Origin of the sequence: Thioclava pacifica DSM 10166 (assembly GCF_000714535.1) — a bacterium.
Taxonomy (GTDB): domain Bacteria; phylum Pseudomonadota; class Alphaproteobacteria; order Rhodobacterales; family Rhodobacteraceae; genus Thioclava; species Thioclava pacifica.
Genome location: NZ_AUND01000001.1, coordinates 280,805 through 392,700 on the forward strand (window position 1 = coordinate 280,805; position 111,896 = coordinate 392,700).

The window sequence follows — 111,896 nt, forward strand, 5'->3', positions numbered from 1 at the left end:
GCGGGCGTGACGCTCTCGCAGCCGATGCTGCGCCGTGTTGCCGCCGCGACCGCCGCGATGGAGCGTGTGGCCGAGATCCGGCGCACGAAAATCTCGGGCACGCTGGGCAATCACGAGCGCATGGTTGGCAAGAACTGGGTCGTCTCGCTCCAGGACGAGAGCTTCCCGGTCACCGTCAATGCCGACAAGCAGGGCTCGACCATCGTCTTTGAGGATGGCGACGAGATGCGCGTCGAGAGCGACTGGACCCCGGGTGATGCGCTGGCGAAACTGACCGTCGATGGCGCGCCGCTGGTGCTCAAGGTCGGAAAGGTGCCGATGGGCTTCCGCATTCGCGTGCGTGGCGCCGATCTCAAGGTCCATGTCCAGACCCCGCGCCAGCACGAGCTTGCGCAACTGATGCCGGTGAAACTGCCGCCGGATACGTCGAAATTCCTGCTCTGCCCGATGCCGGGTCTGGTGGTGAAGATCAACGTGGCCGAGGGCGACGAGGTGCAGGAAGGTCAGGCGCTGGCCACCGTCGAGGCGATGAAGATGGAAAACATCCTGCGCGCCGAGAAGAAGGGCACCGTGAAGAAGGTCAACGCCGAGGCCGGTGCGAGCCTCAAGGTCGACGACATCATCATGGAGTTCGAATAAGTGGCACTTTCGCCGTGGCATAGGGGGGCCAGGAAACTGGTTCGTCCCGCCACGGCGGGGCTGGCGCGCGAGACTCGCGTGCCGGTTTTGGCGGATCAGAAGCCGCGCTGCTCGCGGATTTCCTCACGCCGGATCGGCATCTTGTCGATCGAGCGAATGATCTCGCGCGCGTCCCATGGGCGCGGTTTGCGCAGGTTGACCGTGCCGTCTTTCGCGATGATGACGAGCGAAAACCCGCGCGGGCGCAGTTTCGTGCGGATGGCGCTGGCGGGATCGGGCGTGGTGTCGGTAATGACGACCACGTCACGCGCGGCCAGTTCGGGCCAGCGCTCTTCGAGATATCGCATCTGCTCCTTGAAGGATGGGTCGAACGGGCTGTCTGCGAAGACGACGATGGGGCGTTTTTGCCAGACCAGAGCGGCCAGATCGGCCTCGGCTCCGTCGATCGGGGTAAATGCGGGCTCCTGCGCGATCCCTACATCGGGGGGCGTTTCGGAGGCGGGGTCTGCGCGCGTCTGCGCCCAGCCCGCCGCCAGCGGCGCGAGCGCAAGAAACGCAGCGATTCCAAGGGTCAGACGTGTGATCATTGGCTCCTCTCTCGCTTTCGATATAAGCAGCCCACGCCCGCCGCACCATGCCGGTTGGCGCGAATTTTTGCGAAATTCGACCTTTAAGCCTGTTGCAAGACCTCGCGGGGCAGACTGGCGCCCGAATGGCGGGGGCTGCGCGGGGCGCGGCGCCTGCCGCAAGGATCGGGGCAGGCTCATGGATGTCATCTTGCATATCGGCGCGCATCGCACCGGAACTACGGCGTTTCAGGCGTGGATGTTGCAGAATGCCGATGCGCTGGCCGGGGCGGGGATCGCCTATTGGGGGCCGGACCGGACGCGCGCGGGGCTGTTTTCCGGGCTGGTGCGGCGGCCCGATCTGGTCTCGCCCGCAGACGAGGCGGGGCTGGAGCGGCTGCGGATGCGGCTCGGTTTCGAGATCGACCGTCTGGCCGGGGCCGGGCTGCGCCATCTGGTGATCTCGGAGGAGAACCTTCTGGGCGCGATCCCGAATTGCGTGGAAATGCTGACGCTTTACCCGGATGCGCGCGGGCGGCTGGAGCGCGCGGGGCGCGCTTTGCGTCCCCATCTCAAAGGTGTCGCGCTTTCGATCCGGCGGCAGGATATGTGGTGGGCCTCGGCGCTGTCGGTGACCGTCGGGCGCGGGATGGCGGTGCCGCAGCGCCATGAGCAAGCGCGGCTGGCCGCCCATCCGCGCGGCTGGCGCGAGGTGACGGAGCAGGCGCAGGCCGCTTTCGACCTCCCGGTCACGGTCTGGAGCCATGAAGCGCTGGGCGGTGATCACGTGGCGCAGCTTGGCGCGATGCTTCCGGGCGCGGTGCTGCCCGCGGGGCTGTTCGAGCCGGGACGCAGGCTCAATGCCGCGCCGGGTCTGGGCGCGCTGCGCAAGCCGCTGGCCAAGGCGGGCCATGCGGTTCTGGGCTCGAACGGGCGCTGGATGCCCTTCACCCAGGGCGAGCGTGCGCAGCTGACCGCGCGCTACCTGGAGGATCTTTCCTGGCTGCGCGCCGCGCCGCCGGGTGTGAATTTCGTGGAAAGGACGGCCGGAGATGCGGGGGCTAACCCCGCCGCGGCGACAGTGGAAGAAGGACAAGGCCATGACGGACAAAAAAGAGGAATGGCGTAACCTCGCCGAGAAGGAACTGCGCGGCAGGCCGCTCGAGGATCTCAACTGGCAGACGCTGGAAGGGATCGAGGTCAAGCCGCTCTATACCGAAGAGGACACGGCCGGGCTCGATCACCTCGGCACGATGCCGGGGCTTGCGCCCTTCACCCGTGGCCCGCGCGCGACGATGTATGCGGGCCGCCCCTGGACGATCCGCCAATATGCGGGCTTCTCGACGGCCGAGGAATCGAACGCCTTCTATCGCAAGGCACTCGCCGCCGGGCAGCAGGGCGTGTCGGTGGCCTTCGACCTCGCGACGCACCGCGGTTACGACTCCGATCACCCGCGCGTCGTCGGCGATGTCGGCAAGGCGGGCGTGGCGATCGACAGCGTCGAGGACATGAAGATCCTGTTCGACGGCATTCCGCTCGACAAGGTCTCGGTCTCGATGACGATGAACGGCGCGGTGATCCCGGTGCTGGCGAACTTCATCGTGACCGGCGAAGAGCAGGGCCATGACCGCGCGGTTCTGTCGGGCACGATCCAGAACGACATCCTCAAGGAGTTCATGGTCCGCAACACCTATATCTATCCGCCCGAGCCCTCGATGCGGATCATCGCGGATATCATCGAATACACCTCGAACGAGATGCCGAAGTTCAACTCGATCTCGATCTCGGGCTACCACATGCAGGAAGCCGGCGCGAACCTCGTGCAGGAGCTGGCCTATACGCTCGCCGACGGGCGCGAATATGTGCGCACCGCGATCAAGGCGGGGATGGATGTCGACAAGTTCGCGGGCCGTCTGTCGTTCTTCTTCGCGATCGGGATGAACTTCTTCATGGAAGTCGCGAAGCTGCGCGCGGCGCGGATGCTCTGGCACCGCATCATGTCGGAGTTCGAGCCGAAGAAACCGGGCTCGATGATGCTGCGCACGCATTGCCAGACCTCGGGCGTGAGTTTGCAGGAGCAGGATCCCTATAACAACGTCGTGCGCACCGCTTACGAGGCGATGGCGGCGGCGCTGGGCGGCACCCAGTCGCTGCATACCAATGCGCTTGATGAGGCGATTGCGCTGCCCACCGAATTCTCGGCCCGGATCGCGCGCAACACGCAGCTGATCTTGCAGGAAGAGACCGGGATCACCAATGTCGTCGATCCGCTCGCGGGCTCCTACTACATCGAGAAACTCACCGCCGATCTCGCCGAGAAGGCCTGGGAGCTGATCGAGGAGGTCGAGGAGATGGGTGGCATGACCAAGGCCGTCGCCTCGGGGATGCCGAAACTGCGGATCGAGGAATCCGCGGCGCGCCGTCAGGCGATGATCGACCGTGGCGAAGAGGTGATCGTGGGGGTGAACAAGTATCGCCTCGCGAAGGAAGACCCGATCGACATTCTCGACATCGACAACGTGAAGGTGCGCGAGGCGCAGATCGCGCGGCTCGAGAAGATGCGCGCGACCCGCGACGAGGCGGTCTGTCAGGCGGCGCTTGAAGAACTGACGCGGCGTGCGTCCGAGGGAGGCAACCTGCTCGAGGCGGCGGTGGAAGCTGCGCGCGCCCGGGCCTCTGTGGGAGAAATCTCAATGGCGATGGAAAAGGTGTTCGGCCGTCACCGGGCCGAGGTGAAGACGCTCGCCGGTGTCTATGGCGCGGCTTATGACGGCGATGAGGGCTTTGCGCAGATCCAGAAGGATGTGGAAACCTTTGCCGAGGAAGAAGGCCGCCGCCCGCGCATGCTGGTGGTGAAGATGGGCCAGGACGGGCATGATCGCGGCGCCAAGGTGATCGCGACGGCCTTCGCCGATATCGGCTTCGACGTCGATGTGGGCCCGCTGTTCCAGACCCCCGAGGAAGCCGCGCAGGATGCGATCGACAACGATGTGCATGTGGTCGGGATTTCCTCGCAGGCCGCCGGTCACAAGACGCTGGCGCCGAAGCTGATCGAGGCGCTCAAGGAGAAGGGCGCCGAGGATATCATCGTGATCTGTGGCGGCGTGATCCCGCAGCAGGATTACGATTTCCTCAAGAAAGCCGGGGTGAAGGCGATTTTCGGGCCGGGCACCAATATCCCGCTCGCCGCGCGCGAGATCCTCGACATCGTGCGCCAGGCGCGCAGCTGATGGCGCCGGGGGGCTGTCTGCCCCCCGGACCCCCCGAAGATATTTGGATCAAGAAGAAGGGCAGGGGAGACCTTGCCCTTTTTGCCGTTCCGACGCAGCCTGCGCGGGTCTTTCTCCCCGAGGCTGCCCGTTATGATCCGTCCCGCCCGCACCGCCGATCTGCCCGCCCTTCTCGCGATCTGGAACCCGATCATCCGTGACACCACGGTGACCTTTTCGAGCGAACAGAAAACCCCCGAGAGCCTAGAGAGAATGATCGCGACACGGCGCGCCGCGGGGCGAGAGTTTCTCGTGGCCGAAACCGGTTCGGGCACTGTTGCGGGGTTTGCGAGCTACGACCAGTTCCGGGGCGGCAACGGCTATGTGCATGCGATGGAGCACACGGTGATCCTGGCGCCCGAGGTCCGCGGGCAGGGTTTGGGGCGGGCCTTGATGACGGCGCTGGAGGATCATGCGCGCAAGGCCGGCGCGCATATCATGATGGGCGGCGTCTCGGGTGAAAACGCCGCCGGGATCGCCTTTCACGCGGCGATCGGCTATGTCGAGGCGGGGCGCGTCCGTGAGGCCGGACGCAAGTTCGATCGCTGGCTCGATCTTGTATTGATGCAAAAGCTGCTGTGAGGCGTTAGACTTAAGAGATGGACAAGCCGGTATCTATTTGGTCGCGCATTGCGCAGGCGCTCGCCGCCCTCGGGCGCGGCGAAGGGTTGTCCACGGTTTTCGATAATCTGCGCACGCCGCCCGAACGCTCGGTTGCCTTCACCATCGCGGTCATTGCGCTCGGCGCGAAGATGGCCAAGGCTGATGGTCAGGTGACCCGCGATGAGGTGGCGGCTTTCCGGCGCATCTTCCAGATCCCGCCGGGCGAGGAGGCCAATGCCGCGCGCGTCTTCGACATGGCGCGCACCGATGTCGCGGGCTTCGACGCTTATGCCGCGAAGATCGCGCGGATGTTCGGCCCCGGTGCGCCGGTTCTGAAAGACGTGCTCGAGGGGTTGTTTTTCATCGCGATGGCGGATGGCGAATATCACGAGGGCGAGGATGCCTTCCTGCATGAGGTTGCGCGGATCTTCGGCCTTGAGGAATGTTGCTTCCGGGCCATGCGCTCGGCTTTCGTGCCCGAGGCCGATCCCGATCCCTGGACGGTGCTCGAGGTGGACCCGGGCACGCCGCTTGATGAGGTCCGTAAAGTCTGGCGGGCGAAGGTCCGCGAGGCCCATCCCGACCGCGCCATCGCACGCGGCTTGCCGCAAGAGGCGGTGCAGCTGGCGGAAGCGCGGGTGATCGCGCTCAACAAGGCGTGGGAAGAGATCCGCGCCTCTCACGCGGATGCGTGATGCGGGTCGCGACCTGGAATATCGAATGGTTCAACGCGCTCTTCGATAAACGCGGGCGGATGCTCGAGGATGATCAATGGTCGGCGCGTTACCAGATCACGCGGGCCGAGCAGCTCGGCGCGATCGGCATCGTGATGAGCGCGCTCGAGGCGGATGTGCTGCTCGTGGTCGAGGCGCCTGACGACAATCACCGTCATCACACGGTGAGCATGCTCGAGCATTTCGCGGAGAAATACGGGCTGCGCCAGCGCAAGGCGCTGATCGGATTTCCCAACGAGACCCAGCAGGAGATCGCGCTGCTCTATGATCCCGATGTGGTCACGGCCCGTCACGAGCCGCGGGCGAGCGAGACCTGGCCGCGTTTCGATGGCGAGATGAAGATCGACCTCGATATCGACGCGCGGCTCGACACGGTGGAGTTCTCCAAGCCGCCGCTGGAGGTCGAGCTGATCACCAAGGCGGGCGAGACGATGCGGCTGATCGGCGTGCATATCAAATCGAAGGCGCCGCACGGAGCGACAAGCCATGAAGCCGCGATCCGCATCGGGATCGAGAACCGTCGCAAGCAGCTTGCGCAGGCGATCTGGCTGCGGGGGCGGATCGACGAACATCTGACGGCGGGCGAAAGCCTCATCGTGATGGGCGACTTCAACGACGGTCCGGGGCTTGATGAATATGAAAAGCTCTTCGGGCGTTCGGCGGTAGAGATCGTCGCAGGCGAGGGAGGGCCGGACGAGATGCGTTTGCACGACCCGCACGCCCATCTCAGCCACGCACACCGGTCTTGTGCCACGCCCAGTTCGGCACGGTTCTATCACGTCGATCGCCATCAGTATTTCTCGGCGATGCTCGATTACGTAATGCTCTCATCCGATCTGGTGGCGAAGGGGGCGAAATGGCGGATCTGGCACCCGTTTGACGATCCGCATATCTACCGCGTGCCGGAGTTGCGCGAGGCGCTGTTGCAGGCTTCCGACCATTTCCCGGTCACGGTCGATCTTGATCTGCGGCCTGCGCAAGGGGCGTGATTTTCCCGGCGCAAGAGCGTAGGATCGGCCCCATGAAAAGTTTGCTTGTTTCCGTTCTGGCCTTCGGGCTGATGCTCTCCCCCGCCGCTGCGCAGGAGGAGAAAGGCGATGTTGATCGCGGGTTTTCGTTGCTCGAAGAAGGCGCGCAGCTGCTGTTTCGCGGGCTGATAGAGGATATGAAGCCCGAGCTTGAGGACATGCAAAAAGGGCTGGGCGAGGCGGCCTCGCAGCTAGGGCCGAAGCTGCGCCAGTTCCTTGCTTTGATCGACGATGTAAAGAATTACGAAGCGCCCGAGCGTCTCTCGAATGGCGATATCATTCTGCGCCGCAAGTCAGGCGCGCCACCGCCGCCGCCGCTCCTGACCGAACCGCCCGAGGAGGACGCCCCGCGCAAGAGCCTGCCGCCGGGCCATCCGCCGGTGCCCGATGCGGATGGGGCGATCGATCTGTGATCGCGCGCGTCGCGGAGGGCGTTGTTTTCCGCTGATCGGAAATGGCTGAAAAATCCAGCAGTTGCGCGTGAAATGCGCTTTTCTTGTCGGTGCGCTGCGGCTCTCGGGCTGGTGCAGGGGCGCTTCCAGCTTGACAGGAAATTTTACCGGACGGTTAATCGGGGTATCGAATCCGGATCCACCGGATCAGGCGCGCTTTCAAGACGCGCCAAGACAACAGAGAGGGAACTCCTATGATTCACAGCCGTATTCTGGCCAGCGTCGCGTTGAGCGCGCTGATGCTGGGCGCGACGCCCGCCGTCACCTTCGCCGAGACCCCGCCCGACACGCTGATCCAGGCCTGGTCGATCGACGATATCATCTCGCTCGATCCCGCCGAGATCTTTGAATTCTCCGCCTCCGAGATCGCGGGCAACACCTACGAGACCCTGATCGGCTACGACCCGAAGAACGTCTCCGACATCTTCGGCAAGGCGGCCGAAAGCTGGACCGTCTCGGAGGATGGCAAGACGATCTCCTTCACGATGAAGGAAGGCCGGACCTTCGCCTCGGGCAATCCGATCACCGCCGAGGATGCGGTTTTCTCGCTGGTGCGCGCGGTCAAGCTCAACAAATCGCCCGCCTTCATCATCGGCCAGCTCGGCATGACGCCCGAGAATGTCGAGGAAAACATCGTCCAGACCGGCCCGATGACCTTCGATTTCAAGATGGACAAGGCCTATGCGCCGACGCTGGTGCTCTACTGCCTGACCGCGACCGTGGCTTCGGTTGTCGACAAGAAACTGGCGATGGAGCATGAGGCCGATGGCGATTTCGGCTATGGCTGGCTGAAGACCAACTATGCGGGCTCGGGCCCGTTCACGATCAAGGACTGGCGCCCGAACGAGGCGGTGATCCTCGAGCGCAACGCGAACTATTCGGGCGATGCCCCGCCGATGGCGCGGGTGATCTATCGCCACATTCCCGAGACCTCGACCCAGCGCCTGCTGCTCGAGAAGGGCGATATCGACATCGCGCGCAACCTGACCGCCGAGGATATCGCGGCGCTCAAGGACGACCCGAACGTCAAGATCGAGAGCGGCGCGAAGGGCTCGCTCTACTATCTCGGGATGAACCAGAAGAACGAATACCTGTCCAAGCCGCAGGTCCGTCAGGCGATGAAATACCTCGTCGATTACGACACGATCGCGAACACGATCATGGCCGGCAAGGTGAAGGTGCATCAGGGCTTCCTGCCCGAGGGCTTCCTTGGCGCCTATAACGAGAACCCGTTCTCGCTCAATATCGAGAAAGCCAAGGAACTGCTGGCCGAAGCCGGGGTTCCCGAGGGGTTCAAGGTGACGATGGATACCCGCAACACGCCCGAGATCACCGCGATGGCGCAGGCGATGCAGCAGACGATGGCGCAGGCGGGCGTGGAGCTGGAACTGATCCCGGGCGATGGCAAGCAGACGCTGACCAAGTATCGCGCGCGCAACCACGACATCTATATCGGCCGCTGGGGGCCGGACTTCCAGGATCCCCACACCAACGCCTCGACCTTCGCCTACAATCCCGACAACTCGGATGACGCGACCTCGAAGCCGCTGGCCTGGCGCAACGCCTGGGACATCCCCGAGCTGACCGCCGAGACCGATGCGGCGATGCTCGAGCCCGATGCGGAGAAGCGCGCGGCGATGTATATCGACGAGCAGAAGAAGGTCATGGAGACCGGTCCCTTTGTGATCTACGCGCAAGAGATCGAGGTCATGGGCGAGCGCAAGAATGTCGAGGGCGTGATCGTCGGCCCCTCCTTCAACGACAACAACTTCGCGCATGTGACCAAGTAACATGACCACACGGACTAACAGGGGGCGCCGCGGCGCCCTCTGGCTTCGCAAACTCGTCTCGACGCTGGGCACGGTGGCGGTGACCTTTCTCGGCCTGCTCGTCGTGACCTTCCTGATCGGCCGCGTCGTGCCGGTGGACCCGGTGCTGTCGGTCGTGGGCGATCGCGCGACGCAGGCGCAATATGACGCCGCCTATCACGCGCTCGGCCTCGACAAGCCGCTGGTCGAGCAGTTCTGGATCTGGCTCCAGAAGGTCTTTCAGGGCGATTTCGGCACCTCGAACCTGACCACGCGCCCGATCTCGCAGGATATCGCGCGGGTCTTCCCGGCCACGCTGGAGCTGGCCACGGTCTCGATCGTGATCGGCACCGCCTTCGGCATCCCGATGGGGGTCTGGGCGGCGGTGCGTCAGGGCAAGCTGATCGACCAGATCGTGCGGGTCGTGGGGCTGGTGGGCTATTCGGCCCCGGTCTTCTGGCTCGGGCTGATGGGGCTGTTGCTGTTCTACTTCAAGCTCGACCTGATCTCCGGCCCCGGACGGGTCGATATCTCCTATGAATATGATTTCACGCCGAAGACGGGGCTCTTCCTGCTCGATACGGCGATGCAGGGCGCATGGCCCGCCTTCCGCAACGTGTTCTCGCATATCATCCTGCCCGCCTCGCTGCTGGGCTACCTGTCGCTGGCCTATATCAGCCGGATGACGCGGAGCTTCATGCTCAACGAGCTGGCGCAGGAATATATCACCACCGCGCGGGTGAAGGGCGTGCCGGAATGGCGCATCATCTGGGTGCAGGCGCTGCGCAATGCGGCCGTGCCGTTGGTGACGGTAGTGGCGCTGAGTTACGCCAACCTGCTCGAAGGTTCGGTGCTGACCGAGACGGTCTTCGCCTGGCCCGGCCTCGGGCAATACCTGACCAACTCGCTGCAGAATGCCGATATGAACGCGGTGCTGGGCGGCACGCTGGTGATCGGCGCGATCTTCGTCGGGCTGAACATGTTTTCCGATCTTCTCTACACGCTGCTTGACGCCCGTACGAGGAACCAGAAATGAGCATGACCCGCGAGTGGCTCCTCAGCGACCAACCCGTCTCGCGCCGGCAGGCACGGCTCGGGCAGGCCTACCGGACCTGGCTCGATTTCCGCACCAACGGGCTGGCGATGTTCGGCTTTCTCATCGTTCTGGTGCTGGTGCTGCTGGCGGTCTTCGCGCCCTGGCTTGCGCCGCATGATCCGCTGCAGGGCGATCTCAACACCACCCGGCTGCTGCCGCCGCTGACGGAGGGCTATTGGCTGGGCACCGACGATCAGGGGCGCGATATCCTCTCGCGGCTGATCTACGGCTCGCGGATCACGCTGGCGGTGGTGGCGCTGGTCGCGGTGATCGCGACCCCGGTGGGGCTTCTGGTGGGCACAACGGCGGGTTATTTCGGCGGCTGGGTCGATACGGTGCTGATGCGTTTCACCGATATCGTGCTGGCCTTCCCGAAGCTGATCCTCGCGCTGGCCTTCGTCGCGGCGCTGGGTCCGGGCATCGAAAACGCGATCATCGCGATCTCGATCACCGCCTGGCCGCCCTATGCCCGCCTTGCGCGCGCCGAGACGCTGACGATCCGCAATTCGGATTTCATCGCAGCGACCAAGCTGCAGGGCGCGTCCTCGGCGCGCATCATCTGGAAACATATCGTGCCGCTGTGCATGTCCTCGGTGATCGTGCGGGTGACGCTCGACATGGCGGGGATCATCCTTACGGCGGCCGGTCTGGGCTTTCTGGGGCTCGGCGCGCAGCCGCCGCAGCCCGAATGGGGCGCGATGATCGCGGGCGGGCGCAATTTCCTCGTCGATTACTGGTGGGTCGCCACGATGCCCGGCCTTGCCATCTTCATCGTCTCGCTCGGCTTCAACCTGCTGGGTGACGGCCTGCGCGACGTTCTTGATCCGAAGAGGCAGAAATGAGCCTGCTCGAAGTTGAAAATCTCCGCGTCACCTTCCCGACCCGCAAGGGCCCGTCCGAGGTCGTGCGCGGCGTCAGTTTCACTTTGGGGCGCGAGCGTCTCGGCATCGTCGGCGAGAGCGGTTCGGGCAAGTCCCAGACCGGGCGGGCGATCCTCGGGCTGACCCCGGCGCCGGGCGCGGCAACGGCGGACCGGCTCAGCTTCGACGGGACGGACCTGCGCAGCCTCTCGGCCAGGCAATGGCGCGGCCTGCGCGGCAAGCGCATGTCGATGGTGATGCAGGACCCGAAATTCTCGCTCAACCCGGTGATGCCGGTGGGCAAGCAGCTGATGGAGGTTCTGCGCACGCACGGGGCAGGCAGGGCGGCCGCGCGCGAGAAGGCGTTGCAGATGCTCGACGCGGTGCAGATCCGCGATCCCGAGCGGGTGTTTCGCGCCTATCCGCACGAGCTGTCGGGCGGCATGGGCCAGCGCGTGATGATCGCGATGATGCTGGTCTCCGAGCCCGATCTGCTGATCGCGGACGAGCCGACCTCGGCGCTCGACGTGACGATCCAGATCGAGGTGCTGCGCATCCTCGACAAGCTGGTGAGCGAACAGGGCATGGGGCTGATCTTCATCTCGCACGACCTGCGGCTGGTGAGTTCCTTCTGCGACCGGGTGCTGGTGATGTATGCCGGACGCGTGGTCGAGGAGCTCAAAGCCTCAGAGCTGCATCAGGCGCAACATCCCTACACGCAGGGGCTTCTGAATTGCCTGCCGCAGATCGACGAGGACCGCTACCCGCTGCCCACGCTCGACCGCGACGCGGCATGGGCTGATTGAGGGGGCGGATATGCTGAGTGTCGACAATCTCGAAGTGACCTTCGCCTTTGGCGCCGATGAGGTGCGCGCGGTGCGCGGGGTGAGTTTCAACGTCCAGCAAGGCGAAAGCTACGGCATCGTGGGGGAATCCGGGTCGGGCAAATCGACGGTGCTGCGCGCGATCTGCGGGCTCGCGCCGGTCTCGGGGGGCAGGGTGACGCTTGACGGGGTGGATATCCCCGCGCCGCGAACGCCCGACTTCTATCGCCGGGTGCAGATGGTGTTTCAGGACCCCTATGCCTCGCTCCATCCGCGTCACACGATCGACTCGGTGCTGTCCGAGCCGCTGGCGATTCAGGGTTTCGACCGGCGCGACGAACGCATCGCGCAGGCGCTCGAGGATGTGGGGCTGGGGCAGGGGTTCCGCTTTCGCTACCCGCACCAGCTTTCGGGCGGGCAGCGCCAGCGCGTCGCGGTGGCGCGCGCGCTGATCCTCGAACCGCAGATCCTTCTGCTCGACGAGCCGACCTCGGCGCTCGATGCCTCGATCCAGGCGGAGGTGCTGAACCTGCTCGACCGGCTGCGCGCCGAGCGCGGGCTGACCTATGTGATGGTCTCGCATGATCTCGCCGTGATTTCGCATATGTGCGAGCGGCTCGTGGTGATGGAGCATGGTCTGGCGGTGGAGGAACTCACCCGCGCCGATCTGCGCGCCCACCGGGCCCAAACCGATTACACCCGCAAGCTGTTGAAAGCGTCGGCGGGCTACACGAAAGAGGATGAGCCCGCATGAGCGCCCCGGTTCCCGTCTTCGACGGCCACAATGATTTCCTCCTGCGCCTGCTGCGCGATCCCGAGGCGCGCGAGGCGACCTGGCTGAGCGACACCGGCAAGGGCCAGCTCGATCTGCCGCGGATGCGCGCGGGCGGTTTCGCGGGCGGGTTCTTCGCGGTCTATATCCCGTCGCCGGTCGCCCATGACGATCCCGATTTCGACGCGATCATGCGCAATCCGCCCTTTTCGCTGCCGCTGCCCGAGGCGATCCCCTTCGAGGATGCGCTGCCGGTCGCGATGAAGATGGTCGGCCATCTGATGTGGATGGAGCGCGAGGGCAGCCTGAAGATCTGCCGCTCGGTCGCCGAGATCCGCGCGGCGATGGCGGACGGCAAGATCGCCGCGATCCTGCATTTCGAAGGGGCAGAGCCGATCGGACCCGATCTCGATGCGCTGCATGTCTGGCACGCGATGGGGCTGCGCTCGCTCGGGCCGGTCTGGTCGCGCCCGACGGCGTTCGGCCATGGCGTGCCCTTCGCCTATCCCTCCTCGCCCGATACTGGCGACGGGCTGACCGAGGCGGGCAAGCGGCTGGTGGCGGAATGCAACCGGCTGAAGATCATGATCGACCTGAGCCATCTCAACGAGAAGGGCTTTGACGATGTCGCGGCGCTGTCGGATGCGCCGCTGGTCGCCACCCATTCCAACGTGCATGCGCTTTGCCCCTCGTCGCGCAACCTCACCGACCGGCAGCTCGCGATGATCCGCGAGAGCGATGGCATGGTCGGGCTGAACTATGCGCTCGGCTTCCTGCGCGAGGACGGCAAGGGAGAGCCCTTCGAGGGGTTCGAGCCGATGCTGCGCCATCTCGATTACCTGATCGAGACGCTGGGCGAGGGCCGGGTCGGGCTCGGCTCGGATTTCGACGGCGCTCAGATCCCGCCCGATCTGGGCGATGCGGCGGGGCTGCCGCGCCTGATCGACGCGATGCGTGCGCATGGCTATGGCGAAGCGCTGATCGAGAAGCTCGCGCATGGCAACTGGCTCGCGGCTCTCGAGCGGACCTGGGGCACCTGAGAGCTGCCGCACCCCCATCGCAACGCGGGCTGCGTCGAAATCGCCCGGCGCGCAATTAGAGGTAGCGGTCCGGCGCGCCTCGGATAAGCTGCGATGCAGAAACAGCGACGATGAGGGACAGATGCGGATCGTGGTTCTGGGCGGCGGGTTCGGCGGCATGTACACGGCGCGGGCGCTGCGACGCCGGCTTGGCCCGGAGGTCGAGGTCGAGCTGATCAATGCCGAGAACTACTTCGTTTTCCAGCCGCTTCTGCCCGAGGTCGGCGCGGGCTCGATCACGCCCGCCCATGCCGTCTCTCCGCTGCGTTTTATCCTCAAGGGCGTCACTGTGCGCAAGGCGGTGGTCGACAGCGTCGATTTCGCCCGCAAGGCGGTGATCGTCTTTCAGGGCATTCAGCGCCGTCCGACCGAAGTGCCTTATGATCACCTCGTGATCGCGCTGGGGCAGGGCACGGATTTCTCGCGCATGCCGGGCCTTGAGGAACATGCGCTGAAGATGAAGACCCTCGAGGATGCGCGGCGGCTGCGTATCCATGTCATCGAGCAGCTCGAACATGCGCAGGTGACCAACCTGCCCGATACCAAGCGCGGCGCGCTGACCTTCACCGTGATCGGCGCGGGGTTCTCAGGCGTCGAGACGGTGGGCGAAATGAAGGAGCTGATCGACCGCTCGCTGCCCTTCTACCCGAAGATCTCTCCCGACGAGGTGCGGGTGAAACTTGTCGAGTTCGCGCCGCGCATCCTTGGCGAGATGCCACAGGAGCTGGCCGACTACGCGGCCAAGCACCTGCAAAAGCACGGGATCGAGCTGATGCTCGAAACCGGGGTGAAAAGCTGCACGCATCGCCAGCTGGTGACCAACAAGGACGAGGTGATCGACACGCGCACCATCGTTGCGACCATTGGCAACGCGCCGCTGCCGGTCGTGCTGCGTATGGGGCTGCCGCTGCAACACGGGCGGCTGAAGGTAGAGCGCAACCTGCGCGTCGAGGGGCGTGAGGATGTCTGGGCGCTGGGCGATTGCGCGCTGATCCCGATGAAGGAAGGCGCAAGCGAGCGCAATGATTTCGCCCCGCCGACCGCGCAATTCGCGGTGCGCGAGGCCGATCGCGTAGCGCGCAACATCGCGGCGGTTCTGGGCGGGCGCGCGCCCGAACCCTTCGCCTATCGCTCGCGCGGGGCGCTGGCCTCGCTGGGCGCACGGCGCGGCGTGGCCGACCTGATGGGTTTCAAGCTCAAGGGCTTTCCGGCCTGGATCGTCTGGCGGGCCTATTACCTCGCGCTGCTTCCCGGGCTGGGCACCAAGGTTCGGGTCATGCTGAACTGGACGCTCGACATGCTGGGCGCGCGCAGCCTCGTGCAGTTGCGCAGCTATCGCAAGCCGCCGATGCGCTACGTCTATTTCCGCGCGGGCGACCGGATCTACAACGAGGGCGACCGTTCGGACGGGTTCTACACGGTGATCTCGGGCGCGCTCGAGATGGACCGCACCGATCCCGAGACCGGCGAGACCTTGACCCGGCGCCTTGGCCCCGGCGATCACTTTGGCGAGCGCCTGATCCTCGGCGCGACCCGGCGGCGCACCACGGTGCGTGCGGTCGAGGACAGCAAGGTTCTGGTGATGAACCGGCAGGAATTCCTGATGCTGGCCGAAGGGTTCGAGGCCTTCCGGGACTATTTCCGCCCTTACATGGAAAAGCACGGGGTCGAATTGCCCGGCGCAGGTTCCGACAAGGACGGCTGAGCCGTCCCGTCTAGCGCAGGACCCGGCGTAGCCCTGCCTGAACGCGAAGCAGTTCGGGCAGGTAGGTCTCGACCAGCGTCTGGGCGGGCTCGGCACTTGCCGCGAGCCCGGTATTGAGCGCGGCGATCACCCGGCCATGTGTGTCGTGAAGCGGCACGGCGAGCGAACGCAGTCCGATCTCCACCTCCTGATCGATCAGCGCGTAGCCGTCGCGGCGGACCTGCGCGATCCGGGCCATGATCTCTTCGGGTTCTGTCAGGCTGAAGCTCGTGCGCGGGGTGAGGTCTGAGGCGGCTATGCGGGCGCGGGCCTCTTCCTCGGGGAGCGCGGCCAGCAGCACGCGCCCCATCGAGGTGCAATGCGCGGGCAGGCGCGATCCCGGCATCAGTCCGATCGACATCACCCGGCGTTGCGCGGCTCGGGCGAGATAGACGATTTCGGTCCCGTCGAGGATCGAGACCGAGCAGCTCTGCCCGATCCGGTCGGTCAGCTGATCGAGCCAGGGCTGCACCACCTGCGGCAGCGGCAGCGAGGCCAGTGCCCCCATGCCAAGGCGCAGAACCTTCGGCGTTAGCGTGAAGAACTTGCCGTCGTAATCGGCATAGCCCTCGGCATGCAGCGTCAGCAGGCAGCGCCGCGCGGTGGCGCGATCGAAACCCGTGGCCTGCGCCACCTCGGCAATCGACAGCCGCGGGGTTTCGGCCCCGAAACATTCGATGACACGCAGCCCCTTGGCGAAAGACGCGATGAAGTCGGTCGGTTTGTTCAACATGCGAACAGGTTTTTGCGCAATATGAACAAATGTCAAGATGCGCACGAAATTCGTGGAAAGGCGTTTCGCGCAGGTCTAATTCCGAGGCCAGCAGGAGGACCGCGAATGGACAAGAGACTTTCCTCGCTGAGCGAGGCCGTGACCGATATTCAAGACGGCGCCACGGTGATGATCGGCGGCTTTGGCGGCTCGGGCGCCCCGATTGAACTGATCCACGCCCTGATCGACCGTTACCTCGAGACCGGATCGCCCAAGGGGCTGACCGTGATCAACAACAACGCAGGCAACGGCCATGTCGGCATCGCCGCGATGATCGAGCAGGGCATGGTCGCCAAGATGATCTGCTCTTTCCCGCGCTCGGCCGACCCGACCGTTTTCACCCAGGCCTATCTGGCGGGCGAGATCGAACTGGAACTGGTGCCTCAAGGCACGCTGGCCGAACGCATCCGGGCAGGCGGGGCAGGGATCCCCGGCTTCTTCACGCCGACTTCCGTCGGCACCGATCTGGCCGAGGGCAAGCCGGTGCAGCAATTCGATGGTCGCGACTACGTCATGGAGCGTTGGCTCAAGGCCGATCACGCGCTGATCAAGGCCGAGCTGGGCGACAGCCTCGGCAACCTGACCTACCGGATGGCGGCACGGAATTTCTCGCCCCTGATGGCGATGGCGGCGGCAAAGACGGTCGTGCAGGTCACCAAGGCGGTCGAACCGGGCGCGATCGACCCGGAAGTGATCGTGACGCCGGGCATCTTCGTCGATGCCCTCGTCGAGGTCGCCAACCCCGCCCAGGAAGAAGAGTTGAACCGCGCCGGAGCCCATCACCCATGAACCAGAAACTGAGCAATGCACAGATCGCCTGGCGCGCCGCCCAGGACATTGAGGATGGCGCCTATGTGAATCTCGGAATCGGCTTTCCCGAGATGGTCGCGCGGTTCCAGCCGCCCGGCCGCGAGGCGATCTTTCACACGGAAAACGGCGTGCTGGGCTTTGGCCGCGCGCCCGAGCCCGGTCAGGAAGACTGGGATCTTATCAATGCTGGAAAAAAGGCGATCACGCTGAAGCCCGGCACTGCCTTCTTCCACCATGCCGACAGCTTCGCGATGGTGCGCGGTGGGCATCTCGATGTGGCGATCCTCGGCGCCTATGAGGTGGCCGAGACCGGCGATCTTGCGAACTGGTCGACGGGGCCGAAAGGGGTTCCGGCGGTGGGCGGTGCGATGGATCTGGTCCATGGCGCCAAGCGGGTCGCGGTGATCACCGATCACGTCACCAAGAAGGGCCAGCCGAAACTGGTCGAGCGATGCACGCTGCCGCTGACCGGTGTCGGCTGCGTGACCCGCGTCTACAGCTCGTTTGCGGTGGTCGATATCGAGGGCGGCCGCTTTGTCCTGCGCGAGAAGCTGCCCAGCCTCTCGATGGAAGAGCTGCAAAACGCCACCGGCGCGAAACTCCATGTCGAGGGCGCGGTGGGTGATCTGATCTGTCCCGAGGAGCTGGCCGATGCGTGACGCGTATATCTGCGACTATATCCGAACCCCGATCGGCCGTTTCGGCGGTGCACTGGCGCCCGTCCGGGCCGACGATCTGGGGGCCATTCCGCTGCGCGCTCTGATGGCGCGCAATACCGGCGTCGACTGGGAGGCGGTCGAGGATGTGATCTTTGGCTGCGCCAATCAGGCGGGCGAGGACAATCGCAATGTGGCGCGCATGTCGGCGCTGCTGGCTGGCCTGCCGGTCGGTGTGCCCGGGACCACGATCAACCGGCTTTGCGGCTCGGGGATGGATGCGATCATCACTGCCGCCCGCGCGATCAAGGCTGGTGAGGCGGATCTTTTGATCGCGGGCGGCGTCGAGAGCATGAGCCGCGCGCCCTTCGTGATGCCCAAGGCCGAAGCCGCCTTCAGCCGCGCCAATTCGGTCTATGACACGACGATCGGCTGGCGTTTCGTGAACAAGCTGATGCGCGAGGCCCATGGCGTCGACTCGATGCCGGAGACGGCCGAGAACGTGGCCGATGATTTCGGCGTGAACCGCGCCGATCAGGATGCTTTCGCGCTGCGTTCGCAGGAACGGGCGGCGGCGGCGATGGAAGAAGGCCGACTGGCCACGGAGATCACGCCGGTTACGATCCCGCAGCGCAAGGGAGAGCCGATTGTCGTGGATACTGACGAGCACCCGCGTGCTGGCACCACGCTCGAGGCGCTGGCCAAGCTGCGGCCCATCGTACGCCCTGACGGCACGGTCACGGCGGGCAATGCGTCTGGTGTGAATGATGGCGCGGCGGCGCTGATCATCGCTTCCGAAGAGGCCGTGCGCAAACACGGGTTGACGCCGCTGGTGAAGATCTCGGGCGGGGCTGCTGCGGGCGTGCCGCCCCGGATCATGGGCTTCGGCCCGGCGCCTGCCAGCAAGAAGCTGATGGCGCGGCTGGGGCTGACGCAGGACGCCTTCGACGTGATCGAGCTGAATGAGGCCTTCGCGAGCCAGGGGCTGGCCACGCTGCGCGACCTCGGCATTTCGGATGACGACCCGCGCGTGAACCCCAATGGCGGCGCGATCGCTCTGGGTCATCCCCTGGGCATGTCGGGGGCGCGCATCACCGGCACGGCGGCACTGGAACTGGTGCGCCGCAAGGGCCAAAGGGCGCTGGCAACAATGTGCATCGGTGTCGGGCAGGGCATCGCCGTGGCGCTGGAGGCGGTGTAACCCAAACTGCGCCCGGTACGCGCCGGTCCGTCCCGACGGGCTGGCGCATCTAGAACCGGGCAAGCCGCTTCACTGACGGGGCGGCGTGGCAGGCATCAATCGCGAAAGCGGAGAAGCTGCGCGCGCCATCCCACGGAGCGGCGCGCGCCCTTCTTATCTCAGGTCTTGTCAAAGAAATCCTTCAACAGCGCCGCTACGGCTTCGGGCTGCTCATAGCAGGGCAGGTGGCCTGCCTCCGCGATCTCGTGGAACTCCGCGCTGCATAGTGCGGCCGTCGCACGCACCAGATCGGGCGGGGTCGAGGCGTCCGACACCCCCGCCATCGCCATCACCGGCAGTTTCAGCGCCCGCGTCGCCTCGGTCTGATCGGCTCCGGCAATCGCGGCGCAACAGCCCGCATAGCCCTCGGCCGGGCCGCGTTCGAGCATGTTGCGGCACAGCGCGAATTCCGCCGGATGGGCCTCGGCGAAACCGGGCGCGAACCAGCGCGCGAGGATCGCATCGGAAATGCTCGGAATTCCGTCGCGGCGCACAGCGTCGATCCGCTGCTGCCACAGCTCGGGCGAGCCGATCTTCGCGCCAGTGTCCATCAGAACCAGAGCGCGCAGCAGATCGGGGCGGCGCGCGGCGAGACTTTGCCCGATCAGCCCGCCGATCGAGAGGCCGACGAAGGTCACATCGCGCAGCCCGAGCGCATCGCAGATCGCCGCCGCATCGCCCGAGAGATCCTCGATGGAATAGGGACCGGGCGGACAATCGGACAGCCCGTGCCCGCGCTTGTCGAAGCGGATCAGCCGCAGCCCCGCGGGCAGATGCGGGATCAGCCCCTCCCAGAGCCGTAGATCGCTGCCCAGAGAATTGCCGAACATCACCACGCGCCCATCGCGCGGACCCTCGTCGCGGATATGGAGCGTTACGCCGTCGTGGGTCACTGCTTGCATGAAAGGCCTCCTCTTTGGCGCTGTTGTAGCGCGCGGGACAGCGCGAGGGAACATACCGTCTGGGTATCAGGGATTACCGCGCTGATACCTGCGGTGAGGGTCGTGCCGAGCCGCGTGCCACGGTCGCGAACAATGAAAAAGGCCACCTCGCAGAGAGGTGGCCAGTTTCCGGGGGTAAACGGGAGGTCTTACTCGGCCGGTTCCGCGACCTCGTCCTTGGCCTCAGCCTCGGCCATCGCGGCCTCGACGATCGGGGTGCCGTAGACGAAGAAGTCCTGCGGAAGCTCGCCGCCGAACCAGACGCCGCCACCGTTGAAGAAGTTGCTCTCGTCCCAGGTGAGGGTCTTCCAGTCCGGATCGAAGATCAGGTAACCGGTGTCGCCGAAGAGCTCGATGCGGTTGCCGCCGGGCTCGTAGACATACATGAAGTAAGCTTGGCTGACGCCGTGCTTGGCCGGGCCCGCCTCGATGGTGACATCGTATTCCTGCAAGATATCGGCAAGGTCGAGCATCTGGCCCTGGTTGCCATACCAGAAGGCGACATGGTGCAGACGGTTGCCGGGGCCGGCCTGATCCTTGGTGAAGGCGACCTCATGCACGAGCGGGCTGACCGAGAACCACGCAGCCAGCTCGTCCTGGCCACCGAAGACCACGTTTTCACGCTTCAGGAAGCCCAGATTGTCCATCAGGAACTGGCCATTCTTGGTCACGTCCGAGCACAGCAGGTTCACGTGGTCGAGACGACGGACCGGCACGCCGCGCAGCGGGCGCTTCTGGGCGCGCGAGAGAAGCTTCGATTTCAGCTCCTCGGGGGCCTTGTAATATTCGACATCCCAGAACAGGTGCTGCTTGTGGCCGTCGGGCGTGGTGAATTCATACGCCTTGCCATAGCCCTTGTTGCCTTCGACCCATTTGCCGGGCTTGCCCGAAGCTTCGATCGCGGCGACGCGACGCTCGAGCGCCTGCGGCGAGGACGCGCGCCAGCCGACCATGCCGATGCCGGCCTTGTCCGAGCGGGTCAGTTTCAGCGAGTGATGATAGCGATCCTCGTAACCGCGCAGGTAGCAGGATTTGCCGTCATCCTCGGTCGGCGTCATGCCCAGAACATCGTGGAAGAACCAGAAGCTCTCCTCGAATTTGGGGGTGAAGAGTTCGACGCAGGCAAGCTGTGCGACGTCGTGGATTTGTTCCTGAAAGCTCATGGTTCCTCCCTGAAGCTGATTTGTTTGGCTCAATTGGCCGTGGCCTTTTCATGGCCGTTGGCCTGGCCCGTTCCATTCGAGGAAGACGCGGCGGATTTACCGGGCTCCTCGACATATTTCGGTTCGCCCGCGACCGCGAAATGGCCCGAGCGGAGTTCCTGAAGAAGAATGCGCACCGATTCAGGTTTGACGCCGAGCGTGTCGACGGCAGCGCGCGTGACTTCACGCATGAGCGCTTCCTTCTGTGCCTCGGTGCGGCCTTCCATCAGGTGAATCTGGATTACCGGCATGATGCTCCTCTTCGCTGGCCCGCGTTCTCTTCCGGATGATCCGGTCCTCCTGAACGCGTCCATGGGTCGAGATTGGGAAAAAGGGGCGATGCAATCAAATACCATTTGATCCCTGTTTCGATACCTATTGCGCATCGCGCTTGAGGCTATGCACAACGCATTGTGTCGCGCCGAGGCGCGGGGGATAACGGTTTCGGTCGGATCGGGTAGTTTTCTCTAAGTGCTTGCGATCAATGGGTTAAACCGCGCGCCACTTCGAGGAAATTGGCAAGGATTGGAGAGGGGTCGGTCTCGCGATAGATGCAGGAGATGTCGACCCGCGCACTCTTGTCCATACCCTCGAGAGGAATGCATTTCACGCCTTCCATGCTCACGCTCGTGATCGAGCCGGGCACGAGGCAAACACCGAACCCCGCCGCGACGAGCGCCATGGCGGTGAAACCGTCGCCCACGACCTGCGCCACATTGGGTGCGAATCCCGCCTCGTGGCACAGGCCCGTCACCTTCTCGACGAAGCCTTGCGCACGGCTCGCCGGAAAGAGCAGCATCGGTTCATGCGACAGCTCGGAGAGATGCATCGAGCTGCGTTCGGCAAAGGGACCAGGATCGGGCACGACGGCAAAGAGCGGCTCGGAGGCCAGCTCTTCGATCGCCAGTCCAGGCACCGGCGTCAGCATCCGGTTGAAGCCCAGGTCGATCGAGCGGTTCTGCAAGGCCTCGATCTGCGCGGTCTTGTTGAGCGCATGCATCACCACCTTCACGTCCGGATAGCGGCGTTTGAATTCGAGGATGATGCGCGGGATGAAGCTGAGGATCGCGGTGCCGAAGATCGCGATATCGAGACGCCCGAGCCCCCCTTCAGAGGCGCGATGCACCCGGTCGGCCGCCTGATCGAGAAGCCCCACGATATTGCGTGCCTCATCGAGGAACAGCGCGCCCGCCTGTGTCAGCTCCACGCCCCGCGGGGTGCGGTTGAAGAGCTGTGCGCCGAGCTGTTCCTCGAGCGCCTGTATCTGGCGCGTGATGGGCGGTTGCGAGACGTGCAGCCGCTCGGCCGCGCGGCCGAAATGCAGCTCCTCGGCCACGGCGATGAAATAGCGAAGCTGGCGCAGGTTCATGGGGCTCCCTTTCGCCTTCTACAGTTGCGCGAACGCGCGCCCCGGACAAGCCGGGACGCGCGCGCAAGCTTTGAGACGGAGGAGGACGCTCACAGCTTGAGGCAGAGGTTCGTCCGCTCGGTATAGAATTCCAGCGAATGCACCCCGCCTTCGCGTCCGATGCCCGAGGATTTCGAGCCACCGAAAGCCGTGCGCAGATCGCGCAGGAACCACGAGTTCACCCAGACGAGGCCGACTTCCATCTTGCCGCCGACCCGATGCGCGCGACCGAGGTTTTCGGTGAGGAGCGTCGCCGAGAGCCCGTAATTCGTGTCATTGGCCATCGCGATCACCTCTTCCTCGGTGTCGAAGGGCTGGATGTGACAGCAGGGGCCGAAGATCTCTTCGCGAACGATGGGGCTGTCCTCGGGCAGGCCGGTCCAGATCGTCGGCTCTACGAAGAAGCCCTCGTTGCGGTAATCCCCTTCGGGGAAGTCGGGCACGCCGCCGCCGGTAACGATGGTGGCGCCCAGATCGGCGGCCTTCTTGTAATAGCTCAGCACTTTCTCGCGATGCTCGGCGGAGATCAGCGGGCCGATGGTCGCGCCATCGGTGTCCGGGCCGCCTTGCTTGAGGCCATCGGCCCCCGCTTTCAGGCGCGAGACGAACTCGTCGAAGATGGGGCGTTCGACATAGATCCGCTCGGTGCCGAGGCAGACCTGCCCGGTATTGGCAAAGCACGAGCGCATCGTGACCTCGATCGCCTTGTCCATATCGGCATCGGCGAAGACGATGGCGGGGTTCTTGCCGCCGAGTTCAAACGACACGTCGCGCAGACCGATCGCGGCCTGTTTCATGATCGCCTCGCCGGTGCGGGTCTCACCGGTGAAGGTGATGCCGTTGACCTTCGGGTGTTGGGTCAGCAGCTCGCCCGCGCTTTCCGGGCCGAAGCCGTGGATCACGTTGTAGACGCCTTTCGGAATGCCCACCTCGTTCATCACCTCGCCCAGAAGGGTCGCGGTGGCAGGGCTTTCCTCGGAGGGCTTCACGACGACCGTGTTGCCGCAGGCCAGCGCCGGGCCGACTTTCCATGTCATCAGCAGGAAGGGCGCGTTCCAAGGCGAGATCACCCCGATCACCCCTTTCGGGCGGTGCAGTTCGAGGTTGGCCGCGCCCGTTCCGTCATGGGTGTCCATGTGGAAATACTCGCCGCCGGTGTTCTTCAGCATCTCCGCGAAGATACGGAAGTTGGCGGCGCCGCGCGGGATCTCGACCTTCTCGGCGAAACCGCGGGTGTGGCCGGTATCCTGCACTTCGGCTTCCATGAAGTCGGCCTTGCGTGCGTCGATGGCGTCGGCGAGCTTCATCAGCAGGTCGCAGCGCTCGGCCTTGGGCATCTTGCCCCAGGGGCCGTTGAGCGCGGCCGCCGCAGCTTCCACCGCGTCATTCACATCCTCGGCCAGTGCCTCATGCACATCGGCGATTTTCTTGCCGGTCGAGGGGGAAATCTTGTCGAAAGTCTTGCCCGATTTCGCGGCGCGATATTCGCCGTCGATGAAGAGCTTGTGCGTGGTCATGTCGTCCTCCCGTAAGACATCTCTTGCGCGACAAGCTAAGGAGGCCGCGCGATACTCTCCAATGCTTTTACATTCCGTATTCGATACCGTTTTTGCATGACGCCTCATCGGGCCGCGATGCAAAACCCGTATCACACCCCGCCCATCAAAGTATTGGAGCGTATCGCGCCGGAGTCATAGCCTGACTGCGGAGGCGGTCTCAGTCAGCTTCATGCAGGCCGCGACGGAGGACATATGCTGGATAACACCAAGATCGAGAGCTTGGGCGATGCGCTTTATGACGCGCTGCGCTCGGGCCGACCGACTCAGAAAATCAGCGCGCTCGAACCCGAGAGCGATATCGAGGACGCCTATCGCATCCAGTTGCGGATGCTGGAGCGGCGTCTGGAAGCGGGCGACGAGGTCGTCGGCAAGAAGATCGGCCTGACGAGCCGCGCCATTCAGGACGCGCTTGGCGTCTACCAACCCGATTTCGGGCAGGTGACGAAGCGGATGCTGTTTGAGGATGGCGCGACGATCGACCTGTCGAAACTGATGCAGCCGCGCCTCGAGGGCGAACTGGCCTTCCGCCTCAAGGAAGATCTGATCGGGCCGGGTGTGACGGTGACGGATGTGATCCGCGCCACTGACTACGTGACGCCCTGTTTCGAGATCGTCGATACCCGTTTCGAGGACTGGAAGATCAAGATCCAGGACACCGTGGCGGACAATGCGTCCTGCGGCGTGTTCGTGCTGGGCGATGCCAAGGCCGATCCGCGCGATCTGGACCTGAGCCTTGCAGGCATGGTGATCGAGAAGAACGGCGAAGTGGTCGCCACCGGGGCAGGGGCAGCGGTGCAGGGCTCGCCGGTGATGGCGGTCGCGTGGCTCGCCAACACTCTGGGTCGTCTGGGCATTCCGCTCAAGGCGGGCGAGATCATCCTCTCGGGCGCGCAGGCGCCGTTGCTGGATGTGCGTGACGGCGATCACTTCACTTGCGAAATCGCGGGCATCGGCTCGTGCGAGATGCGTTTTGCCGGGAGGGCGATGGTATGAGCCTCGATCAACCCAACAGCGTCGATGACGAAGCGATCATCCGCATGGCCGAACGCGTCGAGACTGCGCAGCGTTACGCGACGCCGATCCGCAAGCTGACCGAGGATTACCCCGATCTGACCATCGCCGATGCCTATCGCGTCCAAACTGCGCTGCGGCGCAATCTGGAGAAGAAGGGCGAGCGGGTGATCGGTTGGAAAGCGGGTCTGACTTCGAAGCCGAAAATGGCGCAGATGGGGGTCTCGACCCCCGGCGTGGGCTTCCTGACCGATGCGATGGAGCGTCCGGCGAATTCGAAGATCACGGTGTCGGACATGATCCACCCGCGTGTCGAGGCCGAGATTGCCTTCGTCACCAACAAGGAGCTGTCGGGCAAGGTTACCAAGGAAGAGGTGCTGGCGGCGACCGATTACGTCCAGCCCGCGCTGGAGGTGATCGACTCGCGCTTCACCGGGTTCAAGTTCGACCTGGAATCGGTGCTGGCCGACAATTCCAGCTCGGCCCGCTTCGTGCCGGGCGGGCGGATGATCCGCCCCGATGCGCTTGATCTGCGGACCGTGGGGGTCGTGCTCGAACATAACGGCGAGATCGCCCAGATCGGCGCGGGCGCCGAGGTGCTGGGCCACCCCGCCGAGGCGATCGCGATGCTGGTCGGCGTTCTGGACGACATGGGCGAGGTTCTGCCCGCGGGCAGCTTCGTGATGGCCGGCGCGATCACCGCCGCCGTGGCCGTCAAGCCCGGCGATTCCATTACCGCGAGATTTTACGAGATGGGCTCGATCACGGTGACCTTCACCGAGTGATCCCGAGCCAAGGAGGTTCAAGATGAACAAGATCAAATGTGCCCTGATCGGGTCGGGCAATATCGGCACCGATCTGATGTTCAAGCTGCTGCGCTCGGACGTGTTGGAGCCGGTCTGGATGGTCGGCATCGACCCCAATTCCGACGGGCTCAAGCGCGCCGCTGACAAGGGGCTGAAAACCACCCATGAGGGCGTCGACGGGCTGCTGCCCCATGTCGAGGCCGACGGCATCCAGATCGCTTTTGACGCGACCTCGGCCTATGTCCACGCAGAGAACTCGCGCAAGCTCAATGAGCTGGGCGTGTTCATGGTCGACCTGACGCCCGCCGCGATCGGTCCCTTGTGCGTGCCGCCGGTGAACCTTGGTGATCTGGCGAAAGCGACGCCGATGAACGTCAACATGATCTCCTGCGCGGGTCAGGCGACGATCCCGATCGTCTCGGCCGTGGGCGCGGTGCAAACGGTCGAATATGCCGAGATCATCGCCTCGCTTTCCTCGAAATCCATCGGGCCGGGGACGCGGGCGAACCTTGATGAATTCACCTTCACCACCTCGAACGCGATCGAGAAGGTGGGGGGCGCGAAGAAGGGCAAGGCGCTGGCTATCATCAACCCCGCCGACCCGCCGATGATCATGCGCAACACGATCTATTGCGAGGTCGAGGGCGAGCCGGACCAGGCCGCGATCACCAAATCGGTCAAGGAAATGATCGCGCAGGTGCAGCGCTACGTCCCCGGCTACAAGCTGGTGAACGGCCCCGACTTCGACGGCAACCGCGTCGCGGTCTTCATGGAGGTCGCGGGGCTTGGCGACTACCTGCCGACCTATGCGGGCAATCTCGACATCATGACGGCGGCCGCCGCACGCACTGCCGAGATGTTCGCCGAACGGATCCTCGACGGGTCGATGGAACTCAAGAAACTGGAGCCGGCACAATGACCCATGAAAAAGCGAAATCGGGCATGGAAGGCCTGAAGGTCAAACTGCACGACATGTCCCTGCGCGATGGCATGCATGCCAAGCGCGAGCAGATCCCCGTCGAGATGATGGTCAAGATCGCCAAGGGTCTCGACGAAGCGGGCGTGCCTTACATGCAGGTCACTCATGGCGCGGGGCTGGGCGGCAACTCGATCCAGCATGGCCGCGCGCTGGCGTCCAACGCGGAATATATCTCGGCGGTGGCCGAGGTGGTGAAGCAGGCGACGATTTCGGTGCTGCTGATTCCCGGTCTCGGCACGATGAAGGAGCTCGAAGAGGCCTATGAGTGCGGCGCGCGCTCGGTCCATGTGGCGACCCATTGCACCGAGGCCGATACCTCGCCGCAGCATATCGCCTTCGCGCGCAAGCTCGGCATGGATGCTTCGGGCTTCCTGATGATGTCGCATCTGAACTCGGCCGAGGGGCTGACGGAACAGGCGCTCCTGATGGAGAGCTATGGCGCCAACACGGTCTATGTCACCGACTCGGCGGGCGCGATGCTGACCCATGAGGTCACCCATGCGATCTCGATGATGCGCGATGCGCTGAAACCCGAGACCGAGATCGGCTTCCACGGTCACCATAATCTTGGCCTCGGCATTGCCAACTCCATCGCCGCCATCGGCGCGGGCGCGACCCGGATCGACGCTTCGCTGGCAGGGCTTGGCGCAGGCGCGGGCAATGCGCCCATCGAGGTGCTGGCCGCTGTCTGCGACCGGATGGAGATCGAGACCGGTTCTGACACCTTCGCGCTGATGGATCTGGCCGAGGATGTCGTGGTGCCCTTCATGGATCACGTCGTGCGCGCCGACCGCGAGGCGCTGACGCTGGGCTTTGCCGGGGTCTATTCGACCTTCCTGCTGCCCGCGAAACGCGCCGGCGCCCGCTTTGGCATCCCGGCACGCGATATCCTCGTGGAACTCGGCCGCAAGAAGATGATCGGCGGTCAGGAAGACATGATCCAGGACACTGCGATGACCATGGCGCGCGAACGCGGCCTGCTGAAGGAGAGCGCCTGACAGACACGTTCCGCGCGCTGGTTTCGGCCGCGCGCGGAATCCCGGACCGGGAGGGGAAGAGGAGCCCCGCCCGGAGTGCCCGGAGACAGCTTTACACAAAGGGAGGGGAAACACCCATGAAACTGAAACGCGCCGCGCTCGCCTTGAGCGCGCTGATGTCGCTTGCCGCAATGCCGGCCCATGCGATCGACGTGGCCCCCGGGGATTACGCGATCATGCCCTCGGGCACGAATATCGGCCTGCTCTATTTCCAGCATCAAAGCTCGGGCACGTTCGAGATCGGCGGCGGCAAGGCACCGGATTCGAAGCTCGATGCGAATGTGATGGTCCTGCGCGGGCTGCATTATTCGCAAGCCTTCGGCATGCCCGCGCTCTACCAGGCGGTTCTGCCCGTGGTTGGGTTTGACAGCGCACGGATCGGCGGGACCGATATGCCCAAGGCGCAAGGGGTCGGCGATCTGACGCTGGGCTTCTCGGTCTGGCCGGTGCAACCCTCGAACCCCGAGACCGGCACCACGCTGGGTCTGACGGCCTTCCTCACCGCGCCCACGGGCAATTACGACGCGGCCAAGGTCAGCGCCGGCTCGGGCACCTGGACTTTGACCCCGCAGATGGGGCTTATTCAGGGGCTTGGCGGCGGCTACTATCTTGACGTGGTGGCGGATGTGGCGCTCACCAAGGATCACACCGAGAACGGCGACAAGATCGAGCGCGCCCCCGCGCCGCAGCTGCAGGCCTACCTGCGCAAGCAATTCGGGCAGAAGACCTCTGTCTCCTTCGGGGTGTCCTCGCAGCGCGGCGGCAAGGTCAAGGTCAACGGCGTCGATACCGGTCAGCGTACCGAGCGCGACCAGCTGCGCCTTTACGCCAACACCTTCGTCAGCCCGACGGTGCAGATCCAGGGGATGCTGGCCAAGGACGTGCATGTCGATGGCGGTTTCAAGAACGACTACGTGGCCGAACTGCGGCTGTTGAAGGTGTTCTGAACCTTCCCGGCCGGGTGCGGCATGTCCGTCGCGCCCGGCATCAACCGATACCTTTTTCGATAGTGAATGGAGGTCTGTGATGACCTATATGGTATCACCGGGAGGGAGCGCCGGGATGGATTTCAAGCGTCTCAAATATTTCCTCGCAGTGGCGGAGGAGTTGCATTTCGGGCGCGCGGCGAACCGGCTCGATATCGCACAGCCGCCGCTCTCGCGTCAGATCGCGGCGTTGGAAGCGGAGCTGGAAGTGCAGCTGTTCGACCGCTCGCGCAGCCAGATCCGCCTGACCCAGGCGGGCGAGGTGCTGCAAGACCATGCGCGGCAATTGCTCGACCGGCTCGATGCGGCTTATCGCGAGACCAAGCTGGTGGGATCGGGCGCCTCGGGGCGCTTGCGGATCGCCTTCGTGGGCTCTGCCTCGCACGGGGTTCTGCCGACACTGATCAAATCTTATCGGTCGTTCTATCCGGAGGTCGAGTTGCAGCTTTCGGCGATGAACAATGCCGAACTGCAGAGTGCGCTGGTGAGCCGCGAGGTCGATATCGCGGTGGCGCGGCCGGTGCTTGAGGATGAAGAGTTCCGTCGCGAACCGCTTTGCACAGAACCTTTGATTCTCGCGTTGCCCGACAATTCCGAGCTGGGTACGCGCCCCGAGATCCGCCTTGCCGATCTGGCTGATCAGACCTTCGTTCTCTATCCGCGCAAACCCCGGCCCAGCTATGCCGACAAGGTGCTGGATATCTGCGCGCGCGAGGGGTTCAAGCCGAAGGCAACCGATCTGGCGCAAGATTTCCAATCTGCGATCAGCCTTGTTTCGGTGGGGGTGGGGATTGCCGTGGTGCCGGAATCGGTGTCGCGCACGCAACGCCCCGGCGTGATCTACAGGCCCTATATAGGCTATAATCCGGGCACCGGGCTGACCGTGCATGCGCGGCTCGACAACCGCGCGCCGCAAGTGATGCATTTCCTCGAGGTCACACGAAAATTCGCGAGAAAACAGTAAGCTGCGCGGCGTAGCTGATGTGATGGATTGAGGCCTTCGCTCAGGTCGGGCGCGGGTCGTCGCGGAAGGTCGTAGCCTTGACGGAGGGTCGCTCGCTAAAGCCTTCATGCCATTTCGCCAAGGCCGGGCGGCCTTGGCGCCAACCCTCCGCATCGAAGCGGAAATCGAGATAGCACAGCGCCACGCCGATGCTGAGATGGCCGATATCGAACGGTCGCTCGGTCAGCCGCGGGGCGTGGGTCTCCAGCCAGTCGGCAACCCGGTTCATCTTCGTGCGATACACGTCTAGCATCTGGTCGGAGCGCTGCGCCTCGGGGCGCATATTCAACTCGACCAGCCAGGGCAGCGCCACATCCAGCAGCCCCGTTCCCAGTGCCTCGTCGCGTTCGGCCTCAAGCCGCGCCGCCGGATCGGACGGGAACAGTTGCGGCCCGCCCTTGCCCTCAAGATCGGCCCATTCGCAGACAACATGGCTGTCGAACAGCACCCGCCCGTCCTCGAGCTCCAGCGTCGGGATCTTCGACAGCGGATTGATCGCCATCAGCCCTTCATGCGGGATCATCGGGTCGGCATGGGTGCGCACGGTTTCGACCGATGCGGCGAGACCTTTCTCATGCAGAGCGACCATCGCTTTGCGGACATAGGGCGAGCGCGGGGACCAGTGCAGGATCGGCATCGGATCAGCCCTTGCGCGCGCAGGCGGCCAGCGCGTCCTTGTTCACGGTGATGCCGAGGCCGGGGCCGGTCGGGCAATGGACGTGGAAATCGGCAAAGCGGATTTCGCCGCCGGTCAGGTCCGTCTTCAGGATCTTCGGGCCGAAATGTTCGCAGCCCCATTCCAGACGGGGCAGGGTGGAGAACACCGCCAGATGCGCCGCGGCCCCGATGCCGCTCTCGATCAGGCAGCCGCCATAGAGTTCCATGCCGCAGGCCTGTGCGATGCCGGCGGCGCGCTTGAGTTCGATCAGACCGCCCGATTTCACCAGTTTCAGCGAATAGACCGATCCCGCCGCCGAGGTGCCGTTGGCGACGATATCGGCGCCTGTGAAGGCGGCCTCGTCGACCATGACCGGGACCGCGACGCGGGCGGCGACGCGGGCGGTTGCGGCGATCAGGCCGGGGCGCAGGGGCTGTTCGATCAGCGACACACCCATCTCGGCCAGTTGCGGCAGGTAGCGGATCGCGGTTGCCTCGGTCCAGCCCTGGTTCACGTCGACGATGATCTCGGTCGCTTTGCCTTCCAGCGCCGAGACGACCTTGCGCAGGCGGATCATGTCCTGATCGGGCGCGTTGAAACCGAGCTTGATCTTGAAGCGCCGATGCTCCCGCGCATCGAATTTGCGGTTGGCTTCCTCGATCTCCTGATCGGCATCGCCCGAGGCCAGCGCCCAGATCACCTCGATCTTGTCGCGCACCGCACCGCCCATCAGAACCGCGACCGGCAGACCGAGCGACTGGCCGACCGCATCGTAAAGCGCCGCATCGACGGCTGCACGCGCGGCGTTATTGCGGCTCGCGGCCTTGGCCATTTTGGCGGCGTTCAGCTCGAAATCGAGCGCGTTCGCGCCCGCCAGTGCAGGGGTCAGATAGGTATCGATATTGGCCTTCATCGCCTCGACGCTTTCTTCGGCCCAACGCGGGCCGCCCAAAGTCGAGGCCTCGCCCCAGCCGATAGATCCATCGGCCAGTTCGGCGCGCACAATCACATAGGACTGAAAGTTGATTTCCGTGTTGGACAGCTTGTGGCGCCGGGTCGTCGGACAGTCGACGATCATGGTTTCGATCTGTGCGATCTGGCGACCAGCACGGGGGCTTGATCCCTCGAAATGCGTGGCAAGTTTCGCGACACCGGGGTTGTTCATCGGATCTGTCCTTCGAAATGCACTAACTGTTTCATGCAAAATCCGGCGCCACCAGGGCGGCGCCGGGAACTCTTCACGCCGCGTAGCTTATTCCGCGGCCATCGCCTGAGCCTGATCGGCGAGCGTGAAATCGAACCGCAGAACGAGGTCGGTCTCGGCGCCTTCGGGGGCCTTTTCGAACTTGCCGATCAGGTCTTCCTTGACGGCGAAGACCGAGTCATCGTCGAGATGCGCGCTGTCGGCGTCGTAGATCTGCGAGATCAGCGGGCGATAGCCGTCACGGGTGACCATCATGTGGATGTGGCCGGGACGCATGCAGTGGTGGCCCATGTAGCGGATCAGCTCGCCCGCGGTTTCGTCGCCGGGGATCGGGTAGGGGACGGGGCGGATCGCGGTGAAGGCATAATGGCCCTTGGCATCGCTCTCGAAGCGGCCGCGCAGGTTGTAATCGGGCTGTTCGGGGTCGTGGTTCTCGTAAAGACCGTTGGGCGCATCTTCCCATACGTCGATGATCGCGCCGGGGATCGGGTTGCCCTTGTTGTCGAGGATGTAGCCCTCGACATAGACGGTTTCCTGCCCGTCGAAATGCTTTTGAACGGTCGAGGCGCCTTTGGGCATCACCGGCGCGTTCTCGCGGAAGAACGGCCCGAGTACCGTCGAGACGGTCTCGTCGCCCGAGATCGGGTTCGAGAGCATGTCGACGAGGACTTCCACGCCGAGGATGTCGCCCAGAAGAATGAATTCCTGGCGCTTGTCCGAGCAGAGCGCGCCTGCGCGGCCCAGATAGTCGCAAGCATAGAGGAATTCATCATGGGTCAGGTTCACGTCCTTGCAGAAGCCGTGCAGGTGCTTGATCAGGCTTTCCATGATCTCACGCTGGCGGGGTGCGATGTCGGCATGTTTGCCCAGAGAGTCGATGACGACATCGGTCACGTTATCCACGGTTACGTTGCGCATTGGTTTTCCTCCTCGGATGCGGCGGGCGGCCCTCCTCCGGGCGTCGCCTTCAATTCGATGGGGGGAGACTGGCACGCAAAAGGCGCGTGCGGCCAGACGGGTGGGCGGTATCCTGTGATACCTGAAAGGTTCATCTTTGCTGCGGATCATACCCTAGACGCATGGAGATCGTGCGCGCGGCCTCCAGCGCGATATTGCGATAGGCGCGCGGCTGGACCTCGTGGCGCGAGCGCGGGATCGACATCGCGAGCACGGCAATGGGCCGGGCGATATGGTCCCGGATCGCGGCGGAGACGCAGATCACGTCGGGCTCTTTCCCCATCGGCCCGGCAAGAAACCCGTCGCGGCGCGGCGCGTCGAGCGTGGCCGCGAAATCCGCTCGCTCGGCGAGTTGCGAGCCGGGTCGGGCGTTGCGATCGAGATACTCCACGAGCTGAGCTTCGGAAAACTGCGCCAGATGGAGCATCCCGGCGGGACTGTCGTGCAGGGCCACCCACGAGCCTAGCGCATCGCGCGAGACGCGCAGGGGCTGCGTACCCTCGAGCGCATCGAGCACCAGGAGCCGCCCGTGATCGTGCAGCGTCAGATGCAGCGTCTCGCCGTAATCATGCCAGAGCGCGGCGAGAACCGGGCGCGCGGCCTGGGTAAGCGCCGAGCTGTCCTCGAGCGCGCGGTTGAGCGTGGCGACCAGCGGCCCCAGCCGATAGCGCCCGCGTTCGACCTTTCGCAGCATCCCGATTCGCGCGAGACCATTCACGAGGTCATGCGTGCCGCTCACGGAATTGCCGATCGCGCGTGACAGATCCGTGACCGAATGCTCCGGTTTGGTCGCGGTGAACTGGCGCAACAGCTCTCCGACCTTGCGTAATGTCTTCATTTGGGTCTCCCGGGTCGATTTCCGAATTCATTCTTCCGGTAATGCCGGAAAAAGTCCCGGTATTTGTCGATACCTTTCGGTATGACCTCCGCTCCGGCACGCTCCAATCAGACAGGTCGGCCATGTCTTTCGCTCATCCCGACCTGCTGGAGGAGGAAATATGAAAGACCAAGTGAAAGACGCCCAAAGCGGCGTCACGACCCCCTATACCGGTGCGGAATATCTCGACAGCTTGCAGGACGCCCGCGAGGTCTATGTCCATGGCGAGCGCGTCAAGGATGTCACCAAGCACCCCGCGTTTCGTAACTCGTCGCGCATGGTGGCGCGCTGGTATGACAAGCTGCACGCCGAGAAGGATACGATCGGGCGTCCCACCGATACCGGCTCGGGCGGTTGGACCCACCCGTTCTTCAAGGGGGCGAAGACCAAGGAAGACCTGATCGCAGGCCGCGACGCCATCGCCGAGACGCAGCGCGTGGCCAATGGCTGGATGGGGCGCGCGCCCGATTACAAGGCGGCCTTCCTCGGCACGCTTGGGGCCAATTCGGGCTATTACGGAGAATACGAGCAGAACGCCAAGATGTGGTACGCGCGTACCCAGGAGCGGCTCGACTACTGGAACCACGCCATCGTCAATCCGCCCGTCGACCGCCATCTGCCGCCTGAGGAGACCGGCGATGTGTTCATGCAGGTCGAGCGGGAAACCGATGCGGGCGTGATCGTGTCCGGCGCCAAGGTCGTCGCGACCGGCTCGGCGCTGACGCATTACAACTTCATCGGCTATTACGGCGTCCCGGTTAAGGACAAGAAATTCGCGCTGACCTTCACCGCGCCGATGGACAGCCCCGGCGTGAAGCTGATTTCGCGCGCTTCCTACGAATTGAACGCGGCGGTGATGGGCACGCCCTTCGACTATCCGCTGTCCTCGCGCCTCGATGAGAACGACGCCATCCTCGTGTTCGACAAGGTGCTGGTGCCCTGGGAGAACCTGTTCATCTATGGCGATATCGAGAAGCTCAACGGCTTCGTGCCGGCATCGGGTTTCGCGCCGCGCTTCACGCTGCATGGCTGCACGCGTTTGGCGGTGAAGCTCGACTTCATCGCGGGGCTGTTCTCCAAGGCGCTCGATGCGACCGGCGCCGGTGGCTTCCGTGGTCCGCAGACGGCGGTGGGCGAGGTGATCGGCTGGCGCAACCTGTTCTGGGGCCTGTCGGATGCGATGGTGATGAACCCGGATCAATGGGTCGGCACCGATGGCTATCTCGCGCCGAAATCGTCCTCGGCCATGGCTTACCGCGTCTTCGCGCCGATGGCCTACAGCCGGATCAAGGAGCTGATCGAGCGCCATGTGGCCTCGGGCCTGATCTACCTGCCGTCCTCGACGCTCGACTTCCATTCCGAAGAGGTGCGCCCCTATCTCGACCGCTTCGTACGCGGCTCGAACGGGATGGTCGCGGTGGATCGCGTGAAGCTCTTGAAGCTGCTCTGGGACGCGATGGGCTCCGAATTCGGCGGCCGTCACGAGCTCTACGAGAGCAACTATGCGGGCAATTACGAAGCCATCCGCATGGAGACCATGTTCAGCGCGCAAGCGACCGGCGAGCTGGATGCGATGCGCGGCCTCGTGGATGATTTCATGAGCGAATACGACCTCGATGGTTGGGTGTCGAAAGATCTCGTGAACCCCTGGGACGTGAACCGCCTCAAGGGCGGCTTCCAGAACTGAGACGAGAGGGCGGCGCGGCTGTTCGGGTCGCGCCGTCATCACCCTCGGGGAAGGAGGAGCCCCATGAGTTTGGATTTCACAGGGATGAAGACGCAGGTCCTGCGTGACGATCAAATCGCGCTGCCCGCGAGCGTTCTGACCATCGGCGCCTTCGACGGGGTCCATCGCGGCCATCAGGCGCTGATCTCGCGCGCTGTGGAAGAGGCGCGCGCGGCGGGCGTGCCCTCGGTCGTCTGGACCTTTGATCCGCCGCCGAAAGTGTTCTTCGGACGCGCGCGCCAATTGTCGCCCGTCTCCGAAAAACTTGCGCGGATCGCGCGGCTCGGGCCGGATTACATCGTGCTGGCGTCGTTTTGCCAGAGCTACGCCGCGCGCAGCCCGGAGGCGTTTCTGGACGATCTGGCGCGGATCAACCCGGCCCGTATTCATGTCGGCGCCGATTTCCGCTTCGGCGCAAAACAGGCGGGCTGCGTGACGACCTTGGCCGAGCGGTTCGACGTGACATTGGCGCCCGCGGTTCTGTGCGATGGCGGCGAGGTGATCTCGTCCACACGCATCCGGGGCCTGCGTGCCGAGGGTCGCGCGGCGGAGGCGGTGGCCCTTCAGGGCTCGACCGATCCAGCGGCGCTGATGTCCGGCGCGCTTCTGACACAGGATATGAGATTTGGGGAGGAATTCGATGTCCGGAATTGACCCGCGCGATCTGCGCAGCATTGATCCACGCGCGCTGCGCGACGCTTGCGGCAGTTTCGCAACCGGCGTGACGGTGATCTCGACACGCACCGAGGATGGCGATCACGGGATGACGGCGAATGCCTTCATGTCGGTCTCGCTCGACCCGCCGCTGATCACCATCTCGCTCGATCATAACTGCAAGATGCGCGAGAAGGTGCGCGCATCGGGCCGTTACGCGGTCAATATCCTGAGCCACGAGATGGAGGGGCTCGCGATGCATTTCGCGGGCCGCCACGATCCTGCCCATGCCGACCCGTTCGTCGAGCGCAATGGCCTGCCCGTGGTGCCCGGCGCCTCGACGATCTTCCTGACCGAGGTGGTGCAGGAGGTAGAGGCAGGCGATCATACCCTCTTCATCGGGCGCGTGACCGATATCGACCGGGATCAGGCGGCAAAGCCGCTTCTGTTCTGTGGTGGGAAATTCGTCGCGCTCGCGAGCTGACCCGGCGCTCAGGCCGCAGGCAGGACCACCGAGAAGGTGCTGCCGCGGCCTTTCTCGCTTTCGACCCGCAGCCGCCCGCGATGGCGTGCGACGATATGTTTGACGATCGCGAGTCCAAGCCCCGTGCCACCCTTCTCGCGGGAGCGGTGGGAGTCGACGCGGTAGAACCGCTCGGTCAGGCGCGGCAGATGCTGCGGCTCGATCCCCTCGCCCTTGTCGATCACCGAAACGCGATAGGCGGGGCCGCGCAGCACCGGCTCATGCGCGATATGTTCCACCGTGACGCGGACCTCGCCGCCCTGGCCGCCGTATTTGATCGCATTCTCCACGAGGTTCGAGAAGACCTGGGTAAGCTGGTCGGGATCGCCCTTCACGTTCAACCCGCGCTCATCGCCCTCGCGAATGAGCGTCACCGATGCCGCCTCGGCGACCGGCGCGAGACCTTGCAGAACGCCGCGCAAGACGAGCCCGAGATCGAGCGTGCCGGTCGGACGCATCCGTTCCTCGCCCTCGACGCGGCTGAGTGAGAGCAGGTCTCCCACGAGGCGGTTCATCCGGGCTGCCTCGCGCTCCATGATCGACAGGAACCGGTCGCGCGCCGCCGCATCGTCGCGTGCAGAAGAGCGCAACGTCTCGATGAAACCCATCAGTGCGGTAAGGGGGGTGCGCAGCTCATGGCTGACATTGGCGACGAAATCGCGTCGCATCGCTTCAGCTTCTTCAAGGGCCGAGACATCTTCGAAACTTGCGAGCACCGAGGCGCGGGGCAGGGGGCCCTCTGGGGCAGATGGCAGCGGGGCGAGATGAACGAGCTGGATCGCCTCCGTGCGCCCGCCGGCATTGAGCCGTAGCCGCACCGGCTCCGGACGGCCGCCGCGCAACGCCTCGGAGAGGGCCGAGCCGAATGCGGGCTGGCGCAGAACGGTGACATAGGGGCGGCCCGCAATGTGCGGACCGAACAGGCGCAGGGCGGCGGTATTGGCGAGCACGATGCGTTCATCGACGCCGATAAGCAGGGTCGCCTCGGGCAAGCCGTCAAGAACCGTCTGCAAGATACCGTCCGCCATCGCGCGCTCCTCCGCAGGTTACCGCCGGAGGATTGGAAAATTCCGCGCTCCATGTAAAGCGCATTCCCAATTTAGACGATTTCTTAACTCTTTAGCGTTTCAGATGCCGGGGTCGCAGTTTGCAAGGAAACCGGGTTGCCGCGCTGCGTGACGCAGGATAAACCTTAGCGTGTATTTGTGGGTATCGTCTTTACCAGTGCTTGAAGAAAATTAAGAACAAACGCCCGTAGAGAAGGTAAATGGTGCCATGGCGCGTCCGCTTTTTTCCAGTCAGGCTTTGCGCGCCGTCCTGTTGCACAGTCACAATGTCGCGAATTGCAAGCGGCTCTTGCTGATCGACCCCGTCCATGACCTGCCGGTTGCGCTGCGCAAGATCGACGGGCTCGATCTGACCAGCGCGCGATATGAAATGCTGGACGGCGCGGTGCTGGACGCGGCAAGCCCCGAGATGATCCTCGCGCCGCTGATGACGCCACGTTTCGATATTCTCGATCTCGCGCGCAAGCTCGACGGTCTGGGTTATGGCGGGCCCTTGCGCGCCTACAGCACGCCCCTGCCAAGCACTCAGCTCATTCGCGCTGAATTGCGCGGAGAGTTCCCGAAACTGGATTTCGATATCTTCGCGGTGCCCGACGGAGGAGACCGCGAGAATTAGCTGATGACGCGCAAACCCTTGGAGAAGCGCGCGGCATTCTGCCTGTAATGTTCGGCAGAGGCGAGCAGGCGTTGACGGGCGGCCTCGTCCAGCTCGCGCACGATCTTGCCGGGTGCACCCATCACCAAGCTGCCATCGGGAATTTCCTTGCCCTCGGTGATCAGCGCACCGGCCCCGATCAGGCAGCCCTTGCCGATCTTCGCGCCATTGAGAACCGTCGCGCCCATCCCGATCAGCGAGCCGTCCCCGATCACGCAGCCATGCAGCATCGCCTTGTGTCCGATCGTGCAATCCGCGCCGATCACCAGCGGAAACCCCATATCGGTGTGACAGACCACGTTCTCCTGCACGTTTGAGCCACGCCCGACGCGGATTTCTTCATTGTCGCCACGCAGGGTGCAACCGAACCAGACCGAGGCGTCCTCTTCCAGCACCACCTTGCCGATCAGGTTCGCATCGGGCGCGACCCAGGCGCCGGTGCCGATCTGCGGGGCAATTCCGTCGAGCTCATAGATCATCGGTCGTCAAACTCCTTGTTCAGCCCGCGCACGAAGCCGGTCAGCCAGGTCTGGCGGTCGCGACGGACCCTTTCGGCGGTGAGGATGGTGCGCAGGCGTTCCTCGGCCGCATCGAGATCGTCATTGACCAGCACGTAGTCATATTCGGACCAATGGCTGATCTCGGCCAGCGATTTCTCCATCCGTCCCCGGATCACCGCGTCGCTGTCCTGCGCACGCGAGCGGAGCCGTTGTTCGAGCGCGGCAATCGAGGGTGGCAGGATGAAGATCGAGACCACGTCCTTGCCCAGCGAGGAGTTGCGGATCTGCTGACCGCCCTGCCAGTCCACGTCGAACAGCGTGTCGCGCCCTTCCGACATCGCGCGTTCGACCGGGCCTTTCGACGTGCCGTAGAAATTGCCGAAGACCTCGGCATGTTCCAGCATCTCGCCCGCCTCGACCATCGCCTCGAACTCGGCACGGGTCTTGAAGTAATACTCGATCCCGTCGGTTTCGCCCGGACGCGGATCACGCGTCGTGGCCGAGACCGAGAAGCTCAGCGTCGGATCCCAGTTCATCAGTCGCTTGGCCAGCGTCGATTTGCCAGCGCCCGAGGGAGAGGAGAGGATGATCAGAAGGCCACGGCGGGCGGTGTCGGGCATCGGCTCACTCCACGTTCTGGATCTGCTCGCGCATCTGATCGATCGCGTATTTCAGCGCAAGCCCGATCTGGGTCAGTGTTGCATCGCCAGATTTCGAGCACAGCGTATTTGCCTCGCGTACGAATTCCTGGGTGAGAAATTCGAACTTGCGGCCCACGGGTCCTGTCTCGGCCAGTAGCGCGCGGGCGGCGGTGACATGGACGCGCAGCCTGTCGATCTCCTCGGTCACGTCGCTCTTGATCGCGATCAGCGCCAGCTCCTGCACGATGCGCGGCTCGTCGAGATCGGGAGCGGCCTCGATCACGCGGGTCAGCGCGGCGCGCATCGTTTCGGCAGCCGAGGGTTTGCGCGCGGCCGCGGCAGCTTCCCCGTGGGCAACCAGATCCTCGATCGTGTCGAGTTGTGCCGCGACCACGGTGCCGATTTCAGCCCCTTCGGCCGCGCGCATTGCCACGAACCGCCCGAGGCCGGCTTCGATATCGGCAAGGATCGCGCTGCGCAGCGCGTCGGGGTCGCTGACGGGCGGCGCGCCATGTTCGACCACGCCCCGCAACGCCAGCAGGTCGCCCGCCCGCATCGGCTCGATTGGCAGACCACGGGCGCGGGCGGCATCCTGCACCGCCTCTGCCACAGTGATTGCGGCCTCGAGGCCGGTGGGGTCGATCCGCAGCGCCTCGACGGCATCGCTATGTGTCAGGCGCAGGCTCAACGAGACATTGCCGCGCGCGACCCGCTCCGAGACGAGTTTGCGCAGCGCAGGTTCGAGCCCGTCGAGCTCGGGCAGACGCATGCGCAGGTCGAAGCCCTTGCCATTGACCGAACGGATATCCCAGGTCCAGTCATGTCCCGCCGCGGCCCCCTGACCGGAGGCGAACCCCGTCATCGAGACGGTGCGATGCGGCGCGCGCGGGGCTTCAGTCGCTTTAACCATTTAAGAGTTTCTTTCCCCATGTGGCGAAAAAGTGGCGTATTAAGAGTTCAGTAATCATTTCGCTCCGACGGTCAACCGAAAGGACCGGCGCATCAGAACGGGCCGGAGCGTTTCCCCCCTTTGTGCAGGCGGGCTGCCCGCCCCTTCGACAGGTGGATCATGGAACGCGACACCGACAAGACTATTCTCCGGCTTGGCGCTGGCACCGGCCGCCGCGTGGCCAATGAGCTGCGCGCCTATTGGGAAGCTTTGCGGGCGGGGCGCCCGATGCCCTCGCGCGCCGAGATCGACCCGCGCGGCATCAACCGGGCGCTGGAGTTTTCCTTCATCCTCGAACGCGTCGCCCCAGGGATCGCGCGGTTCCGCCTCGCGGGGATGCACCTCAACGACCTGATGGGGATGGAGGTGCGGGGCATGCCGCTGACCTCCTTCTTCACTCCGGAGGCGCGCAAGGGCGTGGCCGAAATGACGGAGGCGGTTTTTGCGAGCCCCGCCATCGCCGAGGCGCGGCTGAGCGCGGATCGGTCGCTCGGTCGGTCCGCGTTGTCGGCTCAGCTCCTGATCCTGCCACTGACCTCGGATTTCGGCGATGTAAGCCGGGCGCTTGGGTGTTTTGTGGCCGAGGGCGAGATCGGGCGCAGCCCGCGCCGCTTCGAGCTGATCCAGAGCCAGACCCATTTGCTTGCGACAAACCGCCCGATCACGCCGGCCCAGCTTGCGCCCGAGCCGCTGCGGCCCGAGGCGTTACACGCGGCCCCGATGGGCTTTGCCGAGGCGCAGGCGCGCTACGAGCCGCCGCGCAAGACCCCGGCCGAGCATTTCGCGGAGATGACGCCCGACGAGCGCCGCGCGATGTTCCGTGTCGTGCGCGAGAGCTGAGGCGAAGGCGACACCTGCCCGGAACAAGAAAAAGCCCCGCCGGATTGGCGGGGCTTCGTCTGTTTCGCTTGGCGCGCGATTACTCGCGGTTGCCCAGGAATTGCAGCAGGAACATGAACATGTTCAGGAAGTCCAGGTAGAGCTGAAGCGCGCCGATGATGGCGGCTTTGCCCATGAAGTCCCGGCCACCGCCAGCGGCGAGCTGGAGGTAGGTGTTCTTGATGTTCTGCGTGTCATAAGCGGTCAGGCCCGCGAAGATCAGCACGCCGATCACCGAGATCGCGAATGCCATCGCCGAGGAGGCGAGGAAGATGTTCACGATCGAGGCGACGATCAGGCCGATCAGGCCCATCATCAGGAAGGAGCCCATCGCGCTGAGATTGCGCTTCGTGGTGTAGCCGTAAAGCGAAAGGCCCGCGAAGGCGATTGCGGTCACGAGGAAGGTCTGCGCGATCGATACGCCGGTATAGACGGCGAAGATGAAGCTGATCGACAGCCCCATCAGTGCGGCATAGCCGAAGAAGACCAGCTGCGCGGTCGCGGTCGACATCTTGTGGATCATCGCGCCGAAGGCGAAGACCACCGCGAGAGGCGCGAGCATCACAACCCATTTCAGGCCCGAGCCGAAGATCGCGGCCACCAGAGCCGGGTTCGTACCCACGCCGAACGCCACGGCACCCGTCACCAGCATCGCCAGCGACATAAGCCCATAGACCTTGTTCATATGCGTGCGAAGACCCTCGTCAATCGCAGCCTGACGCGTGCCCACATGGGGGGTCCGCATCGTTTCGAAATCAGCCATCAGCACCTCCAACAGTCTTTACCCGGCCGTCCCTCACGCCGGTTTCGGGATCGATATTGGCATAGCGGACCCTAAATTCAAGATTTGGGATGCATCGAAAACGCACTGTTTCACATTAGTTTCACGCCTTTTGTTTCACCGGCCCGCGCGCCAATGGCTGGGAGCGTCCCAGATGCGGCGGCGGGCTTCCTCTGCCGCCTCGCTTTCGCTGCGCCCGATATCGTCGAGCAGCCGCGCATCGAGCCGGCGCAGAGCCCGCCGCGAGCGGTGGCTTTCGATCAGGCGCGCAAGCGTCGCGAAAAAGCTGGTCCGACGGGGCGCGCACGCAGCACGACGAGCGTCATTTTGGGTCAGGAAGGCCATCGTTCTATCCTCCATGGCAAATCATCTGTGGTTGAGGATGAGCCAGTTTTCGTTATGATGAAAACGAATGATTGTGCTATTTTGTATCACGAAGCGTGATGGTTGGGTGACGGATGCCGCAAAATCTCGATATTGCAGCCTTGCGCGCGGTGCTGACGGTTTCGGACACGGGATCGGTTACCCGTGCCGCGAAGCTGCTCAATCTGACGCAATCGGCGGTCTCGATGCAGATCCGCCGGCTGGAGGAGAGCCTCGACAAGGTTCTCTTCGATCGGGCCAATCGGAAGATGATGCTGACCCGTGACGGGGCGACGCTTCTCGATCATGCCCGTCGAATTTGTGCCGAGAACGATGCGGCGCTGGCGCGATTGCGCGCGGCAGGGGCGGAGGTGAATGTCCGCTTCGGTCTGCCGCATGATCTGGTGCGTCCGCAGATGCCCGCGCTGCTGCGGGCGCTGTCGCTGCAATGGCCGATGGTGCGTCTGCAGCTCGCCTCGCGCCGCTCGCTGACCCTGCGCCGGATGTTCGAGGCGGGCGAGTTCGACATGATCCTGACCACCGAGGAGGCGCCGGGCCCCGAAGCCGAGGTTCTGTCCGAGGATCAGCTGGTCTGGATCGGGGCGCAGGCCGGGCGCGCGGTCCACGAGCGCCCGCTCATGCTGTCGATCGAGGAGGGCTGTGCCTTTCACGGAGCGGCACTGACCGCGCTGGAGGGGGCGGGGATCGTTTCAAAACCGGCTTTCGACGGGCAATCCGATGAGATGGCGAGCGCCGCAGTCGCGGCCGATATGGGGGTCGCGGTGCGGCTGTCGCGCGATGTGCCTGCGGGCTGCGTGCCGCTTGGCCCCGAAAGCGGGCTGCCGCCGCTCGGGCGCTCGCGGATCTGTCTCTACGATACGGGGCAGCTCACCGGTGAGCCGGTGGATGGTCTGCGCGCGCTGCTGCGTGAGGCCTACGCCTAGCCACCGATCTCGATCACCAGCTTGCCGGTCGAGCGGCGCGCGCGCAGGTCTTCAAGCGCCTCCGCGACACGCTCGAGCGGGTAGGTGCCGCCGATATGCGGGCTGAGGCCGCCTTGCGCGAACCAGTCGAAGAGCCGTGCCATCGAGCCGGTCAGAAGGCCCGGATCGAGCTTGAGATAGCCGCCCCAGTAAAGCCCATGGATCGCGATATTCTTTACCAGCGCATGATTGAGGGGCAGCTTTGGCTGGCTGCCGCTGGCAAAGCCGATCACCAGGTAGCGCCCGCCGGGCTTGAGCGCACGAAAGGCGGCTTCGCCCGCCGCGCCACCGATCGCGTCATAGACCACATCGGCGCCGCCGAGCGCCTTGAGCGCACCCTTGAGATCCTCGGTCTCGCTGTCGACCGTCTCATCGGCCCCGGCCGCACGCGCGATCTGAAGTTTCTCGGCTCCGCGCGCGCAGGCGATCACCCGCGCGCCCATCTTCTTCCCGATTTCGACTGCGGTCAGGCCAACGCCACCCGCCGCGCCGAGTACCACGAGTGTCTCGCCCGGTTTCAGTCCCGCACGGGCATCAAGCGCGACATGGCTTGTGCCGTAGGCAATCTGGAAGGCGGCCGCCTGGGCGAAACTCATCGCTTCGGGCATCGGCGTGCAGCGCTCCTCGGGGAAGTTGCCCGCCTCGGCCAGTCCGCCCTGTCCCGAGAATACCGCGACCCGCGTGCCCGGTGTGAGCGCTGTGCCCGGACCGGACGCGACCACCTCGCCGGCCAGTTCCATGCCGAGGGTGAAGGGGGCTGCGGGCGTGTCCTGATATTTGCCCTCGATCATGAGCAGGTCCGCGAAGTTGAGCCCACAGGCGCGGATCGAAACCTGAACCTCGCCGGGGCCGGGGGCAGGCAGGTCGAGCGCGACGATCCGGGGGGCGGTCTTGGTCTGTGCGATCTGGAAGGCGCGCATCGGGATCTCCTCGGTCAGCGGCGGGTCATGCGGGTCCGTTGCCCTCCGTGATAGCGGTCGCGCGCGGGCGGGGCCAGAGCCTCGGTCTCTTCCGCGTCCCACCGCGAGGCGAACAGGGCGGCTCTGCGTACTCGTTCTGGGCGAATCACACAATCGCCCGCCAGTTGCGAGGCGATAAAGTTGACGTTGGGTAAGATTGCGTCACGCATCGCATTTTGCAAAACACGCAGAGGGAGAGTCATTTCCGACCTATCCTTTCAGTCAAGTCGCCTGTAAAAACGAGCATTTCGCCTGTCTTTTTGGACAGGTTTGTTTTTTTACCGACTTGGTCAAACTCAGCGCATGGTAGTTTTTCAGCGTAATTTCGCTTCGAGGGGTTGAAGATGAAACATCCTGTGGATGTACATGTAGGTAAGAGAATTCGGCACCGTCGCTGGATGATCGGCATGACGCAACAACAGCTCGCCGATCAGGTTGGCATCAAATTTCAGCAAATCCAGAAATACGAAACCGGTATGAACCGCGTCTCGGCGTCCCGCCTTTGGGACATCGCCGATGCGCTCGAGGTTCCGATCTCCTTCTTCTTTGAAGGTCTGTCGGAAGATAACGGCGTGACGCAGCCTGAAGTGGCCGGCGACATCCTGTCGGACAAGGAAGCGCTCGCGCTCGTGCGCTCCTATTACGCCATTCCCGAGGCGCAACGCCGTCGGCTCTTCGAGTTGGCCAAGGTGCTCTCGGACGCGGCCTGAAACGGGTAGGGTAGCCGTTCGCCCGGGTGGGGACGGATCGGGTGGCTTGACCCGGATAAGGGGGGCGTTTACCGCTCCCCTTATCCATTGCGGGTCCCGCGCGGGCCGCAGCCCAAACTCCCGGAGCCATCCATGCTTTCCATGAGCCCCACCGAACGCGATGATCTTCTTGCGCTGGCCGGGGAGCTTGGCGATCTGGCGCGGGCCGAGACTCTTGCGCAATTCCGCCCCGAGGGTGGGATCGGCGCGCAGAACAAGCTCTCCTCTGGCTTCGATCCGGTGACCGAGGCCGATCGCGCCGCCGAGGCCGTGATGCGCGCCCACCTTGAGGAGCGCCGCCCGCAAGACGGGATTTTCGGCGAGGAATATGGCGTCAAGCACGGCACGAGCGGGCTCACCTGGGTTCTCGACCCGATCGACGGCACGCGCGGCTTCATGTCGGGCACGCCGACCTGGGGTGTTCTGATCGCGTTATGCACGCAGGAAGCGGATGGCCCCGGTGCGCCGCTTCTGGGCGTCATCGACCAGCCTTACATCGGCGAGCGGTTCTCAGGCGGCTTTGGCGCGGCGACTGTCTCCGGCCCGCTCGGCCATCGTCCGCTCGCCACCCGTTCGGCGCGCGCTCTCGACGAGGCCGTCCTCTTCACCACTTTCCCCGAAGTCGGGACCGAGGCCGAGGGCGCGGCCTTCGCGCGGCTCTCGCGGCAGGTCCGTCTCACCCGCTATGGGATGGATTGCTATGCCTATGCGCTCGTCGCGGCGGGCCAGATCGACCTCGTGGTGGAGGCGGGGCTTCAGCCCTATGACATCGCGGCCCCGATTGCGGTGATCGAGGCGGCGGGCGGGATCGTCACCGACTGGCAGGGCCGTCCGGCGCATCGCGGCGGTCAGGTGATCGCGGCGGCCAATCCCGAGATCCACGCCGCCGCGCTGGAACATCTCGCAACGTGATCCGCGTTCCGTCGCGGATGTGAACAGAAGTCGAACATGGCTCTTTTCCTCAAGGGGCGAAGCGGGTAGATTGCCGCCATGAGCTGGATGGAAGATGACGATCCCTATGAGGGCGCCGTGAGCCTGTCGCAACGCGCGATGATGGGGGCCACCCAGGCGCGCGCGGCGGCCTATCTCGACAAGCTGAACCCGGAGCAACGTCAGGCGGTCGAAACGCTCGACGGCCCGGTGCTGATGCTTGCGGGGGCGGGGACGGGCAAGACCTCGGCGCTGACCGCGCGGATCGCGCATCTGATCCATACGGGCCGGGCGCGGCCCAATGAAATTCTCGCCGTGACCTTCACCAACAAGGCCGCGCGCGAGATGAAGGAGCGTGTGGGCCGTCACCTTGGCGGCGCGATCGAAGGGATGCCCTGGCTTGGCACCTTCCACTCGGTCTGCGTGAAGCTTCTGCGCCGCCATGCCGAGCTGGTGGGGCTGAAGTCGAATTTCACCATCCTCGACACGGATGACCAGATCCGGCTGATGAAACAGCTGATCGTCGTCGCCAATATGGACGAGAAACGCTGGCCCGCGCGCCAGCTTGCGGGGCTGATCGACGGCTGGAAGAACAAGGCGCTGACGCCCGAGCGGGTCTCGGGGCGCGAGACGGCGGCCTTCGATAATCGCGGGTCGGAGCTTTACGCCGCGTATCAGGATCGGCTGAAGACGCTCAACGCGGTCGATTTCGGCGACCTGCTGCTGCATATGGTCACGATTTTCCAGACCCATGCGGATGTGCTCGCGCAATATCAGCGCTGGTTCCGCTACATCCTCGTGGACGAATATCAGGATACCAATGTCGCGCAATATCTCTGGCTGCGGCTTCTGGCGCAGGGGCACAAGAATATCTGCTGCGTCGGTGATGACGATCAGTCGATCTATGGCTGGCGCGGGGCCGAGGTCGGTAACATCCTGAAATTCGAGAAGGATTTCCCAGGTGCGGCGGTGATCCGGCTGGAGCAGAATTACCGCTCGACCGAACATATCCTCGCCGCCGCCTCGGGGCTGATCGCCGCGAATGAGGGCCGTCTGGGCAAGGAACTCTGGACCGAGGCCGAGGGCGGCGAGAAGGTTCGCCTGATCGGCCATTGGGACGGCGAGGAAGAGGCCCGCTGGATCGGCGAGGAGATCGAGGCGAACCAGCGCGGCACCCGCTCGCGCGCGCCCGTCAGCCTCAACAATCAGGCCATCCTCGTGCGCGCCTCGCACCAGATGCGCGCCTTCGAGGATCGCTTCCTGACCATCGGTCTGCCCTATCGCGTGATCGGCGGCCCGCGCTTCTACGAGCGTTTGGAAATTCGCGACGCGATGGCCTATTTCCGCCTCGTGACCTCGCCCGAGGACGATCTGGCCTTCGAGCGGATTATCAACACCCCGAAACGCGGCCTCGGCGACAAGGCGCAGCAGCGCATTCAGATCGCCGCCCGCGAGAACGGTCTGAGCCTGCTCGACGGCGCGAAGCTGTTGGTGGCCGAAGGGGCGCTTTCGGGCAAGGCGGGCGGTCAGCTGCGGCTCTTCGTCGAGAATATCACCCGCTGGCATGATGAGATCGCGCAGGCCTCGCCCGCGACGGCGGTGACGCGGGCCGAGGATGACGACCTGCTGATCGAGCCTGCCGAGGATGGCGTGGCGCCCGCGAATGACCTCAGCCATGTGCGGTTGGCCGAACGGATCCTCGAGGAATCCGGCTATGTCGAGATGTGGCAGAACGACAAGACGCCCGAGGCGCCGGGGCGGCTCGAGAACCTCAAGGAATTGGTGAAAGCGCTCGAGCAGTTCGACAATCTCCAGGGGTTCCTCGAACATGTCGCGCTGATCATGGATAACGACAAATCCGAGACCGAGGAAAAGGTCTCGATCATGACGCTGCACGCGGCGAAGGGGCTGGAGTTTCCGGTCGTCTTCCTGCCGGGCTGGGAAGACGGGCTCTTTCCCTCGCAGCGCTCGATGGATGAGAGCGGCTTGAAAGGTCTCGAGGAAGAGCGTCGCTTGGCCTATGTCGGCATCACCCGGGCCGAGGCGCTGTGCACGATTTCCTTCGCGGGCAACCGCCGCGTCTATGGCCAATGGCAAAGCCAGATGCCCTCGCGCTTCATCGACGAATTGCCGCCCGCCCATGTCGAGGTGCAGACCCCGCCGGGGCTTTACGGCGGCGGCATGAACGGGGGCGGGTTCTCGGCCGGGGCCGGATCGGCCACGATGGAAGACCGCGTCTCGCGCGCCGATGTCTACAACTCGCCGGGCTGGCGCAGGCTCCAGAGCGCGCAATCGCGCGGGATCAGCCAGCCGCGCGAGGCCCGCCACATGACGATCGACGCCAGCGGTGAGAGCGATTACGAGATTGGCGACCGCGTCTTCCACAAGAAGTTCGGCTATGGCGAGGTGATGGGCTCGGAGGGCGACAAGCTCGTGGTCGAGTTCGACAAGGCGGGGGAAAAGCGTCTGCTGGCGAGCTTCGTCGTGCCTGCGGCCGATGCCGATGACGTGCCGTTCTGATCTCTTCTTCTTGACGAAAATATCTCGGGGTGAGGCCGCAAGGCCGAGGGGCAGAGCCCCTCACTCTGTGAGTGACACGATGTCGATCGCGTTCCCAGGATGCCTGTGTGCGACGACAGCCTCGAGCAAAAGAACGCACAGGTTCTGCTGCTGACGAGGCTCTGCCAATATCTTGGCTTCAGACGTTTGCACGGGCGAAATGCGCTATCGGCTTGTCGGGTGCTCGGGCCCGAGCATCTCACAGCCGACTTGGCCGTGCGATCAAGCCGGTAGCCCGCCTGACCCTGTTCAGCAAAAAGGCGCCGCGGGGGCGCCTTGTCGCTTACATCTTGTTGAGCTTGCTTTGTAGATCCGCAAGTTGCTTCTTGATTGCGTCGAGCTCTCCGCGATCGTCGCCATCCTCGTCGGGCGCAGGGCCCGAGGACCCGGCGGTGCCCCAGCCAGCCATCATGTTCTTGAGGAAGGCCTGTTGCTGCGCCTGCAGCGCCTCGAAGCCGGGCATGGTGGTCATCGGGTTGGGCATCTTGTTCATATTCTCGAGCATCTGCGAATGGCCTTCGCGCAGCATCTCGAAGCTCGCTGCAAGGAATTGCGGCACAACGGATTGCGCGGCGCCCGTATAGGAGCGCACGAGATCAGTGAGCACATCGACCGGCAGCACATTCTCGCCGCGGCTCTCGTGTTCAGCGACGATTTGCAGCAGGTATTGCCGCGTCAGGTCGTCGCCGGATTTGAGATCGACGATCTGCACCTCGCGACCGTCGCGGATGAACTTCGCGATATCTTCAAGCGTCACGTAATCGCTGGTCTCGGTATTGTAGAGACGACGGCTTGCGTAGCGCTTGATCAGCAAGGGCTTTTCGTCTTCGGCCATGTGGTGCGATCCTCCCCGGATTTTTGCATTGCAGCGATTGTGAGACGCTGCGCGCGCAAAAGCAACAAAAGAAAAAGGGCGCGCCAGAGAGGCGCGCCCAGGTATCCGCTGTCCCGGCAGGGAGGAGGAAGCCAGGAGCTACGGGAGGAACTTACTTCGCAGCCGCGGCGGCTTTCTTGGTGGCCGCGGTCATCTCGGCGGTCGCCTTCTTCACGGTGGCGGTCGCTTCGGCCGACATGTCCTTGCCAGCAGCCATCATCAGCTCGACGGTGTCCATCTGGACCTTCTTCGCGATCTCGGCGAAAGCAGCCATGTTCTCGGCAGCCATTTCAGCCGAAGCCGACGCGAAGTCGCTCACAGCCTTGGCGTAGTCGGCCGGCTCTTCTTTGGTCTTGGTCAGCTCGCTAACTTTCGAGAGGGTGCCTTTGGTCCACTTGGTCGAGATTTCGGTCGATTTCTCGGCGGCTTCGAGAGCCACTTTCGACATCTTCTCGCCCAGCGCGGCTTGCGACTTGAAGGCGTCCTGGAATTTCGCGGTGTCGACCGGGAAGTTCGCCATCATGTCCTGCATGATCTTGGTGTAGTCTTGGGTCTTGGCCATAGTAGTGCTCCATTGGGTTGGGGCCCGGAGATTGGAACGTCGGCAGGGCCCGATTGCTTACGTAACGTACATACATGCTGCGGCGCAGCATTTCAACCCCCGAAATGCTGCGCCGCAGAAATTTTACAGTTCGAGAGCAGGCGTCAGATCAGCACGGTCTCTTTCACGTAAGTGCCCGGAGCGTCTGCCAGAACCGGATGCTTGGCATCTCCGGGCTCGCGCGCCGGCACCTTCGCGCCCGATTTCTTGGCCAGCCATTCGCCCCAGCGCGGCCACCAGCTTCCTTCGTGGAACGTCGCTTCGGCTTTCCACTCTTCGGGATTCGCGATCGGCGCGGTGGAGGTGTAGTGGCCGTATTTCTTCTTGCTGGGCGGGTTCACGATTCCGGCGATGTGACCGGACTCCGAGAGGATGAAGGTCTTGTCCTTCGAACCCATCTTCGCGACCCCGTTGAAGGAGGCGATCCAGGGCGCGATGTGATCGGTCTCACAGGCGATCGCCATCAGTGGCACCTTCACCTCCGAGACCTGCACAGTCTCGCCCAGCACCTCGAAGCCCTCATTCGCGAAGCGGTTCTTCTGGCACAGGCCACGCAGGTAATCGATTGCCATCTTGCCGGGCAGGTTGGTCGAGTCACCATTCCAGAACAGCAGGTCAAAGGCGGGTGGCGCCTCGCCCATCATGTAGCTGCGGATCGCGGGCTGATAGATCAGGTCGCGCGAGCGCAGGAACGAGAAGGTACGCGACATGAAGTAGCTCGAGAGCACCCCGTCGGCCTTGCACTGCCGCTCGATCCCGTCGACGAAATCGTCTTGCAGGAAGACGGTGAATTCGCCCTGATCGGAAAAGTCGGTGAGCGTCGTGAAGAAGGTGGCCGAGTTGATCGACTTGTCCTTGCGCTTGTTCAGAAGCGCCAGGGTCAGCGACAGGGTCGTCCCCGCGATGCAATAGCCGACCGTGTTGACCTTCTTCTCGCCGGTGATCTCCTTCACCTGCTCGATGGCGGTCAGGTAGCCCTCCTCGACATAGTTGTCGAGCCCGACATCGGCATAGGAGTAATCGGGGTTCTTCCAGCTCACGACGAAGAGCGTGAAGCCCTGATCGACGATCCAGCGGATCAGCGAGTTCTGCGGCTTCAGGTCCATGATGTAGAAACGGTTGATCCATGGCGGAAAGATGATCAGCGGCGTCTTGTGGACCGTCTCGGTGGTGGGCTTGTACTGAATCAGCTCGAACAGCCGGTTGCGGTAGACGACCGAGCCCTCGGCGGTGCCGATGTTCTCGCCCACCGTGAAGGCGTCCTTGTCGGCCAGCGTCACCAGCAGATCACCGCGGTTCGCCTCGATGTCGCGAACCAGATTCTCGAGCCCCTTCACGAGGCTCTCGCCCTCGGTCTCGATCGCCTTTTCCAGAGCGTCCGGGTTCGTGGCGAGGAAGTTCGTGGGCGACATCATGTCGATGATCTGGCGTGAGAAGTATTCGAGACGCTGCCGGTCGACCGGATCGAGATCGTCGATCGCGTCGACCGCCTCTTGCACGCCCTTCGACGCGATCTGGTATTGCTGCTTGATGAAATTGAAATAGGGGTGGCTGTCCCAGAGCGGGTTCTTGAAGCGCGGATCAGCGGGGCCGGGGTTCTCCGGCGGTGCGATCTTGCCGGCCGAAAGCGCCTCCTGCGCTTCCATGTAATGCTTCATCGCCTGACCCCAGTAGTTCACCTGGGCCTCGAGAATCTTCGAGGGTTTCTCAAGCCACTCCTTCATCAACGCAGCGCTGGAAGAGAGATAAAGATCGGCGCCCGGCCCTTCGAGCGCGGGGTTCATCGGGCGCTTTTGGGCGATCGCCTCAACCATTCGCTCAGTGAGTTGTTCAATACGGGCGAGATTTTCCTGCATTTTCTGCGATGCAGCATTTTTGTTCTCGTCCTCGGTTGTCATAATGATGTTTCCTCCCTATCCTCTGGCACAGCATAATCTTGCCGCAGTCCTGGGGTAAAGCGGCGTTTACTGGTTCAGAGGCGGTGTTTTCCGGCCTCCCCGAGGAGTCGCAGATGAAATCAATCATGTCCTATGACCTGATGGAAACCGTCAGGAACACGAACGAATGGATGGGGGCCTCGGCGCGCGCCATGGCGTCCTATCCCGTCTGGGGCCTCGCGCCGCACCCGATGTTCAAGATCATGTCGGCCTGGGGCCGTGTGACCGAACGTTCCTTCGCACGGATGGTCATCAAGCCGGACTGGGGCATTCACTCGATCGCGGCCGAGGACGGGCGCGATCACCTCGTCGAGGTCGAGACGGTTGTCGACAAACCCTTCGGCAGCCTGATCCATTTCAACGTGCAGGGCCGCGCGCCGATGGAGCGCCGCATCCTTCTGGTCGCGCCGATGTCGGGCCATTACGCGACGCTGCTGCGCTCGACGGTGGCCTCGCTGCTGCCCGATGCCGATGTCTGGGTGACCGACTGGCATAACGCGCGCGACATCCCCGTCAGCGAAGGCAAGTTCGATGTCGAGGATTACACGCTCTACCTCGTCGACTTCATGAAAAAGATGGGCCCGGACTGTAACGTGATTGCGGTCTGTCAGCCCGCACCGCTCGCACTGGCCGCGACCGCCTATTTGGCCGAGGAAGACCCGACCGCGCAGCCGCGAACGCTGACGCTGATCGGCGGGCCGATCGATCCCGATGCAGCCGCGACCGAAGTGACCGATTTCGGCCGCCGCGTCACGATGGGCCAGCTCGAGCAGATGGTGATCCAGCGCGTGGGCTTCAAATATCAGGGCGCGGGCCGTCTGGTCTATCCGGGCCTGATGCAGCTTGCCTCCTTCATCTCGATGAACATGGACAAGCACGCCCAGGCCTTCCAGGAAAAGATCTGGAGCGAGGCGAATGGCGAGGGCTCCGAGCACGACAAGCATTACCGCTTCTACGATGAATATCTCGCGGTGATGGATATGACCGCCGAGTTTTATCTTTCTACGGTCGAGCGGATCTTCAAAGGTCTCGAGATTGCGCAGAACCGTTTCACGGTAGCGGGCAAACCGGTCGATATCTCGAAGATCACCACGGTTGCGGTGAAGACGGTCGAGGGCGAGAAGGATGACATCTCCGCCCCGGGCCAATGCGTCGCGGCACTCGATCTGTGCACGGGTGTGCCGGACTCGATGAAACAGCAGCACCTCGAGCCGGATGCGGGCCATTACGGCATCTTCGCCGGCTCGCATTGGCGCAACAACATCCGTCCGCTGGTGCTGGAGTTCATCGACGAGAACGCGGCCAACCCCGTTCCGGGCAAGGGCAAGCCCGCGACCGTCACGCCGATCCGTACCAAGAAGGCGGCGAAAGCGGCCGAGGCTTCCTGAGGTCCGGCCTTTCCCGAACAGCTTCGCAGGCGCCGTCCCTTAGGGCGGCGTTTTGCATTTCTGGCAAGTGACCGAGTGAGGTAGGGGCAGGGGCGCGCATGGCGGCATTTCCCCGCCCGCTCTTTTCTGCCCGTCACATTCTGCTAAATGGAAACCACACCACAGACCGAGGATCCTCATGGCCGATCGTTTCCGTCTTACCATGGCCCAGCTCAACCCCACCGTCGGGGCGCTTGAGGCGAATGCCGAGAAGGCTTTTGCCGCCTGGGAAGAAGGCAAGCGCGCGGGAGCCGACATGGTCGCGCTGCCTGAGATGTTCCTCACCGGCTACCAGACGCAGGACCTGATCGCGAAGCCCGCCTTCGTGGCCGACGCGACCGCCGCGATGGAGGCTCTGGGTGCGCGCATCACCGACGGGCCGGCGCTGGGGATCGGCGGGCCGTGGTGGAATGACGAGGGTCATTTCAACGCCTATTGGGTCTGGAAGGACGGCAAGCTCGTTGCGCGGATGCTCAAGCACGACCTGCCGCATCACGGTATCTTCGACGAATATCGGATCTACGATTCCGGCCCGATCTCGGGGCCTTACGCGATCAACGGGGTGCGGATCGGCACGCCGATCTGCGAGGATGCGTGGCACCCGGACGTGGCCGAGACGCTGGCCGAGACCGGGGCCGAGATCCTGATCGTACCCAATGGCTCGCCCTATTACCGCGGCAAGCTCGACGTGCGCATGACCCATATGGTGACGCGCGTGGTCGAGACGGGGCTGCCGCTGGTCTACCTAAATGCGGTCGGCGGGCAGGACGATCAGGTCTTCGACGGGGCGAGCTTCGTGCTGAACCGTCACGGGGCGCTGGCCGCGCAATTCGCGCCTTTCGACGAGATCATCGACCATGTCGATTTCATCCGCGAGGGTGATGGCTGGGCCTGTGTCGAGGGCCGCGACGATCCGCAGCCTTCGGAATGGGAGCAGGATTATCGCGCCATGGTCGAGGGCTTGGGCGATTACCTGCGCAAGTCGGGGTTTTCCAAGGTCGTGCTCGGCCTGTCGGGCGGGATCGATTCCGCGCTGGTCGCGACGATCGCGGCGGATGCGCTGGGTCCCGAGGCCGTGCATTGCGTTATGCTGCCCTCGGAATATACCTCACAGGGCTCGCTGGACGATGCGGCGGAGCTGGCGCGGCGGCAGGGGCTGCGGCTGGATACCGTGCGCATCGACGGGGCGCGCGATGCGGTCTCGGACGCGCTGTCGCATCTGATGGCGGGCACCGAGCCCGACGTGACCGAGGAAAACATCCAGTCGCGCCTGCGCGGCGTGATGCTGATGGCGCTGTCGAACAAGTTCGGCGAGATGCTCCTGACCACCGGCAACAAATCCGAGATGGCCGTGGGCTACGCCACGATCTATGGCGACATGTCGGGCGGCTACAACCCGATCAAGGATCTCTACAAGACCCGCGTCTTCGAGACCTGCCGCTGGCGCAATGCCAATCACCGGCCGTGGATGAAAGGCCCCGATGGCGAGGTGATCCCGGTCGAGATCATCGACAAGCCGCCTAGCGCCGAGCTGCGCCCCGATCAGAAGGACGAGGACAGCCTGCCGCCCTATCCGGTGCTCGATGCGATCCTCGAAGGGCTGGTGGAAAACGATGCCTCGGTTTCTGACCTGATGGCGCAGGGCTTTGCGCGCGAGACGATCAAGAAGGTCGAGCACCTGCTCTATATTTCCGAGTGGAAGCGCTTCCAGTCGGCGCCGGGCACGCGCCTGTCGCGCCGGGCCTTCTGGCTCGATCGGCGCTACCCGATCGTCAATCGCTGGCGCGACCACGGCCACGAAACCGAGCCCGTGACCGATCCATTCCGCTCCTGAGCGCGCTCAATGCGCGGGCTTGATGAAGGTCCCGTTGCGCAGCTCCGCCATCGCGGTCATCAGCTCTTCACGGGTGTTCATCACGATCGGCCCGTGCCAGGCGACGGGCTCCTGAATGGGCGCGCCCGAGATCAGCAGGAAGCGCACGCCACGCTCGCCCGCCTGCACGACGATCTCGTCGCCCGTGCCAAAGCGCACCAGCGTCCGGTCGCCCGAGAGGTCGCGGATATTCACCTCCTGACCCATCACCTCCTTTTCGAGCAGCACGCCCGAGGGGGTGGAGGCATCGGCGAAGGCGGCCTCGCCCTCGAAGACATAGGCGAAGCTGCGGCGGTAGGTGTCGATCTTGATCCGCTTCTTCACCCCCGGCGGGATCGAGATATCGAGATATTGCGGATCGGCGGCGATGCCATCGACGGGGCCGCGCTTGCCCCAGAACTCGCCGGTGACGATGCGCGCGACCGTGCCGTCATCGTCGATCACCTCGGGGATGTCCGAGCCCTGGATGTCCTGATAGCGCGGCGCGGTCATCTTCTGATCCGCAGGCAGGTTCGCCCAAAGCTGGAAGCCATGCATCCGGCCCTGCGCATCGCCTTTGGGCATTTCCTGATGCAGGATGCCCGACCCGGCCGTCATCCACTGCACCGAGCCCGCGCCCAGCTCGCCGCGATTGCCGAGGCTGTCGCCATGCTCGACGGTGCCCGCCAGAACATAGGTGATCGTCTCGATGCCGCGATGGGGGTGCCAGGGGAACCCGGCGAGATAATCCTCGGGGCGATCGTTGCGGAAATCGTCAAACAGCAGGAACGGGTCGGCCTCGGTCGGGTCCTGAAAGCCGAAGGCGCGATGCAGATGGACGCCCGCGCCTTCCATGAAGGGCTGGGCGCGGCGGGTCTCGAGAACGGGACGGATCGACATTGTGGTTCCTCCGGCTGATGCAGCTGTCCTGTCAGCAGATAGGAAAACCACTGCGGCGCGCAATTGCACAGGCGCGCACGCAATCCCTCAGCGAATGCACAGAGCCGTGATCAGCGTTACTTGTTGGGATCCCAGACGAAGCGGGTCGCGCGCGGACGCGTCACGATGAAGCTCGAGAAACGCAAACCCTTGCGCAAGCCCATCTGGCCGAGGTGGTCGCCTTCGTGCGACACCCATTTGTCGCCAATGCCGAAAAGCGGGTGATAGCTGTAGGAGGTCTCGACGATCGCCGCCGTGTCGCCGGGCGCGAGGACCGGAATGCGGTCGGCCTGCGCATCAAGCGCGGCTTGGGTGTAGCCATCGGCGATATTGGTCGCGTTGGAGGCTATGAGCGTCACCTTGCGGTTCGGGTCCGGCCCGTTGCACGGCACATCGGGGGCCAGCGGATCGGCCCAGCAATTCACGATTGTGACCCGCATCCAGGTTTGCTCGTCATCCGCTTTTTTCGAGAGGTAGTCGAAGATCTTCTTCATCCCCATGACGTAGGAGGGGCCGAACGGGTCGCGCTCACGCGAAATGATATCGGCCACGGTGGAGGTGGCACGGGTCACCTTGGCACGCATGCGGAAGGCGTCATAGATCTCGAAGGCAATCACCAGCCAGCCCGCGAGCAGCAGGAAGCCCATCACCCCCTCGATCGGGATCGAGCCAGTTTCCTCCTTGCGGAACTGTCTGAAGCGAAAGCGGGACAGTGCGTTCATCGCATCCCCCCTCAGCTGCCCGACGCCGTCGGGAAGATCGAGGTCGCGCGCGGCTCGGTCACGAAGGCAGTGGTGGAGATCAGGGCGAATTGATCGGGGTCGTCGATCGGGGCGGCGCGGATCAACGCCTTGGCAAGCGGATTGTCGATCATCATCGGCTTCACCCGCAGGCAGACGCGCATCAGCATGATCTGGTTGGACAGCCCGCCTTCGAGCGTCGCCGAAGGCGGCGGGGTGGTGTCGTCGGAGAAGTTCTCGCAGCGCAGCGGATGGGCGTCGATCGACGAGCTCCAGTTGTTGCGATTGACTACGAAGGTCTCAACCGAGACGTTGTCGTAGCAGTTCTCGCCACCGAGGAAGCCGGCCTTCTGACAGATCCGCTCACGCAGGGTGGCCTCGCTGGGCATGCCCTCGATCCCGAGCCGGATCACCCGCGCGGTCAGGTCCGTCGCCCGGTCGAGCAGCACCTGCTTGGTCAGGGTTACCCCCATCTCGATCGCCGAAGCCATCAGCATGATGAAGAACGCTACCCAGATCAGAGCTGCAACCGTGACCGCACCCTCTTCGTCCCGCGCAAACCGGCCGGGCTTGCGGGCGAGGGGTGAGAGACTGGCGAGGCGGGGGAGCATCAGCGTGTCCTGTCCGTGGCGCGTCAGTTGGTCAGACGCAGCGAAATGATCTGCGCAGCGATCGAGGCGAAGGCGTCGTTCAGGTCATCGCCCTTGACCTCATAGGCGTAACTCGGCCCCGACGCGCATTTCTCCAGCGCCGCCTTGCCTTCGTCTGGCGCCGAGACTGCGATGGTATAGACATCGATCCCGCGGCTCTGGGCGAGCTTGCAGACCTCTTCGAGGTTGGCGTCCTTCTGCTCGAACATCGAGGAGATCGCCATCTCGGCATAGATCGACTTGACCGACTGGTTCGGATCATCCGCCTGTCGCGGGCGCAGCAGGAATTTGTCGATCACGTATTGCAGCGTCCAACCCTTGCCCCAGATCGTTTCCCAGGAAATGGAATTCAGTGTCTTGAGGCTGCCCGAGATTGACACCATGACCTTGTCGCCGGCATCGACGCGGTCGCGCCATGTACCGTCCTTGAAACGGTAGATCGGTTTGAGCCCCTCGGCTGCGCGCTTGGCCGAATACCAGTAGAGCTGGCTCTGATCGTAATCGTAGAAAGCGGTCGCGGAGTCGGTCGAGAAGAAACCCGACGGTCCGGTGCGATATTCCATCTTGGTCGAGAAGGAGCGGGTGTTCATCCCGTCCGTCATCAGGATCATCACCTTCATCGAACTGTCGTCGACCGAGGTGGCGGTGTCCGCATAGGGCATGGGGCGGTTCTGAACCGAGGAGTTGATCACACCCTTGCTGGCGAGCGCCATCGCGACCGGCTCGGTTGCGGGATCGAGAAGCGCGAAGCCCCAGCGTGCGCCGATGTCGATGGCGGTATCGCCGCCCGCGCGCAGAGAGGAGATCTTGTCGAGCAGATCCTGCTGGTTGTCCTCGATCGCCATGATCGGGGAATAGCTGAACTCGTAGCAGTTCTCGGCGCTCTCGCTGATCGTCTTGAAGATCGAATAGCCCTGATTCACCATGTCATAGCTCCAGCCATACATGGTGCGTTGCAACGGCGCGGTGGGCGAGATCTCGAGGCTGTCGAAGCCGAGCGTCTGCACATCCGCGCAGGTATTCTTGGTGTGATCCTTGCTCAGATTGTAGATGCTTGCGAGCGTCGAACCCATCGAGACCTGCTGGTTGTAGGGCACGATCGAAATCGACAGACGCCCAGCCGGCGCCTCGGGAGGCTGCACATCGTCGAACATCGTGTTGACGAAATTCTTTGCAGCCGTACGCAGCGAGGCGATCTTCGACTCGCCCGAACTTGAGTACATGTCGGGATCGTTCATCGAGCCCGAAATATCGAGCACCATCGAGATTTCGACGTTGCCGATCGATTCCTCGGCGCGCGCTCCGACATTTGTGGCCAGCGAATAGACGCCAAGCAGATCGCCGAAAATCGTGGGCATGTCGTCACGCGTCACGATGGTGACACGGCGATATTTGTCCTCGTCATCAGGGCTGTTCTTCTCGTTCGTCTCAACGATCGGGTCGATGTCGAGGTAGTCGAGCCCGGCCTTTTTCATATAGTCATTCACGACATATTTCGGATCGACCTTCTGGCTGAGGCTGGCCGCGGCGAGGGCGGCACGGTCGATCGTACCCTGGATCAGCGTGCGACGTTCCTCCTGGCGGACGAAATCGACGGCGAGACCGCCGACGATCATCAGAATCAGGAAGATCTGAAGGCTGAAGATGAAGATCGCCCCATCCTCTTCGCGCGCAAATTTGCCGAACCGGGACATCCCGGGCCGGGTCTTGCCTTGCGCAACCATCTTCAAGCGATCGAACGCCATACCTCTCTCCTTTCTCGCATCACCGCGCAGGGGCACGGCTCACGAAAATGAGAATCCTTCATCGAGCAAACGTGACTAAGTCATGGGGCTAAATTATGGCGCAATCTAGGCTACTTATCTGGCATTATTAACGTGGTTCGGGACGGTCTTGTCGAAGTGGGGAGCATCGTTTCCGCTACGGAAATGATCGACTCGCCTTTTGCGCGAGTTCTCCGACGATTCGTCCCCAATCTGCAATTTTCGCGTTTACGAATGAGGCGCTTTCGATGCATCGATTTCGACTCGCGCAACAATCGCGTGCCGGGATGCGCAGCCTCTCGACTCTGACGCCCGTCGGCCCAATATAAAGACCATGAGCCTGCCGCCCGGATTTCTTGACGAATTGCGCAACCGCACCTCGATCGCTCAGGTCGTGGGGCGCAAGGTCATCTGGGACATGCGCAAGTCGAACCAGGCTAAGGGCGACATGTGGGCGCCATGCCCGTTCCATCAGGAGAAGTCGGCCTCTTTCCACGTCGATGACCGCAAGGGCTATTACTATTGCTTCGGCTGTCACGCGAAGGGCGACGCGTTGAGCTTCGTGCGCGAGACCGAGAATGTCGGCTTCATGGAGGCCGTCGAGATCCTCGCCCGCGAGGCCGGGATGCAGATGCCCGCGCGCGATCCGAAGGCGCAGGAGAAGTCCGATCGCCGGACCGAACTCGCCCGGGTGATGGACGAGGCGGTGAAGTTTTTCCGCCTGCATCTGAACACCCAGGCCGGGGCCGAGGCGCGCGACTATCTCGCCGGGCGCAAGCTCGACAAGGCGGCGATCGACCGGTTCGAGATCGGTTTCGCTCCTCCGGGCTGGCAAGGGCTGCGCGATGCGCTGAAAGCCAAGGGCATCCCGGATGATCTGATCATCGGCGCGGGGCTCGCGAAGGAAAGCCAGAAAGGCCGCGAGCCTTTCGACGTGTTCCGCAACCGCATCATCTTCCCGATCCGTGACGCACGCGGGCGCTGCATCGCCTTTGGCGGGCGGGCGATGGATCCGAACGATCCGGCGAAATATCTCAACTCGCCCGAGACGGAGCTCTTCGACAAGGGCCGGTCGCTCTACAACCATGGCCCCGCACGGGAGGCCTGCGGCAAAGGCGCGCCTCTTGTCGTCTGCGAAGGCTATATGGACGTGATCGCGATGGTCGAGGCGGGGTTTGGCGGCGCCGTGGCCCCGCTGGGCACTGCAATCACCGAGGATCAGCTACGCCTGATGTGGCGTATCCATGACGAGCCCATCATTGCGCTTGATGGCGACGCGGCAGGTTTGCGGGCGGCGATGCGGGTGATCGATCTTGCGATGCCGCTGCTGGAGGCCGGGAAGGGTGTGCGCTTCGCGATCATGCCGCCGGGGCTCGACCCTGATGACGTGATCAAGAAGCAGGGGCGCAGCGCGATGGAGAAAATCATCGCAGAGGCGAAACCCATGGTCACGCTGCTCTGGCAGCGCGAGACAGAAGGCAAAGTCTTCGACAGCCCCGAACGGCGCGCGACGCTCGACAAGAAGTTGCATGCCACGATCGCGCATATCAAGGATCCGTCGATCCACGGGCATTACCGCGAAGAGATCAAGCGGCTGCGCTGGGAGCTTTTCGGGACGGGTCCTCGCGGGGGGAAGACGCCGCCGCGGCGCAGCTTCACGCCCGGTCTGCGCGGGCAAGGACGCTTTGGGGCGACCGCCGCCCCGGCGCTGCCGGAAACCCGCGCCTCGCTTCTGGCCACGGCGCCCGACGATGTGGCCGAGCATCTGCGCGAGGCGATGATCCTTGGCATCTGCGCCACGCATCCCGCGCTGATCGCCGAGTTCGAGGCCGAACTGGAAGATGTGCCGCTGCGTGATCCGACCCATGATCGGCTGCGCCATCTGATGTTGAGCCTCGCGCCCCAACCGGCGCCGGAGATCGCGAAAATCCTGCAAGAGGAAGTCGGGGCCGACCTTGAAAAGCTGCTTGGACTGCCCCATCTGCGATCAGCCCCCCCGGTTCGCAATGCCGACAATCCCGATCTGGCGCGGATGTGCCTGGCCGAGGAACTGGCCAAGCTCGATGCCGCGCGTGCCGTGCGCGTAGAGGTTGCCGATGCGATGGAGGATCTGGCGGGGCTGGCCGACGAGGGCGTGACATGGCGGCTGGCGCAAGCCGCCTCGCTGCGCCACCGAGCCGAAAGATCGAAGCTGGAGGACAACTCCGACATGGGCGAAGATCGCGCGGCCCTTTCCGCGACGCTTCAGGCCATGATCGATGGGGAAATCTGGCGTAAGAAACAATGAGATGGGTGGCGGCGGGCCATTCGAATCAAAGGAAAGCGAATCACTGTGGACACAATGGCGATCAACTTTGCGTCCATCTGCCTCGCGCCCCTGTGATTCGCCGCCGCGATTCGATACACAGACGAGATATGATTCGCTTTCGTCATAGCTTGAGCCCACCCGAGCCCTGACCGAGGAGCCCACATGGCCGCCAAAGACATCGACGACAACAAGTCCGACACCCCGAGCGACGACGCCACTTCCTTTGACATGAGCCAGGCCGCTGTGAAGCGGATGATCGCCGAGGCGAAGGAACGCGGTTTCATTACCTATGACCAGCTCAACAAGGTGATGCCGCAAGATCAGGTCTCGGGCGATCAGATCGAAGACGTGATGTCGATGTTGTCCGAAATGGGCATCAACGTGATCGAGGCCGAAGAGGCCGACGAGGAAGAGAACAGCAGTCAGGGCGGCGAGGTTGCCACGACCGGTTCTGGCTCGCGCGAAGTCGCTGTATCCACCTCCAGCTCGGAAACGCTCGACCGCACCGATGATCCGGTGCGGATGTATCTGCGCGAGATGGGCTCGGTGGAGCTGCTGAGCCGCGAGGGTGAGATCGCGATCGCCAAGCGCATCGAAGCCGGGCGCAACACAATGATCGCGGGGCTTTGCGAAAGCCCGCTGACCTTCCAGGCGATCACCATCTGGCGCGACGAACTTCTCAACGAAGAAATCCTTCTGCGCGATGTGATCGACCTCGAGACCACCTTCGGCAATACGCTTGAAGGCGAAGAGGACGAAGAAGATCTTGGCGAGCCGGTCGTCGATGGCGCGGCCCAGACCGAGGCGAAGACATCCGATGAGCCCGAGCTCGATGCCGATGGCAACCCGATCCAGTCCGAGGACGACGACGATGACGAGGGCGCGAACCTCTCGCTCGCCGCGATGGAAGCCGCGCTCAAGCCGCGTGTGCTGGAAACGCTCGAGCTGATCGCGCGCGACTACGCCAATCTTGCCGAGATGCAGGACCTGCGGATGTCGGCGACGCTCAACGAGGACGGCTCCTTCTCGGTCGCCGAAGAGGCTGCCTACCAGAAACTGCGGTCCGAGATCGTCGAGCTGGTGAATTCGCTTCACCTGCACAACAACCGTATCGAGGCGCTGATCGATCAGCTCTACGGCATCAACCGCAAGATCATGTCGATCGACAGCGGCATGGTGAAGCTCGCCGATCAGGCCCGCATTAACCGCCGCGAGTTCATCGAGGAATATCGTGGCTACGAGCTCGACCCGACCTGGATGGAGCGGATGGCTGCAAAATCCGGCCGTGCCTGGCAGTCGTTGTTCGAGAAGTCCGAGGGAAAGGTCGAAGATCTGCGCGCCGAAATGGCCCAGGTCGGCCAATATGTCGGCGTCGACATCTCCGAATTCCGCCGCATCGTGAACCAGGTGCAGAAGGGCGAGAAAGAAGCCCGTCAGGCGAAGAAAGAGATGGTCGAGGCGAACCTGCGTCTCGTGATCTCGATCGCCAAGAAATACACCAACCGTGGGCTGCAATTCCTCGACCTCATTCAGGAAGGCAATATCGGCCTGATGAAGGCGGTCGATAAGTTCGAATATCGCCGCGGCTACAAGTTCTCGACCTACGCGACCTGGTGGATCCGTCAGGCGATCACGCGCTCGATCGCGGATCAGGCGCGCACGATCCGTATCCCGGTCCACATGATCGAGACGATCAACAAGCTGGTGCGCACCGGCCGTCAGATGCTCCACGAGATCGGCCGCGAGCCGACGCCCGAGGAACTGGCGGACAAGCTGCAAATGCCGCTCGAGAAGGTCCGCAAGGTGATGAAGATCGCCAAGGAGCCGATCTCGCTCGAAACGCCGATCGGCGACGAGGAAGACAGCCAGCTCGGCGATTTCATCGAGGACAAGAACGCGGTCCTGCCGCTGGACTCGGCGATCCAGGAGAACCTGAAAGAGACCACGACGCGGGTTCTGGCCTCGCTCACCCCGCGCGAGGAGCGCGTGCTGCGGATGCGTTTCGGCATTGGCATGAACACCGACCACACGCTCGAAGAGGTGGGTCAGCAGTTCTCGGTGACCCGCGAACGGATCCGCCAGATCGAAGCCAAGGCGCTGCGCAAGCTCAAACACCCGAGCCGGTCGCGCAAGTTGCGCTCCTTCCTCGATCAGTAATAAAAAGGCGCCCCCGGAAGGGGGCGTTTTCATGTCGGGAGGAGGCAGGACATGGTGAAATCTTTCAAGCTCGCGCTGGCGATGCTGGCGATCGGTGCGGCGGCGGCTCAGGCCGAGGAACGCGCGCAGTTCTACATTCCCGACAAACCGGCGAAGCTTGTCTACCTCTTCACCTGCACGGGCGAGACGGTCGAAGCGGTGAATACGAATTGGGCGAAGGCTCAGGAAATCTTCGCGCAAAATCACCAGAAGCTGGCGGCTGAGCTTGAGACGGAGACGCGCGCGCAGCGCGAGACCGGGAAGGCGCCGAGCCAGGAGGCGATCGACGCCCATAACAAGCGCTTCTCGGCTCATAAATCGGCTGTTGCAGCAGATCTCGCACCGCTCGGCTGTCGGATGGACGGGTTGGTCCACATGCCCTGACGAGGGGCAGGTGATCCGGACTTTCGCGGGTCTGGAACCGCTGCTAAGTTTCGGGAAATCTTTGACGGAGCCTTCCATGACCCGCCTCATCCTCCTTGCGCCTCTCGCCCTTGCCGCCTGCCAGATGGAGGGTGCGCCTGCGGGCGCGCCGCGCATGGATCAGGCGGGCACCTGCTTTCTCTATGTCGAGGATGAGGGCTCGGGCAAATATACCGTCGTCTCGGGGGTAGGTGATGGATCGCCCGTTCCGAAGGCAATGATCAAGCGCGGGCTGAGCGGCGCGCAGGCGGATGCTCTCTGGGCCAAAGAGCGCAAGATCATGGATATCAATCCCGAATGCCTTCGCATCCTCGCGACGGATCGCACGCAGGCGCGCCCCGCCAAATCCTGATGAACCATCTCTTCGAGATCGCCACCAACGGTCCGGGCCTCTACGAGTTCACCCGTGAGGTCTCCAAATGGGTCGATCTGGCGAATGTGGATGAGGCGCTGCTCACGCTCTTCGTCCGCCACACCTCCGCGAGCCTGCTCATTCAGGAGAATGCGGATCCGGAGGTGCGCAGCGATCTTACCGAGTTCTTTCACCGTCTCGTGCCGCCGACCACCGACCCGAGCATGCGTTATCTGACCCATACCTATGAGGGGCCGGATGATATGCCGGCCCATATCAAGGCCGCGATGCTGCCCATCAGCTTGCAGATTCCTGTCATTTCCGGGCGACTTGCGCTTGGAACATGGCAGGGAATTTACCTTTTCGAACATCGCCGCGCCGCACACCGCCGTCAGGTCGCAGCCGTGCTGCGCTGAGTCCGTCCCGCCACATCCTGCCGCCATATCTGGGGGGCTCACATTTTTTCTACCCAAACTCTCGGGGCTGGGCTAAGGTCTTGTGGATAACTGGGGCAACAAGACCCCATCATGAGGCGGGACAAGGAACGGGGGAAAGCCATGCGCTGCCCATTTTGCGGAAATGTCGATACCCAGGTGAAAGATAGCCGCCCGGCGGAAGATCACGTCGCGATCCGGCGGCGGCGGTTCTGCCCGGCCTGCGGCGGGCGCTTCACCACCTATGAACGTGTGCAACTGCGCGATCTCGTCGTCATCAAGACGTCGGGCAAGCGTGAGGATTTCGATCGCGACAAGCTTGAGCGCTCGATCCGGATCGCGATGCAGAAACGCCCGGTGGAGCCCGAACGCATCGACCAGATGATCTCCGGCATCGTGCGGCGTCTGGAAAGTATGGGTGAGACCGATATCTCTTCGAAGGTGATCGGTGAGATCGTGATGGAAACGCTCGCCCGGATCGACACCGTCGGCTATGTGCGTTTCGCCAGTGTTTACAAGAACTTCCAGGAAGCGGACGATTTCGACAAGTTCGTCTCGGAGCTGCGTCCGCCCGGAGCAGGTGACGCTGAGTGACTTTGCCTGACCGGCGCTACATGTCCTTGGCCCTGACGCTTGCGCGCCGGGGCCTTGGCAATGTCTGGCCCAACCCGGCCGTCGGATGTGTGATCGTGAACGCGGGCCGGATCGTCGGGCGCGGCTGGACCCAGCCGGGCGGACGGCCCCACGCCGAGGTGCGCGCGCTGGCTCAGGCCGGTGCGGCCGCGCGTGGCGCCACCGCCTATGTCACGCTGGAGCCCTGCGCCCATTACGGCAAGACCCCACCCTGTTCTCTGGCACTGATCGAGGCAGGGGTGAAGCGTGTCGTTTCGGCTATGGAAGATCCTGACCCGAGGGTCTCCGGCGGTGGGCATTCGAGGCTGCGTGAGGCCGGGATTGCGGTCGAAACGGGTGTGATGGAGGCCGAGGCCCGCGAGTTGCAGGCCGGGTTCCTGAGCCGGATCACGCGCAACCGGCCGTGGCTTGCGCTGAAGCTGGCGAGTAGTTTCGATGGGCGGATCGCACTTGCGAGCGGCGAGAGCCAATGGATCACCGGGCCTCAGGCCCGTGCGCGCGTGCACGCGATGCGGGCGGAGTTCGACGCTGTGATGGTCGGCGGCGGAACGGCGCGCGCCGATGATCCGCTGCTGACAGTACGCAATTTCACACCGCTGCGTCAGCCGGTGCGGGTGGTGGTCTCCGAAAGTCTCGATCTGCCCCGCGATCGGCTGGCAGGCTCGCTCCAAACCGCGCCGCTCTGGCTGATGCATGGGGTCTCTGCGCCCGGTGAGGCCGTGGCCTATTGGCGCGATCTTGGGGCAGAGCTGATCGAATTGCCGAGCCTTGCTGAAGGTGGGCTCGACCCCTTCGCGCTGATGGAGGCTTTGGGCGGTCTGGGCCTGACGCGGATCTTTTGCGAAGGCGGCGGACAGTTTGCCGCAACACTCGCTAAGGCCGGTCTGGTCGATGAACTGATCGGCTTCACGGCAGGGGTGCTGATCGGCGCGGACGGGCGTGCCGGGATCGGGGCGATGGGGCAGGAAAATCTCGCGGATGCGCCGCGTTTCGAGCTGGTCGAGACCACCCCGATCGGGGGCGACGTGCTTCACCGCTGGCGGCGCCAGACCCAGGCGTAAGACGCGAAGACCCCCTGCAGTTTCGCGCCGAGCCGGTTGAGCGGCCCGCGCCTCGGTGCAAGGCCGTTGGCCAGCCGGTCGAGCGCGACCTCGGGCGGGCAGGGCAGGCCGCTGACCGGATCGAGATAGCGCGGATAGCCGATCAGCGCGGCATGGGCGAGTTGCAGAAGGTCCGGCCGCGTCCGGCGCCGCTCCGGCACGGGCCCGAGATCGCGTGTCAGGCCCCAGCCCGCATAGAAAGGCGCGCCGAGCGTGGTGACCGTCTTGCCCCGCAGGAGCGCCTCGAAGCCCAGCCCGGAGGTGATCGTCCAGACGTCGTCCACCGCCTCGATCAGTGCGGCCGTGTCCGTCTCGCGCAAGATCAGATCGGCATGGCGCAGCGCTTCCTCATCCGCGATGGCACCGGGACGCAGACCGGCCTCGACATCGGGGTGAGGTTTGAAAAGGATAATCGAATGGGGGTTTTCAGCCCGCGTCCGCGCCAAAAGCATCGCGTTTGTATAAGTCTCGCCAGCGCCCAGCCGGAGCGACGCATCGTCCTCGACCTGTCCGGGGACCAGGATGTGATGGCCTTTTGGCAAGTCTGGAAGCGCGCCGCCGAGATTGTATTTCGTCAGCCGCGCCTCGGTCAGCCGCGCGATCAGTCGCTCGGCTCGCAAGCGCCCGCCGGGGGGCGGTTCGGCAGCGATCAGTGCCTCGAGATCGGACGGGCGGGTCGGGTCGTAGTAGATCCCCTGACGATCGGTGACGAGCGATAGCGGGGGGACAAGTTCAGCCCCGAGACCGCGCGAACGAAGAAAGCCATCCTCGACGCGGACCGGGTTCGTGGCTTCGGTCTCGGGCGTGATCCGCGATACCCAATAAAGGAAGGGGCGCGCCGGGTCGGGTGTTTCGGAAAACGTCAGCGGTCCGTGTTGCCCGAAAAAGCGCCGCAGATGCGGACGTTTCCACAGCGACATGCCGCCCGCGACATGGCCCAGCCGGTCCTCGCGGAAAGCGCGGGCCTCGGCCTCGAGCTGATCGACCGCCTCTTCGAAGCTGCACGTCCGACCGCGGCAAGGATCAAACCAGGTCGGCGCGAGGATATGGGAGACCGCGAAAATCTGCGCGCGGGTCAGTTTGCGCTCGCGGCGTGGTACCGGGTTTTCGTCCTGTGTCAGGCCCCAGCTGGCATAGAAGGGCTGGCCGAAGACGCGCGGCTTGTGGCCTGCGAGGATCGCCTCGTAGCCCATCAACGAAGACACGGTATAGACCGCGATCGCGCCTTCGAGCAGTGCCCAGGGCGAGACCGGCGCGTCAAAAATCTCAGTACTGGCGTCGCAATCCTCGGGGCTGTAATGGCCGGGACGGAGGCCCGCGCGGGTCTCGGGATGGGTCTTGATCAGGATCCGCGCGCCGGGGTTTTCGATGCGGGCATAGGCGAGCATCTCTCGGAAACTGGCCTCGCTGGCGCCGCCATGGGCAATTGATGCGTCGCCCCGCGTCTGGTCGATCACCAGCACATAGCCGGGCTCGGGCAGGGGCTGGGTCGGGTCGAAATCGTTGTATTTCGACAAATGTGCTGCGCGGATCCGGGCGATGCCGTCGCGGGCGCGTTCCAGTACCGCGTGATCGTCGAGCCGTTCGGTGGCGAGCATATGCTCGATCATCGAGGGCCGGGCGCTTTCGAAATGCACGCCCATCGGGTCGATCAGAAGCCCGAGCGGCGGATCGCCCGTGCGACCCGGATGGATCGAGCGCAAGAAGGCATCTTCAAGCCGGACGAGAGGCAACCCATGCTTGGCCGCCATTGCCTCACCGCGCGCGGCATAGGGTGAGCGGCCCCAGACCATCACGCCGTCCTCCGGCCCTGGCCTGCCAAGGCGCGGCTCATGACCCGCCGCGCGCAGGATTGCGCGCAGGCGCGTCTGGCGCAGCACGCCGCCGTTGTAGAAGAAAAGCCGCCGGGGTATGGCCCCGGCGGCTTCCAGATCCTGCGCTGTCGCCATCAGTTCCCGGCGAGATTGTTGAGCGTGTTCACCGTGCCGAGCGGCGAGGTCAGGGCCGAGAGTGTCTTCTGCCACTGCACGAAGGGCGCTTCGGTAACATAGACCGTATCGCCGTCGCGGATCGCGAAATCGCGGGCCATGAACATGCCGTTGGGCTCGGTCAGGTCGAGCACGTAGATCATGCGCTGATCGCCAACGAGATCGGTGCGGCCAAGCACCTTCATCGCGATCTCCGCCGGTTCGTTGCGGAAGACGAAGACGCCGGTCGGGTCGGCAAGGTTCGATTGCAGCCCGCCCACGGTGGCGATTGCCTCGAGCGCCGAGAGCGTCTGGGTTTCGAAGGGCACGCGGGCCTGGGCACCGGTGGCGCCGAGCGAGGTGAAGGCGCGCTGATCCTTCTCGACGAGGATCACGTCGTTGTTGCGCAGCGCGATATCCATCTTCGGATTGTCGTAAAGATCCTTGAGCCAGACCGACTCCGATTGCGTGCCGCGCTTCACGATGATCTTGGCGACCTCGGCGGGGATCGATACACCGCCGGCCTTTGCGATCATGGCCGAAAGGGTGCGGGTGGGGCGCTCGATCGGGTAGACGCCCTGACCGTTGATCGCGCCCATGATCGAGACCGTTGCGCCATCGCCCGCGACGCGGTTGACCAGCACCTGCGGGTCCGGCGTCTGGGCGTCGAGCTTCGAGGTGATGACCCGGCGCAGACCGTCGGGGGTGTTGCCTGCGGCCTTGATGCGGCCGGCATAGGGCACGAAGATATAGCCCGCGCCATCGACCTGCACCTGCTGGAGCTGGGTGGCGTTCGCGCCCTTGTTGGCCAGAAGCCCGTCATCGACGTTTTCCCAGATCGTCAGAGAGAGCGTGTCGCCCGGTCGGATCGTGTCGGAACCGAGCTGGCCGGCGTTGAGGAATTTCGACGAGAAACCGAGCGCGGGTTGCACGGCGGTTTCGCGGGTCACGAAGTCATTGACCTTTACGACGAAAGCATCGCCTTGGCGCATCACAGAGCCGGCAAAGATTTCGCGTTTATTGGGGCCGGGACGCGGCAGACCACAAGATGCAGTCAACAGAGTCGCGGAAAGGCCCGACAAAAGGGCCCTGCGGGTCGTAACGATTTTCACTGCTCGAGCTCCTCGTTCGGGATGCTGCTTTGTTGTTTTGTGCAAGGCTACCCAAATATCGGAAAAAAAACGAGGAAAATTATCGAACTACCCGCAACTGTTGCCGCGGGGCCGCGTTGCCCGCAGTCAGCGCATCATAGGGATCTTCGGGGGCGAGCATCATGTCGACAACCTGCCGCAGCAACGCTCGCCGCCCGCGTGCGGCGTAGAACCCGCCCGGAACCTGGCTCGTTTCCAGCAGGTAATGGCGGTAGTCGCGATAGGCGCGGCTGTCGGGGCGGGCCGGATTGGCGAAGAACTCTTCGAGCCCTTGGGCGGAGGTGAACTCGGGCTTGTCGAAGATCGCGCGCCCCAGCGCCTTGAGCGGTAACCCGCGCCAAAGCGCCTGCTGGGCGGCGGTGGAATTGACCGTCACCGCCGAGCGCGCCTGCGCCAGAAGCCCTGCGAGCTTGCCGCCGCGCACGAAATGCACCCGGTTCGCGAGCCCGTGCCGGTTGGCGGCAAGGCGGATCGTCTCACGGATCGGCGCGCGGCCATCCTCGAGCGGGTGGGCCTTGAAGACGAGATGATGATGGGGCGGGGCGCCACGCGCGAACCCCTCCATCACGAGGTCGATGAACTCCGTTTGGCTGGAGAAGGGCGAATGCATCCGGAAGCTTGCATCATGTTCGAGTTGCAAGAGCACGAGATGATAGGGAAATCCGCCCTGCCGGATACGCCGGGTCGCGAGCTTGCGCTCCAGCATGTGTAGCGGCATCAGCAGTAACCGGCGCAGCCAGAGCCGGAATTCCTGAAATACGGTGATATCGCGATGGGGACGGAAATGGCTATAGGGGCCGGGCCGGGCCATGACGAGGAAATGGTAGAGCGCGCCATAGAAGACATGGTGGCGCATGTCCCCCCAGCGTGGCGGCGCGTCTGGAAATTCGATCTCGGATTGGGCGAGCGCGGCGCGCATCTGCGCCACGCTCGTCTCCATCAGGCGCGAATGGCCGTTCGATCCGCCGCGTTCATAGGTGACCCAATAGGGGCGTACATAGCCTTCCTCGAAGACATGGATGCACAGGCCCAGCTCGCGCCCGATCTCGACCGCCTGGGCGTGGATCGGGCGGGTGTCGCCATAGAGCACGAGATCGGTGATCTCTTTCTCGGCGATGAGGGCGCGCAGCCGGTCGGGCCACGCCTCGGGGGCATCGTCGTAGCGCAGGAACGAGGGGCGGTGGAACCAGAAGGCTTCGTCGCCGCGATTGAAGCCCACGCGCCAGACGCTCGCCCCGGCCGCCCGCAACATCGCGCCGAGCTGATGGAAGAAGGGGCCGTGCGGCCCTTGCAGCATCAGAAAATGGCGGGTCTCGAAACGTCTCATCGCTCTGGCGGTCCTTGCCTTTCGCCCGTGATCGCGCAAGCGGGGCGCGAAGTCACGGAATTTGTGCCATTTTCCTTTACGGATACGGCGAATTTGCGGCGAAGCCCTGTTGAGGCGTTCAATGGGAGCAGGGATTGTGCGGGGCTCGTCTCTTGCGAAGGGGCGTCACGCGGGCTAGCTAGGGTCCGAAATCTGAGAGGATATGCAATGTTCACCGGGATCGTGACCGATATCGGAGAGGTGCTGGAGCTGGAGCAGCGTGGCGATCTGCGCGCGCGCATCGGCACCAGCTATGACGTGGATGGCATCGAGCTGGGCGCTTCGATCGCCTGTGACGGCTGCTGCCTGACGGTGATCGCCACGGGCTCTGAGCCGCAGAACTGGTTCGACGTGGAGATCTCCGCTGAAAGCGTGGCCAAGACCAATATCGGCGGGCGCGGAAATGACAATTCCGGCGGCTGGCAGGTGGGCAAAAATATCAACCTCGAACGCGCGCTGAAAGTGGGCGACGAGCTGGGCGGCCATATCGTCTCGGGTCATGTCGATGGCGTGGCCGAGATCGTGGCGATGGTGGACGAGGGCGACAGCACGCGCTTTACTTTCCGCGCGCCGGAGAGCCTCGCGAAATACATCGCGCCCAAAGGCTCGGTCGCGCTCAACGGGACCTCGCTGACGGTGAACGAGGTGGATGGCGCCGAATTTGGCGTGAACATCATCCCGCATACCAAGCAGGTCACCAATTGGGGGCAGGCGAAAGCGGGCGACCGGATCAACCTCGAGATCGACACGCTCGCGCGCTATGTCGCCCGGCTGCAGGAGTGGAACGCATGAGCACCGACGGCAAGACCCTCACCCCGGTCGACAAATCCGGCACCCATGACGTGCCCGGCGCGGTCGAGGAAAGCCTGCGCGCCGCGATCTCGCCCGCCGAGGAGATCATCGCCGAAGCGAAGGCGGGCCGTATGGTCATCCTCGTCGATCACGAGGATCGCGAGAACGAGGGCGACCTTTATATCCCGGCCGAGAAATGCACCCCCGAGGCGGTGAATTTCATGGCCACCCACGGGCGCGGGCTGATCTGCCTGCCGCTGACCTCCGATCGCGTCGATCAACTGGGCCTCGCGCCGATGGTGCGGGCCAATGCGATGCGCCACGAGACCGCTTTCACCGTCTCGATCGAGGCGCGCGAGAACATCACCACCGGGATTTCCGCCCATGACCGCGCTGAGACGATCAAGGTGGCGATCAATCCCGAGAAGGGGCCGCAGGATATCGCCTCGCCCGGTCACGTCTTCCCGCTGCGCGCCCGCGATGGCGGCGTGCTGGTGCGCGCCGGTCATACCGAGGCTGCCGTCGATGTCGCGCGTCTGGCGGGGCTGACCCCGGCTGGCGTGATCTGCGAGATCATGGGCGATGACGGCCATATGCTGCGCCTGCCGGGGCTGATCGAGTTCGGCAGGAAACACGGGCTGAAGATCGGCACGATCTCCGACCTGATCGCCTATCGCCGCCGCCACGACAATCTCGTGCGCGAGGGCCTGCGCCAGATGGTCACCTCCAGCCATGGCGGCGAATGGGAGATGCGCGTCTTCACCGACACCGCCGAGGGCGTGGACCATATCGTGCTGGTGAAGGGCGACATCACCACGCCCGAGCCGGTCCTTGTGCGCACCCATTCGCTCAACGTGCTCGACGACGTGCTGGGCATCGGCCCCGGTCCCGCCGACGAGGTGCGCCGCGCGATGGAGATCGTGGCCGAGGAAGGCCGCGGGCTCGTCTGCCTGTTCCGCGATCCCTCGAACCGGCTGCTGCGCGAAGACGAGAAGGGCCCGCGCACGATCAAGCAGATCGGGCTCGGCTCGCAGATCCTGTCGTCGATGGGGCTGCATGACCTGATCCTTCTGACCGACAAGCCGCAGACAAAATATGTCGGCCTCGACGCCTACGGGCTGCGCATCGTCGGCACCCGACCCATTACGGAGTAAGACATGGCCGGAATCTCGCATTACACGCTCGAGCTGCCGAAATTCGACACCGCGCCGCGCCTGCTGATCGTGGTCGCGCCCTATTACAAGGATATCGCCGACAACCTGATCGCAGGGGCGAAGGCGGTGGCCGAAGAGGCGGGCGCCTATGTGGACGTGATCGAGGTGCCCGGCGCGCTCGAAGTGCCCACCGCGATCGCGATGGCCGCGCGCATGGCCGATTACGACGGCTTCGTGGCGCTTGGCTGCGTGATCCGCGGCGAGACCACCCATTACGAGACCGTCTGCAACGACAGCTCTCGCGGGCTGACGCTTATGGGGCTCGAGGGGATCTGCATCGGCAACGGTATCCTGACGGTCGAGAATTACGAGCAGGCCGCCGTGCGCGCCGACCCGAAAGATCAGAACAAAGGCGGCGGTGCGGCCGCTGCGGCCTTGCATCTGATCTCATTGTCGCGCAAATGGGCGCGCCGGACGAAGGGTATCGGGTTCAAACCCGCCGAATCCTTCCGCATCGCCGGCGAAACTGACGGATCCAAGAACGCATGACCGAAGACGCCCCCAAACCGCGCAAGCTGACCACCGAGGAAAAGCGGCAGAGAAAATCCGCCTCGCGCCTCTATGCCGTGCAGGCGCTGTTCCAGATGGAGGCGGCCGGGCAGGGGGCCGACAAGGTGCGCCGTGAATTTGAGGATTTCCGTTTTGGTGCGGTGGACGAGGATGGCACGGAGATGGCCGAGGGCGATCCCGACCTGTTCCGCCGCCTGATCGACGACGCGGTGACCTGGCAGGCCAAGATCGACCAGGCGACCGACAAGGCGCTGGTGGCGAAATGGCCGATCGACCGGATCGACCCGGTGCTGCGCGCGCTGTTCCGGGCCGCCGGGGCCGAGCTGGTCACCCCTGCGACTCCGCCCAAGGTGGTCATCACCGAGTTCGTCGACGTGGCCCGCGCCTTCTTCCCCGAGGGCAAAGAGCCGAAATTCGTCAACGCGGTGCTCGATCACATGGCCCGCGCGCTGCGCCCCGACGCGTTCTGATCGCTCGAAACCTGCGGTTTCGCGACATCGTGCCACGGGCTAAACCCTGCCGATTTCGCATTTGTGGCAAGAAACCCTGTTTGAATCAGGCGAATCTGCGCTAGATTGGGATCAAGCAGGAGGACTATTCATGCCTGAACTGATCCGGCTCTACATCAAGAACGTCATCATCGGCTTCTTCATCGCACTTGCCTTCGTGGGCCTGCTTCTGTGGGCCAATGTCGGCAATCTGCGCCACCTGATCCTGACCTCGGATATCGGCTATATCGCGATGGCGCTCTTGGTCGTGTTCAACACCATCGTCTTCTCCGGCGTGCAATTCGCGATCGCGATCATGCGCATGGCCGAGGATGAGGACGGCTCCGGCGGCGGCAAGCGCGACGGCATCCCGACCGACATGGCGGCCGAGCGTCTGGCGATCCCGGTACCGGTCGATCAACCGACCAGCCGCAAGCAGATCCAGCTCAAGCGCTGATATCGCCCCATCACATGCAAAAGCCCCGCCGGATCCGGCGGGGCTTTTTGCTGTTTAGGGTGACGGAAACCGCAGCAGACGTGTAGACGAGAATTCCCGGAGACCTGAATAAATCAGGTGGGCGCCAGGTACCGAGGCCAGGACCCCGGCAGAGCCAGCTCCCTCAGGAATGGTATAGGCCACTGGAAAAGGGTCTTTCACAGAAAGAGCAGTAACCGTCGAGCCCACAGATAGGCGTGCGATCGCGCTCCGACAAGGGGGGATGGCAAAGCCTCGCCACTGCGACACCTTGGCGCTTGGCGCGTGGGGGCATCCCTCTACCTTGGAAGGCGGAATTTGCCGCGAACAGGGAGATTTTCATGAGCGATTTCAAATCTGCCGAGCCGGGCGCTGCGCGGCCCGGTCTGGCTGCCGTGTTTGAGCGGCTCTGGCGCGTCGAAGTGTTGCGCTACGAGGTGCTCGTGGGCGCGCTTTTGTTGCCGGTGCTGGTGGCGGGCCATGCGCGGCTCATGGACTATCTCGTCTACGTGCTGCTCGCCCTTGCACTCTTCGCGGGCGAGAGCTTCCGGGTGATGGGCGCAGGCCTGTTGCACCATGTCGCGCCCGAGGGCATGGCCGAGGCCGCAACCCTGTTGCGCGGGGCCGAGCTGGGTGTGACGATCCTGCGCGCGGCACTGATCCTGCTGGTGATCTCGGTTCTGGCCTTCTGAGCGGAACGCCGCGCTATCTGGACTTTTGTTCACACTTCGTTCATGTTTGGCGCATGGCCCAGATTCCGCTTTCCGATCTCCAGCCCGGTCAGGTGCTTGCCCGAGGTACGGCGCGCGCTCTCAGCGCGCTCGGGCTCGATTGCATCGCCGAGATGCCGCTGCGCCCGCGCCTGCGCGCCGATCTGATGGCGATCGACCGCAAGGGCGAGATCTGGATTGTCGAATGCAAGTCGAGCCGCGCCGATTTCACCTCGGACCGGAAATGGGACGGCTATCTGGACTGGTGCGATCGCTATTTCTGGGCGGTCGATCAGGAGTTTCCGACCGATCTGTTGCCCGAGGGCACGGGGCTCTTCATTGCCGACGGCTACGGCGCAGAGATGATCCGCGAGGCGCCGCTGTCGAAACTCGCGCCCGCGCGGCGCAAGGCGCTCACGCTCGATTTTGCCCGTGCCGCGGCGCGCAGGCTGCACCGGCTCTGCGATCCGGGGGCAGGGCAGATCGGGCTCTAGCGGCTCAGCGCTTCTTGCCCTTGGAGTCCTTCATCATCTCGCGCGCGGCTTCGGCAGCTGCCTGAAGCTCTTCGGCGATCTCTTCGGCCTCTTCGGGGTCGAAATCGAGCGGCAGTTCGACGCCGTCTCCCTCGATATAGATGCGCACCATCCCCAACGAGGTCGGGCCGATCTGGAGATTGGCGGCGATATCGCTTTCCTTGTCGATGCTCATCGGAAACTCCTGAGAGGTTGGCTGGAAAATGCACCTAACGCCCGCAGCGCCCGCAGGCAAGACTTGGTGCGAATTTCTCGCCATCGAGCCCTTGCAATCCCGAGCGCCTCGGTCTATTTCCCGCGCCAGTGCCGCCTTAGCTCAGTTGGTTAGAGCGCTGGATTGTGGATCCAGAGGTCCCCCGTTCAAGCCGGGGAGGCGGTACCACTCCTCCCCGCAAATCATTCAGATAACTCTGCTCAGTCCCTTGGGCTCTGTTTCGTTTTCCGGGCTTAGGCAACCTCAATACTTCCAAACGGGGTGGCCCGAGTCGGTCGCGCGGGATGACCTGCCACGGGTCTTTCATCCAGCCGTGACCGCAGCCCGGTTGGTGTTTGCGCCGATCGGCGCCGGTTGAGCAATCTTGCCGGAGCGTCGCTATTTTTGCAGTCTGGGTGATGAAATGCTGTAGCGCGCTGGACTTTTTTCTGCGCGGATCAATCTTGTAGCTTTCGCTGGTGCGGGGAGACGAATGGCCGTCCTTCAAGATTTCGATTTGCCGGAGGGGCTCGTCTCCTATTGCGATCGCTCGAATGTGGCCTTGTCGATCGCCTCGATGGAGCTCGAGGACGCGCCGCTCGTCTATGTCAACGACGCCTTTCTTGATCTGACCGGCTACGCCGCCGAGGACGTGCTGGGCCACAATTGCCGGTTTCTTCAAGGCGGCAAAGCCTCGGACGAAGAGCGCGGGGCGATGCGCGACTTCATCGAGGACGGTTCGGTCGCCGCTGGGCGGTTCCGGGTCGTCAACGAACGCAAGGACGGAACGGCGTTCGAGAATTTCGTCTTCATGTCCCGGCTGCGTGACCGGTCGGGACAAACCCGGCTGATCCTCGGCTCTCAATTCGACCTGACACAGGCGGCCGAGCGGGCGCATCTGCGCGACAATGATGCCGAGCTCTTGCGCAACACCACCGATCTCGCGGCGATCTCGCGCGGCTTCGGGCTGGCGATGATCGGCTCGGCAAAAGTTCTGTCCGAGAGTGTCTCGACCATGGCCACCATCATCTATCGCGAGGGCTAGGGGATGGGGCGTGGCACATCGCTTTCCCGCAGTCGCGGGATGCGCTTGACCCGCGCGGCTTCGCGGGGGTGCGCATGAACGCAGCGGCGCAGGATCCGCTCTATGTTGTCGGGATCGGTGCTTCGGCAGGTGGCCTCGAAGCGCTGCGCGAGTTGCTCGAACCTGCGCAGGCCGATGATCCTTGCGCCTATGTCGTGGTCCAGCATCTCGATCCCAATCACGAGTCGCTTCTGGCCGAGTTGCTCGATCGCTCCACCGCGCTTGGTGTGCGCCAGGCGCGCGATGGCGAGACGCTGCGCGCAGGTCATGTCTACACGATCCCACCGGGGGCAGGGCTCGAGATCCGCGACGGCAAGCTCCATCTGGCGCAATTCACCCAGCCGCGCGGGCTGCGACGTCCGATTGACGATTTCTTCGAGAGCCTCGCGATTGATCGCGGCGTGCGCGGGGTGAGCGTCATCCTGTCGGGCACCGGTACAGATGGCTCGGTCGGGCTGCGCGCGGTCAAGGAGCATGGCGGTTTCTGCATCGCGCAGGATGCCAGCGCGCGTTACGACTCGATGCCCAGTTCGGCGGTGGCCACGGGGATGGTCGACGTGGTCTGCCCACCCTCTGAGGTCATTGCGCGGATCGCGGACTATCGCGAGGTCGATCCCGCCCGCGTCAAGGCGGTGCCCGTATCGGGTTCGCTGGCCGAGATCTGCGCGGCTCTGCATCGCCTCACCGGGCATGACTTTTCGCATTACAAGCGCTCGACGCTGGAGCGGCGCATCCAGCGCCGGATGCAGGTGGTGGGGCTGGTCGACAGCAAGGCCTATCTCGCGCGGCTCGAAGCGGAACCTGACGAGCCGCTCGCGCTTTTGGGCGATCTGCTGATCAACGTCACCCGCTTCTTCCGAGACACCGATCATTTCGAGGCGCTGCACCGCGAGGTGATCGCGCCGATGGTGGCGCGTGCGGGCGACGGTCAGGAGCTGCGGGTCTGGGTGCCGGGCTGTTCAAGCGGCGAGGAGGCCTATTCGATCGCGATGATGATCGATCAGGCGATCATCGCCTCTGGAAAGGCGCTCGATTTTCAGCTTTTTGGCACCGATATCGACGAGCGCATGCTGGGGATCGCGCGGGCGGGGCGCTACCCGGTCTCGGCACTGCTCGACCTGCCCGAGGAGATGCGCGAGGCGTATGCAATCGGGCGCGACGGCAGCTTCCAGATCTCGACTGCCCTGCGCGACCGGGTACGGTTCTCGCCGCATTCACTGATCAAGGATCCGCCGTTTTCGAGGCTCGACCTGGTCTCGTGCCGCAACCTGCTGATCTATTTCGGCGACAAGTTGCAGGCGCGGGTGCTGCCGATCTTCCATTACGCACTCAATCCCGGCGGCTATCTCTTTCTCGGCCCCTCCGAGAGCGTGGGACGGTTCGATGCGCTGTTCGCGCCTGTCGATGGCGCCTTGCGCATCTTCGAGAGCGTCGGCCCGCGCTCTCCCTATCCGGCGGAACTGCCGACCAATCGCGACCCGGTACGGCGGATTTCCACTCCGCCGCACTCGCCTCAAGCACAACAGAAGAAAGACTGGACCGGAACCGTGGCTAGCAATCGCATCCTGGACCTTTACGCCCCCGCTACGCTGCAAGTGGACCGCAATGGCGCGATCCTTGCCGCGACCGGGCGGCTTGGCCGTTACATCGAAGTGGACCCGTCCGAGACCGGGCAGGGCCATGCGCAATCTGTGGCACGACCGGGACTGCGCGAGGCAATCTCCACGGTGATCCGCGAGGCCTCCGGCGCAGGTGTGCGCAAGGTGGTGCGCGATGTCGAGGTGATCTCGGAGACGGGGCGGCAGAAGGTCGACGTTCTGGCCGATCCGCTCAGTGACGAGACGATCCTGATCGTGTTTCGCGACCGTGCCGCCTTCGAGCCCATCACCGAGGACGATATCGACGAGATCGCGCCTTCGGAAAGCCATGTGCAGGTGCTCGAGGCAGAGTTGCGCGCGACCCGCAACCGGCTGCGCAGCACGGTTGAGGAGCTTGAGACCGCGAACGAGGAGCTCAAATCCTCGAACGAGGAAATGATGTCGATGAACGAGGAGCTTCAATCGACCAATGAGGAGCTCGCCACCGTCAATGACGAGCTCAAGACCAAGGTCGAGGAGCTTTCGGCGGCCAATGCCGATCTGCGTAACATCTTCGATTCCAAGCTGCACGCGATGGTGACGGTGGACCGCCGCAAGCGGTTGCGCAATTTCACCGATGGCGCGGCCGAAGTGATCCGGCTGCGCGCCTCCGATCGCGGACGGCCGCTGAGCGATGTCCAAAGTTCGCTCGATCAGCCCGAGGTCTTGAGTGAGCTGATCGATGCCGTGCTCGCGGGTGGCGCGCCCGCTGCGGTGCGGGTGAGCGCGCAGAGCCTCGGCAAGGTCTGGTCGCTTTCGGCCACGCCTTATCTCAACGCGCGTGGCGAAATCGCCGGTGCGACGCTGATCTTCACCGATGTCACGCAGGCGCTGGAGCTGGAGAACGAACTGGCGCGCAAGGGCGAGCGATTGCAGCTCGCGCTCGAGATCACCAAGGTCGGCGTCTGGTCGCTCGACCCCGAGACCAATCTTGTCGAGATCGACGACATGATCGCGGCTTTCTACGGGCTCGTGGAAGGCGCGACCCTGCCTGCGGAGGCCCTGTTCGCGCGCATCGTTCCGGCCGATCGCGACCGGGTTGCGGCGGCGATCGCGGAGGCGATCTCGCAAGATCAGAATTTCGACGCCCATTTCGAGCTTAGCCTGCCCGATGGCAGCTCCCGCCATCTGCGCGGGGTGGGGAGATTGATGGAGGAAGGCGGGCGCAAGCGGCTGCTGGGCCTCAATGTCGACATCACCAACGAGCAGGAGACCGCGCAGATGCGCGAGCTGATGCTGCGCGAGATGAACCATCGGGTGAAGAACCTCTTCTCCATCGTCTCGGGCATGTTGCGCATCGCCGGGCGCACCGCCGAAAGCCCGCGCGCGCTCGTCGAGGATGTCAGCCACCGGATCAACGCCCTTGCCCGTTCACACGATCTGGCGCGGACGCGGCGGCTTGGACAGGCGATTTCGCTGGGTGACGTGGTCCGCACGACGCTCGCGCCCTATGGCGATCCGGAGACGTTCACGATCGAGGGGCCGGAGGTTTTCGTTTCGACGCAAAGCCTGACCGCACTGGCGCTCGTGTTTCACGAATGGAGCACCAATGCCGCGAAATACGGCGTGCTGGGACCGCTCCAGGGGCGGCTGGAGATCCGTTGGAGCCTTGATGATGACGACTGCGTGACGATGACATGGAACGAGATCTATGATGAGGCGTTCGATGTCGAGACTCGGAGCGAAGGGTTCGGTTCGACGCTCATCGACATTTCCGCCCAGCAGATCGGAGCGGATATCGAGACGCAACAGACCCCGCAAGGGCGTGGATACAGGATCACATTCGCGCATGACCCCGACGCCGAGCAGGATTGAAACGATGAGTGGTGAGGTTCTTCTGGCCGAAGACGAGGCCGTTGTCGCGCTCGATCTGCAATTCATGCTTGAGGATATGGGCGTGCAGGTGCGCGGGCCCTGTGCGACGGTGCAGGCGGGGCTCGATCTTGTGGCGGAACGTCTGCCCGATATGGCGATCCTGGATGTTATGCTCGCCGATGGCGAGGTCTACGAGCTGGCCGACAAGCTCCACGATGCCAAGGTGCCGATCCTGTTTCATTCAGGCCATGCCGACGCGCATCACCTTGCCGCGCGCTATCCCGGTGCCGCGATCTGCCCCAAACCCGCGATGCCTTCCGAGATCGAGGCGAAGGTCTCGCAATGGCTCGCTCAGTCCGGCTGAGCGCCTGCTGAAGGCGCTTGCGCGATCCGGTCGAGAAAAGCCCGCGCCGCGTGGCTGACGTGATGCTCGCGATGGCGCAGCGCGTAGAAGGGGCGGGGCGGCAGGGCGAGCGGCCAGCGATGCAGCGTCCCGATCCGCAGCGAGCGCGCGACCACATGGGCCGACAGGATCGTCATCCCGGCGCCGGATTCCACAGCGCTCAACACCGCCTCGTTTGAAGGTAGCACCAGCGGATCGCGCATCTGCGCGGCTGTTAGCCCGTGCGGGGCCAGCGCCGCCTCGGCGCTCGAGCGCGTCCCCGATCCCTCTTCGCGCAGCACCCAATCGCCCGCGCGCAAGGTCGCCGCGTCAAGGCGGTCAGGCGGAGGGGCGGCGCTTACCAGCATCAGTTCATCCGCGCCTATCCGGCGACGCTCCAGCTTCGGCTCGTCGATCTCGCCCTCCACCAGAGCCAGATCGAGCGCCCCCTCGCGGATCTTCGCGGCCGCCTCCTGACTGTTGCCGATCTCGAGGGTGACCGCGATGCCGGGACGCGCCTTGCGGAAGGCCGCGATATGGGGCGGTAACCAGTAGCCCGCGATGGTCTGGCTCGCGACCATCCGAATATGGCCGCGCTCAAGCCCGCGGGTCTCGGCCAACATTGCTTCGGCCTCGGCGATCCGCGCCAGAACGGCCCGCGCCTCGGGCAGGAAGGCGCGGCCCTCCTCGGTCAGAACGATCCCGCGTCCGATCCGGTCGAAGAGCTTCACGCCGTGGCGCGCCTCCAGCGCCGCGATCGCGGCCGAGGCGGTCGATTGGGTCATGTTCAGCTTATGGGCGGCGTGGGTCACATGCTCCATCTCGGCGACGGTGACGAAGACGCGAAGCTGCTCAGGGGTCATCTTGGCCTCATTAATCGAATAAAGCGATCATAATCATAAAAACATTTCGTTTGAAGAATGAAAGCGCCGGGGCAATTACTCGACATACGAATTTGCTGCGATCGCGAAAGGATGCTGCCATGGCGCTTCAGATCTCTCTCCCTCAAGCCCTGCGCGCTCCCCATCTGCGGTTGCGCGAGATCGCCCCGGGTCTGGTGCTGAGCATCGGTGTCGCGGCGCTGGCCGAGGTCGCTGCACGTGCCGAACAGGTGGCCTTCGGGGCGCAATGGCTTGAACCATTGGTGCTGGCGATCCTGATCGGCGCGATGGTGCGGACCTTCTGGAAACCGCAATGGTTCTTCCTGTCGGGCATCTCCTTCTCGGCCAAGACCGTTCTTGAAATCGCGATCGTCCTGCTTGGCGCGTCGGTGAGCGCGCAGACGCTGCTCTCTGTCGGTCCGGAGCTGCTGATCGGTATCGTCGCGGTGGTCGCGCTCGTCGTGCCGGGCGCCTACCTGCTGGGCCGCGCGCTGGGTCTGCCCGCGCGCATGGCGCTGCTGATTGCCTGCGGCAACGGGATCTGCGGCAACTCCGCGATCGCCGCTGTCGCCCCGGTGATCGAAGCCGATAGCGATGATGTGAGTGCCTCCATCGCGTTCACCGCGGTTCTGGGCGTGGCCGTCGTGCTGCTGCTGCCGCTGTTGGGCCACGCGCTGACGATGGGTTCGGTGCATTACGGCATCCTGTCGGGCCTGACGGTTTATGCCGTGCCGCAGGTGTTGGCCGCCGCCGCGCCGATGGGCCATAGCGCGATCCAGATCGGCACGCTGGTGAAGCTGGTGCGGGTTTTGATGCTTGGCCCGATCACGGTGGTGCTTTCGCTCATCGCGTCGCGCCTGCCCGAAGAGGGGCGCAATCCCAATGCTTCGGGCAAGGTTCGCAAGGGGCTGATGCCGCCGCTCTTCATCCTCGGCTTTCTCGCAATGATCGCGGCGCGCTCCTTTGGGGTGCTTCCGCAGGCGGCACTGGCGCCGATGGGGCAGGGGGCGTCGATCCTCACGGTGATCGCCATGGCCGCGCTGGGGCTGGGTGTCGATGCGCGCGCAGTGGCCGCTGCCGGCCCGCGGGTGATCGCGACGGTGACGCTTTCGCTCGTCCTGCTGGTCGGGTTGGGGCTGGCGCTGGTGGCGCTGCTCGCCGGCTGATCGCTCCATTCGATCAAAAGAAGGTCAGGGGGGCTGCAATTTCGCACGCCCCCCTGTGCAGTGTCCGCGCATTGATCGGAGCGGGAGGCGGGATAACTGGTCGGGGGAAAAGATTAGCACGCTAACTGTATTCCCCAGAGGCTCCGATGAAGGACAGCGTACAGACCGAGGCCCGCGACCGGCGGGCGATGACGCGCTCGATGATGGTGCTCGTGCGCTCGATCCGCGCAATGTTCGACGAGCAGGCCCGCGACATGGGCCTCACCTATGCCCGCGCGAAGGCGATCTTGGCCGTGTCGCGCGACGAGGGGCTGAACCAGACCCAACTGGCAGAGACGCTCGAGATCGAGACGCCGACGCTCAATCGCACGCTCGACGGGTTGGAAAAGCTCGGCTTTCTCGAACGCCGCCCCGATCCCTCCGACAGGCGTGTTCGGCAGGTCTTCCTGACCGATCACGCCCGCGCCAATGCCGACCAGATCGAGGGCTTCATCGAAGATTTGCGCGCGCGGCTTTATGACGGGATCGCGCCCGAGGACCTGGCGCAGGCGCGCGCGGTTCTGGCGCGGATGGAGCACAATCTCGACCGGATGCGTCAGGCATGACCGCCCGACCGCGCGACACCCACGGCCCGGAGACCGCTCCGGCCGCGCCAGCCCCCGTGGCAGAGCCGCCCGCGCCCACCCGCGCGCGTCAGGTGATCTATGCCGGGGCGGCGGTGGTGATCGCGCTGTCGCAATCGCTCTCGATGGGGTTCGTCTCGGCGAACCTGCCGCAGCTTGCAGGCGATCTGCACGCGACGACCGTTCATGCTTATTGGGTGATGGCGGCGTTTCTTGCGCCACGCGCCTCGATGCCGGTGATGCTGATCAAGATCCGCGATCAGTTCGGGCTGCGCCGTTTTGCCGAGATCGGGATTTCCGCCTTCGTGGTGGTGATGGTTCTGAGCCTCTGGGTGGATGATCTGCATTCCGCCGTGGTCGTGGCCTTTCTCAGCGGCTGCGCTGCGGCCCCACTCTCAAGCCTCGCGTTTCTTTACATGATCGAGGCCGTCCCGCCCGCCTGGCGCGCCAAGCTCGCGATTTCCAGCGTGCTGACGATGATCATGCTGGGCCGTCCGCTGGCGCGGGTGCTGCTACCGGAACTGACCGCCGAGGCAAGCTGGCACGCGGTAAGCCTCTTCGAGACCGGGCTGGCGCTGATCTGTCTGGCGCTGATCTTCAAGCTTCCGCTGACCCCGCGCCCCTTGCAGAAGGTGCTGGCGCCGCTTGATTTCCTCAGCTTCGGGTTGATCGCATTGGGTTTCGGCGGGTTCACCGCGAGCTTCACCTTCGGTGCACTCTATTACTGGACGCAGGCGCGCTGGCTCGGGCTTGTACTGGCCGGGTCGATTGCGCTTCTGACGCTGGCGGTGGTGATCGAGCTGCAACGGCGTGACCCGCTGGTCGATTTTCATTGGCTGCTCAGCCCGCCGATCCTGCACCTCGCGGGCACGCTTCTGGTTTTTCGCATCGCGCTCTCCGAGCAGAGCGCGGGCGCGGTCGGCTTGCTGAGAACGCTCGGGATGCAGCCCGATCAGGAACAGCTTCTCTTTGCGATCGTCGTGCTGGCAATGCTCGCGGCGGGGGCGGTCTGCATGGGGTTCAACAGTCCCGCCCGCGCACCTGCCTTTCATATCGTGGCGCTTGTGATGATCGCGCTCGGAGCGTGGATGGATTCGCACGCCACCGCGCTCACCCGCCCCGAGCAGATGTATCTCAGCCAGGGGATGATCGGTTTCGCGAGTATCCTCTTTTTGCCCCCGGCGATGGCCAAGGGGCTCGGCGCGGCCTTTGCCAAGGGGCCAAACTACTTGCTTAGCTTCATCGTGCTGTTTCTGGCCACGCAATCGCTGGGCGGGGTGATCGGCTCGGGGCTGTTCCGATCGGTCGTGGTCGCGCAGAGCGCGCTGCACGCGAGCGAACTCGCCCCGCAGATTGCGCCCGGCAATCTGGCGCTTGCGCCGACGCTGAGCGCCACCGCCGCCGCTTACGCTCCGCAGATCAGCGATGTCGCGCAGCGCAGTGCCGTGGCGTTGTCCTCGGTGGCCAACACCGTGCAGCTTCAGGCACAGGTTCTGGCTTATGACGACGCATTCCGGCTGGTGGTGTGGTTCGCACTGGCCGCGCTGGCGCTGCTTCTGGGGCACATCGCGCTGCAATGGGCCCGCACGCGGCCCGCCCCGTCCTCCCTTTCTCCCGTTTCCGCTCAATGAGACCTGCATGACTTCGACCCGCCGCCATTTCGTGACCCTGACCGTTTTCCTGCTCGGCTTCGCCGGGGTGTTGACGGTGCTTTATGCTTGGCGCCTGCCACCGTTCCGCTCGGATGTGGCCTGGACCGACAATGCCTATCTGCATGGCAAGGTAACGGCGATCTCCGCGCAGGTTGCGGCCGAAGTTGTCGCGGTGCCGGTGAAGGATTTCGAGCGGGTGAAAAAAGGCGATGTGCTCGTGCGGCTCGATGATCGGGCGCTTAAGGCGGGCGTGGCGCAGGCCCAGGCGGCGCTGGAGGCGGCGAAGGCCGCGCAGGATAACGGCGCGCAGGCGGTGCGCTCAGCCCAAGCCACGCTGGAGGCGAAACAGGCCGCGCTCGCTTCGGTGAAAGCCGCCCGCGAGACCGCACAGAGCGCCTGGGACCGGGCCTCGAAGCTCAACGCGACAAGCTATGTCTCGCAATCGGATGCCGATCAGGCGCGGCTTACGCTCGATCAGGCGCAGGCTTTGGTGCGCGAGGCGCAAAGCGCAATCGACGTGGCCCAGCAGGCGGTGGAGACGGCCGAGCTGTCGCGTCGCTCGCTCGTGGCCAATACCGATGCGGCGCAGGCCGCGTTGGAGGCCGCGCAGGTGGCGCTCGATCACGCAGTGATCCGCGCACCCGAAGCCGGCCGGCTGGGGCAGGTCTCGGCGCGCATCGGGCAATATGTCTCGGCGGGCACGACGCTGGTCTCGCTCGTCCCGCCCGATCTCTGGCTGATCGCGAATTACAAGGAGACGCAGCTCAAGGGGTTGCGGCCCGGCGATCCGGTAAGTTTCACCGTCGACGCGCTTGGCCCGATCTCGTTCACCGGCCGTATCGAGCAATTCTCGCCTGCCACGGCGGCGCAGTTCAGCCTTCTTGCGGGCGCGAATGCGACGGGGAATTTCACCAAGATTGCGCAGCGCGTGCCGGTGCGGATCGCGATCGACCCGAACCAGCCGGAGGCAGCACGCCTTGCGCCGGGGCTCTCGGCCGAGGTCAGCGCGCGGCGCGGTGCGTCGTGATCACGCTCACGCCTGCGCGGCTTTCTTCTTCTTTTTCTTGGGCCGGGGTTTCTCGGGCTTGCCGCCGCCGCGCGCGGGATCGACATGGCTGGCCAACTCGCCCGGATCGAGCCGCGTGAGCGCCTGCATGAATCCCGAAATCGCATCGAGAACCTCGCAAAGCGCCGCCGCACGCGGATCGGCGCTGCGGGCTTCGAGCGCGGAAAGCTGGTCGCGCGCCGGGCCGATCACGCGACGCTCGCGTTCAGCGATCATCAGCCGGGCCATTTCCCAAGGATCGGTGGGGGCCACGAAGAAATCCTTGCGCGAGCCGGGACTGCGTGCGGCCTGAATGAGGCCAGCCTCGCGCAATTCCTTCAGCGCGGTCGAAACATTGGAGCGCGAGAGCGCGAGCTGATCGACCAGATCGTCGGCGGACGGAGCCTGCGCCGCACGCCAGATCGCGCCGAGGCAACGGCCGGCGGGGCGGGAGAACCCGAAACGGGGGGCAAGTTCGGCGAAGGCTTCGGGCAGGTCGGTGTCGATCATTCTTGCATCCTTCGCCTCTGTCTCACGCGCCGGAAGCGCGCGCCTTGGCCAGGCCCGCGATCAACGCGGCCTCGCCGTCGCCCAAAGTGACCTGCGCGCCCTGCGCTTGCAAGGCGCGGGCGCAAATTTCCGACCAGCCGGGCGCGGAGGGCGAAGAAAGTGCCAAAACGCGCTGACCGAGCCACCACGGCCGGGCGGCGGCCAGTTCCGCGCCCAGAACCGCGCCGCTGGCACGTGCCGAAGCCTTGCCGATGCTCAAGGGCGCCAACTCGCGCGCCAGTCTTTCGGGGCGCGAGAGCGTGTCGGCAAGGGCTGCCTCGAACTCTGCACCCGCCTCCAGCGGTGCGCCCATCGCTGCCTGTATCGCCGCCGATCCCGCGCGCATCACGCTGACGACTTCACCTGCCGAGATATGCGCCCAGAGCGCGCTCGCACCGCAGATCCAGATCACGCCGTCGAATTGCGGCACTCCTGCGAGCACGCCCGCGATCCGTGCAGCCTCGGCGGGCTGCACTTCGGTCTGGTCACTGGTCTGGATCAGCCCCGGCAGGGCGGGCAAGGAGGCGGCGCCAATTTCGGCGCGCGGCCAAGCCGTCTCGGGCAGGGGCGTGCAGGGCAGGGGACGGGGGGCAAGCCCCACCGATGGCGCGGCCAGAACCGCTTCGACCCCTTCGCTCAGCAGCGGGCGGGGCGACGGCCCCGCGCGGCGGTCGATGACCTGTCCGTCCGCAGCCACATCGAGCGCCCGCCAGCGCCCGTTCTCTTCCGTCAATGCGATCCAATCCGCCATGCGGATCAGATCGCACGGGCAGGCGCGGGGATCAACTCCCCGAGAGGCAGGAGGTCAGTTTCTGTGCCATCGAACGCATCAGCGTTTCGTAGAGGTCGGGGCCGTACTCAAGCGAGCTTCCCGAGGGATCGAGCGCCTCACCAAGTTTCACCGGCGTGTCCTGCACCAGCAGCGAGACCATCTTCGGATCGTGCTGGGCTTCGGGGAAGATGCAGACCGCACCGGAGTCAGTCGCGGTCTTGCGCATTTCGGTGAGATGGGCGGCACCTGGAGTGGCCGCATCGCCCAGCGACAGTGCGCCTGCGACCTGCAGGCCGTAGTGATCGGCGAAATAGCCATAGGCATCGTGGAAGACGAGGAAGGGCTTGTCGGCGATCGGGGTCAGCTCGCCGCGGATCTCGGCATCCATCTTCGTGATACGGGCTTTGGCAGCATCGGCATTGGCACGATAGATCGCCGCGTTTTCGGGATCGGCAGCGCCAAGCTGCGAGGCGATCGTGTCGATCCAGGCCTCGGCATTGGCAGGGTCGAGCCAGGCATGGGGGTCAGTGCCCTCATGCATGTGCCCCGCCTCGGCTTCGCCTTCATGCGCGTCTGCGGCCTTTGCATGATCGTCATGTTCGTCATGGGAATGGTCATGCGGATCGTTTTCCCCGAACTGGCGACGATAGGTGCCGGGGCTTTCGAGCAGCTCCACCGTCTCGCCCTTCACCTCGATCCCGTCGATCGCGCGCTTGAGCCAGGGTTCGAGTTCGGGCCCGATCCAGAACACCAGATTGGCGTTTTGCAGATCGCGTGCCTGGCTCGGGCGCAGCTGGAAATCATGCGGATCCGAGCCCTGCGACAGCAAGATACCCGGCTGGCCCAGATCCCCCATCACCTGGGCAACGAGCGATTGCACCGGCGGGATATCGGTCAGCACATCGGGCACGGCGGCCTGCGCCAGCCCTGGAACGGCGGTGAGGGCGGCGAAGAACAGCGGAAGGCGCGAAGTCATTTGGGGTCTCCTGAAAACTTGATCTCGGCTGCGGAAGATGTATGTTATAAAATCACACGTCAAGCAGAAATGTGATAAGGTAACATATCCGTGGCCAGCCCGACCCCTTCCGCCAATGCCTTCACCCAGCACGATCACGCCCACTGCGCCGATACGACCCTTCACAAGGCCGAGGCGGTTGCGGCCGAGAAAGGCGTGCGTCTGACCCCGGTTCGCAAGCGCGCGCTCGAGATCCTGCTCGAAGAGCATCGTGCGATGGGAGCCTATGAGGTGCTTGACCGGCTCGCTGCGGACGGGTTTGGCAACCAGCCGCCCGTCGCCTATCGCGCGCTGGAATTTCTGGTGGAGAACGGATTGGCGCATCGCGTGCGCCGTCTCAACGCGTTCGCGGCCTGCATGCGCCCGGGTGAGGAGCATGCCCCGGTTTTCCTGATCTGCCGTGACTGCGGTGAGGTGGCCGAGGCAGGCGCCGACGAGGTGCGTCAGGCGCTCTTGGGGGCTGCGGACCGGCTGGGCTTCCATGTCGAGCGTGCGACTGTCGAGGCGCTGGGGCTGTGCCCGAAATGCTATCAAGAGGCCGCGCAATGAGCGAGCTGATCACGGCGCAGGGGCTGAGCGTGCGCCATGGCGATACCGAGGTTCTCCACGGCATCGACTTCACGATTTCACCCGGTGAGATCGTCACCGTTGTCGGGCCGAACGGCTCGGGCAAGTCGACGCTGGTGCGCGCGCTGATCGGGCTAGAGCCCGCCGCGCGGGGGGCGGTGGCGCGCAAACCGGGGCTCAAGATCGGCTATGTGCCGCAAAAACTCCATATCGACGCGAGCCTGCCGATGACGGTGCGCCGCTTCCTGTCGCTACCCAAGCGGGTCTCGGATGCGCGCGCCGGGGCCGCACTCGAGCGTACCGGCGTGCCGCATCTGGGCGCACGTCAGATCGCGCGGCTCTCGGGCGGACAGTTCCAGCGCGTGCTGCTGGCGCGTGCCCTGCTGATCGAGCCCGATATCCTCATCCTCGATGAGCCCACGCAAGGCCTCGATCAACCCGGCACCGCCGGGTTCTACAAGCTGATCGAGGAGGTGCGCGCCGAGACCGGGGCCGCCGTTCTGATGGTCAGTCACGACCTGCATGTGGTGATGTCGGCGTCGGACAGGGTGATCTGTCTCAACGGCCATGTCTGTTGTCAGGGCACGCCGAAGGTCGTCTCGGAAGCGCCGGAATATCGCGCCCTTTTCGGGATGGGCACGCAAGGGGCCTTTGCGCTTTACCAACACGATCACGACCATGGCGACGAGCATTCCGACCACGCCACCTGCCATCACGACCCCGAACACGACTCCGAACACGACCACGAGCACGCGCATGTTTGACGATTTCCTTACCCGAGCGGCGCTGGCCGGGATCGGGCTGACCTTTGCGACCGGACCGCTGGGCTCCTTCGTGGTCTGGCGGCGCATGGCCTATTTCGGCGATGCCACCGCTCATGCCGCGATCCTCGGCGTGGCGCTGAGCTTCGCCTTCGGCAGTTCGGTCTATCTCGGCACGCTTGGCGTGGCGCTGGCGATGGCGGTGACCGTGGCGCGGCTTTCGGGGCGCGGGCATGCGATGGATACGGTGCTGGGCGTGCTGGCCCATTCCGCATTGGCCTTCGGTCTCGTCGCGGCCTCGTTCCAGAGCGGGTTGCGGGTCGATCTGACCGCCTGGCTCTTCGGGGATATCCTCGCCGTTTCGAGAGCCGATCTCGCTGTGGTCTGGGGCGGATCGGCGGTGGTTCTGGCGATGCTGGCCTGGCGCTGGCAGGGGCTTTTGACCTCGACGATCAATGACGAACTGGCAATGGCTTCGGGGCTCGATCCGCGCCGCGAGCAGATGGTTCTGACGATCGCGCTGGCAATGACCGTGGCCGTGTCGATCAAGATCGTGGGGGCACTGCTGATCGCGGCGCTGCTGATCATCCCGGCGGCCGCCGCGCGACAGGCGGTGCGCAGCCCCGAGGCGATGGCGGCGGGGGCGACCGGGGTCGGGATCGTCTCGGTGCTGCTCGGGCTCTGGGGCTCGCTGCAATTCGACACGCCCGCCGGGCCTTCGATCGTGGCGGCCGCGACTTTTGTCTTCTTGCTCAGCCTGCCGCTGCGTCGTCGCGGCTAAGGCTCCGCGCCCCATTGCCTTTCCGTGCTCGAGCGGCTGGAATGCCGCCCGGAGGACCGACATGGATCAAAGCAGGATCGCCAGCCCTGAACAGGTATTCGCCCATCTCGCGGCGGGCAATCAGCGGCGCCGGGTGAGCTTCGGTTACGCCGAACGCCGTGCCGCCCTGCGCGCGCTGTCGGAGGCGATCACGGCCCGCGAGGGCGAGATCATCGAGGCTCTGAGCACGGATTTTGCCAAGCCCGAGGCCGAGATCCGCCTGACCGAGATCCTGCCGGTGCAAGCCGAGATCAGCCATACCCTGCGCCATCTCAAGCGCTGGATGCGCGTGCGCAGGGTCTATCCGACCCGCGCGATGCTTGGCACCAAGGCGCGCATTATCCCCGAGCCCAAGGGGACCGCGCTGATCATCGCGCCCTGGAACTACCCGGTGGGGCTGTCGCTCGGCCCGCTCGTCTCGGCGTTGGCTGCGGGCTGCGCGGTGGTGCTCAAACCTTCCGAGCTGGCGCCTGCGAGTGCTGCCGTGATCGCGGATATCGTCGTGGAGGCGCTGCCCGAAGATCTCGTGCGTGTCGTGCAAGGTGGCGTCGAGGTGAGCACGCAGCTTCTTGATCAGCCCTTCGATCATATCTTCTTCACCGGCTCGCCCCGCGTGGGCAAGATCGTGATGGCGGCGGCGGCAAAGCATCTCGCCTCGGTCACGCTGGAGCTGGGCGGCAAATCGCCGGTCATCGTCGGCCCCGGCGCAGATCTGAAAAAGGCCGCGAAGATGATCGCCTGGGGCAAGTTCGCCAATGCCGGTCAGACCTGCATTGCCCCCGATCACGTCTTCGTCGCCAAGCAGGTCGAGGCCCCGTTTCTCGCCGAGCTGAAAGCCGCGATCGCGAAGATGTATGGCAAGACCGAAGAGGCTCAGCAGGCCTCGCGCGATCTGGCCCGGATCATCAATCCCGATCATTTCGCGCGGCTGACGGGGATGATTTCCGAAGCCGAGGCACAGGGCGCGCGCGCGCTGACGGGCGGCGCTTCCGAGACTGAGAGCCGCTATATCGCGCCGACCGTGATGATGGGCACCGACCCGTCGATGAAACTGGAACAGGAAGAGATCTTCGGCCCCGTCCTGCCGGTGATCCCCTTCACTGATGCCGATGAGGTACTGACCCGTATCGATGCCGGACCGAAGCCGCTGGCGCTTTACATCTTCGAGCGCGATCGTGCCCTGATCGAGCGGCTGCGCCGCGCCAGCACCTCAGGCGCTGTCGGGATCAATATCGCGCTGGCCCATTACCTGCACCCGAACCTGCCTTTTGGCGGGATCGGCAATTCGGGCTTGGGAGCGGCGCATGGGCATTATGGCTTTCTTGCCTTCACCCATGAAAAGGCGGCTCTGGAGAACCGCTTCGCGCCGCTCGGCATGCTGATGCCGCCCTATCGCGGCGCGCGGATCGCCAAGCTCGCCCAGAAATTCCTGCGCTGAGCCCGCTCACGGAGCCGTCACGCGCAATCGCGCAGTACCACAAGCCTGTGTAATCGCTCCGCTTCATTTGTTAGCGCCCTAACTGGTCCCCATCGACGATTTCACAACAGGGGATTCCACAATGGCTGCAATTGATACGGTCGCACCCCCCGGCAAACTTCGGCGCGATGCCGGGGTGGTCGGGCTGCTCTTTGCCTCGACCACCTCGATGATCGGCTCCGGATGGCTGTTCGGTGCCTATCACGCCTCCAAGATCGCGGGCCCGCTCTCGGTCTGGTCGTGGGTGATCGGCGCTGTGATCATCATGCTGATCGCTTTGTGCTTTGCCGAGCTTTCGACGATGTTCTCCAAGTCCGGCGCGCTCGTGCATATGAGCCATGCCAGCCATGGCGAGACGCTGGGCCGGCTCTGGGGCTGGATGCTGTTTCTCAGCTACGCACCCGTTCCGGCGGTCGAGGCCGAGGGGATCGTGACCTATGCCAACAATTACCTGCCCTATTTCATCAAGGGCGATGGTTCCGGGACACTTACGCTGATGGGCTTCTTCGCCTCGGCGGTGCTTCTGAGCGTACTTGCGGTGCTCAACCTGCTGGCGATCCGGATGCTTTTGAAGGTCAACAACACGGTGACATGGTGGAAAATCGCGGTGCCGCTGGTGACCGTGGTCGGTCTGATCGCGGCCTCGTCGCATTGGGGCGTCTGGCACGCAGCCCCCGGCACCTACAGCTCGCAAGGCATGTTCACCGCGATTCCAGCGGCGGGCATCGTCTTCTCCTTCCTCGGGTTCCGCACCGCGATCGACCTGGGCGGCGAGAGCGCCAATCCGGGCCGCAACATCCCGATGGCGGTGATCGGATCGGTCATTCTGGCGGCCTTCGTCTATATCCTGCTGCAAGTCGCCTTCATCATGGCGCTGAGCCCAGACAGTCTGAAGAATGGCTGGTCGTCTCTGAATTTCGCCGGTGCGGCAGGTCCGTTCGCGGGTCTCGCGGCGACGCTCGGCATGGGGTGGCTGGCGCTGCTGCTTTATGTCGATGCCTATATCTCGCCCGGTGGCACCGGGCTGATCTATGTCACAGGCGGGTCGCGGATTCTCTATGCGGTGGGCGATACCGATAGCGGTCCGCAATCGCTGACCAAGACCAGTGCGAGCGGTGTTCCGTGGCTCGCGGTGGCGGTGATGTGGGCGGTGGGCGTGTTCTTCCTGCTCCCGTTCCCGGCCTGGCAGTTGCTGGTGGGATATATCAGCTCGATCACGGTTCTGACTTATGGTCTTGGCCCGATCGTGCTGATGGTGCTGCGCCGTTCGCAGCCTGACGCACCGCGCGCCTTCAAGCTCGCCGGGGCCGAGATCCTGGCGCCTCTGGCCTTCATCGCCTCGAACCTCGTGATCTATTGGACAGGGTTCTACACCGACTCGATCCTGTTCGGAATGTTGCTGGGCGGGTTCGCGATCTACGCCGTGGTCTTCCATCTTGTGCAGAAGAAGTCCGCCTCGGAGTTCGGCTGGCGCAATATCGGCTGGCTGGCGCTGTGGTTCGGCGGGCTCTGGGCGATCACGGCACTCGGGACGAGCCAACATGCGCTGGGTATGCTGGGCTTCTGGGACGGCATGGCCGCAGTGGCGATCTGGTCGCTGGTGGTGATTTGGTTCGCGCTGCACGCGGCGCTTCCAGCCGAGGAGACCGGTGCGCTGATGGAGCGTATCCAGCACGGCAACTGAGCTGTCTCGACAAATTCAAAACGCGCGGGGTTTTCGGGCCTCGCGCGTTTTATGTCCTTTTCCCGGATTTCTTCATTTTCCAGCGTCGGTGGATCCAGAGCCATTGCTCCATGTGCTTGAGGATCATCTCCTCGAGCCCGTCATTGAGCTCCTGCGTCATCGTCTCTGCATCGCTATGCGGCACGGGCTTGTCCGCGTAGATCTTGAAATTCAGCCCATCGGGCTGGCGGATCGCGTAGATCGGCACCAGATCGGCCTTCATCTTCAGCGCCATTTCGGCTGCCGAGAGCGGCGTGAAGGCGGGCAGGCCGAAAAAGCTCAGCTCGGCGCCCCGGTTGAAATGCTGATCGAAGCCGAAAGCCACCATCCCGCCATCGCGCAGAAATTTCATCATGTCGCCCAAACCCCGGCGCGACCGCGAGAAGAGCGGTTCGGCGATGGCGGAGATCGTCGAGACATATTGCTCGTTGAAGATCGGGTTGTTCATCGGGCGGTAGATCGCGCCGACCCGGTAGCCATGCCCGACCAGAGCCGCGCGCCAGGCGTCGTAATTGCCGAAATGGCCGGCCGCGAGCACCACGGGGCGGTGCTCGAGATGGGCGCGTTCCAGCGTCTCCGCCCCCGGTCCCTCGATCGGCAGGTCGCGCACGCGGGCCACGAATTCCTCGCCCGAATAGATCTCGGCCAGCATCCGGCCCAGACTGTCGGGGACAGCGCGTTGCAGGTGACGGACCTCTTCGTAGCTCAGATGCGGGCAGGCGATGGCAAGGTTTTCTCGGATCTTGCGAGTGAAGCCGAGAAAGGGTGCCAGGCGTGCGACGAGCTTGCCTGCCGCCGGGATACGCTTCTCGTAGGGCATCCGCTGGACGATCCGCATCACCGCCACGAAAAGGGCGTTCGAGACACGGTCGGACAGGGTGGCGCTGCGGTTCTTCATCGTTTGGAACGGTCAGGACTTGCTCAGACGTGCGGCACGACGCTCGCGCGACCAGACATAGAGGCCCGCCCCCACGATCACAAGCGCCCCGGCAATGGTGAAGCCGTCGGGCAGCTGGTCGAACATCAGCCAGCCCCAGAACGAGGCGAAGAGCAGCCCCGAATAGCCGAAGGGCGCCAGCGTAGAGGCCTCGGCCAATGAGAAAGCGCGGATCAGCAGGAATTGCGACAGGCTCCCGGCAAGGCCGAGGGCGGCGAAGACCCAGAGATCGCCAAGCGCGATAGGTTGCCAGACGAAGGGCAGGGCGAGCGAGGAGATCGCAAAGCCCGTAAGCGAGGACCAGAGCTGCGAGGTGGCCGTACCATCGCCGCGCAGGTGGCGGGTCAGCAGCACCGCGCCCGCGAAGCTGAAGGCCGCGAGAAGCGCCAGTAGCGCCGCCGGATGCAGCCCTCCAAAGCCCGGGCGCAGGATGATCATCGCGCCTGCGAAGGCGGCCACGATGCCGAAGATCCGGTGCAGGCCCAGTCGCTCGCCCAGAAAGAGCGCCGCGCCGAGCGTCACGATGACCGGGTTCAGATCACCAAGTGCGGTGGCGGTGGCCAGCGGCACATGGCGAAGCGAGAAGAAGAAGGCTGCGATCGCGCCCATCTGGAACAGTGCGCGCCCCAGTTGCAGACCGGGTTGCGCGCTGCGCATCCGTGCGGGCAGGCTGCCACGATAGATCGCCGCCAGCACGACCGCATTCACCGCGAAACGTGCCCAGACGATCAGCAGCGGATGGTAGCCTTCGCCCAGCAGTTTCGCGAAAGCATCCATCAGGGTCAGCATCGAGAAGGCGCTCAGCATGAAGGCCACCCCCAACCCCGGATGATCGGGAGCTGGATGTGTTAAGGGGGCCACGGCGGGCCCCCTTGCTGTTGCCTTAATGCCGGGCAGAGCCATCAGAGGAGGCTCTTGACCTTCTCGGCCACGGCCTCGGCGGTGATGCCGAACTTCTCGTAGAGCTCACCTGCGGGGGCCGAGGCGCCGAAGCGGTCCATGCCCACGAAGCCCGCCTTGGCCTCGCGGCCACGCTCGCCCAGAAGCCAGCGATCCCAGGGCTGACGCACGGCGGCCTCGACGGCCACGCGGACCGAGTTCGGCGGCAGCACGCGCTTGCGATAGCCCTCGTCCTGCTGGGCAAACAGCTCCATGCAGGGCATCGAGACGACACGGGTGCCGATCGCCTGCGCTTGCAGGATCTCGCGGGCCTTGAGCGCGATCTCGACCTCCGAGCCGGTCGCCATCAGGATCGCCTGACGCTTGCCATCGGCCTCGGCTAGCACGTAAGCGCCGCGCGCGGTGAGGTTTTGCGGCTTGTACTCGGTGCGCAGCGTCGGCAGGTTCTGACGGCTGAGCGCCAGAACCGAAGGCGTGCCCTGCTGCTCCATCGCGATTTCCCAGGCCTCGGCGGTCTCGATCACGTCGGCGGGGCGGAAGGTCAGCGTGTTGGGCGTCGCGCGGCAGATCGCGAGATGCTCGACCGGCTGGTGGGTCGGGCCGTCTTCGCCCAGACCGATGCTGTCATGGGTCATGACATAGACGGCCGGAACCTTCATCAGCGCCGACAGGCGCATCGCGCCGCGCGCGTAATCGGTGAAGCAGAAGAACGTCCCGCCATAGGCGCGCACGCCGCCATGCAGGATCATCCCGTTCATCGCCGCTGCCATGCCGTGCTCACGGATGCCGAAATGGATGTAGCGACCCTTGCGGTTTGCCGGGTTGAAGACTTCCATCCCCGCCGATTTCGTCAGGTTCGAGCCGGTGAGGTCGGCCGAGCCGCCCAGCGTCTCGGGGCAGGCGCCATTGACCACACCCAGAACCATCTCGGAGGCCTTGCGGGTCGCAACCTTCGGCGCGGCCTCGGCCTGTTCCTTCTTGAACTTGCGGATCGCGTTGGTGAGCTTCTTCGACACACCGCCGTCCATGATGCGGGTGAACTCTGCCTGCTTGTTGGCGGAGAGCTTGCCGAAGCGCTCTTCCCATTCGCCGCGCTCAGCCGCGCCGCGCGAACCGATCGCTTCCCAGGCCGATTTCACATCCGCCGGGATCTCGAACGGGCCGTAATCCCAGCCGTAGATTGCCTTGGTGCGCGCGATCTCCTCGTCGCCAAGCGGTGCGCCGTGGGCCGAGTAGCTGTCGGCCTTGTTGGGCGAGCCAAAGCCGATGATCGTTTTGCAGTCGACCAGAACCGGACCCTTGGCGTTCTTCGCCTTGCTCAGCGCTTCGTCGATCGAGACCGGATCATGCCCGTCACAGGCGAAGACCGTCCAGCCCGAAGCTTCGAAACGCTTGTGCTGATCGGTCTTGTCCGAGATCGACACGCGCCCGTCGATGGTGATGTCGTTATTGTCCCACAGCACGATCAGGTTCGAAAGTTCCTGCATCCCGGCAAGGCCGATGGCCTCTTGGCTGATGCCCTCCATCAGGCAGCCGTCGCCCGCGATGACCCAGGTGCGGTGATCGACGATCTTCTTGCCCCATTGCGCGCGCAGGCTTTCCTCGGCGATCGCCATGCCGACGGCGGTCGAGATGCCCTGGCCGAGCGGGCCGGTGGTGGTCTCCACCGCGTCGAGCAGGAAGTTTTCCGGGTGACCGGCGGTCTTCGCGCCCATCTGGCGGAAATTCTTGATCTGATCGAGCGTCACCTGCGCGTCGCCCGTCAGGTAGAGCAGCGCGTAAAGCAGCATCGAACCATGACCGGCCGAAAGCACGAAACGGTCGCGATCGGCCCATTTCGGAGCTTTCGCGTCGAATTTCAGGTGGTTCTGGAACAGAACGGTCGCGACATCGGCCATACCCATCGGCATGCCCGGGTGGCCGGAATTCGCGGCCTGTACCGCGTCCATCGCCAGCGCCCGGATCGCCGAGGCCAGTTTCCAGTGTTCGGGATGGGCGGCGCGCAGCTCTTCGATCTCCATGGAGTGTCCTTTCGGGGGGCAGCATAAAGGGTTCGAGCCCCTGATAGCAGGGATCGGCACAAGATCAAGCGCGGGCCACAAGTGCTTGGGGTAAAAGGGTGGGCTTGGCTCCGGGAACGGGGTTAAACTGCGCGAAACCCGCCGCCCGGACGCGATTCGGCAGGTGAGCGGGAAGGTTGAGGACGAGGAGGCGCGTATGAGCGAGATTGCCGAATACGAACGCCGCATCGCTTTCGCTCTCGAGAGGATCGGGCGCGGGGTCGAGGCGCTCAAGCACAGGGCGGTGGCTCCCGAGCCTGAACCGGCTCCGGAGGCAGCCTTCGAGCCTGTTCCCGAGACTGCGCCCGCCGCAACCGCCGACCCGGCCGAGATCGCTGAGCTGAAAGCCGCGCTTGACGCCGAGAAGGAGGCCAATAGCCAGCTTTCCGAGCGCGTGCGTGCGATCCGCGAGAAGCAGGACACGACGCTCAACGCGATGGAGCGCAAATACGGCGCCGCCGTGCGTGCGCAGGAAGCGGCTTTCAAGGAAGTCGCGGCGCTCAAGCAGGCGAATGCGGCGCTGATCGCGGCCAATCGCAAGTTGATGGATGAGGGCGTGGCCTTCTCGGAAGAGGCGCTGATGGCGGAGCTGCAGGCCCTGCGCGCGGCCCGCGCCAGCGAGAGCGCCGAGCTTGAGCAGATCATCGCCGGGCTCGACCCGATCATCGAGGGCGCAAGCGGGGAGGCCGAGGATGCCTGAGCTGAAGATTTCGATCGGCGGGCGCGATTTCGACGTGGCCTGCCAGCAAGGGGAGGAGCATTTCCTGCGCTCGGCCGCAGCGATGCTCGATGCCGAGGCGCAGGTGCTTTTGGGCCAGATCGGCCGAATCCCCGAGCCGCGCATGCTTCTGATGTCGGGGCTGATGCTGGCCGACAAGGCGGCCGGGATCGAGGATCAGCTGCGCGAGGCGCAGAACCGTCTGGGCGAGTTGCAGGCGAAGATCGACGAATTGCAGGCCAACCCGCCGCAGGTCGAGGTGCCGGTGGTGCCCGCCGAAGTCACCGATACGCTCGCCGAGATCGCGGCGCGTGCCGAGGCGCTGGCGGACAGGGTCGAGGACGAGGTGTGAACCATCTGACTGTCGCGGCGATCTCTCTCGCGGCTTTCACCATGCCCGCGACCGCGCAGGACAGCGTCGCACCGGAAAAGCTCGCCCCGTTGAACAGCGCCACGAGCGAGATCAACCCGGTCATCACCCGCACCTATCTGTGCGAACGCGGTGCCCGCGTGCCCGCCGCCTATCTCAATGACAGCGACCCGCAGCGCGTCGTGCTGATGCTCGAAGGGCGGATGGTGGTGATGAACCATGTTCGCTCTGCTGACGGCGCGAAATATGCCGAGGATGGCGAGGGTGCTGCGGGCTATGTCTGGTGGACCAAGGGGACGGGCGCGATGCTCGACTGGGTGGCTGAGGATGGGGAGAGCCAGACCCTGCTGAGCGGTTGCCAGGAAGAGTAGGTTGGCGCAGAGCGCCGCCCGTGTCGGCCGCCTCAATCGCAGGGTTGCCCCGAGCGCCGGGGAGGCGCAGCAACCTCCGTGGTCATCGCTTTATCTTTGCCAGATCCGGAAAGCCTCGATCCGTGCGTCTGCGTCCCCCTAGCGCCCGCCCGAGGGGCGGTCGTGCGCTGCCCGGGCTCGACGCGGCCACGGCCCTCTGCAACAAAGAAAAACCCCGCCGAAGCGGGGCTTCGACGGGGAAATTTCCTGAAATTGAAAAGCCTTACTCGGCGGCCTTCATCTCGAAGCCCTTCTCGATCTGGTCCGAGGGCGTGATCGGATACTCGCCCGAGAAGCAGGCGTCGCAATATTGCGGGCAGGCATTGTTGCGGCCCTCGGCCTCGCCGACAGCGCGGTAGAGACCGCCCAGCGAGATGAACTTGAGGCTGTCGACCGAGATCCAGTCGCGCATCTCGTCCTCGGTCATCTTGGCGGCCAGCAGCTTGTCACGGTTGGGCGTGTCGACGCCGTAGAAGCACGGCCAGGCGGTGGGCGGGGAGGCGATGCGGAAATGCACCTCCTTGGCGCCCGCATCCAGGATCATGTCCTTGATCTTGCGCGAGGTGGTGCCGCGCACGACCGAGTCGTCGACCAGGATCACCCGCTTGCCGCGAATGAGCGACTTGTTGACGTTGAGCTTCAGACGCACGCCCATGTTGCGGATCTGCTCGGTCGGTTCGATGAAGGTGCGGCCCATATACTGGTTGCGCGTGATGCCAAGCGCAAAGGGGATACCGCTTTCCTGGCTGAAACCGATCGCGGCGGGCGTGCCGCTATCAGGCACGGGGCAGACCAGATCGGCATCGACAGGTGCCTCGCGCGCCAGTTCCACGCCGATCGCACGGCGGGTCTCATAGACCGAGCGACCGCCGATGATGCTGTCGGGGCGCGAGAAATACACATGCTCGAAGATACAGAAACGGCCGGTCGAGGGGCCGAAGGGGCGCGAGCTTTCGATCCGGCCATCCTGAATGACCACCATCTCGCCTGGATCGATCTCGCGCACGAATTCGGCGCCGATGATGTCGAGCGCGCAGGTCTCCGAGCTCAGAACATAGCCGTTATCGCCGATCCGACCCATCACCAGCGGGCGCACGCCCAGAGGGTCGCGCACGCCGATCAGCTTGGTCCGGGTCATCGCGACGATCGAGAAGGCCCCCTCGACGCGGCGCAACGCATCGGCGATCCGGTCGGCATGCTTGCGCTGGATCGAGCGCGCCATCAGGTGGATGATGCATTCGCTGTCCGAGGAGGACTGGAAGATCGCACCGCGCTCGATCAGCTCGCGGCGCAGCGCATCGGCATTGGTCAGGTTGCCGTTATGTGCGACAGCCGCGCCGCCCATCGAGAACTCGCCGAAGAAAGGCTGGATGTCGCGGATCACCGCGGCTTTCGATCCGGCGGTGGAATAGCGCACATGGCCGATCGCGAGATCGCCGGGCAGCGTCTCCATCAGGCTCGACTTGGTGAAGTTGTCACGCACGTAGCCGAAGCGATGGGCCGAGTTGAACCCTTTTTCGGCATCATGGGCGACGATCCCGCCGGCTTCCTGACCGCGATGCTGAAGCGCATGCAGGCCGAGGGCGACGAAATTCGCGGCATCAGTGACGCCGACGACGCCGAAGACGCCGCACTCTTCCTTGAGTTTGTCGTCATCGAACGGATGGGCGTAATGGGCCTTCTGGGCGGCGGGGCAGGACATGGCGGCAGCTCCGAGATGTGCGGGGGTCGGGCACTCGGGCCCATTTAATGCGAAACGCGAGAGGTGTTAACCCCTCGCGCCTGCAAATCCGTCATCCATTTGTCATCAATTGCCCGCAGGGGGCAATTCGTCGGTGCGCGCGGGCGCATCTGTCGCACCCCCGGGGGCCGGGCAGGCCGAAACGAGCTGTTCGTAGCGGCCCACGATCCAGCCCGGTGCGTCGGCGGGCATCGATTCGTCGAGCTGGCCCGACATGCGTGAGAACACCTTGGCCGAGCGCGAGTCGTCCACCACTGCGACGCGGTCATTGTTCATCACGCGGTCGTAGACCACGAAGGCCACGGCGACGAGGATTACTCCGCGCAGTACGCCGAAGAGAAAGCCAAGCCCCTGATCGAGTCCCCCCAGCGCCGAGCGCTGCACGGCGGAGGCGAAAAGCGGGGTCAGGATCGAGAACACGACGAGCGCGATGGCGAAGACCACGGCGAAGCCGCCGATCATGCCCAGCTCGCAGCTCTGGCCGATGAACTTGTCGAGGCCGGGGATCTGCTGCACCAGCGGGCGCGCCTCGTTGGCGAACATGTAGGCGACCACGGCGGCGGCGATCCAGCCGACGATGGCCAGCCCCTCGCGCACGAAGCCCCGCGAATAGGCGAGGATCGCCGAGAGAATGATGACGACCGCCACGATGGCATCGACGATGGTGAACCCGTCCATTTGCGCTCCTGTGTTGTCGGCACTATCCGGCGCCGAACATCTCCCCGGTAAAGGTCACGAGATCGCCCAGCTTGCGCAATGCCATCCCGCTCGAACCCTCGGCTTTCGTTCCCGACGGCGCGATCGCTTGTGAAAAACCAAGTTTTGCCGCTTCTTTCAACCTGTTTTCGGCCTGACCGACCGGGCGTAGCGCGCCCGACAGGCTGATTTCGCCGAAAATAACCATATCCGCCGGAAGCGCCACATCCTCGCGCGCGCTCAGAAGTGCGGCGGCTGCAGCGAGGTCGGCGGCGGGCTCCACGACCTTCATCCCGCCCGCGACATTGAGAAACACGTCGAGCCCCGCGAAGGGGATGCCGCAACGCGATTCCAGCACCGCGAGGATGGTCGAGATCCGCCCCGAATCGAGCCCGACAACGGTACGTCGGGGACTGGCCAGAGAGGAGGGCGCGATCAGCGCCTGGATCTCGGTCAGCACGGGGCGCGTGCCTTCAATCCCTGCAAAAACGGCCGATCCCGGCGCGGGCTGGCCGCGCTCGGACAGAAACAGAGCCGAGGGGTTCGCGACCTCGGCCAGTCCCGATCCGGTCATCTCGAACACGCCGATCTCGGAGGCTGGGCCGAAGCGGTTCTTCACCGCGCGCAGGATGCGGAACTGGTGACCGCGCTCGCCTTCGAAATAAAGCACCGTGTCGACCATGTGCTCGATCACGCGCGGACCCGCGATCTGGCCTTCCTTGGTGACGTGACCGACGAGGATCACCGCCGTGCCGCGCCGCTTGGCGAAGCTCACCAATTCGTGAGCGGCGGCGCGCAGCTGGCTGACCGAGCCGGGCGCGCTGTCGACACTGTCCGACCACATGGTCTGGATCGAATCGATGATCACGAGGTCGGGGCGCTCGGCCTCGAGCGTCGTCAGGATGTCGCGCAGGCTCGTTTCCGCGCCCAATCCCACCGGCGCATCCGCGAGGCCAAGGCGTTGCGCCCGCATCCGCACTTGGCTCGCCGCTTCCTCGCCCGAGATATAGAGCGCCTTCAAACCCTTGCGGGCGAAAGCTGCCGTGGCTTGCAGCAGAAGCGTCGATTTCCCGATCCCCGGATCGCCCCCCACGAGGATCGCCGAGGCCGGAACGAGCCCGCCGCCCAGAACCCGGTCGAGCTCGACCATGCCCGACTGGGCGCGGGGCGGTGGCGTTTCCTTCGTATCGAGCGCGGTGAGCGGGATCACCTTGCCCTTCGCGCCTTTCAGCCCCGATCCGGGCGTGGCCGAGAGCGGTGCTTCCTCATGGATCGAGTTCCACGCGCCGCAAGCGTCGCACCGCCCCGACCATTTGGCATGGCTCGCCCCGCATTCGGAGCAACGAAAGAGTGCGGATGCCTTGGCCATCGGGTCAGCTACGTTCCAGATTGGCGGCGATCAGGCTCGCGCAATGCTCGGGATGGGTCGCGGGCAGCATGTGCCCCGCACCCTCGACACAGGCGACGCCCACATCCGGCAGTCGCGCGGCGATCGCCTCTGCCACTTTCGGCATGGTCGGCGGCGAGCGGTCGCCGTGAATGATCATCGCGGGCGCGTCGATCTGCTCGATCCCATCGGGGCGTGCGATACGGGCCGGATCCTCGAAATTCGCGCGCGAGATATTCTCGACCATCGGCATCGAGGCGATGAAGCGCTCGCGATGGGCCTCGGAATAGCTCTCCCATGGCTGGCCTGTGCCCCAGTCGCGCATGAAACCGCGCGCTGCGGGCTCGTAATCGCCCGCGGCCATCAGTTCTTCGAAATGGTCCTGCTTGGCGCGCAGGGCGATCCAGTCGGGATCGGTCTCGGGGAGCGCCGCGAACAGAACCGGCTCGATCAGCGTCAGCGAGCGCACGGCTTCGGGTGCGCCCACCGCGATGCGCAGCGCGACCGAGGCGCCGAAACTGTGACCGATCAGGTCGACCGGGCGCTCGATGAAGCTCGCCGCGATCCGCGTGACCTGCGTCTGGAACGCACCCGGTTCGGCAGGATCGCCCCGCCAGGGTGCGGATTGTCCATGACCGGGCTGGTCGAAGGCGAAGGCGCTGATCTCGTTCGCCAGCGGCCCAAGTGCCCCGGCCCAGAGATTGGAGGACCCCAGCGTGCAATGAATTGCGATGGCCGGCCGGTCGCCGTGACCGAAGCTTTGCCAGAAAACTTCGGCACCTTGTCTCAGATCGCGCGGCATTCAGAGCGTTCCCAGATGTTCGTCGAGAAATTGCAGGTGATCCTGGCCCCAGAGCCGCTCGTCCGTCTCGGCCACGACATAGAAAGGCGATCCGAAGACGCCGCGCTCCACCGCTTCCTCGAGGTTGCGCTCGTAGGCGATGGCCCCGTCGAACAGCCCGGTGGTGACCAGATTGCCGTCAAAGCCATTGGCCTCGAGCGCCGTGCGGATCACCTCATCGGAGGCGATGTCCTTGTCCTCCGCCCAGCAGGCGCGCAGGATCGCATGGACCAATCCGCCGACATCGCCACCACCCGCCTTTTGCGCGGCGATGATCGCGTAGGATGCCGGGGCCGGGTTCGGCGGATAGCCGGGCGGGGTGAAGTTCATCTCCATCCCGAGCTTGGCCGACCAGCGCTTGAGCTCCTGCATGCGGTAATCCATCCGGCTCTGGTGGCGCTGGGCGGGGCGAACGCCGCCGGTGCGGTCGAAAAGCCCCAGAAGATCGAGCGGTTTATAGGTGATCTCGGCCCCGTGGCGCGCGGCAATCTCTTCCAGACGCAGCCCGGCGAGATAGGCCCAAGGGCTGAAGACGCCGAAAAAGTAGTCGATCCGTGCCATTCATAACACTTTCTTGACGGTGCAAATTGCCGCCACGCTACCCCGGTGCTAAGGCAGGCGCAATCAAGCGAATCCCGCCGGTCCCCTCCCGGCACGACACTTTCGAAGGAATGCTGCCCCATGTCCGTCGTCACCGAACCCAAGCTCATCTCCGGCAATGCGAACCGCACGCTCGCCCAGGCCATCGCGCGGCGCATGTCGATGCATCGCGGCATGTCGGTCGGTCTGGTGGATGCCCGGGTCGAGCGTTTCAACGATCAGGAGATCTTCGTCGAGGTCTACGAGAACGTGCGCGGCGAGGACATGTTCATCATCCAGCCGACCTCGAACCCGGCCAATGACAACCTGATGGAACTGCTGATCATCACCGACGCGCTGAAACGTTCCTCGGCCGATCGTATCACCGCCGTGATCCCCTATTTCGGCTATGCCCGTCAGGACCGCCGCACCAAGGCGCGTACGCCGATCTCGGCGAAGCTGGTGGCGAACCTGCTGACCGAAGCCGGTGTGGACCGGATCCTGACGCTCGATTTGCACGCCGCGCAGATCCAGGGCTTCTTCGACATTCCGGTGGACAACCTCTATGCCTCGCCGGTTTTCGCCCTCGATATCCTGCACAATTTCAAGGGCCAGATGGATGACCTGATGGTCGTCTCGCCGGACGTGGGCGGGGTGGCGCGGGCGCGCGAACTGGCCAAGCGGATCGAGGCGCCGCTCTCGATCGTCGACAAGCGCCGCGAGAAGGCGGGCGAGGTCGCGGGCATGACGGTGATCGGCGATGTGTCGGGGCAGAAATGCATCATCGTCGACGACATGGTCGATACGGCCGGCACGCTGTGCAAAGCCGCCGACCTGTTGATGGAGCACGGCGCGACCGAAGTGCATGCCTATATCTCGCACGGCGTTCTCTCCGGTCCGGCGGTCGAGCGTGTGACCAATTCGGCGCTGAAATCGCTGGTGATCACCGACTCGATCGAGCCGACCGACGCCGTGAAAGCCTGCCCGAATATCCGCATCGTGCCGACAGCGCCGATGTTTGCCCAGGCGATCCTGAACACCTGGTCGGGCACTTCGGTGTCGTCGCTCTTCGAGACCGACACGCTGGTGCCGATCTATGAAGGGCTCTACACGCGCGACTGAACTGCGCGGTCGCCAGGAAAAAAGAAAAGGCCCGGATCCGAACGATCCGGGCTTTTTTCATTGCGCCGGGGCGCGAGTTCACGAGGCTTTCTTGAGGGCCTTTTTCGCAGCTTTCAGCTTCTTTTCCTGACGCTTTACCTTGGCCTTGCGTGTCTTCACTTCCTTTTTCAGCTCCTTGATTTTGGCTTTCTTCGCCATGATCTCGCTCCTTCGTGTCAATGTTTGGCCAAGTCGATGCGTGGCCATGTCATCGTGCGTCAACGTTCTCTCGATGTATAGGGCTGGGCCCGGTGGCGGTGTTTTCCCTTCGCACGAAGGTCGTGCTGGACAGCGCCGCGCGGCGCTGCGACGGTTTGGGGATGCGCCTCTTCGCCCTCACCGCTCTCGTGATGATCGCCTTCGCCGCCAATTCGGTGCTGAACCGGATGGCGGTGCATGATGCGGGCTGGGGACCAGCGGCGACGGGCTTCGTGCGTCTGAGCTCAGGCGCACTGGTGCTGCTGGCGCTGGCGATCCGGGCGAAAGGGGCCGCTGGGCTACGCCTGCCGCCCGCCATTCTCGGGGCCGGGGTGGCAACTCTTGCGCTTTATATCTTCGGCTTTTCCATCGCGAGCGGGCTCATCGATGCGGGCGTCGGCGCGCTGACGCTGTTCGGCATGGTGCAGATCACGATGTTCGCGGGCGCGCTGTGGATGCGCGAGCCGATCTCGCGCTGGCGCTGGATCGGGGCGGGGCTGGCCTTCGCGGGGCTGGCGGTTTTGCTGCTGCCCGCCTCTGGCGCGGCCCATATCGACCCGCGAGGCTTTGCGATGATGGCGCTCGCCGGGATCGGCTGGGGGCTCTATTCGCTCAACGGGCGGCGCGCGGGCAATCCGCTGATCGCCACCGCGCTCAATTTCTCGCTGGCCGCGCCGCTTGCGCTGATCTGGATGCTGGGTGCGGGCGATTGGGGGCAGGGGGCAAGCTGGGGTTGGCTGCCCGCGATCCTCTCGGGGGCCGTGACCTCGGGGCTGGGCTATGCACTGTGGTATCGTGTGTTGCCGCAAATCCCCGCGAGCCTCGCTGCGATCGCTCAACTCTCCGTGCCCTTGATCGCGGCGCTGGGCGGGGCGGTTGTGCTGGCAGAGACGCCCTCGGCGCGGTTCTGGCTGGCCGCAGCCCTCGTGATCGGGGGGATCGCGCTCTCGCTGAAGCGCAAAACCTGAGGCCTTCACTCGGAAAACGGGCTTGACCTCGGAACCGCCAGCGCTTCTTTAGGGTTTGACATACGAACCTTCGAACCAAGAGAGGACATCATGGCTTTTGAACTTCCCGATCTTCCCTATGCCCACGACGCGCTTGCGGATCTCGGCATGTCGAAGGAAACCCTCGAATATCACCACGACCTGCACCACAAGGCCTATGTCGACAACGGCAACAAGCTGATCGCCGGGACCGAGTGGGAAGGCAAGTCGGTCGAAGAGATCGTCAAAGGCACCTACCAGGCCGGTGCGGTTGCCCAGAACGGCATCTTCAACAACGCCTCGCAGCATTGGAACCACGCCCAGTTCTGGGAAATGATGGGTCCGGGCGGCAAAGCGATGCCGGGCGAGCTGGAAAAGGCGCTGGTCGAGAGCTTCGGCTCGGTCGACAAGTTCAAGGAAGAGTTCGCCGCCGCCGGCGCTGGCCAGTTCGGCTCGGGCTGGGCATGGCTCGTCAAGGACACCGACGGCTCGCTCAAGGTCACCAAGACCGAGAACGGCGTGAACCCGCTCTGCTTCGGCCAGACCGCGCTTCTGGGCTGCGACGTGTGGGAGCACTCCTACTACATCGATTTCCGCAACAAGCGCCCGGCCTACTTGTCGAACTTCCTCGACAAGCTGGTGAACTGGGAAAACGTCGCCTCGCGCCTGTAATTCGCGCGCTGCGACCGGTTTACGAAGGGCGTCCCGTCGGGGCGCCCTTTTTGTTTTGAAGGACCTATGCGCGGCGCCCCGGCCAAGTCTGCCCCCGACCACGCGTGACAGGTGTCGCCCATATGCGCTTGCCCCTGCGTCAACGCGTTTCTTGACATCGCATCGCCCCCGGGCGGAGAATTGCACCATGGAGCGAGGCCGCTTCAGAGCACACGCGCGCGACCGGGGAGGGTCCGGGCGTCAGGGCCGCGGAAACCGTGAGGTGCAGCGGGCCACCCACAGGCCCGCGAAACCGCCCCGATCAGCAGATGCGTTGGCGAAGGCACGCAGGTCGGCTGTCGCTTTAGGCGGGTCTCACGGTCTGACCGTGGCGACAAGGACGAAAAGGAGGAGATATGATGAAACAACTGACCAAGGGCACCTGGGTCGTGATCGCGGATGGCGAGAAGGCACTGTTTCTAGAAAATGTCGCCGATACCGTTCATCCCGAGCTGGTGGTGCAGCGCATCGACGCTCAGGAAAACCCCTCCGATCGGGCGCAGGGCAGCGACAGGCCCGGGCGCATGGCCGATACCGGGCCGGGGCACCGCTCGGCGCTGGAGGAAACCGACTGGCACGAGCTTGCGAAAATGCGCTTTGCCGATGATCTGGCCGAGACGCTGTTGCGGATGGTTCAGCAGGGACGGATCGAGCGGCTCGTGCTTGCCGCTGCGCCGCGCATCCTCGGTGAGGTCCGGCGTTCGTTGCACAAGAGCGTTGCCGATATTCTTGTGGCCGAGATCGACAAGACCCTCACCAATCACCCGATCGACGAGATCGAGAAACTGGTGAAAGACGAGATCGAGGCGGTCTGAGGGCCAGTGTGGAGCAACTGAAGCGACCTTCGGATCAGCTTTTTTGTTCTTGAGACCTTGCGCGAGGGACCCGATATCGGGATCGCTCGCGCGGAACAGAGTGAGGGGCCAACAGCTCAAGTCAAAGCGAACAGCTTGCGATACGCCCGAACGGCCGGCCCTGCGATCAGTCGAAATCCTTGCCTGGACCGCCCGCTAGGGCGATTGCCGCGCCTTGCGCGGCGAGGCCTGCTTGCAAGATCACATCGGAATGGCGGGTTATGCGATTGGTGCGAAGATGGAGCAGAAAGCTGCGCGTGAGCCCGTCGTTAAGTTAATATCCCCCCGCGTTGATCACCACGATCCCGGCCGCCCAGCCGCCTGAGAGGCATTTCATCACGTGCCGCGCGCCCTCGGTCTCCCTCCCATGGACCAGAAACGAGAGCGACACGCCCGCGACCACGAGATAAACCGGACGACGCGCGCCATAGCTCAGCCGCATCTCTGTCACGGACCAGCCGAAATCGTCGAAATCTTGGGCGGCGGAAGGAAATTGAGAAATCGGGGGCTCTCGATGCTGTGAGCGATTGCAGAACTAGTTCGTGAAAATGCGCACAGGTTCGCGCGCGGGGCACTTCCCTTTCCCTGTCCGATCGGTCAATTTCGCGCGGTTAGTGGAAGGGGCGCGGAATGAACGAGGCGGTCAAGGGCTTCTGGGCGATGGTGGCGGCCTGCGTCATCTGGGGTCTGTCGGGCCTCTATTACAAGATGCTCGATGCGGTGCCGCCGATTGAGGTTCTGGCGCATCGTACTCTATGGTCCTTTGCCTTTTTCGCGGTGATCCTCGCTTTCAAGGGACGGCTCGCCGAGATCTGGCGTGCGCTTGCGGAGCGACGCGGACGCGGCACGCTGGTGATCGCCACCGCCGCGCTGATGATTTCGGCCAACTGGTTCACCTTCATCTGGTCGGTGCAATCGGGCCATGCGGTGCAGGCGAGCCTGGGCTATTACATCTTCCCGCTCGTCGCGGTGCTCTTGGGGTTCGTTATCTACCGCGAGGCGCTCAGCACGCTGCAATGGGCCGCTGTCGGGCTGGCGGCGCTGGCGGTCGTGGTGCTGACGCTCGGTCTTGGCGTGGCGCCCTGGGTCTCGCTGATCCTCGCCTTCACTTTCGGCACCTATGGGCTGATCAAGAAGGGATTGCGCGCGGGGCCGATGGTGTCGGTCTGCGCCGAGGTGTTGCTGCTGTCGCCGGTGGCGATCGTGGTGCTGGCGGGGTTCCATTACGGCTGGTGGGGTGGGGCGGTCGATGCGGGCCATTTCGGAAGCGACTGGAAGACCTCGGCGCTTCTGGTCTTCTCGGGGCCGCTCACCGGCACGCCGCTTTTGCTCTTCGCCTATGCTGCGCAGAGGGTGAAGATGGCAACGGTGGGGCTGGTGCAGTATCTCAACCCGACACTGCAATTCTCGGTCGCAACCCTGGCCTTCGGAGAGCCGGTCACGATCTGGCATGCGATTGCGCTGGGGCTGATCTGGACGGCGCTTGCAGCCTATTCGAGCGTCAACCTGCGCGCGAAGCGTCCAGCGAAAGCGGTTTAGGCGAAAGCCGAGACGAGCGCTGTTTCGAGCATGTCCACGTCGTCGAGCATCACCAGCATGTCGCGCAGCGAGGCATCGGCGAACCCCTCGGTCACGATCTGGTCGATCAGCGCGGCGAGCGGGGCCCAGTAGCCATCGGTGTTGAGCAGGAAGATCGGTTTCTCATGCAAGCCGATCTGGCGCCAGGTCAGCACCTCGAACAGCTCGTCGAGCGAGCCAGCGCCGCCCGGAAGGACCACCACCGCATCGGCATTCATGAACATCACCTTCTTGCGCTCGTGCATCGTCTCGGTGACGACGAAGGTGGTCAGGTCGCGCTTGCCGACCTCGCGGGGAAAGAGATGCTCGGGGATCACGCCGAAGGTGCGCCCGCCCGCATCCTGGGCGGCGCGCGCGACCTCTCCCATCAGCCCGACATCGCCTGCACCGTAGACCAGTTGCCAGCCCCGCGCCGCGAGCATCGCCCCCGTCGCCTTCGCAGCGGCGGCATAGGAAGGTTTTGCGCCGGCGCGCGAGCCGCAATAGACACAGACGGAACGGGGATGGGTCATGGCGGCGGCTCCAGAGGAAAAGGCAGTTCTTGAGCGGTGATAGCGGGGTTGCTAAGTTCGCTCAAGTGACCCGGGAACAAAGCCGCTCGAGAGGGACAAATCGCGCGGCGTCGGGCAGGGATCGGACGGGATCGAAAAAGGGGCGGGGATGACCGAACACGAGAAAGTTGGCGCCAAGAGCGCCGGGACGGGCGGTGCGCTCAAGGGCGGTGCCGTTGCGGTCGTGCTGGTGGTGCTGGGGCTGGTGATCTGGGCGCTGTCACGCCCGGGTGAGGCGCCTGCGCCGCAGCCCGAGGCTCAGACGGCAGAAGCTCCGGTCGCGGCACCGGCCGACGCGCCTGCGACCGGCACCGCGCCTGCGTCGGAGCCAAGCGTGGCAAGCGATGCGCCCGAACGCGAGCAGAGTGCCGAGGCTGCCCCCTCTGACGCGGAGCAGGTTGCCGAAAATGCGGCTCCCGAAAGCCAAGCCGAGAGCAGCGATCTCGCCACGGTCCAGTTCGATGCCCTGCGTGCGGCCCCTGACGGCTCGGTCACGCTGGCCGGGCGCACCGATCCCGGCGCGAAGGTCGATATCCTTGTCGACGGTCAATCGGTGTCGCAGGTGCAGGCCGATGGCGCGGGCAATTTCGTCGCGCTCTTCGACCTGCCCCCGGTGACCGATCCGCGCGCGCTTTCGCTCAAGGTGACGGGCGCGGATGGCCAGACCCGCGAAAGCGCGGAGACACTGGTGTTGCGTGGCCAGCCCGAGGCGGTCGCCGCAGCCGCGAGTTCCACGGATGCGAAGGCAACCGAAGTCGCCGCTCAACCTGCCGCCCCGATCGTGGCAGATGCCGAGGGCGCACGCGTGCTTGCGCCGGCCAGCAAGGCGCTGGTGATCGACACAATCTCCTTCGGTGCGGGCGAGACGGCGCGCAGCGAAGGGCGGGGCGCGCCTGAGGGCTCGGATCTGGCCGCCTATCTCGACGATACGCTCGTCGCCGAAGCCAAGCCCGGCGCGGACGGGCGCTGGGTGCTCGGTCTGCCGGGGCTCGGGACGGGCAAGCACAAGCTGCGGATCGATGCGCGCGACGGCACGGGCACGGTGATCGCGCGGGCCGAGACCGAGTTCGACCAGCCCGACCAGATCGTCGTCGCAAGCGCTGCGGGACCTGCCGGGGCCGAG

The 111,896-nt window shown here is 64.4% G+C and carries 112 protein-coding genes and 1 tRNA gene (2 of these 113 running past the window's edge); 70 read left to right on the top strand and 43 right to left on the bottom strand.

Annotated elements, in window-relative coordinates:
• Positions 1-639, top strand: the 3' portion of a protein-coding gene (locus TP2_RS01190; RefSeq protein WP_038072484.1) for an acetyl-CoA carboxylase biotin carboxylase subunit. Its footprint begins 1,365 nt before the window's first position; only the last 639 of its 2,004 coding nucleotides appear in the window; its start codon lies beyond the left edge, outside the window; the stop codon is at positions 637-639.
• Positions 640-734: 95 nt separating this feature from the next.
• Here the strand turns inward: TP2_RS01190 and TP2_RS01195 are convergent, their stop codons facing one another.
• The gene (locus tag TP2_RS01195) at positions 735-1,226 is read right to left on the bottom strand and encodes a DUF4174 domain-containing protein (protein WP_038072486.1); all 492 of its coding nucleotides are present in this window, start codon (positions 1,224-1,226) and stop codon (positions 735-737) included.
• Positions 1,227-1,404: 178 nt separating this feature from the next.
• On the opposite strand from TP2_RS01195, the gene TP2_RS01200 reads away from it, so the two are divergent.
• The 13 genes from TP2_RS01200 to TP2_RS01260 all read left to right on the top strand — a co-directional run bounded on the left by TP2_RS01200 (position 1,405) and on the right by TP2_RS01260 (position 15,435).
• Positions 1,405-2,334 (top strand): hypothetical protein, encoded by a 930-nt coding sequence (locus TP2_RS01200; RefSeq protein ID WP_051692096.1) that lies wholly within the window; start codon positions 1,405-1,407, stop codon positions 2,332-2,334.
• Positions 2,306-4,435: a methylmalonyl-CoA mutase gene (gene scpA, locus TP2_RS01205; protein WP_038072488.1), complete on the top strand. Its 2,130-nt coding sequence runs from the start codon at positions 2,306-2,308 to the stop codon at positions 4,433-4,435. The genes TP2_RS01200 and scpA overlap by 29 nt, the downstream gene beginning before the upstream one ends.
• Positions 4,436-4,567: 132 nt before the next feature.
• Positions 4,568-5,056 (top strand): GNAT family N-acetyltransferase, encoded by a 489-nt coding sequence (locus TP2_RS01210; protein ID WP_038072490.1) that lies wholly within the window; start codon positions 4,568-4,570, stop codon positions 5,054-5,056.
• 17 nt (positions 5,057-5,073) lie between these two features.
• Complete coding sequence (locus TP2_RS01215) at positions 5,074-5,772, top strand: tellurite resistance TerB family protein (RefSeq protein WP_038072492.1); 699 nt, start codon at positions 5,074-5,076, stop codon at positions 5,770-5,772.
• Positions 5,772-6,800 (top strand): endonuclease/exonuclease/phosphatase family protein, encoded by a 1,029-nt coding sequence (locus TP2_RS01220; RefSeq protein WP_038072494.1) that lies wholly within the window; start codon positions 5,772-5,774, stop codon positions 6,798-6,800. Before TP2_RS01215 ends, TP2_RS01220 begins: the two co-directional genes overlap by 1 nt.
• Before the next feature lie 32 nt (positions 6,801-6,832).
• Complete coding sequence (locus TP2_RS01225; protein ID WP_157617013.1) at positions 6,833-7,252, top strand: AAA+ family ATPase; 420 nt, start codon at positions 6,833-6,835, stop codon at positions 7,250-7,252.
• Between the two features lie 233 nt (positions 7,253-7,485).
• Complete coding sequence (locus tag TP2_RS01230) at positions 7,486-9,081, top strand: ABC transporter substrate-binding protein (RefSeq protein ID WP_051692097.1); 1,596 nt, start codon at positions 7,486-7,488, stop codon at positions 9,079-9,081.
• Position 9,082: 1 nt separating this feature from the next.
• Positions 9,083-10,135, top strand: coding sequence for an ABC transporter permease (locus TP2_RS01235; RefSeq protein ID WP_038072496.1), 1,053 nt, complete (start codon positions 9,083-9,085; stop codon positions 10,133-10,135).
• Positions 10,136-10,137: 2 nt separating this feature from the next.
• Positions 10,138-11,037, top strand: coding sequence for a nickel transporter permease (gene nikC, locus TP2_RS01240; RefSeq protein WP_038073279.1), 900 nt, complete (start codon positions 10,138-10,140; stop codon positions 11,035-11,037).
• Positions 11,034-11,861 carry an ABC transporter ATP-binding protein gene (locus TP2_RS01245; RefSeq protein ID WP_038072498.1) on the top strand — a complete coding sequence of 276 codons (828 nt, stop codon included), beginning with the start codon at positions 11,034-11,036 and terminating at the stop codon, positions 11,859-11,861. The genes nikC and TP2_RS01245 overlap by 4 nt, the downstream gene beginning before the upstream one ends.
• A gap of 10 nt (positions 11,862-11,871) precedes the next feature.
• Positions 11,872-12,633 (top strand): ABC transporter ATP-binding protein, encoded by a 762-nt coding sequence (locus TP2_RS01250; RefSeq protein WP_038072500.1) that lies wholly within the window; start codon positions 11,872-11,874, stop codon positions 12,631-12,633.
• On the top strand, positions 12,630-13,691 hold the full coding sequence (locus TP2_RS01255) for a dipeptidase (RefSeq protein ID WP_038072502.1): 1,062 nt from the start codon (positions 12,630-12,632) through the stop codon (positions 13,689-13,691). Before TP2_RS01250 ends, TP2_RS01255 begins: the two co-directional genes overlap by 4 nt.
• Positions 13,692-13,812: 121 nt before the next feature.
• On the top strand, positions 13,813-15,435 hold the full coding sequence (locus TP2_RS01260) for an FAD-dependent oxidoreductase (protein WP_038072504.1): 1,623 nt from the start codon (positions 13,813-13,815) through the stop codon (positions 15,433-15,435).
• A 10-nt stretch (positions 15,436-15,445) separates the two neighbouring features.
• On the opposite strand, the gene TP2_RS01265 is transcribed toward TP2_RS01260, so the two are convergent.
• A complete protein-coding gene (locus TP2_RS01265; protein WP_038072506.1) occupies positions 15,446-16,207 on the bottom strand; it encodes an IclR family transcriptional regulator domain-containing protein in 762 nt (253 codons plus the stop codon).
• A 105-nt stretch (positions 16,208-16,312) separates the two neighbouring features.
• Between TP2_RS01265 and TP2_RS01270 the strand changes: the two genes are divergently transcribed.
• The 3 genes from TP2_RS01270 to pcaF are packed head-to-tail and all read left to right on the top strand — an operon-like array spanning position 16,313 to position 18,913.
• Complete coding sequence (locus TP2_RS01270) at positions 16,313-17,035, top strand: 3-oxoacid CoA-transferase subunit A (RefSeq protein ID WP_038072508.1); 723 nt, start codon at positions 16,313-16,315, stop codon at positions 17,033-17,035.
• Positions 17,032-17,715, top strand: coding sequence for a 3-oxoacid CoA-transferase subunit B (locus TP2_RS01275; protein ID WP_038072510.1), 684 nt, complete (start codon positions 17,032-17,034; stop codon positions 17,713-17,715). The genes TP2_RS01270 and TP2_RS01275 overlap by 4 nt, the downstream gene beginning before the upstream one ends.
• The gene (pcaF, locus tag TP2_RS01280) at positions 17,708-18,913 is read left to right on the top strand and encodes a 3-oxoadipyl-CoA thiolase (RefSeq protein WP_038072512.1); all 1,206 of its coding nucleotides are present in this window, start codon (positions 17,708-17,710) and stop codon (positions 18,911-18,913) included. The genes TP2_RS01275 and pcaF overlap by 8 nt, the downstream gene beginning before the upstream one ends.
• A gap of 158 nt (positions 18,914-19,071) precedes the next feature.
• Here pcaF and pcaD read toward each other — a convergent pair whose 3' ends face one another.
• The 5 genes from pcaD to TP2_RS01305 form a co-directional block, all read right to left on the bottom strand.
• Entirely contained in the window at positions 19,072-19,854 is a 783-nt protein-coding gene (pcaD, locus tag TP2_RS01285) for a 3-oxoadipate enol-lactonase (RefSeq protein WP_038072514.1), read from the bottom strand.
• Positions 19,855-20,042: 188 nt separating this feature from the next.
• Positions 20,043-21,056: a catechol 2,3-dioxygenase gene (locus TP2_RS01290; RefSeq protein ID WP_038072517.1), complete on the bottom strand. Its 1,014-nt coding sequence runs from the start codon at positions 21,054-21,056 to the stop codon at positions 20,043-20,045.
• Between the two features lie 29 nt (positions 21,057-21,085).
• Entirely contained in the window at positions 21,086-21,346 is a 261-nt protein-coding gene (locus TP2_RS01295) for a 2-hydroxymuconate tautomerase (protein WP_038072519.1), read from the bottom strand.
• Between the two features lie 230 nt (positions 21,347-21,576).
• On the bottom strand, positions 21,577-22,464 hold the full coding sequence (locus TP2_RS01300) for a LysR family transcriptional regulator (protein ID WP_038072521.1): 888 nt from the start codon (positions 22,462-22,464) through the stop codon (positions 21,577-21,579).
• A gap of 89 nt (positions 22,465-22,553) precedes the next feature.
• Complete coding sequence (locus tag TP2_RS01305) at positions 22,554-24,020, bottom strand: 2-hydroxymuconic semialdehyde dehydrogenase (RefSeq protein WP_038072524.1); 1,467 nt, start codon at positions 24,018-24,020, stop codon at positions 22,554-22,556.
• Positions 24,021-24,254: 234 nt separating this feature from the next.
• On the opposite strand from TP2_RS01305, the gene TP2_RS01310 reads away from it, so the two are divergent.
• The 6 genes from TP2_RS01310 (at position 24,255) to TP2_RS01335 (ending at position 29,845) form a co-directional block, all read left to right on the top strand.
• On the top strand, positions 24,255-25,055 hold the full coding sequence (locus TP2_RS01310) for a fumarylacetoacetate hydrolase family protein (RefSeq protein WP_276202119.1): 801 nt from the start codon (positions 24,255-24,257) through the stop codon (positions 25,053-25,055).
• Complete coding sequence (gene dmpH, locus TP2_RS01315; RefSeq protein WP_038072526.1) at positions 25,052-25,858, top strand: 2-oxo-3-hexenedioate decarboxylase; 807 nt, start codon at positions 25,052-25,054, stop codon at positions 25,856-25,858. The genes TP2_RS01310 and dmpH overlap by 4 nt, the downstream gene beginning before the upstream one ends.
• A 22-nt stretch (positions 25,859-25,880) precedes the next feature.
• Complete coding sequence (locus TP2_RS01320) at positions 25,881-26,798, top strand: acetaldehyde dehydrogenase (acetylating) (RefSeq protein ID WP_038072528.1); 918 nt, start codon at positions 25,881-25,883, stop codon at positions 26,796-26,798.
• Positions 26,795-27,856 carry a 4-hydroxy-2-oxovalerate aldolase gene (dmpG, locus tag TP2_RS01325; protein WP_038072530.1) on the top strand — a complete coding sequence of 354 codons (1,062 nt, stop codon included), beginning with the start codon at positions 26,795-26,797 and terminating at the stop codon, positions 27,854-27,856. Before TP2_RS01320 ends, dmpG begins: the two co-directional genes overlap by 4 nt.
• A 116-nt stretch (positions 27,857-27,972) precedes the next feature.
• Positions 27,973-28,842 (top strand): transporter, encoded by an 870-nt coding sequence (locus tag TP2_RS01330; protein ID WP_038072533.1) that lies wholly within the window; start codon positions 27,973-27,975, stop codon positions 28,840-28,842.
• A gap of 115 nt (positions 28,843-28,957) precedes the next feature.
• Positions 28,958-29,845 carry a LysR family transcriptional regulator gene (locus tag TP2_RS01335; protein ID WP_038072535.1) on the top strand — a complete coding sequence of 296 codons (888 nt, stop codon included), beginning with the start codon at positions 28,958-28,960 and terminating at the stop codon, positions 29,843-29,845.
• Between the two features lie 40 nt (positions 29,846-29,885).
• Here the strand turns inward: TP2_RS01335 and TP2_RS01340 are convergent, their stop codons facing one another.
• From TP2_RS01340 to TP2_RS01355, 4 genes are all read right to left on the bottom strand, one after another.
• Positions 29,886-30,521 carry a glutathione S-transferase family protein gene (locus tag TP2_RS01340; protein WP_038072537.1) on the bottom strand — a complete coding sequence of 212 codons (636 nt, stop codon included), beginning with the start codon at positions 30,519-30,521 and terminating at the stop codon, positions 29,886-29,888.
• Positions 30,522-30,525: 4 nt separating this feature from the next.
• Positions 30,526-31,707, bottom strand: coding sequence for a muconate/chloromuconate family cycloisomerase (locus TP2_RS01345; protein ID WP_038072539.1), 1,182 nt, complete (start codon positions 31,705-31,707; stop codon positions 30,526-30,528).
• Positions 31,708-31,794: 87 nt separating this feature from the next.
• Complete coding sequence (locus TP2_RS01350; RefSeq protein WP_038072541.1) at positions 31,795-32,664, bottom strand: dioxygenase family protein; 870 nt, start codon at positions 32,662-32,664, stop codon at positions 31,795-31,797.
• A 130-nt stretch (positions 32,665-32,794) separates the two neighbouring features.
• Positions 32,795-33,541 carry an IclR family transcriptional regulator gene (locus TP2_RS01355; protein WP_038072543.1) on the bottom strand — a complete coding sequence of 249 codons (747 nt, stop codon included), beginning with the start codon at positions 33,539-33,541 and terminating at the stop codon, positions 32,795-32,797.
• A 160-nt stretch (positions 33,542-33,701) separates the two neighbouring features.
• On the opposite strand from TP2_RS01355, the gene TP2_RS01360 reads away from it, so the two are divergent.
• The 3 genes from TP2_RS01360 to TP2_RS01370 all read left to right on the top strand — a co-directional run bounded on the left by TP2_RS01360 (position 33,702) and on the right by TP2_RS01370 (position 36,444).
• The gene (locus TP2_RS01360) at positions 33,702-35,267 is read left to right on the top strand and encodes a 4-hydroxyphenylacetate 3-hydroxylase N-terminal domain-containing protein (protein ID WP_038072545.1); all 1,566 of its coding nucleotides are present in this window, start codon (positions 33,702-33,704) and stop codon (positions 35,265-35,267) included.
• Positions 35,268-35,330: 63 nt separating this feature from the next.
• Positions 35,331-35,960, top strand: coding sequence for an FAD synthetase family protein (locus tag TP2_RS01365; RefSeq protein WP_038072547.1), 630 nt, complete (start codon positions 35,331-35,333; stop codon positions 35,958-35,960).
• Positions 35,947-36,444: a flavin reductase family protein gene (locus tag TP2_RS01370; protein WP_084713763.1), complete on the top strand. Its 498-nt coding sequence runs from the start codon at positions 35,947-35,949 to the stop codon at positions 36,442-36,444. The genes TP2_RS01365 and TP2_RS01370 overlap by 14 nt, the downstream gene beginning before the upstream one ends.
• A gap of 8 nt (positions 36,445-36,452) precedes the next feature.
• Here TP2_RS01370 and TP2_RS01375 read toward each other — a convergent pair whose 3' ends face one another.
• Positions 36,453-37,511, bottom strand: coding sequence for an ATP-binding protein (locus TP2_RS01375; protein WP_038072549.1), 1,059 nt, complete (start codon positions 37,509-37,511; stop codon positions 36,453-36,455).
• Between the two features lie 247 nt (positions 37,512-37,758).
• On the opposite strand from TP2_RS01375, the gene TP2_RS01380 reads away from it, so the two are divergent.
• Positions 37,759-38,166 (top strand): hypothetical protein, encoded by a 408-nt coding sequence (locus TP2_RS01380; RefSeq protein WP_038072551.1) that lies wholly within the window; start codon positions 37,759-37,761, stop codon positions 38,164-38,166.
• Here TP2_RS01380 and TP2_RS01385 read toward each other — a convergent pair.
• The 3 genes from TP2_RS01385 to TP2_RS01395 are packed head-to-tail and all read right to left on the bottom strand — an operon-like array spanning position 38,163 to position 40,256.
• Entirely contained in the window at positions 38,163-38,684 is a 522-nt protein-coding gene (locus TP2_RS01385) for a gamma carbonic anhydrase family protein (protein ID WP_038072553.1), read from the bottom strand. The two genes, TP2_RS01380 and TP2_RS01385, sit on opposite strands and share 4 nt — an antisense overlap.
• On the bottom strand, positions 38,681-39,325 hold the full coding sequence (gmk, locus tag TP2_RS01390) for a guanylate kinase (RefSeq protein WP_038072555.1): 645 nt from the start codon (positions 39,323-39,325) through the stop codon (positions 38,681-38,683). Before gmk ends, TP2_RS01385 begins: the two co-directional genes overlap by 4 nt.
• Before the next feature lie 4 nt (positions 39,326-39,329).
• A complete protein-coding gene (locus TP2_RS01395) occupies positions 39,330-40,256 on the bottom strand; it encodes a YicC/YloC family endoribonuclease (RefSeq protein ID WP_240473679.1) in 927 nt (308 codons plus the stop codon).
• A gap of 159 nt (positions 40,257-40,415) precedes the next feature.
• Here TP2_RS01395 and TP2_RS01400 point away from each other — a divergent pair, with 159 nt between their 5' ends.
• Positions 40,416-41,135 (top strand): PAS domain-containing protein, encoded by a 720-nt coding sequence (locus TP2_RS01400; RefSeq protein WP_038072557.1) that lies wholly within the window; start codon positions 40,416-40,418, stop codon positions 41,133-41,135.
• A gap of 79 nt (positions 41,136-41,214) precedes the next feature.
• Here TP2_RS01400 and TP2_RS01405 read toward each other — a convergent pair whose 3' ends face one another.
• Positions 41,215-41,937: a Bax inhibitor-1/YccA family protein gene (locus TP2_RS01405; RefSeq protein WP_038073290.1), complete on the bottom strand. Its 723-nt coding sequence runs from the start codon at positions 41,935-41,937 to the stop codon at positions 41,215-41,217.
• A gap of 135 nt (positions 41,938-42,072) precedes the next feature.
• Positions 42,073-42,300, bottom strand: a complete 228-nt coding sequence (locus TP2_RS01410) for a YjiS-like domain-containing protein (protein ID WP_038072559.1) — start codon at positions 42,298-42,300, stop codon at positions 42,073-42,075.
• 113 nt (positions 42,301-42,413) lie between these two features.
• On the opposite strand from TP2_RS01410, the gene TP2_RS01415 reads away from it, so the two are divergent.
• Positions 42,414-43,262: a LysR family transcriptional regulator gene (locus TP2_RS01415; protein ID WP_038072561.1), complete on the top strand. Its 849-nt coding sequence runs from the start codon at positions 42,414-42,416 to the stop codon at positions 43,260-43,262.
• Here TP2_RS01415 and TP2_RS01420 read toward each other — a convergent pair.
• Entirely contained in the window at positions 43,259-44,221 is a 963-nt protein-coding gene (locus tag TP2_RS01420) for an NADPH:quinone oxidoreductase family protein (RefSeq protein ID WP_038072563.1), read from the bottom strand. The genes TP2_RS01415 and TP2_RS01420 overlap by 4 nt on opposite strands.
• A gap of 383 nt (positions 44,222-44,604) precedes the next feature.
• Between TP2_RS01420 and TP2_RS01430 the strand changes: the two genes are divergently transcribed.
• The 3 genes from TP2_RS01430 (at position 44,605) to TP2_RS01440 (ending at position 48,459) form a co-directional block, all read left to right on the top strand.
• Positions 44,605-44,970 carry a helix-turn-helix domain-containing protein gene (locus TP2_RS01430; RefSeq protein ID WP_038072568.1) on the top strand — a complete coding sequence of 122 codons (366 nt, stop codon included), beginning with the start codon at positions 44,605-44,607 and terminating at the stop codon, positions 44,968-44,970.
• 141 nt (positions 44,971-45,111) lie between these two features.
• Complete coding sequence (gene hisN, locus TP2_RS01435; RefSeq protein WP_038073293.1) at positions 45,112-45,921, top strand: histidinol-phosphatase; 810 nt, start codon at positions 45,112-45,114, stop codon at positions 45,919-45,921.
• A gap of 78 nt (positions 45,922-45,999) precedes the next feature.
• Positions 46,000-48,459, top strand: coding sequence for an ATP-dependent helicase (locus TP2_RS01440; protein ID WP_038072570.1), 2,460 nt, complete (start codon positions 46,000-46,002; stop codon positions 48,457-48,459).
• 322 nt (positions 48,460-48,781) lie between these two features.
• Here TP2_RS01440 and phaR read toward each other — a convergent pair whose 3' ends face one another.
• The 3 genes from phaR to phaC all read right to left on the bottom strand — a co-directional run bounded on the left by phaR (position 48,782) and on the right by phaC (position 51,871).
• Positions 48,782-49,333, bottom strand: a complete 552-nt coding sequence (gene phaR, locus TP2_RS01445) for a polyhydroxyalkanoate synthesis repressor PhaR (protein WP_038072572.1) — start codon at positions 49,331-49,333, stop codon at positions 48,782-48,784.
• 151 nt (positions 49,334-49,484) lie between these two features.
• Positions 49,485-49,934, bottom strand: coding sequence for a hypothetical protein (locus tag TP2_RS01450; protein ID WP_038072574.1), 450 nt, complete (start codon positions 49,932-49,934; stop codon positions 49,485-49,487).
• A 143-nt stretch (positions 49,935-50,077) separates the two neighbouring features.
• Positions 50,078-51,871 (bottom strand): class I poly(R)-hydroxyalkanoic acid synthase, encoded by a 1,794-nt coding sequence (gene phaC / locus TP2_RS01455; RefSeq protein WP_038072576.1) that lies wholly within the window; start codon positions 51,869-51,871, stop codon positions 50,078-50,080.
• Positions 51,872-51,984: 113 nt separating this feature from the next.
• Between phaC and phaZ the strand changes: the two genes are divergently transcribed.
• The gene (phaZ, locus tag TP2_RS01460) at positions 51,985-53,298 is read left to right on the top strand and encodes a polyhydroxyalkanoate depolymerase (RefSeq protein ID WP_038072578.1); all 1,314 of its coding nucleotides are present in this window, start codon (positions 51,985-51,987) and stop codon (positions 53,296-53,298) included.
• A 178-nt stretch (positions 53,299-53,476) separates the two neighbouring features.
• Positions 53,477-55,171, top strand: coding sequence for an NAD+ synthase (locus TP2_RS01465; protein ID WP_051692098.1), 1,695 nt, complete (start codon positions 53,477-53,479; stop codon positions 55,169-55,171).
• 6 nt (positions 55,172-55,177) lie between these two features.
• Here the strand turns inward: TP2_RS01465 and TP2_RS01470 are convergent, their stop codons facing one another.
• The 4 genes from TP2_RS01470 to TP2_RS01485 all read right to left on the bottom strand — a co-directional run bounded on the left by TP2_RS01470 (position 55,178) and on the right by TP2_RS01485 (position 59,263).
• Positions 55,178-56,089 carry a pirin family protein gene (locus tag TP2_RS01470; RefSeq protein ID WP_038072580.1) on the bottom strand — a complete coding sequence of 304 codons (912 nt, stop codon included), beginning with the start codon at positions 56,087-56,089 and terminating at the stop codon, positions 55,178-55,180.
• Between the two features lie 116 nt (positions 56,090-56,205).
• Positions 56,206-56,850 (bottom strand): hypothetical protein, encoded by a 645-nt coding sequence (locus TP2_RS01475; protein ID WP_038072582.1) that lies wholly within the window; start codon positions 56,848-56,850, stop codon positions 56,206-56,208.
• A gap of 11 nt (positions 56,851-56,861) precedes the next feature.
• Positions 56,862-57,479 carry a TadE/TadG family type IV pilus assembly protein gene (locus TP2_RS01480; RefSeq protein WP_038072584.1) on the bottom strand — a complete coding sequence of 206 codons (618 nt, stop codon included), beginning with the start codon at positions 57,477-57,479 and terminating at the stop codon, positions 56,862-56,864.
• Positions 57,480-57,502: 23 nt separating this feature from the next.
• Complete coding sequence (locus tag TP2_RS01485) at positions 57,503-59,263, bottom strand: TadE/TadG family type IV pilus assembly protein (protein ID WP_038072586.1); 1,761 nt, start codon at positions 59,261-59,263, stop codon at positions 57,503-57,505.
• 352 nt (positions 59,264-59,615) lie between these two features.
• On the opposite strand from TP2_RS01485, the gene dnaG reads away from it, so the two are divergent.
• From dnaG to ribD, 7 genes are all read left to right on the top strand, one after another.
• Positions 59,616-61,568 carry a DNA primase gene (gene dnaG / locus TP2_RS01490; RefSeq protein WP_038072588.1) on the top strand — a complete coding sequence of 651 codons (1,953 nt, stop codon included), beginning with the start codon at positions 59,616-59,618 and terminating at the stop codon, positions 61,566-61,568.
• A gap of 183 nt (positions 61,569-61,751) precedes the next feature.
• Positions 61,752-63,746, top strand: a complete 1,995-nt coding sequence (rpoD, locus tag TP2_RS01495; RefSeq protein ID WP_038072590.1) for an RNA polymerase sigma factor RpoD — start codon at positions 61,752-61,754, stop codon at positions 63,744-63,746.
• A gap of 51 nt (positions 63,747-63,797) precedes the next feature.
• Positions 63,798-64,169 carry a hypothetical protein gene (locus tag TP2_RS01500; RefSeq protein WP_038072592.1) on the top strand — a complete coding sequence of 124 codons (372 nt, stop codon included), beginning with the start codon at positions 63,798-63,800 and terminating at the stop codon, positions 64,167-64,169.
• Between the two features lie 76 nt (positions 64,170-64,245).
• The gene (locus TP2_RS01505; protein WP_038072594.1) at positions 64,246-64,560 is read left to right on the top strand and encodes a hypothetical protein; all 315 of its coding nucleotides are present in this window, start codon (positions 64,246-64,248) and stop codon (positions 64,558-64,560) included.
• Positions 64,560-64,976, top strand: a complete 417-nt coding sequence (locus tag TP2_RS01510; RefSeq protein WP_038072595.1) for a secondary thiamine-phosphate synthase enzyme YjbQ — start codon at positions 64,560-64,562, stop codon at positions 64,974-64,976. Before TP2_RS01505 ends, TP2_RS01510 begins: the two co-directional genes overlap by 1 nt.
• Positions 64,977-65,117: 141 nt before the next feature.
• A complete protein-coding gene (nrdR, locus tag TP2_RS01515) occupies positions 65,118-65,588 on the top strand; it encodes a transcriptional regulator NrdR (RefSeq protein WP_038072597.1) in 471 nt (156 codons plus the stop codon).
• Between the two features lie 20 nt (positions 65,589-65,608).
• Entirely contained in the window at positions 65,609-66,688 is a 1,080-nt protein-coding gene (ribD, locus tag TP2_RS01520) for a bifunctional diaminohydroxyphosphoribosylaminopyrimidine deaminase/5-amino-6-(5-phosphoribosylamino)uracil reductase RibD (RefSeq protein ID WP_038072599.1), read from the top strand.
• On the opposite strand, the gene TP2_RS01525 is transcribed toward ribD, so the two are convergent.
• The 3 genes from TP2_RS01525 to TP2_RS01535 form a co-directional block, all read right to left on the bottom strand.
• Entirely contained in the window at positions 66,658-68,676 is a 2,019-nt protein-coding gene (locus TP2_RS01525) for a capsular polysaccharide biosynthesis protein (protein ID WP_038072601.1), read from the bottom strand. The two genes, ribD and TP2_RS01525, sit on opposite strands and share 31 nt — an antisense overlap.
• Complete coding sequence (locus TP2_RS01530) at positions 68,676-69,806, bottom strand: polysaccharide biosynthesis/export family protein (RefSeq protein WP_206198298.1); 1,131 nt, start codon at positions 69,804-69,806, stop codon at positions 68,676-68,678. The genes TP2_RS01525 and TP2_RS01530 overlap by 1 nt, the downstream gene beginning before the upstream one ends.
• 79 nt (positions 69,807-69,885) lie before the next feature.
• Complete coding sequence (locus TP2_RS01535; protein ID WP_038072603.1) at positions 69,886-71,172, bottom strand: capsule biosynthesis protein; 1,287 nt, start codon at positions 71,170-71,172, stop codon at positions 69,886-69,888.
• A gap of 207 nt (positions 71,173-71,379) precedes the next feature.
• On the opposite strand from TP2_RS01535, the gene TP2_RS01540 reads away from it, so the two are divergent.
• From TP2_RS01540 to TP2_RS01570, 7 genes are all read left to right on the top strand, one after another.
• Complete coding sequence (locus TP2_RS01540; protein WP_038072605.1) at positions 71,380-72,003, top strand: riboflavin synthase; 624 nt, start codon at positions 71,380-71,382, stop codon at positions 72,001-72,003.
• A complete protein-coding gene (gene ribB / locus TP2_RS01545) occupies positions 72,000-73,157 on the top strand; it encodes a 3,4-dihydroxy-2-butanone-4-phosphate synthase (RefSeq protein ID WP_051692099.1) in 1,158 nt (385 codons plus the stop codon). Before TP2_RS01540 ends, ribB begins: the two co-directional genes overlap by 4 nt.
• Positions 73,158-73,160: 3 nt before the next feature.
• Positions 73,161-73,706 carry a 6,7-dimethyl-8-ribityllumazine synthase gene (locus tag TP2_RS01550; RefSeq protein WP_038072607.1) on the top strand — a complete coding sequence of 182 codons (546 nt, stop codon included), beginning with the start codon at positions 73,161-73,163 and terminating at the stop codon, positions 73,704-73,706.
• The gene (nusB, locus tag TP2_RS01555) at positions 73,703-74,197 is read left to right on the top strand and encodes a transcription antitermination factor NusB (RefSeq protein ID WP_038072609.1); all 495 of its coding nucleotides are present in this window, start codon (positions 73,703-73,705) and stop codon (positions 74,195-74,197) included. The genes TP2_RS01550 and nusB overlap by 4 nt, the downstream gene beginning before the upstream one ends.
• A 130-nt stretch (positions 74,198-74,327) precedes the next feature.
• Positions 74,328-74,672: a hypothetical protein gene (locus tag TP2_RS01560; protein ID WP_038072612.1), complete on the top strand. Its 345-nt coding sequence runs from the start codon at positions 74,328-74,330 to the stop codon at positions 74,670-74,672.
• A 359-nt stretch (positions 74,673-75,031) separates the two neighbouring features.
• Positions 75,032-75,382 (top strand): hypothetical protein, encoded by a 351-nt coding sequence (locus TP2_RS01565; RefSeq protein ID WP_038072614.1) that lies wholly within the window; start codon positions 75,032-75,034, stop codon positions 75,380-75,382.
• A gap of 53 nt (positions 75,383-75,435) precedes the next feature.
• On the top strand, positions 75,436-75,894 hold the full coding sequence (locus TP2_RS01570; RefSeq protein ID WP_038072616.1) for an MmcB family DNA repair protein: 459 nt from the start codon (positions 75,436-75,438) through the stop codon (positions 75,892-75,894).
• 4 nt (positions 75,895-75,898) lie between these two features.
• Here TP2_RS01570 and TP2_RS01575 read toward each other — a convergent pair whose 3' ends face one another.
• Positions 75,899-76,108 carry a DUF6324 family protein gene (locus TP2_RS01575; RefSeq protein WP_038072617.1) on the bottom strand — a complete coding sequence of 70 codons (210 nt, stop codon included), beginning with the start codon at positions 76,106-76,108 and terminating at the stop codon, positions 75,899-75,901.
• A 130-nt stretch (positions 76,109-76,238) separates the two neighbouring features.
• Here TP2_RS01575 and TP2_RS01580 point away from each other — a divergent pair.
• From TP2_RS01580 to TP2_RS01595, 4 genes are all read left to right on the top strand, one after another.
• Positions 76,239-76,315: transfer RNA gene (locus tag TP2_RS01580), tRNA-His, on the top strand.
• 304 nt (positions 76,316-76,619) lie between these two features.
• Positions 76,620-77,171, top strand: a complete 552-nt coding sequence (locus tag TP2_RS01585; protein WP_038072618.1) for a PAS domain-containing protein — start codon at positions 76,620-76,622, stop codon at positions 77,169-77,171.
• A gap of 74 nt (positions 77,172-77,245) precedes the next feature.
• On the top strand, positions 77,246-80,662 hold the full coding sequence (locus tag TP2_RS01590) for a CheR family methyltransferase (protein WP_051692100.1): 3,417 nt from the start codon (positions 77,246-77,248) through the stop codon (positions 80,660-80,662).
• A gap of 4 nt (positions 80,663-80,666) precedes the next feature.
• The gene (locus tag TP2_RS01595; protein WP_038072620.1) at positions 80,667-81,026 is read left to right on the top strand and encodes a response regulator; all 360 of its coding nucleotides are present in this window, start codon (positions 80,667-80,669) and stop codon (positions 81,024-81,026) included.
• Here the strand turns inward: TP2_RS01595 and TP2_RS01600 are convergent.
• A complete protein-coding gene (locus TP2_RS01600; RefSeq protein WP_038072622.1) occupies positions 81,014-81,907 on the bottom strand; it encodes a LysR substrate-binding domain-containing protein in 894 nt (297 codons plus the stop codon). The two genes, TP2_RS01595 and TP2_RS01600, sit on opposite strands and share 13 nt — an antisense overlap.
• A 119-nt stretch (positions 81,908-82,026) precedes the next feature.
• Between TP2_RS01600 and TP2_RS01605 the strand changes: the two genes are divergently transcribed.
• The 4 genes from TP2_RS01605 (at position 82,027) to TP2_RS01620 (ending at position 86,393) form a co-directional block, all read left to right on the top strand.
• The gene (locus TP2_RS01605; protein WP_051692101.1) at positions 82,027-83,091 is read left to right on the top strand and encodes a YeiH family protein; all 1,065 of its coding nucleotides are present in this window, start codon (positions 82,027-82,029) and stop codon (positions 83,089-83,091) included.
• 146 nt (positions 83,092-83,237) lie between these two features.
• Positions 83,238-83,696 (top strand): MarR family winged helix-turn-helix transcriptional regulator, encoded by a 459-nt coding sequence (locus tag TP2_RS01610; protein ID WP_051692102.1) that lies wholly within the window; start codon positions 83,238-83,240, stop codon positions 83,694-83,696.
• A gap of 143 nt (positions 83,697-83,839) precedes the next feature.
• Positions 83,840-85,345, top strand: a complete 1,506-nt coding sequence (locus TP2_RS01615) for an MFS transporter (RefSeq protein WP_420804587.1) — start codon at positions 83,840-83,842, stop codon at positions 85,343-85,345.
• Positions 85,346-85,352: 7 nt separating this feature from the next.
• Complete coding sequence (locus tag TP2_RS01620; RefSeq protein ID WP_038072623.1) at positions 85,353-86,393, top strand: HlyD family secretion protein; 1,041 nt, start codon at positions 85,353-85,355, stop codon at positions 86,391-86,393.
• Positions 86,394-86,399: 6 nt separating this feature from the next.
• Here the strand turns inward: TP2_RS01620 and TP2_RS01625 are convergent, their stop codons facing one another.
• The 3 genes from TP2_RS01625 to TP2_RS01635 are packed head-to-tail and all read right to left on the bottom strand — an operon-like array spanning position 86,400 to position 88,708.
• Positions 86,400-86,921, bottom strand: coding sequence for a GbsR/MarR family transcriptional regulator (locus TP2_RS01625; protein WP_038072625.1), 522 nt, complete (start codon positions 86,919-86,921; stop codon positions 86,400-86,402).
• 22 nt (positions 86,922-86,943) lie between these two features.
• Positions 86,944-87,711 carry a 2-dehydro-3-deoxygalactonokinase gene (locus TP2_RS01630; protein ID WP_051692104.1) on the bottom strand — a complete coding sequence of 256 codons (768 nt, stop codon included), beginning with the start codon at positions 87,709-87,711 and terminating at the stop codon, positions 86,944-86,946.
• 31 nt (positions 87,712-87,742) lie between these two features.
• Positions 87,743-88,708: a zinc ABC transporter substrate-binding protein gene (locus TP2_RS01635; protein WP_038072627.1), complete on the bottom strand. Its 966-nt coding sequence runs from the start codon at positions 88,706-88,708 to the stop codon at positions 87,743-87,745.
• 90 nt (positions 88,709-88,798) lie between these two features.
• Between TP2_RS01635 and TP2_RS01640 the strand changes: the two genes are divergently transcribed.
• The 5 genes from TP2_RS01640 (at position 88,799) to TP2_RS01660 (ending at position 94,056) form a co-directional block, all read left to right on the top strand.
• A complete protein-coding gene (locus TP2_RS01640) occupies positions 88,799-89,296 on the top strand; it encodes a Fur family transcriptional regulator (protein WP_038072629.1) in 498 nt (165 codons plus the stop codon).
• Positions 89,293-90,078, top strand: coding sequence for a metal ABC transporter ATP-binding protein (locus tag TP2_RS01645; RefSeq protein ID WP_038072631.1), 786 nt, complete (start codon positions 89,293-89,295; stop codon positions 90,076-90,078). Before TP2_RS01640 ends, TP2_RS01645 begins: the two co-directional genes overlap by 4 nt.
• Positions 90,071-90,856, top strand: coding sequence for a metal ABC transporter permease (locus TP2_RS01650; RefSeq protein ID WP_038072632.1), 786 nt, complete (start codon positions 90,071-90,073; stop codon positions 90,854-90,856). The genes TP2_RS01645 and TP2_RS01650 overlap by 8 nt, the downstream gene beginning before the upstream one ends.
• Before the next feature lie 61 nt (positions 90,857-90,917).
• Positions 90,918-92,333: an aldehyde dehydrogenase family protein gene (locus TP2_RS01655; protein ID WP_038072640.1), complete on the top strand. Its 1,416-nt coding sequence runs from the start codon at positions 90,918-90,920 to the stop codon at positions 92,331-92,333.
• Positions 92,334-92,454: 121 nt separating this feature from the next.
• Positions 92,455-94,056 (top strand): APC family permease, encoded by a 1,602-nt coding sequence (locus TP2_RS01660; RefSeq protein ID WP_038072641.1) that lies wholly within the window; start codon positions 92,455-92,457, stop codon positions 94,054-94,056.
• 49 nt (positions 94,057-94,105) lie between these two features.
• On the opposite strand, the gene TP2_RS01665 is transcribed toward TP2_RS01660, so the two are convergent.
• Genes TP2_RS01665 through tkt form a run of 3 tightly spaced genes read right to left on the bottom strand, consistent with a single transcriptional unit; the run spans position 94,106 to position 97,953 of the window.
• Positions 94,106-94,993 (bottom strand): lysophospholipid acyltransferase family protein, encoded by an 888-nt coding sequence (locus TP2_RS01665; RefSeq protein ID WP_038072642.1) that lies wholly within the window; start codon positions 94,991-94,993, stop codon positions 94,106-94,108.
• A gap of 12 nt (positions 94,994-95,005) precedes the next feature.
• Positions 95,006-95,935: a DMT family transporter gene (locus tag TP2_RS01670; protein ID WP_084713772.1), complete on the bottom strand. Its 930-nt coding sequence runs from the start codon at positions 95,933-95,935 to the stop codon at positions 95,006-95,008.
• Positions 95,935-97,953 (bottom strand): transketolase, encoded by a 2,019-nt coding sequence (gene tkt, locus TP2_RS01675; RefSeq protein WP_038072649.1) that lies wholly within the window; start codon positions 97,951-97,953, stop codon positions 95,935-95,937. Before tkt ends, TP2_RS01670 begins: the two co-directional genes overlap by 1 nt.
• A gap of 196 nt (positions 97,954-98,149) precedes the next feature.
• Here tkt and TP2_RS01680 point away from each other — a divergent pair, with 196 nt between their 5' ends.
• From TP2_RS01680 to TP2_RS01690, 3 genes are read left to right on the top strand one after another with little or no spacing between them, the layout of a single operon-like run.
• Entirely contained in the window at positions 98,150-98,692 is a 543-nt protein-coding gene (locus TP2_RS01680; protein WP_038072651.1) for a hypothetical protein, read from the top strand.
• A complete protein-coding gene (locus TP2_RS01685) occupies positions 98,685-99,062 on the top strand; it encodes a cell division protein ZapA (protein WP_038072653.1) in 378 nt (125 codons plus the stop codon). Before TP2_RS01680 ends, TP2_RS01685 begins: the two co-directional genes overlap by 8 nt.
• Entirely contained in the window at positions 99,059-99,451 is a 393-nt protein-coding gene (locus TP2_RS01690; RefSeq protein ID WP_051692105.1) for an MliC family protein, read from the top strand. The genes TP2_RS01685 and TP2_RS01690 overlap by 4 nt, the downstream gene beginning before the upstream one ends.
• Positions 99,452-99,713: 262 nt before the next feature.
• Here TP2_RS01690 and purF read toward each other — a convergent pair whose 3' ends face one another.
• The 5 genes from purF to TP2_RS01715 form a co-directional block, all read right to left on the bottom strand.
• Positions 99,714-101,192: an amidophosphoribosyltransferase gene (purF, locus tag TP2_RS01695; RefSeq protein WP_038072655.1), complete on the bottom strand. Its 1,479-nt coding sequence runs from the start codon at positions 101,190-101,192 to the stop codon at positions 99,714-99,716.
• A gap of 105 nt (positions 101,193-101,297) precedes the next feature.
• The gene (locus TP2_RS01700; protein ID WP_038072658.1) at positions 101,298-101,909 is read right to left on the bottom strand and encodes a CvpA family protein; all 612 of its coding nucleotides are present in this window, start codon (positions 101,907-101,909) and stop codon (positions 101,298-101,300) included.
• Positions 101,910-101,931: 22 nt separating this feature from the next.
• Positions 101,932-103,296: a DNA repair protein RadA gene (radA, locus tag TP2_RS01705; RefSeq protein ID WP_038072660.1), complete on the bottom strand. Its 1,365-nt coding sequence runs from the start codon at positions 103,294-103,296 to the stop codon at positions 101,932-101,934.
• A gap of 4 nt (positions 103,297-103,300) precedes the next feature.
• Complete coding sequence (locus TP2_RS01710; RefSeq protein WP_038072662.1) at positions 103,301-104,116, bottom strand: alpha/beta fold hydrolase; 816 nt, start codon at positions 104,114-104,116, stop codon at positions 103,301-103,303.
• Positions 104,117-104,716, bottom strand: coding sequence for a 2-hydroxychromene-2-carboxylate isomerase (locus tag TP2_RS01715; protein ID WP_038072664.1), 600 nt, complete (start codon positions 104,714-104,716; stop codon positions 104,117-104,119).
• A gap of 120 nt (positions 104,717-104,836) precedes the next feature.
• On the opposite strand from TP2_RS01715, the gene TP2_RS01720 reads away from it, so the two are divergent.
• From TP2_RS01720 to TP2_RS01735, 4 genes are all read left to right on the top strand, one after another.
• Positions 104,837-105,856: a ribose-phosphate pyrophosphokinase gene (locus TP2_RS01720; RefSeq protein ID WP_038072666.1), complete on the top strand. Its 1,020-nt coding sequence runs from the start codon at positions 104,837-104,839 to the stop codon at positions 105,854-105,856.
• Positions 105,857-106,146: 290 nt separating this feature from the next.
• A complete protein-coding gene (locus TP2_RS01725; protein WP_338065273.1) occupies positions 106,147-107,061 on the top strand; it encodes a DMT family transporter in 915 nt (304 codons plus the stop codon).
• Positions 107,062-107,151: 90 nt separating this feature from the next.
• The gene (locus TP2_RS01730) at positions 107,152-107,751 is read left to right on the top strand and encodes a superoxide dismutase (protein ID WP_038072668.1); all 600 of its coding nucleotides are present in this window, start codon (positions 107,152-107,154) and stop codon (positions 107,749-107,751) included.
• Between the two features lie 398 nt (positions 107,752-108,149).
• Positions 108,150-108,605, top strand: a complete 456-nt coding sequence (locus TP2_RS01735) for a baeRF12 domain-containing protein (protein WP_038073318.1) — start codon at positions 108,150-108,152, stop codon at positions 108,603-108,605.
• Between the two features lie 313 nt (positions 108,606-108,918).
• On the opposite strand, the gene TP2_RS18380 is transcribed toward TP2_RS01735, so the two are convergent.
• Positions 108,919-109,095 carry a hypothetical protein gene (locus TP2_RS18380; protein ID WP_157617014.1) on the bottom strand — a complete coding sequence of 59 codons (177 nt, stop codon included), beginning with the start codon at positions 109,093-109,095 and terminating at the stop codon, positions 108,919-108,921.
• A 179-nt stretch (positions 109,096-109,274) separates the two neighbouring features.
• Between TP2_RS18380 and rarD the strand changes: the two genes are divergently transcribed.
• A complete protein-coding gene (gene rarD / locus TP2_RS01740) occupies positions 109,275-110,183 on the top strand; it encodes an EamA family transporter RarD (protein WP_038072670.1) in 909 nt (302 codons plus the stop codon).
• Here the strand turns inward: rarD and TP2_RS01745 are convergent.
• Entirely contained in the window at positions 110,180-110,734 is a 555-nt protein-coding gene (locus tag TP2_RS01745) for an LOG family protein (protein ID WP_038072674.1), read from the bottom strand. The two genes, rarD and TP2_RS01745, sit on opposite strands and share 4 nt — an antisense overlap.
• A 148-nt stretch (positions 110,735-110,882) precedes the next feature.
• Between TP2_RS01745 and TP2_RS01750 the strand changes: the two genes are divergently transcribed.
• On the top strand, positions 110,883-111,896 hold the 5' portion of the coding sequence (locus TP2_RS01750; RefSeq protein ID WP_038072675.1) for a LysM peptidoglycan-binding domain-containing protein. 231 nt of this gene lie beyond the right edge of the window; 1,014 of the gene's 1,245 nt are visible here — the first part of the coding sequence; the start codon lies at positions 110,883-110,885; its stop codon lies off the right edge, out of view.

Coding starts and splice junctions, on each gene's coding strand:
- TP2_RS01565 (WP_038072614.1), top strand. CDS start 75,032: ATGAGCGATTTCAAATCTGCCGAGCCGGGCGCTGCGCGGCCCGGTCTG.
- TP2_RS01405 (WP_038073290.1), bottom strand. CDS start 41,937: ATGGCTGATTTCGAAACGATGCGGACCCCCCATGTGGGCACGCGTCAG.
- tkt (WP_038072649.1), bottom strand. CDS start 97,953: ATGGAGATCGAAGAGCTGCGCGCCGCCCATCCCGAACACTGGAAACTG.
- TP2_RS01260 (WP_038072504.1), top strand. CDS start 13,813: ATGCGGATCGTGGTTCTGGGCGGCGGGTTCGGCGGCATGTACACGGCG.
- TP2_RS01290 (WP_038072517.1), bottom strand. CDS start 21,056: ATGAGCTTTCAGGAACAAATCCACGACGTCGCACAGCTTGCCTGCGTC.
- rarD (WP_038072670.1), top strand. CDS start 109,275: ATGAACGAGGCGGTCAAGGGCTTCTGGGCGATGGTGGCGGCCTGCGTC.
- TP2_RS01500 (WP_038072592.1), top strand. CDS start 63,798: ATGGTGAAATCTTTCAAGCTCGCGCTGGCGATGCTGGCGATCGGTGCG.
- TP2_RS01475 (WP_038072582.1), bottom strand. CDS start 56,850: ATGAACGCACTGTCCCGCTTTCGCTTCAGACAGTTCCGCAAGGAGGAA.
- TP2_RS01660 (WP_038072641.1), top strand. CDS start 92,455: ATGGCTGCAATTGATACGGTCGCACCCCCCGGCAAACTTCGGCGCGAT.
- TP2_RS01450 (WP_038072574.1), bottom strand. CDS start 49,934: ATGGCCAAGACCCAAGACTACACCAAGATCATGCAGGACATGATGGCG.
- TP2_RS01380 (WP_038072551.1), top strand. CDS start 37,759: ATGGCGCGTCCGCTTTTTTCCAGTCAGGCTTTGCGCGCCGTCCTGTTG.
- dmpG (WP_038072530.1), top strand. CDS start 26,795: ATGACCCATGAAAAAGCGAAATCGGGCATGGAAGGCCTGAAGGTCAAA.
- TP2_RS01210 (WP_038072490.1), top strand. CDS start 4,568: ATGATCCGTCCCGCCCGCACCGCCGATCTGCCCGCCCTTCTCGCGATC.
- phaR (WP_038072572.1), bottom strand. CDS start 49,333: ATGGCCGAAGACGAAAAGCCCTTGCTGATCAAGCGCTACGCAAGCCGT.
- TP2_RS01320 (WP_038072528.1), top strand. CDS start 25,881: ATGAACAAGATCAAATGTGCCCTGATCGGGTCGGGCAATATCGGCACC.
- TP2_RS01645 (WP_038072631.1), top strand. CDS start 89,293: ATGAGCGAGCTGATCACGGCGCAGGGGCTGAGCGTGCGCCATGGCGAT.
- TP2_RS01485 (WP_038072586.1), bottom strand. CDS start 59,263: ATGGCGTTCGATCGCTTGAAGATGGTTGCGCAAGGCAAGACCCGGCCC.
- TP2_RS01735 (WP_038073318.1), top strand. CDS start 108,150: ATGAAACAACTGACCAAGGGCACCTGGGTCGTGATCGCGGATGGCGAG.
- radA (WP_038072660.1), bottom strand. CDS start 103,296: ATGGCCAAGGCATCCGCACTCTTTCGTTGCTCCGAATGCGGGGCGAGC.
- TP2_RS01685 (WP_038072653.1), top strand. CDS start 98,685: ATGCCTGAGCTGAAGATTTCGATCGGCGGGCGCGATTTCGACGTGGCC.
- TP2_RS01470 (WP_038072580.1), bottom strand. CDS start 56,089: ATGTCGATCCGTCCCGTTCTCGAGACCCGCCGCGCCCAGCCCTTCATG.
- TP2_RS01570 (WP_038072616.1), top strand. CDS start 75,436: ATGGCCCAGATTCCGCTTTCCGATCTCCAGCCCGGTCAGGTGCTTGCC.
- TP2_RS01720 (WP_038072666.1), top strand. CDS start 104,837: ATGTCCGTCGTCACCGAACCCAAGCTCATCTCCGGCAATGCGAACCGC.
- TP2_RS01610 (WP_051692102.1), top strand. CDS start 83,238: ATGAAGGACAGCGTACAGACCGAGGCCCGCGACCGGCGGGCGATGACG.
- TP2_RS01245 (WP_038072498.1), top strand. CDS start 11,034: ATGAGCCTGCTCGAAGTTGAAAATCTCCGCGTCACCTTCCCGACCCGC.
- nusB (WP_038072609.1), top strand. CDS start 73,703: ATGACCGAAGACGCCCCCAAACCGCGCAAGCTGACCACCGAGGAAAAG.
- TP2_RS01550 (WP_038072607.1), top strand. CDS start 73,161: ATGGCCGGAATCTCGCATTACACGCTCGAGCTGCCGAAATTCGACACC.
- TP2_RS01465 (WP_051692098.1), top strand. CDS start 53,477: ATGGCCGATCGTTTCCGTCTTACCATGGCCCAGCTCAACCCCACCGTC.
- pcaD (WP_038072514.1), bottom strand. CDS start 19,854: ATGCAAGCAGTGACCCACGACGGCGTAACGCTCCATATCCGCGACGAG.
- TP2_RS01415 (WP_038072561.1), top strand. CDS start 42,414: ATGCCGCAAAATCTCGATATTGCAGCCTTGCGCGCGGTGCTGACGGTT.
- TP2_RS01420 (WP_038072563.1), bottom strand. CDS start 44,221: ATGCGCGCCTTCCAGATCGCACAGACCAAGACCGCCCCCCGGATCGTC.
- TP2_RS01295 (WP_038072519.1), bottom strand. CDS start 21,346: ATGCCGGTAATCCAGATTCACCTGATGGAAGGCCGCACCGAGGCACAG.
- rpoD (WP_038072590.1), top strand. CDS start 61,752: ATGGCCGCCAAAGACATCGACGACAACAAGTCCGACACCCCGAGCGAC.
- TP2_RS01235 (WP_038072496.1), top strand. CDS start 9,083: ATGACCACACGGACTAACAGGGGGCGCCGCGGCGCCCTCTGGCTTCGC.
- TP2_RS01480 (WP_038072584.1), bottom strand. CDS start 57,479: ATGCTCCCCCGCCTCGCCAGTCTCTCACCCCTCGCCCGCAAGCCCGGC.
- TP2_RS01305 (WP_038072524.1), bottom strand. CDS start 24,020: ATGACCACGCACAAGCTCTTCATCGACGGCGAATATCGCGCCGCGAAA.
- TP2_RS01700 (WP_038072658.1), bottom strand. CDS start 101,909: ATGGACGGGTTCACCATCGTCGATGCCATCGTGGCGGTCGTCATCATT.
- scpA (WP_038072488.1), top strand. CDS start 2,306: ATGACGGACAAAAAAGAGGAATGGCGTAACCTCGCCGAGAAGGAACTG.
- TP2_RS01400 (WP_038072557.1), top strand. CDS start 40,416: ATGGAACGCGACACCGACAAGACTATTCTCCGGCTTGGCGCTGGCACC.
- TP2_RS01410 (WP_038072559.1), bottom strand. CDS start 42,300: ATGGCCTTCCTGACCCAAAATGACGCTCGTCGTGCTGCGTGCGCGCCC.
- TP2_RS01605 (WP_051692101.1), top strand. CDS start 82,027: ATGGCGCTTCAGATCTCTCTCCCTCAAGCCCTGCGCGCTCCCCATCTG.
- TP2_RS01270 (WP_038072508.1), top strand. CDS start 16,313: ATGGACAAGAGACTTTCCTCGCTGAGCGAGGCCGTGACCGATATTCAA.
- ribD (WP_038072599.1), top strand. CDS start 65,609: ATGTCCTTGGCCCTGACGCTTGCGCGCCGGGGCCTTGGCAATGTCTGG.
- TP2_RS01505 (WP_038072594.1), top strand. CDS start 64,246: ATGACCCGCCTCATCCTCCTTGCGCCTCTCGCCCTTGCCGCCTGCCAG.
- TP2_RS01220 (WP_038072494.1), top strand. CDS start 5,772: ATGCGGGTCGCGACCTGGAATATCGAATGGTTCAACGCGCTCTTCGAT.
- TP2_RS01330 (WP_038072533.1), top strand. CDS start 27,973: ATGAAACTGAAACGCGCCGCGCTCGCCTTGAGCGCGCTGATGTCGCTT.
- TP2_RS01590 (WP_051692100.1), top strand. CDS start 77,246: ATGAACGCAGCGGCGCAGGATCCGCTCTATGTTGTCGGGATCGGTGCT.
- purF (WP_038072655.1), bottom strand. CDS start 101,192: ATGTCCTGCCCCGCCGCCCAGAAGGCCCATTACGCCCATCCGTTCGAT.
- TP2_RS01255 (WP_038072502.1), top strand. CDS start 12,630: ATGAGCGCCCCGGTTCCCGTCTTCGACGGCCACAATGATTTCCTCCTG.
- TP2_RS01575 (WP_038072617.1), bottom strand. CDS start 76,108: ATGAGCATCGACAAGGAAAGCGATATCGCCGCCAATCTCCAGATCGGC.
- TP2_RS01365 (WP_038072547.1), top strand. CDS start 35,331: ATGAGTTTGGATTTCACAGGGATGAAGACGCAGGTCCTGCGTGACGAT.
- dmpH (WP_038072526.1), top strand. CDS start 25,052: ATGAGCCTCGATCAACCCAACAGCGTCGATGACGAAGCGATCATCCGC.
- TP2_RS01310 (WP_276202119.1), top strand. CDS start 24,255: ATGCTGGATAACACCAAGATCGAGAGCTTGGGCGATGCGCTTTATGAC.
- TP2_RS01440 (WP_038072570.1), top strand. CDS start 46,000: ATGAGCTGGATGGAAGATGACGATCCCTATGAGGGCGCCGTGAGCCTG.
- TP2_RS01680 (WP_038072651.1), top strand. CDS start 98,150: ATGAGCGAGATTGCCGAATACGAACGCCGCATCGCTTTCGCTCTCGAG.
- TP2_RS01275 (WP_038072510.1), top strand. CDS start 17,032: ATGAACCAGAAACTGAGCAATGCACAGATCGCCTGGCGCGCCGCCCAG.
- TP2_RS01535 (WP_038072603.1), bottom strand. CDS start 71,172: ATGAGACGTTTCGAGACCCGCCATTTTCTGATGCTGCAAGGGCCGCAC.
- TP2_RS01300 (WP_038072521.1), bottom strand. CDS start 22,464: ATGAACCTGCGCCAGCTTCGCTATTTCATCGCCGTGGCCGAGGAGCTG.
- TP2_RS01635 (WP_038072627.1), bottom strand. CDS start 88,708: ATGACTTCGCGCCTTCCGCTGTTCTTCGCCGCCCTCACCGCCGTTCCA.
- pcaF (WP_038072512.1), top strand. CDS start 17,708: ATGCGTGACGCGTATATCTGCGACTATATCCGAACCCCGATCGGCCGT.
- TP2_RS01585 (WP_038072618.1), top strand. CDS start 76,620: ATGGCCGTCCTTCAAGATTTCGATTTGCCGGAGGGGCTCGTCTCCTAT.
- TP2_RS01615 (WP_420804587.1), top strand. CDS start 83,840: ATGGGGTTCGTCTCGGCGAACCTGCCGCAGCTTGCAGGCGATCTGCAC.
- TP2_RS01335 (WP_038072535.1), top strand. CDS start 28,958: ATGGATTTCAAGCGTCTCAAATATTTCCTCGCAGTGGCGGAGGAGTTG.
- TP2_RS01265 (WP_038072506.1), bottom strand. CDS start 16,207: ATGTTGAACAAACCGACCGACTTCATCGCGTCTTTCGCCAAGGGGCTG.
- TP2_RS01670 (WP_084713772.1), bottom strand. CDS start 95,935: ATGGCTCTGCCCGGCATTAAGGCAACAGCAAGGGGGCCCGCCGTGGCC.
- TP2_RS01350 (WP_038072541.1), bottom strand. CDS start 32,664: ATGCGCAACGTAACCGTGGATAACGTGACCGATGTCGTCATCGACTCT.
- TP2_RS01620 (WP_038072623.1), top strand. CDS start 85,353: ATGACTTCGACCCGCCGCCATTTCGTGACCCTGACCGTTTTCCTGCTC.
- TP2_RS01355 (WP_038072543.1), bottom strand. CDS start 33,541: ATGAAGACATTACGCAAGGTCGGAGAGCTGTTGCGCCAGTTCACCGCG.
- gmk (WP_038072555.1), bottom strand. CDS start 39,325: ATGCCCGACACCGCCCGCCGTGGCCTTCTGATCATCCTCTCCTCTCCC.
- TP2_RS01230 (WP_051692097.1), top strand. CDS start 7,486: ATGATTCACAGCCGTATTCTGGCCAGCGTCGCGTTGAGCGCGCTGATG.
- TP2_RS01250 (WP_038072500.1), top strand. CDS start 11,872: ATGCTGAGTGTCGACAATCTCGAAGTGACCTTCGCCTTTGGCGCCGAT.
- TP2_RS01360 (WP_038072545.1), top strand. CDS start 33,702: ATGAAAGACCAAGTGAAAGACGCCCAAAGCGGCGTCACGACCCCCTAT.
- nikC (WP_038073279.1), top strand. CDS start 10,138: ATGACCCGCGAGTGGCTCCTCAGCGACCAACCCGTCTCGCGCCGGCAG.
- TP2_RS01370 (WP_084713763.1), top strand. CDS start 35,947: ATGTCCGGAATTGACCCGCGCGATCTGCGCAGCATTGATCCACGCGCG.
- TP2_RS01730 (WP_038072668.1), top strand. CDS start 107,152: ATGGCTTTTGAACTTCCCGATCTTCCCTATGCCCACGACGCGCTTGCG.
- TP2_RS01200 (WP_051692096.1), top strand. CDS start 1,405: ATGGATGTCATCTTGCATATCGGCGCGCATCGCACCGGAACTACGGCG.
- TP2_RS01625 (WP_038072625.1), bottom strand. CDS start 86,921: ATGATCGACACCGACCTGCCCGAAGCCTTCGCCGAACTTGCCCCCCGT.
- TP2_RS01715 (WP_038072664.1), bottom strand. CDS start 104,716: ATGGCACGGATCGACTACTTTTTCGGCGTCTTCAGCCCTTGGGCCTAT.
- TP2_RS01665 (WP_038072642.1), bottom strand. CDS start 94,993: ATGAAGAACCGCAGCGCCACCCTGTCCGACCGTGTCTCGAACGCCCTT.
- ribB (WP_051692099.1), top strand. CDS start 72,000: ATGAGCACCGACGGCAAGACCCTCACCCCGGTCGACAAATCCGGCACC.
- TP2_RS01560 (WP_038072612.1), top strand. CDS start 74,328: ATGCCTGAACTGATCCGGCTCTACATCAAGAACGTCATCATCGGCTTC.
- TP2_RS01540 (WP_038072605.1), top strand. CDS start 71,380: ATGTTCACCGGGATCGTGACCGATATCGGAGAGGTGCTGGAGCTGGAG.
- TP2_RS01510 (WP_038072595.1), top strand. CDS start 64,560: ATGAACCATCTCTTCGAGATCGCCACCAACGGTCCGGGCCTCTACGAG.
- TP2_RS01600 (WP_038072622.1), bottom strand. CDS start 81,907: ATGACCCCTGAGCAGCTTCGCGTCTTCGTCACCGTCGCCGAGATGGAG.
- phaZ (WP_038072578.1), top strand. CDS start 51,985: ATGAAATCAATCATGTCCTATGACCTGATGGAAACCGTCAGGAACACG.
- TP2_RS01345 (WP_038072539.1), bottom strand. CDS start 31,707: ATGAACAACCCCGGTGTCGCGAAACTTGCCACGCATTTCGAGGGATCA.
- TP2_RS01395 (WP_240473679.1), bottom strand. CDS start 40,256: ATGGTTAAAGCGACTGAAGCCCCGCGCGCGCCGCATCGCACCGTCTCG.
- TP2_RS01385 (WP_038072553.1), bottom strand. CDS start 38,684: ATGATCTATGAGCTCGACGGAATTGCCCCGCAGATCGGCACCGGCGCC.
- TP2_RS01215 (WP_038072492.1), top strand. CDS start 5,074: ATGGACAAGCCGGTATCTATTTGGTCGCGCATTGCGCAGGCGCTCGCC.
- TP2_RS01375 (WP_038072549.1), bottom strand. CDS start 37,511: ATGGCGGACGGTATCTTGCAGACGGTTCTTGACGGCTTGCCCGAGGCG.
- TP2_RS01195 (WP_038072486.1), bottom strand. CDS start 1,226: ATGATCACACGTCTGACCCTTGGAATCGCTGCGTTTCTTGCGCTCGCG.
- TP2_RS01430 (WP_038072568.1), top strand. CDS start 44,605: ATGAAACATCCTGTGGATGTACATGTAGGTAAGAGAATTCGGCACCGT.
- phaC (WP_038072576.1), bottom strand. CDS start 51,871: ATGACAACCGAGGACGAGAACAAAAATGCTGCATCGCAGAAAATGCAG.
- TP2_RS01595 (WP_038072620.1), top strand. CDS start 80,667: ATGAGTGGTGAGGTTCTTCTGGCCGAAGACGAGGCCGTTGTCGCGCTC.
- TP2_RS01525 (WP_038072601.1), bottom strand. CDS start 68,676: ATGGCGACAGCGCAGGATCTGGAAGCCGCCGGGGCCATACCCCGGCGG.
- TP2_RS01630 (WP_051692104.1), bottom strand. CDS start 87,711: ATGGCGGATTGGATCGCATTGACGGAAGAGAACGGGCGCTGGCGGGCG.
- TP2_RS01710 (WP_038072662.1), bottom strand. CDS start 104,116: ATGCCGCGCGATCTGAGACAAGGTGCCGAAGTTTTCTGGCAAAGCTTC.
- hisN (WP_038073293.1), top strand. CDS start 45,112: ATGAGCCCCACCGAACGCGATGATCTTCTTGCGCTGGCCGGGGAGCTT.
- TP2_RS01745 (WP_038072674.1), bottom strand. CDS start 110,734: ATGACCCATCCCCGTTCCGTCTGTGTCTATTGCGGCTCGCGCGCCGGC.
- TP2_RS01650 (WP_038072632.1), top strand. CDS start 90,071: ATGTTTGACGATTTCCTTACCCGAGCGGCGCTGGCCGGGATCGGGCTG.
- TP2_RS01340 (WP_038072537.1), bottom strand. CDS start 30,521: ATGCCGATCCTGCACTGGTCCCCGCGCTCGCCCTATGTCCGCAAAGCG.
- nrdR (WP_038072597.1), top strand. CDS start 65,118: ATGCGCTGCCCATTTTGCGGAAATGTCGATACCCAGGTGAAAGATAGC.
- TP2_RS01225 (WP_157617013.1), top strand. CDS start 6,833: ATGAAAAGTTTGCTTGTTTCCGTTCTGGCCTTCGGGCTGATGCTCTCC.
- TP2_RS01655 (WP_038072640.1), top strand. CDS start 90,918: ATGGATCAAAGCAGGATCGCCAGCCCTGAACAGGTATTCGCCCATCTC.
- dnaG (WP_038072588.1), top strand. CDS start 59,616: ATGAGCCTGCCGCCCGGATTTCTTGACGAATTGCGCAACCGCACCTCG.